We start from the raw sequence: 87,403 nt of genomic DNA on the forward strand, positions 1-87,403 counted from the left end.
AGTTCCGCCGTATCACTGACCGCCTGTAACCGACTCGCCAGTTTCAGCGCTTGCTGGATCGTGAGTAAGGACTCGCTCATTCGCCCGACATGGCGGCCAGCAGATCGGCCTGGTGCTCCTGGATCAACGGATCAATCACCGCCTCAAGATCACCTTCCATTATTTCTGGAAGCTTGTAGAGGGTCAGGTTGATACGGTGATCGGTCACCCGCCCTTGGGGGTAGTTATAGGTGCGTATACGCTCAGAGCGATCGCCACTGCCCACCAGAGAACGGCGGGTGTCAGCCTGCTCCGCGGTTTGCTTGGCCTGGGTTTCGGTGAGGATTTTAGAGGCCAGCAGCGACATCGCCTTGGCGCGATTCTTGTGCTGCGAACGCTCCTCCTGGCACTCCACCACAATACCGGTGGGCAGGTGGGTAAGACGGATCGCCGAATCGGTTTTATTCACGTGCTGACCACCGGCACCGGAGGCGCGGAAGGTATCCACTCGCAGGTCGTTCTTGTTGATCTCGATCTCGTCGGTGATTTCCACTTCCGGCATCACCACCACGGTACAGGCCGAGGTGTGGATACGCCCTTGGGATTCAGTTTCCGGCACTCGCTGAACCCGGTGCGCGCCGGACTCGAACTTGAGACGTGAATACACATCCGCACCCACCACACGAGTAATGATCTCTTTATACCCCCCGTGTTCACCCAGGCTTTCGCTGATCACTTCGATCCGCCAGCCCAGCTTCTCGGCATAACGGGAATACATCCGGAACAGGTCTCCGGCAAAAATGGCCGCTTCATCACCACCGGTGCCGGCGCGGATCTCCAGGAAGGTGTTATTGCCGTCGTTGGGATCCCTGGGCAGGAGCAGTTTCTGCAGTTCCAGCTCAAGGGACTCGATACTGTCGGTGGCCAGCTGCAGCTCTTCGGCAGCCATCTCTTTCATCTCGGGATCAGCCAGCATCTCTTCCGCTTCAAGCCGATCTTCCTGCGCCTGCTGGTAGCGGGTGTAATGCTCAACCACGGGCTCAATCTCCGCGTACTCCTTGGAGTAGGCGCGGAAACGGTTCTGATCGCTGATCACCTCGGCATCGCCGAGCAAGGCAGCAAGCTCCTCGTAACGATCCTTGAGGTTATCGAGTTTGGCGACGATGGAGTCTTTCATTCAGGGTTTTTCTCAGTGGCGGAATCAGGGAGCAGGTCAAACAGCTCCTCGGTCAGTTCCAGTAATTCGGTGCGCCCCTGGGCGGTGGCATTCTTAAGCTGAACGGTGGGCATATGCAGCAGTTTATTGGTCAGCCCCCGCGAGAGCTGCTCCATGACCTGCTGGGGATCACGACCGTTCTCCAGCTGCCGCAGCGCCTTGGACAATTCATGCTGGCGCAGACTCTCCATCTTCGAGCGCAGCGAGCGCAGGGTATCAACCGCATCCAGCGAACGCAGCTGACGCATGAAGTCGGCCGCACCGTGACTGATCAGCGACTCGGCTTCGCGCGCCGCGCTCTCCCGAGACTTGACGTTCTCTTCAATCACTTCGCGCAGGTCGTCGACGGTATAAAGGTATACATCCGACAGTTCGCCCACTTCCGGCTCGATGTCGCGGGGTACGGCAATATCGACCATAAACATCGGTTCATGCTTGCGCTGTTTCAGCGCCCGCTCGACCGCGCCCTTGCCGAGGATCGGCAGCGGACTGGCGGTGGAGGAGATCACAATATCGGCGCTGGCCAGCGCATGAGGGATCTCTGGCAACAAGATGGCGCGGGCGCCAACCTCGTCGGAGAGTTTCTGTGCCCGCTCCAGCGTCCGGTTGGCCACCACGATCTCGCGAACACCCGCCTGCTGCAGGTGGCGCGCCACCAGCTCGATGGTCTCGCCCGCACCGATCAGCAGCGCCCGGCTCTTGCCCAGATCGGTAAAGATATGCTGCGCCAGACTGACCGCCGCGTAGGCCACAGAAACCGGATTTTCGCCGATGGAGGTCTGGGTGCGCACCTGCTTGGCCACCGAAAAAGTATGCTGAAACAGCCGCCCCAGTTCGGAATGTACCGACTTAGCCTGCTGCGCAGTGGCAAACGCGGTTTTAAGCTGCCCGAGTATCTGCGGCTCACCCAGGACCAGCGAATCCAGTCCGCACGCCACACGCATCATGTGGCGCACCGCATCCTCATCCCAGTGCAGGTAACTGCAGGGTTCCAGATCGGTGTAGTCAAGTCCGTGATAACGACCCAACCACTCCAGCACCGCGCGCCCACCTTCCACACCGGAAGCACAGTAAAGCTCGGTGCGATTACAGGTCGACAGGATCGCCACTTCTGCCAGCTGAGCCTCATGGCACGCTTCCAGCAACGCGTCCTGCAGTTGCTCCGGCGAAAACGCGACCTTCTCGCGCACCGCTACCGGAGCCGTTTTGTGATTGATGCCTAAAGCCAGCAGCGCCATGGGGTTGAAGCAGCCTCCAAAATATCAAGCGCGTAATAATACACTTTGCCGGGACAATTCTCGACTCCCCGCCCGCGTGAATAGCTATTTTAACGACTGATAAAAAGCGCCACCGACTGCAACCGATCAGCGGTGCCCGTGGTCACAAGGTAAACCAGAGTGGCTTCACACTGACAATCCCGTCAAAGCCGCTTATAGTTAGGCCATTCTCCGGAGCAAGGAATCGATCGTTGCGTAGTTTGTTCAGCACCTCGTCCAAAGCCCTTTCCGCCGTGACCCTCGCCTTGCTGGCAGGCTGTTCGGGACTGCAATCACCGACGCCGGCACCTGCTCCCGCGGCCGAGCCACCGGCTGCCAGCGCCGCGTCTGAAGCGACCCAAGGCAGCTTCGAACCCGCAACCCTGTATGCCCTGTTGGTCGCCGAGATCGCCGGCCAGCGCGGCCTGCCCCGAGTGTCGCTACATAACTACCTGCAAGAAGCGGAACGGACCCGCGACGTCGCTATTACCCGCCACGCGGCGCATATCGCCGCGCAGCTCAAAGATACCGAGAGTCTGTTGCGCGCCGCCCTGATCTGGGCCGACATCGAGCCGGCCAATCCTGCCCCCTACCGCCTGGCGGCTGGCGAGCTGATCAAGCGGGGCGACCACGCGCGCGCGCTACCGCTGCTGGAAACTGCGCTGCGCCTTAACGACACCCCGGTGGTGGACGTACTGGTCGAGCGGGTTGAGAAAATGAGCGCCGAAGAGCTGGACGCCTATCGCCAACTGATGGACCAGCTGCTAACCGAACAGCCGCAACAACCCCGCTGGCTCTACACCAAGGCGGCCCTGCTGCGCCTGCAGCCGGAGCTGGAGCCGGCACTGACACTGGTACAGGACGCCCTTGCCCAGGAGCCGGACTTCGACCGCGCCATTTTGCTGGAGGCAGATCTGCAAGCGCGCAGCGGCCATGTTGACACCGCCCTCAGCCATCTGCGCGAAGAGCTGCGCCAGCGAGACCATAAGCAGATGCGGACCCTGTACCTGCGCCTGCTACTGGAAAAGCAGCAGTACCCGCTGGCGGAACAACAGGCACAGTTGCTGGTCGCCAATCACCCGGGCGACCACAACCTGACCTTTTATGTCGGCGCCCTGCTGATGGAGAACGGCCGCCTGGATGCCGCCGAGGGCTACTTCGAGCAACTGGCCATGGCGGTTGGCAGCAACAGCACCCTGCACTATTACCTCGGCCGCATCGCCCAGCAGCGAGAGGACCGCGCCGAAGCACTGGCACACTACACCCGGGTCAGCGACGCTCCCTATCTGCTGCCCAGCCAAGCCGAAATCGGGCGCCTGCTCGATCAGCCCGAAGACCGCGATCAACTGACCGAAATTTACAGTACCGCGCGTCAGCAGCACCCCGCCGCCGCCGCAACTCTTTACGCCCTTGAAGGCTCCTGGCTGGCGGACAAGGACCTCAAGCACGCAGCCATGCTGGTCTACAACGAAGGCGTCAGTCAGTTCCCGGACGACACTCGCTTGCGCTACAACCGCGCCATGCTCGGCGAGCAACTGGATGATCTGGCGCTGCTCGAAAGCGACCTGCGTCACCTGCTCGAACTGGAGCCGGACAACGCCATGGCACTCAATGCGCTGGGTTACAGCCTCACCGACCGCACTGACCGCCACCCTGAGGCGCTGAAGCTGATCAGTCGCGCACTGGAGCTGAAGCCTGACGACCCCGCCATTCTCGACAGCATGGGCTGGGTCCATTTCAACCTGGGTCAACTGGATATCGCGCTGGACTATCTGCAACGCGCCTACACCAGCTTCCCCGACCCCGAAATCGCCACCCACCTGGGCAAAGCGTATTGGGCGCTGGGGCGCACTCAGGAGGCGATGGCCGTTTGGCAGGAAGCGCTTGAGCGCGACCCGGACAGCCAGCTGCTGCTGGATGCGGTCGCCGCGGTACAACAGGACACCCCTACGGCCAAGCCCTGACATGCGCTATCTGGCCCTACTACTGATCGCGGCGCTGGCCGGCTGTGCCACGCGACCGCCGCCCGCCATGCCACTCCCTGTCACGCCCTGGGAACAGCGCCAGCAACAGCTAGCGCCCCAGCAACACTGGACGCTGCAGGGCAAGATTGCCGTTCGGGTCAACGGCACCAACAACGCCGCCAATCTCAACTGGACCCAGCACGGTGATGCCTATCGGATTTTCATGGCCGGCCCGCTGGGGCGCGGCGCGGTTGATATCGAAGGCACCAGCCAACGACTGCGTCTGCTCATCGCCGGCGAAGAACCTTACGAAACCGATAATCCTGAAATGCTGCTGTACCAGCGACTGGGGTGGAGTTTTCCGCTTGATCAGGTCAACTGGTGGATCCGGGGCTTACCCGCACCTGCCAGCCCTCACCGCATAGTGCTTGACGAACGCCAGCGCCTGAGCGAACTGAACCAGAGCGGCTGGACCATCCGCTACCCCCGATATCGCGAGTTTAACGGTACCGAACTGCCGGCCAAACTGATCCTGACCCGCGGTGACCAGCTCAAGCTCACACTGGTGTTCAAGAGCTGGCAACTGGGTACCGGCGAGAGCTGAAAAAGATGGCGATTTTTTAACCATTCCGGCACCGCAGGGGTTTGACAACCGCCCCACCTTCGACCAAAATACGCGCTCTTTAAATCGCGCCCTCGGGCACGATGGTATTGCTGGGGTATCGCCAAGCGGTAAGGCAACGGGTTTTGATCCCGTCATGCGGAGGTTCGAATCCTCCTACCCCAGCCATCTTTATTTAGCGGAACCCCTGAACAGATCCTACCTCCACGGCCCAGAAGGTAATTCGCGTGTCCAAGTTAATGGTCTTTACCGGGAGTGCCAACCCGGAACTGGCGGACAAAGTTGTCCAGAAACTGTGTATCTCTCTCGGCAAGGCGACCGTGGGTCGTTTCAGCGATGGCGAGATCGCAGTTGAACTGAACGAAAACGTCCGCGGTAAAGACGTTTTTATCATGCAATCCACCTGTGCGCCGACCAACGATCACCTCATGGAGCTGATCTTCATGGCGGACGCCCTGCGCCGCGCCTCGGCCACCCGCATTACTGCGGTGATGCCCTACTTCGGCTACGCCCGCCAGGATCGTCGCCCGCGTTCGGCACGGGTGCCGATCAGCGCCAAGGTGGTCGCCGGCATGATGGCCAACGTCGGTATCGACCGGGTTCTGACCGTCGATCTGCACGCTGACCAGATTCAGGGCTTCTTTGATATCCCGGTAGACAACGTCTATGGCTCGCCGGTACTGCTAAGCGAGATCAAAGCCCAGAACTACGACAACCCGATCGTGGTATCACCGGATGTGGGCGGCGTGGTTCGTGCCCGCGCCGTGGCCAAGCAACTGGACACTGACCTCGCGATCATTGACAAGCGTCGCGAAAAGGCCAACGAATCCCAGGTGATGCACATCATCGGTGACGTTACCGACCGCACCTGCGTCCTGGTGGACGACATGTGCGATACCGCCGGCACCCTGTGCAAGGCTGCCGATGCACTGAAAGAGCACGGTGCCAGCAAGGTCGTGGCTTACGCCACCCATCCGGTACTGTCCGGCAAGGCGATCAGCAACGTTAATAATTCCAGCCTCGACGAGCTGGTAGTGACCGACACCATCCCGCTCAGCAGCGAAGCTGCTGCCTGCGAACGCATCCGCCAGCTGACCATGTCAGACCTGCTGGCCGAATCGATTCGGCGGGTATGCAATGAAGAATCCATCAGTGCCATGTTCCTGTAACCGGCCCTGATACAACGCGCCCTTCGGGGCATTTGAAACTGTCGGGTGCACTGGTCGCAAGTCCCCGGCCTTATAGAAAGGAAAGACATCATGTCTGCATTTGTAGTTAATGCCCAAACCCGTTCCGACCTGGGGAAAGGTGCGAGCCGCCGCCTGCGTCGTGAAGCGGGCCAGCTGCCGGCGATCCTGTTCGGCGGTAAGTCAGAGCCTCAGGCGCTGTCGCTGGTCCAGAAAGACCTGATCAAGCACCTGGAGTCCGAAGCCTTCTTCTCCAGCATCCTGACTCTGAATGTTGATGGCACCGAGACCAAGGCGATCCTCAAGGATCTGCAGCGTCACCCCGCCAAGCCGGTTATCCTGCACGCTGACTTCCAGCGCGTAGAAGACGACCAGCCGATCAAGATCACCGTCCCGCTGCACTTCGTTAACGAAGGCAAGTCAGAAGCCCTGAAGATGGGTGGCAAGGCGACCCATATCGTTAACCAGGTTGAAATCAAGTGTCTGCCGGCGGCTCTGCCCGAGTACCTCGAAGTTGACATGCTCAACGTCAAGGTTGGCGACATCATCCACCTGACCGACGTCAAGTGCCCGGAAGGCGTTGTCATCCCGGCACTGGCCCTGGGTGAAGATTACAACCAGCCGGTTGCTACCGTTACCGCCAAGCGCAAGTAAGGCGACGTAACAGGGCCCCGACACTGTGGCAGAGACGGTTCAACTGATTGTCGGCCTGGGTAATCCCGGGCAACAATACGACCAGACCCGCCACAATGCCGGGGCCGATTTCGTTCTGCAGCTCGCCAAAGAACTGCACTGCACCCTGCAAGCGGAAAAGCGCTTCAGCGGCCTCTACGGCAAGGCGCGACTCGGCAATCACGACGTCCACCTGCTGATCCCCTCCACCTTCATGAACCTCAGCGGTCAAGCGGTGCAACCCCTTGCCAGCTACTTCAAGATTCCGGTGGAGTCGATCCTGGTGGCCCATGACGAGCTCGATATCGACCCCGGCACCGCACGCCTGAAACGCGGCGGCGGCCATGGCGGCCACAACGGCCTGCGCGACATCATCGCCCGCTTTGGTGGCAGCAACGGTTTTTTGCGCTTGCGCCTGGGTATCGGCCACCCCGGTAACGCCCGTCAGGTCGCCGGCTACGTCTTGCAAAAAGCGCCCCAGAACGAACGTGAACAACTACAGGCCTGCATCGATGAATCGCTGCGGACCCTACCCCTATTACTGAACGAAGGGCTGCAGAAAGCGATGACCCGCCTGCACAGCTTCAAGGCGTGATCAGCCGGCAGCCCTTACCTTCACCGGACATCTACACAGGATTGCACCATGGGTTTTAACTGCGGCATCGTCGGTCTTCCCAACGTTGGCAAATCGACGCTCTTCAACGCCCTGACCAAAGCAGGCATCGACGCGGAGAACTTCCCGTTCTGCACCATCGAGCCCAATGCCGGTGTCGTTGCCATGCCTGATCCGCGCCTGCAGGTGCTGGCCGATATCGTCAAGCCGCAACGCGTGCTGCCGACCACCATGGAGTTCGTCGACATCGCCGGCCTGGTTGCCGGCGCGTCCCGGGGCGAAGGACTCGGCAACAAGTTTCTGGCCAACATCCGTGAAACCGACGCCATCGCCCACGTGGTGCGCTGCTTTGAGAACGACAACGTCATCCACGTGGCCAACAAGATCGATCCGCTGTCCGATATCGAAGTGATCAATACCGAACTGGCACTGGCAGACCTTGAGTCCGTGGAGAAGCAGCTGCAGAAGGTGATCCGTATCGCCAAGAGTGGCGACAAGGACGCGATTCGCACCAAAGAGCTGATGGAAAAACTGCAGCCGCATCTGGACCAGGGCCTGCCGGTACGCTCGCTACCCCTGACCGATGACGAAAAAGCCCAGCTGAAGCCTCTCAACCTGCTCACCAGCAAGCCAACCATGTATATCGCCAACGTTGACGAGGACGGCTTTGACAACAACCCCCACCTCGACAAGGTCACGGCACTGGCCGCCGAAGAGGGTGCCGAAGTGGTCGCCATCTGCAACAAACTGGAAGCCGAGATCGCCGAGCTCGATGACGAGGAGCGCAACGAATTCCTCGCCGATCTGGGCATGGAGGAACCCGGGCTCGATCGCGTTATTCGCGCCGGCTACAAGCTGCTGGGACTGCAGACCTACTTCACCGCTGGCGTTAAAGAGGTGCGCGCCTGGACGCTGAAGCAGAACGCCACCGCACCCCATGCAGCCGGCGTCATCCACACTGATTTCCAGAAAGGGTTCATCCGCGCCGAAGTGGTCAGTTACGACGACTTTGTTGCCTGCAAGGGCGAGCAAGGCGCCAAAGAGGCGGGCAAATGGCGACTGGAGGGCAAGGAGTACATCGTCAAAGACGGCGACGTAATCCATTTCCGCTTTAACGTTTAATTCCGTTTCCTGAGGTGTTGACAAGCCCGGCTCAAACGGGAATAATTCGCGCCTCAAACGGAGGCTATGTAGCTCAGTTGGTTAGAGCACATCACTCATAATGATGGGGTCGCAGGTTCGAATCCCGCCATAGCCACCATCTTTGCTGGGGTATCGCCAAGCGGTAAGGCAACGGGTTTTGATCCCGTCATGCGGAGGTTCGAATCCTCCTACCCCAGCCATCTTTTCCGCACTCTACATTCACTCTGAACTAGCCACTCATGCCGATGATTGGCGAGCTTCCGCGCACCACTAGCAACAAGCCGAGTCGAGCAAAATCGCGACACATTGTCATCGTCCGCGATGACAACCCGAAGAGTGAGGCGAAGCTGAGTCATCCTCCGACCCCAGCCATCTTTTCTCGTCGCCGCGTTACCGTCACCCCCATAGCTTTTTGTTGCTTCAGGTCGGTGAATATTGGCTCCAAAACCTGTAATCTAAACCTCTCTTACGGCCTGCCAATCAAGGGATTCGAGTTTCAGCGCCATGGCTAATCTGCGACAAAACCTCAACATTCTGTTCACCGGAATCTCCAGCAGCGATTCGGAGCCGACCGTTAGCCTGCTGCGCGCCGCCCGGCTCAACCCTCGTGCCGAGCAAGCAGCCAGTGAAGCGCAGCTGCGCCAGCAACTGAACGAGCGCTCCTGGGACCTGATCCTGTTCGCCGAGAACGACTCACTCTCGCTGGAACAACTGGCCGACGTGGTGAAGAACCACAGCAAAGATATCCCGGTGGTGGTGATCGCCCCTGACAACGCCACCTGCCACCGCATGAACGGCCTGAAGCATCGGGCCGCGGCGGTGGTACCCAGCGGCGAGAAAGAGCTGCTGGCGCTGGTGGTTCGCCGTGAACTGTACCATCTGGAGAACCGCCGCCGCCGGCGTCAGGCCGAGTTTCTGCTGGTGGAGTCCGAGAAGCGCTGCCACGAGCTGCTGCACTCCTCAACCGATGCCATCACGCTGATCGACAAGCAGAACCATTTCATCTACATGAACCCGGCATTTCAGGCACTGCTGGGACTTGATAGCAGCGAATCCTATGGCAATCTGAGCATCGAGATGCTGGCCAGCGGCGAGGAGCTCAGTGCTTTAAAAGAGATCATCACCGAGTACCACCGGGACCCCAGCGTTAATCGCGAACTGGATCTTCTGGCCAAGCGCAAGGATGGCAGCCAGTTTCAGGCCAACCTGTTCCTGAGCCAAGCCCGCTTCGAACGCTCTCTCTGTACCCAGGTGATCGTGCGCACACCGCAGGAAGACGCTGCCATGGAGTCGCTGGCAGAGCAGGATCTGGTCACCGGCCTCAAGAACCAAGTGTTCCTGGCCAAACGGCTTGATCAGTCGGTTCAGGCCGCCGTGCGCGCCGATCAGGAAGTGAATCTGCTTTATATCACCCTCGACAACTTCAATGGCGTGAAGGCCGAAATCGGCGTTAACGGCGCAGATGCTGTCGTGCGAGACGTGGCCGATATTCTGCAAAAAATGGTCAACCGCGCCCATGTCCTGACCCGCTACAACCTTGATGCCTTTGCCATCATCTACGGCGACGCCGACTCTCAGAAAGCGGTCGATGTGGCGGAGCGGATCCGTCACGCCATCGAGCGCAATATCACTGAAGTGGCTGGTGCCAAGATCCAGACCACCTGCAGTATCGGTGTCACCCCCATCAACGCTGACTCCGCCAGCGCCCAGGAAGTGTTGAGACTGGCCCAAACCGCGTCCGAATCGGTTCGAGGCAAGAACAAGAGCGGTAACGGCGTGCACCTGCACATTCCTGTGGAGCAGGACGAAGACGACGGCTTGTCGGTGAAAAAGCTACGTAACGCCATCAAGGAAAATCAGTTCAAGCTGCTATTCCAACCAGTGGTCAGCCTGCGCGGCGAGCATGAAAGCGTCTATGAGGTACTGCTGCGCCTGCTGGACAAGGACGAAAACCAGATCTCGCCCAACATGTTTATGACCATGCTGGATCACGCCGAGGTAAGCGTCGAACTGGACCGCTGGGTGATCGCAGAGAGCATCCGCCAGCTGGCCGAGGAGCAGAACAAAGGTCATAAGAACCGCCTGTTCATCAATCTGACCGGCCGTTCACTGGAGGATCCGCGCCTATTGCACTGGATTCGTGATCAGCTGAAAGAACACAACGTAGCCGGCGACAGCCTGATCTTCCAGTTCAGCGAATCGGATGCGTCCAGCTACCTGCGCTACGCCAACATCTTCGCCCAGGGCTTGGTGCAACTGCATGCCACCGCCTGTATCAAGCACTACGGCAGCTCGATCGACTCCGAAAACGTACTGCGCCACGTCCCGGCCAAATACATCAAACTGGATGGCTCCTTTGTCCAGGAGCTGGATGACCCCGACAAGCACGAAGCCTTCGACAAGCTGGTCGAACCGCTCCGCTTGGGTGAGAAAACGGTTATCGCCCCTCTGGTGGAGGGCACCAACGTGATGAGCAAACTGTTCCGCTCCGGCGTGCACTACATTCAGGGCTACTATCTGCAAGCTCCACGCGAACGCATGGACTACGACTTCTTTACTGACGGTTAAACCAAAACCCGCTGCACCAAGGCGTGGTGGCAGCAGACCCTGCCACCACGCCCCCTTCCCGGCTCGGATTCAATCGGATACAACCGCCCCTGATAGGGACCACAGCAATGCCGCGCACACAGGCGCTGCCGTAATTAGCAGGGCATCATTCGCCGTTAGCGCCGATCAGCAGCGCCCATACCCCGAATACGCAGGCAAAAAAACCCCGGCGGTAGAACCAGCCGGGGTTTTTTAACTGCCGAAACGGCGTATTACTTGGACTTGGCCGCTTTCTTCTCTGCTTCAGCCGCGATAACCGCTTCAGCAACAGAGTTGGGGCATGCTGCGTAGTGCGAGAACTCCATGGAGAACTGGCCACGACCCGAGGTCATGGTACGCAGGTGGCCGATGTAGCCAAACATCTCGGACAGCGGTACATCAGCCTTGATGCGCACGCCCGTGCTGCCCGGCTCCTGGCCACCGATCATGCCGCGGCGACGGTTCAGGTCACCGATAACGTCACCCACGTGATCTTCCGGCGTGAACACGTCAACCTTCATGATCGGCTCCAGCAGCTGCGGGCCGGCCTTCGGCATGGATTGACGGAACGCGCCCTTGGCCGCGATTTCAAACGCGATGGCAGAGGAGTCAACGGCGTGGAAACCACCATCGTACAGCTCAACTTCAACGTCCAGCACCGGGAAGCCAGCCAGCGGGCCGGTATCCATCATGCCCTTGAAGCCCTTCTCGATCGCCGGGAAGAACTCCTTCGGTACGTTACCGCCCACCACCGTGGAGGTAAAGGTGAAACCGGAACCCGGCTCACCCGGACGGATGCGGTAGTCAATCTTACCGAACTGACCGGAACCACCAGACTGCTTCTTGTGCGTGTAAGAGTCTTCCACCGGCATGGTGATGGTTTCGCGGTAGGCTACCTGCGGCTTACCAACAACCAGCTCAACGCCGTAAGTACGCTTGAGGATGTCGACCTTGATATCCAGGTGCAGCTCACCCATCCCCTTGAGGATGGTTTCACCGGAATCTTCGTCGGTTTCAACCACGAAGGTGGGGTCTTCAGCAACCATCTTGCCGATAGCGATACCCATCTTCTCGGTGCTGCCTTTGTCTTTCGGCGCCACAGCGATAGAGATAACCGGTGCCGGGAAGACCATCGCTTCCAGGGTGCAGGGTTTCTTGGGGTCACACAGGGTGTGACCGGTCTGCACGTTCTTCATGCCGATAACAGCGATGATGTCACCCGCCTGCGCGGTGGTCAGCTCGGTACGCTCGTTAGCGTGCATCTCCACCATACGGCCGATACGCTCGGTCTTGCCGGTGAAGGAGTTAAGGATGGTGTCACCCTTGTTCAGCACACCGGAGTAGATCCGGATAAAGGTCAGGGCGCCGAAACGGTCGTCCATGATCTTGAACGCCAGCGCGCGCAGCGGCTCGTCAGCAGATACAATCGCCTTTTCGCCGGTGGGGTTACCCTCTTCGTCGGTCAGATCCTGCGGATCGACTTCGGTCGGTGACGGCAGATAGTCAACAACAGCGTCCAGCACCAGCTGGATGCCCTTGTTCTTGAACGCGGAGCCACAGAAGGTGGGGAAGAAGTCCAGCGCGATAGTACCCTTGCGGATGCAGCGCTTGAGATCTTCGATGGAGGGTTCTTCACCTTCCATATAGGCCATCATCAGGTCGTCGTCCTGCTCTACGGCAGTCTCGACCAGCTTCTCGTGGTACTCGTCAACCAGCTCAACCATGTCGGCCGGAATGTCCACTACCTCGAAGTTCTCCGGTTGGCCGGAGTCGTCCCAGACGAAGGCTTTCTTGTTCAGTACGTCAACCACGCCGGTGAACTCGTCTTCACGACCGATCGGCAGGGTCATCACCAGCGGGTTGGCACCCAGCACGTTCTCAACCTGGTCGACAACGCGCAGGAAGTCAGCGCCCATGCGGTCCAGCTTGTTAACGAAGATGATCCGGGCAACTTCGGATTCGTTCGCGTAGCGCCAGTTGGTTTCAGATTGCGGCTCAACACCGCCGGAACCACAGAATACACCTACGCCACCATCGAGAACCTTCAGCGAACGGTAAACTTCAACGGTGAAGTCAACGTGCCCGGGGGTGTCGATGATGTTAAAACGGTGATCCTTCCAGAAACAGGTGGTTGCTGCTGACTGGATGGTAATACCACGCTCAGCTTCCTGCTCCATGAAGTCGGTAGTGGATTCGCCATCGTGAACCTCACCGGTCTTATGGATTTTACCGGTCAACTTCAGGATACGTTCGGTGGTGGTAGTCTTACCCGCGTCAACGTGGGCAAAAATACCGATATTGCGATATTTGGATAGCTCTGCCATGGGTTTTCTCGATCTATCTGGGCGAAAAGTGCGCCATAGTATACAGGAAATTGTGCTCGGCGGCGGTAGTTCAATGGCGAGAATTTCACCACCATTGACCATGCAAAAAAGCCGCACCCGGGAGGTGCGGCTTTAACATCGCCAACGTCACACCGAAGCGCGACGCTCAGCACTCAGGCTTACTTGATAACTTTAGCTACGACGCCAGCACCAACGGTACGACCACCTTCGCGGATCGCGAAGCGCAGGCCGTCGTCCATGGCGATCGGAGCGATCAGCTCAACGGTCATCTGGACGTTGTCGCCCGGCATAACCATCTCAACGCCTTCAGGCAGCTGACAGGAACCGGTCACGTCAGTAGTACGGAAGTAGAACTGCGGACGGTAGCCTTTGAAGAACGGCGTGTGACGGCCGCCTTCGTCTTTGCCCAGTACGTAAACTTCGGCTTCGAAAGTAGTGTGCGGAGTGATGGAACCCGGCTTGGCCAGAACCTGACCACGCTCAACTTCGTCACGCTTGGTGCCACGCAGCAGCGCGCCGATGTTCTCACCTGCACGGCCCTCGTCCAGCAGCTTGCGGAACATCTCAACACCGGTACAAGTGGTCTTGGTGGTCTCTTTGATACCCACGATTTCCACTTCTTCACCAGTCCGGATGATACCGCGCTCAACACGACCGGTAACAACGGTACCACGACCCTGGATGGAGAATACGTCCTCGATCGGCATGATGAAGGCGCCGTCGATGGCACGCTCGGGCTCAGGGATGTAAGAGTCCAGAGTCTCTACCAGCTTCTTAACGGCGGTAGTACCCATTTCGTTGTCGTCTTCGCCGTTCAGAGCCATCAGGGCAGAACCCGGAATGATCGGAGTGTCGTCGCCCGGGAAGTCGTACTCGCTCAGCAGGTCACGCAGCTCCATTTCAACCAGCTCAAGCATCTCGGCGTACTCTTCGCTGTCGGCACCGCCACAGTCTTCAGCCAGCAGGTCAGCCTTGTTCAGGAAGACCACGATGTAAGGAACACCCACCTGACGAGACAGCAGGATGTGCTCACGAGTCTGCGGCATCGGGCCGTCAGTCGCGCCACAAACCAGGATCGCGCCGTCCATCTGGGCAGCACCGGTGATCATGTTCTTGACGTAGTCAGCGTGGCCGGGGCAGTCAACGTGCGCGTAGTGACGCGCGTTGGAATCGTACTCAACGTGAGAGGTCGCGATGGTGATACCACGCTCGCGCTCTTCAGGAGCGTTGTCGATGCCGTCGAAAGCAACTGCAGTACCACCGAAAACTTCCGCACATACGCGGGTCAGGGCAGCAGTCAGGGTGGTTTTACCGTGGTCAACGTGGCCGATAGTACCAACGTTAACGTGCGGCTTAGTACGTTCAAAAGTTTGCTTAGACACGGTTATTAGCCTCTTAGCTTACGTATTCAATTAATATTCAGATTTGATGATAGCGTCGGCAACATTCTGCGGCGCTTCGCCATACTTCAGGAACTCCATGGAGTAGGTCGCACGACCCTGAGTCGCGGAGCGCAGGTCGGTAGCGTAACCGAACATTTCGCCCAGCGGTACTTCAGCGTTGATGACCTTGCCGGAAGGAGTGTCTTCCATACCTTGGATCATGCCGCGACGACGGTTAAGGTCGCCCATGACATCACCCATGTTCTCTTCCGGAGTCACAACTTCAACCTTCATGATCGGTTCCAGCAGACAGGGGTCCGCCTGAACTGCGTACTTCTTCAGAGCCTGAGAAGCCGCGATCTTGAATGCCATTTCGTTGGAATCCACTTCGTGGAACGAGCCGTCATAGAGGCGAGCCTTCAGCCCCAGCAGAGGATAGCCGGCGATAACGCCGTTTTTCATCTGCTCGCTAATGCCCTTCTCAATCGCCGGAATGTATTCCTTGGGAATCACACCACCCACGATTTCGTTGACGAACTCCAAGCCATCCTCTTCCGAGGGCGAGAACTCGATCACCACGTGACCATACTGGCCGCGGCCACCGGACTGACGCGCAAACTTATGGTTGGCATCAACCGATGACTTGATCTTCTCACGATAGGCCACACGGGGCTTACCGATGTTGGCTTCCACCTTGAACTCGCGTTTCATGCGGTCAACGATGATATCCAGGTGCAACTCACCCATACCGGAGATGATAGTCTGACCGGACTCCTCGTCGGTTTCGACGCGGAAAGAGGGGTCTTCCTGAGCCAGCTTGCCCAGTGCGATACCCATTTTTTCCTGATCAGGCTGAGACTTCGGCTCCACCGCAACGGAGATAACCGGCTCGGGGAACTCCATCCGCTCCAGTACGATCACATCGTCCAGTGCACAAAGAGTGTCACCGGTGGTCACATCCTTGAGGCCGATAGTGGCCGCGATGTCACCCGCCAGTACTTCTTTGATCTCTTCGCGGTTGTTGGAGTGCATCTGCACCATACGGCCGACGCGCTCTTTCTTCTGCTTGACCGAGTTGTACACCGCATCACCGGACTTCAAGGTACCGGAGTAAACGCGGATAAAGGTCAGCGTACCCACGAACGGGTCGGTCGCGATCTTGAACGCCAACGCCGCGAACGGCGCCTTGTCGTCAGCGGGACGGGTGGCAACGGTGTCGTTACCATCGTCCAGCGTGCCTTCGATCGCCTTGACTTCCAGCGGCGATGGCATCATTTCGACAACAGCATCCAGCATCGCCTGCACACCCTTGTTCTTGAACGCAGAACCGGCCAGCATCGGCACGATCTCGTTGTTCAGGGTGCGTTGACGGATACCGGCCTTGATCTCTTCAGCCGACAGTTCGCCCTCTTCGAGGTACTTGTCCATCAGCTCTTCTGAGGCCTCGGCCGCCGCTTCCATCATCTGCTCGCGCATCTCTCCAGCGCGCGCCTGCAGATCAGCCGGAATTTCGGCTTCGTCGTAGGTCATGCCCTGATCGGCTTCGTTCCACAGAATGGCCTTCATCTTGACCAGATCGACCACGCCCTTGAACTCGTCCTCGGCACCGATCGGAATATTGATCGGCACCGGAACGGCGCCCAGACGCTTCTGCAACTGGTCAACAACCATGTAGAAGTCGGCACCGGCACGGTCCATCTTGTTGACGAAAACCATGCGGGGCACATGATATTTGTTAGCCTGGCGCCAGACCGTTTCAGTCTGCGGCTGCACCCCGGAGGAGGCGCACAGAACCACTACCGCACCATCCAGTACCCGCAGGGAACGCTCGACCTCAATGGTAAAGTCGACGTGCCCGGGAGTATCGATGATGTTGATGCGATGCTGATCGAACTGCTGATTCATGCCTGACCAGAAACAGGTGGTCGCAGCAGAAGTGATGGTAATACCCCGCTCCTGCTCCTGCTCCATCCAGTCCATGGTCGCAGCGCCATCGTGAACTTCACCGATCTTGTGCGACAGACCGGTGTAGAACAGTACGCGTTCCGTAGTTGTTGTCTTACCGGCGTCAACATGGGCACAGATACCAATGTTGCGATACCGGTTAAGAGGTGTTTTACGGGCCACGGGCAAGTCCTCTGCTTAGAAGCGGTAGTGGGAGAAGGCCTTGTTGGCTTCTGCCATACGGTGAACGTCTTCACGCTTCTTAACAGCTGCACCACGTCCTTCAGCCGCATCAGCCAGTTCGCCGGCAAGACGCAGGGCCATGGACTTTTCACCACGCTTACGCGCGGCGTCTACCAGCCAACGCATGGCCAGCGCGGAACGACGTGAAGGACGAACTTCAACGGGAACCTGGTAGGTAGCACCACCGACACGGCGGGACTTAACCTCGACCATCGGCTGAACCGCTTCCAGCGCCTTGGTGAACACTTCCAGCGGATCGTTCTTGGTGCGTTCTTCGATTTTGGCCAGCGCGCCGTATACGATACGTTCGGCGACTGACTTCTTGCCAGAGACCATGACGTGGTTCATGAACTTGGCCAGTACTTGGTTACCGAATTTGGGATCCGGCAATACTTCGCGTTTTGCGACTACGCGTCTTCTAGGCATGATAAGCCCCTTAAAAAATAGGTCTTCAGGTTAGTCCGGGCACCTATACAAAGCATAAAGGCCCGACCTTACTCTTATCGTCAACAACGACCGGTAGCGAGGTCTTGTGGGAACGCGCTACGAGAGCAGATAACAACCGTCCTTACTTAGGACGCTTGGCACCGTACTTGGAACGACCTTGCTTACGATCGGCAACACCGGAGGTATCCAGGGCGCCACGAACGGTGTGGTAACGAACACCCGGCAAGTCTTTTACACGACCGCCACGAATCAGTACAACACTGTGTTCCTGCAGGTTGTGACCTTCACCACCAATGTAGGAAGTCACTTCATAGCCGTTGGTCAGGCGCACACGACATACCTTCCGCAGAGCCGAGTTCGGCTTCTTGGGGGTAGTGGTGTAAACCCGGGTGCAAACGCCACGACGCTGAGGACAAGCCTGCAGTGCAGGCACGTCACTCTTTTCGACGACGCGCTTACGCGGCTTACGAACCAGTTGGTTAACTGTAGCCATTTAGCTTAACTCCACGCTTTACTTAAAAAGCTCCATAAAGAAAGACAGGACGCACGCTCCTGCCACGAAGGGGCGAAATTTTAATCATCTCGCCCACCAGAGTCAACAAAAGCCCGATCCTTTACGGACCGGGCTTTTACTGAACATTTTCAGAGATCAATTCTCGGAATTGAGCGCCTCGGTCAGAGCCGCCTGGATCTCCTCTGCGCTCACAGTCGCAGTGCCGGAAGCTTGTGCCGCCTCATGGCGCTTGCGCTTGCGCTCGCTGTGGTAGGCCAGACCGGTACCGGCCGGGATCAGACGACCCACTACCACGTTTTCTTTCAGGCCGCGCAGGGAATCACGCTTGCCGGTTACCGCACCTTCGGTCAGTACGCGGGTGGTCTCCTGGAAGGAGGCCGCGGAGATGAAGGACTCGGTCGCCAGTGAAGCTTTGGTGATACCCAGCAGCACGCGCTCGAAGTGAGCCGGCATCTTGTCTTCAGTCGCTGCCTTTTCGTTCTCTTCCAGCAACTGGGTGTATTCCACCTGGTCGCCCTTGATCAGGTTGGTGTCACCGGCGTTGGTCACATCAACCTTGCGCAGCATCTGACGCACGATCACTTCGATGTGCTTGTCGTTGATGATTACGCCCTGCAGACGGTAAACGTCCTGAATCTCGGAAGTGATGTACTTGGCCAGCTCCGCCACACCCAGAATCCGCAGGATGTCATGGGGGTTGGACGGACCGTCAGAGATCACTTCACCTTTCTCCACGTGCTCACCTTCGAACACGTTGAGAGTGCGCCACTTGTGGATCAGCACCTCGTACGGATCGGATCCGTCGGTCGGCGTAATCACCAGACGCTTCTTGCCTTTGGTCTCTTTACCGAAGCTGACGGTACCCGAGATCTCGGCCAGGATAGCCGGCTCTTTCGGACGACGTGCTTCGAACAGGTCAGCAACCCGCGGCAGACCACCGGTGATGTCCTTGTTACCTTGAGACTCATGCGGGATACGGGCAATGATGTCACCCACTTCCATCGCCGAGCCGTTATCAGCATTAAGCAGCGCATCCGCCGGCATCATGTACTGCACCGGACTGTTGTTGCCCGGGTGAGTCAGCTCTTCGCCGTTGTCGTCTACCAGGGTGACCATCGGACGCAGGTCCTTACCGGCACTCGGGCGATCCTTCGGATCCAGTACTTCGATCTGGGTCAGGCCGGTCAGCTCGTCGGTCTTACGGGTGATGGTCAGACCTTCTTCCATGCCGGAGAACGCAACCTTACCCGCGACTTCCGCCACGATCGGGTGGGTGTGCGGATCCCAGTTGGCAACCACATCGCCGGCACTGACGGTGTCACCATCTTTAACCTTGATGGAGGAACCATAGGGCAGCTTGTAACGCTCGCGCTCACGACCGTGCTCATCGGTCACACCCAGTTCGCCGGAACGGGAGGTGGCCACCAGGGTACCATCGGTCTTCTCAACGAACTTGAGGTTGTGCAGACGGATCACGCCGCCGTTCTTGACCTGAATGCTGTCGACTGCCGCTGCCCGCGATGCCGCACCACCGATGTGGAAAGTACGCATGGTCAGCTGGGTACCCGGCTCACCGATGGACTGTGCCGCGATTACACCGACGGACTCACCGATGTTAACCAGATGTCCGCGACCCAGATCACGACCATAACAGTTGGAGCAGACACCGTGACGGGTGTCACAGGTGATGGCTGAGCGCACGATGATCTCGTCCACGGAAGAGAGACGCTCGTCGGATTCCAGCCGCACCACCCAGGCTTCGTCGATCAGGGTACCGGCCGGAATCAGGGTGTCCTGAGTCGCCGGGTCGATCACATCCTTGGCAACCACACGGCCCAGCACACGCTGACCCAGCGGTACCACCACGTCGCCACCTTCGATCAGCGGCTGTAGCAACAGGCCGTTGTCGGTGCCACAGTCAACCTCAGTGATCACCAGATCCTGTGCTACGTCGACCAGACGACGGGTCAGGTAACCGGAGTTCGCGGTCTTCAGAGCGGTATCCGCCAGACCTTTACGCGCACCGTGGGTGGAGATGAAGTACTGCAGTACGTTCAGACCTTCACGGAAGTTGGCCACGATCGGCGTTTCGATGATGGAGCCATCGGGCTTGGCCATCAGACCCCGCATACCGCCCAGCTGACGCATCTGCGCCACACTACCCCGGGCGCCGGAGTCAGCCATCATGTAAACGGAGTTGAATGACTCCTGCTTAACCTGATTGCCCTCGTCGTCCAGTACCGGATTACCCTCGGCGTCAACGACGTTATCGACCTTCAGGTCCGCCATCATCGCTTCGGTGACCTTTTCGTTGGCACGGGACCACAGGTCGATCACCTTGTTGTACTTCTCACCGGCGGTTACCAGACCGTCCGCGTACTGAGACTCGATCTCTTTAACTTCAGCTTCCGCCTCGTCGATGATCGCCTTCTTGGCATCCGGAATAACGAAGTCGTTCACACCCACGGAGGAGCCGGAGCGAGTCGCGTAGGCGAAACCGGTGTACATCAGCTGGTCAGCAAAGATAACGGTATCTTTCAGACCACAGCGACGGTACGCCTCGTTCAGCAGACGGGAGATGGACTTCTTCTTCATCGGCTGGTTGACCAGCTCGAACGGCAGACCGACCGGTACAATATCAAACAGCAGCGCACGACCGACGGTGGTTTCGATGATGGAGGTAGACTCAGTGATATTACCCTCGACATCACGCACCTTCTCGGTGATCCGCACCTTGACCTTGGCCTGCAGCTCAACCTGCTTGGCACCGTAAGCGCGAGACACTTCCGCGCTGTCGGCAAACACCATGCCTTCGCCCTTGGCGTTGAGCTTTTCACGGGTCATGAAGTACAGACCCAGTACCACGTCCTGGGACGGCACGATGATCGGCTCGCCGTTGGCGGGTGAGAGGATGTTGTTGGTGGACATCATCAGCGCGCGGGCTTCGAGCTGCGCTTCCAGCGTCAGCGGTACGTGTACCGCCATCTGGTCACCGTCAAAGTCAGCGTTGTAGGCCGCACACACCAGCGGGTGCAGCTGAATCGCCTTACCTTCGATCAGTACCGGCTCGAACGCCTGGATACCCAGACGGTGCAGAGTCGGTGCGCGGTTCAGCAGTACCGGGTGCTCGCGGATAACCTCGGCGAGGATATCCCAAACTTCCGGCGTTTCGCGCTCGACCATTTTCTTGGCCGCCTTGATGGTGGTAGCCAGGCCGCGCAGTTCCAGCTTGGAGAAGATAAACGGCTTGAACAGTTCCAGCGCCATCTTCTTGGGCAGACCACACTGGTGCAGACGCAGGTAAGGACCGACCACGATAACGGAACGACCGGAATAGTCGACGCGCTTACCCAGCAGGTTCTGACGGAAACGACCCTGCTTACCCTTGATCATGTCAGCCAGCGACTTCAGCGGGCGCTTGTTGGAGCCGGTGATGGCTCGACCGCGACGGCCGTTATCCAGCAGCGCGTCGACCGCTTCCTGCAGCATCCGCTTTTCGTTACGGACAATGATATCCGGCGCAGACAGCTCGAGCAGGCGCTTGAGACGGTTGTTACGGTTGATCACGCGACGATACAGGTCGTTGAGGTCGGAGGTCGCGAAGCGGCCACCGTCCAGCGGTACCAGCGGGCGCAGATCCGGCGGCAGTACCGGCAGCACGCTCATGATCATCCACTCCGGCTTGTTACCGGAGGCAACGAAGGCTTCCATCAGCTTCAGCCGTTTGGAGACCTTCTTGATCTTGGTTTCAGAGTTGGTGTTGGGGATCTCTTCACGCATCTGGGCGATTTCGCCGTCCATGTCGAGATCTTTCAGCAGCGCCTGAACCGCTTCGGCACCCATCTTGGCTTCGAACTCGTCACCGAACTCTTCCAGTGCTTCGAAGTACTCTTCGTCGTTCAGCAGCTGGCCGCGCTCCAGCGAGGTCATGCCCGGTTCGGTGACCACGAAGGATTCGAAGTACAGCACCCGCTCGATATCACGCAGGGTCATATCCAGCAGCAAACCGATACGGGACGGCAGCGACTTCAGGAACCAGATGTGGGCAACCGGGCTAGCCAGTTCGATGTGACCCATGCGCTCACGGCGCACCTTGGCCAGCGCGACTTCAACACCACACTTCTCACAGATCACACCGCGGTGCTTGAGGCGCTTGTACTTGCCACACAGACACTCGTAGTCCTTGACCGGACCGAAGATCTTGGCGCAGAACAGACCTTCACGCTCGGGCTTGAAGGTCCGGTAGTTGATGGTTTCAGGCTTTTTAACCTCGCCGAAGGACCAGGACCGGATCATCTCCGGCGACGCCAGACCAATTCGAATGGAATCGAATTCGTTGGACTGGCCTTGGTTCTTCAACAGATTCAGCAAATCTTTCATCGGGCGTAGCTCCTTGCGGAGTTATCTGCGCGAGGGACATGCCCCCGCGCACAAGATAACTGCTGCTTATTCGTTTTCCAGTTCGATGTCGATACCGAGCGAACGGATCTCTTTGACCAGTACGTTGAAGGACTCGGGCATACCCGGCTCCATCCGGTGGTCACCGTCCACGATGTTTTTGTACATCTTGGTTCGGCCGTTCACGTCGTCCGACTTCACGGTCAACATTTCCTGCAGGGTGTAGGCCGCACCGTAAGCTTCCAGCGCCCAGACCTCCATCTCCCCGAAGCGCTGACCACCGAACTGCGCCTTACCACCCAGCGGCTGCTGGGTAACCAGGCTGTAGGAGCCGGTGGAACGCGCGTGCATCTTGTCGTCCACCAGGTGGTTCAGCTTCAGCATGTACATGTAGCCCACGGTGACCGGACGATCAAAGGTATCGCCGGTACGGCCGTCGCGCAGTACGAACTGGCCGGTGTCGCTGAGGCCGGCCAGGCGCAGCAGGCGCTTGATCTCGGCTTCCTTGGCACCGTCGAACGCCGGCGTTGCCATCGGCACACCGCCGCGCAGGTTGTCGCACAGCTCCAGGATCTCCTCGTCGGAGAAGGTTTCGAGCTCTTCACGGCGGCCAGAGCCATCGTTGTAGATCTCGTCCAGCAGCTCACGCAGCTTGGCCACTTTCTCTTGCGCATCCAGCATCGCCGCGATCCGTACACCCAGACCCTTGGCCGCCGCACCGAAGTGGGTTTCCAGGACCTGACCAACGTTCATCCGCGACGGTACACCCAGCGGGTTGAGGACGATATCGACCGGATCGCCGTTCTCGTCGTAAGGCATATCTTCCACCGGCTTGATGGCAGAGATAACACCCTTGTTACCGTGACGACCAGCCATCTTGTCACCGGGCTGCACGCGACGCTTGACCGCCACGTAGACCTTGACGATCTTCAGCACGCCCGGTGCCAGATCGTCGCCCTGCTGCAGCTTGCGCTTCTTGTCTTCGTACTTGTCGTCCAGTTGCTGACGACGCTCCGACAGCTGGGTCTGAGCGCTTTCCAGCAGCTCGACCAGAGACTCGTCGGCAACGCGAATCTTGAACCACTCGGAACGCTGCAGACCAGCCAGATACTCGTCGGTCAGGGTGTCGCCCTTCTTCAGCCCGGGGCCGCCGTTGACCTTGGCACCCACCAGTGCTTTTTGCAGACGCTCGAAGGTCGCACCTTCAACGATACGGAACTCGTCGTTCAAGTCCTTACGGATAGAAGACAGCTGTTCCTCTTCGATCTGGATTGCACGTTTGTCTTTCTCAACACCGTCACGGGTGAACACCTGCACGTCGATAACGGTGCCCTTGGTGCCGGTCTTGACCCGCAGCGAGGTGTCCTTAACGTCAGAGGCTTTTTCACCAAAGATGGCGCGCAGCAGCTTCTCTTCCGGAGTCAGCTGAGTTTCGCCCTTGGGGGTTACCTTGCCGACCAGGATGTCACCGGGGCCCACTTCGGCACCGATGTAAACGATACCGGACTCGTCCAGCTTGCCCAGTGCGCTCTCGCCGACGTTGGGAATGTCAGAGGTGATCTCCTCCGGCCCCAGCTTGGTGTCACGCGCCACACAGGTCAGCTCCTGAATGTGGATAGTGGTGAAACGATCTTCCTCAACCACGCGCTCCGAGATCAGGATGGAGTCCTCGAAGTTGTAACCGTTCCAAGGCATGAACGCGATGCGCATATTCTGACCCAGCGCCAGCTCGCCCATATCAACAGAGGGGCCGTCAGCCATGATGTCGCCACGCTCAACCTGATCGCCCATCTTCACCAGCGGGCGCTGGTTGATACAGGTGTTCTGGTTGGAGCGCACGTACTTGGTCAGGTTGTAGATATCCACACCCGCTTCACCAGCGATCACTTCGTCGTCGTTGACGCGAACCACGATACGGCCGGCATCGACGGACTCGATCTCACCGCCACGGCGAGCGACCACACAGACACCGGAGTCGCGTGCTACGTTACGCTCCATGCCGGTACCGACCAGCGGCTTCTGCGACTTCAGCGTCGGCACCGCCTGACGTTGCATGTTGGAACCCATCAGGGCGCGGTTAGCATCGTCGTGCTCCAGGAACGGAATCAGTGACGCAGCGACAGAAACAACCTGGCGCGGCGATACGTCCATGAAGTCCACCTTCTCGGGCGGCATGACGTTGAATTCATTCATGTGACGAACCGCAACCAGATCTTCTGCCAGACGGTTGTTGTCATCCATCTTGGCGCTCGCCTGGGCGATCACGTGCTCCGCTTCGTCAATAGCGGAGAGGTATTCGATATCTTCGGTAACCACACCGTCGACCACTTTGCGGTACGGGCTTTCGAGGAAGCCGTAGCTGTTGGTCCGCGCGTAAGTGGACAGCGAGTTGATCAGACCGATGTTCGGACCTTCAGGGGTCTCGATCGGGCAGACACGACCGTAGTGAGTCGGGTGAACGTCACGCACTTCAAAGCCGGCGCGCTCACGGGTCAGACCGCCCGGGCCCAACGCGGAAACACGACGCTTGTGAGTCACCTCGGACAGCGGGTTGTTCTGGTCCATAAACTGGGACAACTGGCTGGAACCGAAGAACTCTTTGATCGCCGCCGCAACCGGCTTGGCGTTGATCAGATCCTGCGGCATCAGGCCATCGCTTTCGGCCATGGAGAGACGCTCGCGCACGGCACGCTCAACCCGCACCAGACCCACACGGAACTGGTTCTCGGCCATCTCGCCGACGGAACGTACGCGACGGTTACCCAGGTGATCGATGTCGTCGACTACGCCCTTACCGTTACGGATGGCGATCAGGGTCTTCATCACCTCGAGGATATCGTCTTTGTCCAGGGTACCGGCGCCGGTCACGGCTTCGCGGCCGAGGCGGCGGTTGAACTTCATCCGGCCCACTTCAGACAGGTCGTAGCGATCCAGAGTGAAGAACAGGTTCTCGAACAGCGACTCGGCCGACTCTTTGGTGGGCGGCTCGCCCGGGCGCATCATGCGGTAGATCTCGACCAGCGCTTCCAGCTGGTTGCGAGTCGGGTCGGTGCGCAGGGTATCGGACATGAACGGACCGCAATCGAGGTCGTTCACGTACAAGGTTTCGAGGCTATCGATGCCCGCATCGACGATCTTGTCGAGCAGCTCCTGAGTGATCTCTTCGTTAGCTTCGGCAATCAGCTCACCAGTGGCCGGGTGCGGCATATCTTTGGCGATCGCCTTGCCCACCAGGTATTCACGCGGTACTTCCAGCTCGGTAACTTTGGCTTTTTCCAGATCGCGGATGTGACGCGCGGTAATCCGCCGCCCCTCTTCCACGATCACCTTGCCTTTGCCGTCCTTCAGATCGAACAGCGCAGTTTCGCCGCGCAGGCGAGAAGCAACCAGCGCCAGCTTGAACGTGCCATCAGCAACCTGGTAGTTGTCGGTATCGAAGAAGATGTCGAGGATCTCCTGGGTACCCAGACCCAGGGCGCGCAGCAGAATAGAAGCCGGCAGTTTGCGACGACGGTCGATACGGACGAAGACCAGATCCTTGGGATCGAACTCGAAATCGAGCCAGGAACCACGGTAGGGGATGATCCGCGCGGAATAGAGCAGCTTCCCGGAAGAGTGGGTCTTGCCCTTGTCATGATCGAAGAACACACCGGGGGAACGATGCAGCTGGGAAACAATAACCCGCTCGGTGCCGTTAATAACGAAGGTACCGTTCTCGGTCATCAGGGGCATTTCGCCCATGTAAACTTCTTGTTCCTTGATATCCTTGACGGCCTTGGTAGAGGAGTCACGATCGTAGATGATCAAGCGAACCTTGACGCGCAGCGGCGCCGCGTAAGTCACCCCACGCAGCGTACACTCCTTAACGTCGAAAGCGGGCTCACCCAGACGGTAGCCCACGTATTCCAGCGCTGCGTTTCCGGAGTAGGACGCGATTGGAAACACGGAATTGAACGCAGCATGCAAACCCACATCTTTTTTGCTATCTGCTGATGCCGCACCGGTCTGTAAGAACTTGCGGTACGAATCGATTTGAATGGCCAGCAGGTAAGGCACATCCATAACGTGAGGCAATTTACCGAAATCCTTTCGGATACGTTTTTTCTCTGTGAACGTGTAAGCCATCAGCATTCCCCAGCTTGTGCACCGATATTAACGACGACGAGCACTATTGACCTCGCCATCAGCAGCCGTTTAACTCATTGATTCTTAAGAATCGTATAACGGCAAAAAGGCCGGTGGCTACGCGCCACCGGCCGTATGCGTAACGTTTAGTGATTACGCGCGCTAGACGCCATGGGCGTTAGCGATTACTTCACTTCTACGGAAGCGCCAGCTTCTTCCAGAGCTTTCTTCAGCTCTTCGGCTTCTTCCTTGCTAACGCCTTCCTTAACGGTTGCAGGCGCGCCGTCTACCATGCCCTTGGCTTCTTTCAGGCCCAGGCCGGTAGCTGCACGAACAGCCTTGATGACGTTAACTTTCTTGTCGCCAGCGCCAGTCAGAACGACGTCGAACTCGGTCTTCTCTTCAGCAGCAGCGCCTGCGTCGCCACCGGCAACCACAGCAACAGCAGCAGCGGCAGAAACGCCGAACTTCTCTTCCATTGCAGTAACCAGTTCAGCAACGTCCATTACAGACATTTCGGCGATTGCGTTGATGATATCTTCTTTGGTCAGAGACATTGTTTAAATCCTGATATGGGTGAGCCGAGGCTCAAATTAATCTTGGTTAAGCTGCGCGTGATCGTCGGATCAGGCGGCTTCGGTTTCTTTCTGGTCGCGGATGGCCGCAATAGTGCGGACCAGCTTGCCAGCGGAAGCTTCTTTCATCACGCTCATCAGCTTGGCGATGGCTTCGTCGTAAGTCGGCAGGCTAGCCAGAACTCCGATCTCAACCTCGGCACCTTCAAAGGCGGCACCTTTCAGCTCAAACTTGTCGTTCTCCTTGGCGAAATCCTTCAGCAGACGCGCGCCGGCGCCCGGATGTTCGGTGGAGAATGCGATGATGCTAGGACCTACCAGCTTGTCGTTCAGACAGGCATAGTCGGTGCCTTCAAGCGCACGGCGAGCCAGCGTGTTACGTACCACACGCAGCCATACACCGTTATCACGCGCTTGCTTGCGCAGCTCTGTCATCTTCGCGACGGGCACGCCGCGAGAGTCAGCGATGACCGCTGACAGAGCGCCCTGAGCAGCTTCCTGGACTTCGGCGACAATCGCCTTTTTATCTTCCAGTCCTAATGCCACGGTTTACTCCTGGATTCAGTTACCGCCGTTGCCGGCCGGGTAACGTCGTTACCTTCGCTTTCGATCACTCAAAAGCACGATTAACGGTGTGGGATCCAGCTTGAAATTCTGAATCGGGTCACCGTCTGCGCAGGTCGACCTGCTTAAAGCAGGAAGCAATTAAGAGAGCGCCGAAGCCCTCTCACCTGCGGTCTTTGACGGTCTTCGCAGTACGAAGACCCCAAAGTTCGTGGGCCGCAAGACCCTGACGACCACCTAACGGCGGCCGCCGACAGATCAGATGTCGAGGGTAGCCTGATCAACTACCAGACCCGGGCCCATGGTGGTGGACAGGGTCACTTTCTTCATGTAAACGCCTTTGGAAGAGGCCGGCTTCAGCTTCTTCAGGTCAGCCATCAGTGCTTCCAGGTTCTGCTTAACGGCAGCGGCTTCAAAGCCAACCTTACCCAGTGAGCAGTGGATGATGCCGTTCTTGTCGGTACGGAAGCGCACCTGACCAGCCTTGGCATTGTTAACCGCAGTGGTGACATCAGCCGTTACGGTACCAACCTTCGGGTTCGGCATCAGGCCACGCGGACCCAGAATCTGGCCCAGCTGACCAACGACACGCATCGCATCCGGAGTGGCGATAACGACGTCAAAATTCAGATCACCACCTTTGATGGTTTCCGCCAGATCGTCAAAACCAACCACGTCAGCGCCGGCAGCAGTTGCGGCTTCAGCGTTAGCGCCCTGCGCAAACACAGCCACGCGAACCTCTTTGCCCGTGCCATTCGGCAGTACGGTAGAACCACGTACAACCTGGTCGGATTTACGCGGATCAACACCGAGGTTAACCGCGACGTCGATGGATTCCTTGAACTTAACTGCGGAGATTTCCGCCAGCAGGGATACCGCTTCCTCGATCGGATACGCCTTACCTGCCTCTACTTTTTCTGCGATCGCCTTAGCGCGCTTAGTCAACTTAGCCATTACTCGACGCCCTCCACGTTCAGACCCATGCTACGCGCGGTACCGGCAATGGTACGCACTGCCGCATCCATGTCAGCCGCAGTCAAATCGGGCATCTTGGTAGTAGCGATCTCTTCCAGCTGAGCACGGTTAACAGTGCCAACTTTCTGAGTATTGGGACGGCTGGAACCACTCTTCAGACCAGCGGCCTTCTTCAGCAAAACAGAAGCCGGCGGCGTCTTGGTAACAAAGGTAAAGCTACGGTCGGCGTAGACAGTGATCACGACCGGAATCGGCAGGCCCGGCTCAACGCTTTGAGTCGCTGCGTTGAATGCCTTACAGAATTCCATGATGTTAACGCCGTGCTGACCCAGCGCGGGACCGACTGGCGGACTCGGATTCGCTTTACCAGCGGCTACCTGAAGCTTGATATAAGCTTGTACTTTCTTAGCCATTTTTACTCTCCAAACGGGTGCAAACGCCTCACGGCTCCCCAGTTACGACAAAAATGACAGACCCAAAGAGCCTGCCATTTCCTTATTCAACGAGCGCCTGATCAGTCTTTTTCGACCTGGCCAAACTCCAGCTCGACCGGCGTCGAACGACCAAAGATCAGCACCGCCACCTGCAGGCGACTCTTCTCGTAGTTAACCTCTTCGACCACACCGTTAAAGTCAGCGAACGGACCATCGGTGACGCGTACCATCTCTCCCGGCTCAAACATGGTCTTCGGCTTGGGCTTATCAACACCCGCCTCAACACGCTGCAGAATCGCCTCAGCTTCTTTTTCGGTAATCGGCGCCGGCTTGTCGGCGGTACCACCGATGAAACCCATGACCCGCGGCGTACCCTTAACCAGGTGCCAGCTGGCGTCATTCATCTCCATCTGCACCAGCACGTAACCGGGATAGAACTTCCGCTCGGACTTGCGCTTCTGCCCCGCACGCATCTCAACCACTTCTTCGGTGGGGACCAGAATTTCGCCGAAACTGTCCTGCATATCCTGCAGTTCGATTCGCTCTTTCAGCGACTGCATCACGCGCTTTTCGTAGCCCGAATACGCATGCACGACATACCAACGCTTAGACACGCAAGATCCTCTTAACCAATAATTCCTGCGACCAGCCAACTGAGCAGGGAGTCGATACCCCACAGCACCAGCCCCATAACCAGAACAACCACCACCACAATCAGGGTTGTCTGGGTAGTTTCCTGCCGGGTCGGCCAGACCACCTTGCGAATTTCAACCTTGGCTTCTTTAAACAGGGTAAAGAAAGCCTTGCCCTTGGCCGTTTGCAGCGCCATGAAACCCGCCACAGCCGCCAACGCCAACAGCGCCAGCACACGATACAGCAGCGACTGGTCGGCATAGTAAGAGTTACCGGCAACACCAACTGCCACCAGCACCGTTACGACCAACCATTTCAAAGCATCAAGCTTAGATTCACCTGAATCCGCTTTCGCATTCATGCGGTGGAGCCTCTACTCAGACAGGACCAGACAACGCTGATCCGAAGAAAAATCTGCCAACATTAGTTGGCAGGCCAGGAGGGACTCGAACCCCCAACCTGCGGTTTTGGAGACCGCTGCTCTGCCAATTGAGCCACTGGCCTGTCACAATGGGACGCAGATTATATCTGCGCCCCAAACCCTTTGCAACCTAGAAATTTACTCGACGATTCTGGCCACAACACCGGCGCCAACGGTGCGGCCGCCTTCGCGGATCGCGAAGCGCAAGCCTTCATCCATGGCAATCGGAGCGATCAGATTAACGCTCATCTGAACATTATCACCCGGCATCACCATCTCAACGCCTTCAGGCAGCTGGCAAGAACCGGTCACGTCAGTGGTACGGAAGTAGAACTGCGGACGGTAGCCATTAAAGAACGGCGTGTGACGACCACCTTCATCTTTGCCCAGCACGTACACTTCAGCCTCGAAGTGAGTGTGCGGAGTGATGGAACCCGGCTTGGCCAGAACCTGACCACGCTCAACTTCGTCACGCTTGGTGCCACGCAGCAGCGCGCCGATGTTCTCACCTGCACGGCCTTCGTCCAGCAGCTTGCGGAACATCTCGACACCGGTACAAGTGGTCTTGGTGGTCTCTTTGATACCGACGATTTCCACTTCTTCACCAGTCCGGATGATACCGCGCTCAACACGACCGGTAACAACGGTACCACGACCCTGGATGGAGAATACGTCCTCGATCGGCATGATGAAGGCGCCGTCGATGGCACGCTCGGGCTCAGGGATGTAAGAGTCCAGAGTCTCTACCAGCTTCTTAACGGCGGTAGTACCCATTTCGTTGTCGTCTTCGCCGTTCAGAGCCATCAGCGCAGAACCCGGAATGATCGGAGTGTCGTCACCCGGGAAGTCGTACTCGCTCAGCAGGTCACGCAGCTCCATTTCAACCAGCTCGAGCATCTCGGCGTACTCTTCGCTATCGGCACCGCCACAGTCTTCAGCCAGCAGGTCAGCCTTGTTCAGGAAGACCACGATGTAAGGAACACCCACCTGACGGGACAGCAGGATGTGCTCACGAGTCTGCGGCATCGGGCCGTCAGTCGCGCCACAAACCAGGATCGCGCCGTCCATCTGGGCCGCACCGGTGATCATGTTCTTGACGTAGTCAGCGTGACCGGGGCAGTCAACGTGCGCGTAGTGGCGCGCGTTGGAATCGTATTCAACGTGAGAGGTCGCGATGGTGATACCACGCTCGCGCTCTTCAGGAGCATTGTCGATCTGATCAAATGCTTTCAGCTCGCCACCCCAAACTTCCGCGCAAACGCGGGTCAGAGCAGCGGTCAGCGTGGTCTTGCCATGGTCAACGTGACCGATAGTTCCCACATTCACGTGCGGCTTAGTACGTTCGAAAGTTTGCTTTGACATCACACCTCTCCCAGTGCTCAGATTTTCATCGTTCCAGATGCAATAAAGGGCAGATATATCGCTATATCTGCCCTTTAATTCAGCTTGCTGCCTATGGAATGGAGCTCCAGGGCGGAATTGAACCGCCGACCTCACCCTTACCAAGGGTGTGCTCTACCCCTGAGCTACTGGAGCCCAATTCCATAACCAGCGATGCTGGAGCGGGTAGCGGGAATCGAACCCGCATCTTCAGCTTGGAAGGCTGAAGTAATAGCCATTATACGATACCCGCACATAGCCAATTACCGAGTCGAATGGTGGTGAGGGGTGGATTCGAACCACCGAAGCTCGCGCGTCAGATTTACAGTCTGATCCCTTTGGCCACTCGGGAACCTCACCTTACCTTTCGACTTTTTACGAGATCGATAACTCGCCCTGACCTTGAGTGGTGCCGGCACCAAGAGTCGAACTCGGGACCTACTGATTACAAGTCAGTTGCTCTACCAACTGAGCTATGCCGGCAAAGCCTCAAACGTCAGGAGGCGCAAATCTTACTCAGGGAGTTGTGTCGATGCAAGCCCCTGACAAGGTTTTTTTTCGCTTTTTACCGAGCCCCAGCGACGGGCCGTATCTGCCAGCGCCTGCTCCACCTCCCGGGCACTCAATTGCGTCTCTAATTCAACCACATAACGGGTCTGGTAGCGGGGCTTGATATAGATCTTGGCAGGGTAGCCGCGCCCTTCCAGCATATGCAACAGCGCATCGGCGGAATCCTTGTTCCGATAAAGCCCCAGAGACAGATGTCCGCCCAGCTCACCCCGTTGCACCCAGTAATTATCCAGCCCCATATCGAGCAGCTGCTGCCGGAGTGCACGCCGGGCGGAGCCGCTGCCGGGATTCTCTATATACACCCAGTAATCGGGATCCAGGGCTGTGCGCTGCTCATCGATCCGCGACCCACTGGCCTGCCAGAGAGCGGTCACCGCCTGGGCCTGGTCAAACGACGAGAACACGCCGAGCCGATAACAGCTGCTTGACGGAACGGCCGGCACCGCCGCTGGGACCTCAGGCGTCGCCACTACGACCTCATCCGCCTCTTCCTCTGGCTGCACCACTGTGGCCCCCGCTGTCGCCGGCACCGCAGCCGCTCTGGACAACAAGTCGTCGGCGGGCGCTGTGCTCGCGCTGGCAGCCAGCGGCGCAGCCTGCGTCAGTGACGCCGCAGACGCCGGGGCGGGCGTGGACGAGTCCGCCAGCTCGTTCAGCAGTCGCCAGGCGGGCACCGGGGGCAGTCGCACCTGCTGGCGCTGCTGCTCCACTTCAACCTGCTGACGTTGCCAGTAATAGCCGAACAACGCCAGATTGAGCACTATGAGCAACAAGGTCAGCCAGCGCACGGAGAGTCCTCCCATGCCAGCGCCAAACCATCAAGCACCAGATCAGGCAACAGCTCGCCGCACTCTGCGGCGCTGACAAACAGCGCCCCATCGCCACCGCATACCAGCAACGCCCCGTCCTCGGGCAGCAGGCGCCGGGTATCCCGCACCACCCGCTCGGCCAGCGCTGCCACCATCAAATGCAGACCATGCTGTACTGCCTCTTCAGTGGAACAGCCGGGGCGCGTATCGGGCGGCGCATCATGTTCAACCCGAATCTGCTGGGTATTGCCCAGCAGCCCGAGACGCATCAAACGCAACCCCGGCATGATATAGCCCCCCAGATGCGTTCCATCGGCCGCCACATAATCGAGAGTAATGGCGCTGCCGCAATCGACCACACAACAGGCTCCGCCGGCATGCCGGTAGCCGGCCAGCATCGCCAGCCAGCGATCAACGCCCATACGTGACGGATCCGCATAACTGTTGCGCACCCCGGCACACCGCGCAGCGGTGCGCGCCTGCCTGACATCGACCACACCCTTGGCCGCCGCCCAGTCACAAACTACCTTGACCGCATTCTGATGGCCTACGGATGCGATCCGAATCAGACGCAGCGACAGCCGATCCCAGTCGCCGGGCACCCGCCCCGCCTGCAACGACTCGGTTGTAATGGCACCACGCTGCGCGCCGCTGCGCCATTTAACCCGGCTATTGCCCACATCAAGATCAAGTATCACGGCGCCCCCCTGAGGCTGACTTCACCGCCATGGAAAGCCTGCTGCCCCTGCTCGGTCTGCAACAGCAACGCACCGGAACGATCGACTCCCAGGCAACGCCCTTCAATCTGATGACGCGGCGTGCTCAAGACCACCGACTCGCCGGCAAAGGCATCCCGAGCCATCCACGCCGCGCGAAAGGGTTCAAATCCCTCTCGGGAAAAACGCTGCAATCCGGGCAGCAAGCGATTGAGTACGGCAGCCAGCAGCTGATTACGGTCAACGGGCACCGCTCTATCGCTCAAATCACACCAGGGCTGATCGATGGCCGCTGCGGTCTCCTTTGACATCGCTACGTTGATCCCGACCCCAATCACCACCTGACATTGCCCCGAGGCATCACCGCTCATCTCCAGCAGGATACCGGCTAGCTTGCGCCGCTGACGCAGCAGATCGTTCGGCCATTTGAGCTGCACATCCTCGATGCCCATATCGGCCAGCCCCTGACTCACCGCCAGCCCCACCAGCAAACTCAGCCCTTCGAGCGCCGCAGCTCCACCCGAGAAGGTCCAACACAAGGAGAAATAGAGGTTGCGGCCAAAGGGACTTATCCAGGGGCGCCCCCGGCGTCCGCGTCCGGCAGTCTGCTGTTCGGCCAGATAGAGGCAGCCATGACGATCCCCCCGGAGGCTTTCCGCCATCGCCGTGGCATTGGTGGATTCAAGGATCAATGAACGCTGGATGGACGTCAGTTGCCGGCGTACCGACGGGTCCAGCGCGGCGCTGATACGTTCTTCATCCAGCAGCACCAGCGTATCGGGCAGGCGATAACCCCGACCCTTGACCGAATGCAGCGTAACGCCCAGCTGCTCCAGCTTCTTGAGCTGCTTCCATACCGCCGCCCGGCTGACGCCCAACTGCTCCCCAAGCGCTTCACCCGAATGAAATTCGCCGTCGGCAAGCACCGCCAACAGGTCGTCGATAGCCACGGCTTACCGCCGCTCCAGCACAATAAAGCTGTAATCGAACGGGTTGCAGCCGGACGAGGAGAAATCCTGCCGGGCACTCTGCTGCCACTCGGCCGGGTCAAATGCGGGAAAATAGGCATCTCCCTCGACCTCGTCATGCACCTGAGTCAGGTAGAGCCGCTCAATCCGCGGCAGTGCCTGCGCGTAAAGCTCGGCGCCACCGATCACCAGGGCCTCGTCACCCCCGTTAATCAGCGCAACCTGCTCGGCGCGCTCGATCGCCTGGTCCAGCGAATGAACGACCTCGATGCCGTCGCGCTGGTAGGCGGGATCCCGGGTTACCACAATATTGGTCCGCCCGGGCAACGGACGGCCGATCGATTCAAAGGTCTTGCGCCCCATGATGATCGGTTTGCCCAGGGTCACGGATTTGAAGTACTTGAGGTCTTCCGGCAGGTGCCACGGCAGGCGGTTGCGGTTTCCGATAACCCGATTTTGAGCCTGCGCCACAATCGCCGCCAAACGCATCACCTACCCCCTGTCGAATAAAAGGGCTCAGTGTATGCGCTGGCTGGCGGTGAGGCAACGCAAGTAGCGGCTAGGGCGATGCTTCGTTCAACTGCTTCAGCTGATCGCGAATAGAGGCAATCTGCTCCGCCGAGGCGTCCTGTGGGCGCAGGTATGCCCACAGCTTCATCTGCCGCGGCTCACGCCGATTGCGCAGGTCAATAGAGTCTCGTCGCACCACCAACTGCAGCTCGGGATCATAGTAATAATCTACCTGCTCACTGCGCACGCGCGCGTAGCTGCTGTTTTCATAGGAGCGGATGCAGCGAACCAGGTAGGTATCATAACGACGTTGATGCTGCTGAAGTCGCCGCCCCCCCAGGTCCTCGCAGTGCCAGAACTGGGTGTACTCACGCATATCCGGGCGCAGATAAAGCATCCGGAAGTAAACCTCATTACCCTGCCCCAGGGGCCATAACTCGTTGGGATCGCCCTGGATCAGTCGATGGGTGTATACGCCTCGACTGCTGTCACGCGACAGAATTGGCACAATAAAGTTATCGTCTCGGGTGAGGCGGTAACCGCGCTGATCCTGCCACAGCGTGCGCCCATTGCGTGTGGCGACCACCTGCTCGGAACGACGGTTTGCGTAGATCAGGGTTTCACCTTCGGTGTAGCGCGGAATACTCGCCGGGGGCAAATTCGCCAACGGCTCACCCGAGGGAAGTGACGACGCACAGCCCCCCAGAGCGAACATAACCAGAATCGACGCAACCGGGGCCGCACGCTGCTTCAGCAATCTCAACATCACTTCACCTCCTACGCAGGACACTGTAGGTTTGAACAACGGAGACTGCTTTATTCTTCCGTGAAAACACTATCCACCGAGCGTTACAAAAGCCCGGCGGGTCAGAATAGCCCGAGGGCGGAACTCATACCGCGACGGGCGCGGAGATATGAGGGTGGGCCTGGTAGCCAACCAGTTCGAAATCCTCGAACCGGAACGCAAACAGGTCTTTGACCTCGGGATTGATCTTCATGGTCGGCAGCGGCAGCGGCTCCCGCCCCAGCTGCAGGTCAGCCTGCTCCAGATGGTTGGAGTAAAGGTGCGCATCGCCGAAGGTGTGGACAAAATCCCCCGGTTCCAGCCCGCACACCTGCGCCACCATCATGGTCAGCAGAGCGTACGACGCGATATTAAATGGTACTCCCAGAAACACGTCGGCGCTGCGTTGATAGAGCTGGCAGGAAAGCTTGCCGTCAATAACATAGAACTGAAACAGGGTGTGACAGGGCGGCAGCGCCATCTTGTTGACTTCCGGCACGTTCCAGGCACTGACAATCAGGCGGCGCGAGTCGGGGTTGTTTTTGATCTGTTCGATCAGCAACGCAATCTGGTCGACGGTATCACCTTCCGGCGTCGGCCAGGAACGCCACTGGTGACCATAGACCGGCCCGAGGTCACCGTTCTCGTCGGCCCACTCGTCCCAAATGCTGACGCCGTTATCATTGAGGTACTTGATGTTGGTATCGCCGCGCAGGAACCACAGCAGCTCATGAATAATCGAGCGCAGGTGGCACTTCTTGGTGGTCACCAGTGGAAAGCCCTGCTGCAGATCGAAGCGCATCTGGTAGCCAAATACGCTGACAGTGCCGGTACCGGTGCGGTCACCCTTGAAGGTGCCGTTATCGCGGATATGCCGCATCAGGTCGAGATACTGCTGCATGATGGATTACGCTCCTTGATTCTTGCCGCGGCCTTGGTAGGCCCATCCAATTAAAACCACACCGCCAATAACCATTGGCAGCGACAACAGCTGCCCCATGGTCAGCCAGTCAAAGGCGATATAACCCAGCTGCTGATCCGGCTCGCGCACAAACTCTACCAGAAATCGGAAACAGCCGTAGAGGGTCAGAAATAACCCGGCCACGGAACCAGCAGGACGCGGCCGCGAGGAGAACCACCACAGCACGCTGAACAGCACCACCCCTTCGAGGGCAAACTGATACAGCTGCGACGGGTGACGCGCCAACGCGTCAGCGCGCGGAAATACCATCGCCCAGGGCAGATCGGTCGCCCGCCCCCACAGCTCGCCGCCGATAAAATTGCCCAAACGTCCCAGTCCCAGCCCAATCGGAACCAAGGGGGCAACAAAGTCGGTAACGGCAAAAAAATCTTTGTGCTGCTTGCGCGCGAACCAGAGTATCGCCGCCGTCACCCCGAGCAAGCCACCATGGAACGCCATACCCCCTTCCCAGACCGCAAACAGCCAAAGCGGCTCGGCCAGAAAACGCTCAAAGTTGTAGAACAGCACGTAACCGAGCCGCCCACCCAACACCACCCCGAGGGCACAGTAAAAGATCAGATCGGACACCTGCTCTCGGCTCCAACCGGAACCTTCGGCCTGAGCACGCCGCTTGGCCAGCCACCAGGCAGCGGCGAAGCCTCCCAGATACATCAGCCCGTACCAGTGAATCTTCAGCGGTCCCAGTTCCAGCGCCACCGGGTCAATATGGGGGTAGGTCAGCATAAGGCGATCAGATATTGGTCACAATGAAGCGCAGCCCAACCACAAACAGCAGCAGCGCAAAGGTTCGTTTCAGGATCAACTCGGGCAGCCGGTGCGCCAGCTGCGCACCGTAGCGGGCACAAACCGCGCTGGTAAGCACGATGCCGACAAAGGCCGGCAGGTAAACATAACCGAGGCTCCACTCGGCCAACTGGGCATGCCCCCAACCCTCCTCGATATTGGTCAGCGCACCCATGACCGCAATCGGCAGGCCGCAGGCCGCCGAGGTGCCGACCGCCTCCTGCATACGCACGTTCTTCCAACTGAGGTAAGGCACCGTGAGCGAACCGCCGCCAATACCAAATAGCGCCGATGCCCAGCCGATACCACCACCAACCGCGACCAGTTCACCTTTGCCCGGCGGCGGCTTGGAGGCTTTGGGCTTGATATTGAGACCGAGCTGAAACGCGATCAGCACCGCAAAGCCGCCGATCAATAACTGTAACCAAGGGCCACTTAGCTGACCCGCGGTTTTCACCCCCAGAATAGCCCCAACGGCAATCCCCACCGCGAGCGGGCGGAAGATCGGCCAACGCACGCCCTTTTTGACATGATGGGTACGCACCGAACTGAGAGAGGTCACCACAATAGTGGCCAGCGAGGTGCCGACGGCAACATGGGTCAGCACCTGTGGCGACATCCCCTGCAGCTCGAAGCTGAACACCAGTGCCGGCACGATAATCAGGCCGCCACCGATTCCGAACAGACCGGCCAGCAGTCCCGCCGCGGCGCCCAGAACCAGATAAGAGAGAAATAGCAACGTAAGGCCTGCATTGAGCGAGTGAATGGAGGGCGCTATTATCGCCGAACCCCTGCGGAAAAACGAGGCCACCATGTGCTTGATCGTCGTTGCCTACCGGATCCATCCACGTTTTCCGTTGATCGTGGCGGCCAATCGCGACGAATTCTACCAGCGCCCCACCGCAGCCGCCCACTTTTGGCCGGATCATCCACAACTGCTCGCCGGACGGGACCAACGCGCGGGCGGCACCTGGTTGGGATTGACCCGCGAAGGTCGTTTCGCGGCCATCACCAACGTCCGTAACGGGCGCGAAGTCCCACCCGCGGCCCCCCGCTCGCGAGGTGAACTGCCATCCCGATTTCTGCTGGGCAGCGACAGCAGCCGGAGTTACGCCCGCGACCAACAGCCGCAGGACGCTCACTACGCCGGTTACAACCTGCTCCTGTTCGACGGCCAGGAACTGGGCTACCACAGCAACCGCTACCCCGGCCAACAGGCTCTGAATCCCGGCATTTACGGGCTCAGCAACGCCAGTCTGGATACGCCCTGGCCCAAACTGCTCCGCGCCAAGCGCGCTCTGGCCGACGCGGTCGAAGCGGAGGAGCCTGATAGCGAACAGCTGTTCCGGTTGCTCGCAGATCCGTTGCCGGCACCGGCCGATGCACTGCCGGACACCGGCATCGCCGCCGAGTGGGAGGCCCTGCTCTCATCCTGCTTTATCACCTCGGCCGATTACGGTACCCGTTGCAGCACGCTGGTACTGAGGTCGGCAACAGGGGATACGCGCGTATTGGAGCGCAGTTTCATTCCGGGACAGCCGCCGCGGACGCGGCATTTCGAATGGTCATGATTGGCATTGGCTGCTGAGAATGCTTTCAGCGCCGACCGCCGCCATAAGCGGATTAGCGCTCCATTTCGGCCGGACTCGGGCGCAGCAATCGACTCAGCCCCGCTGCCCGCAAGTGGTCGGACAGCCGCGCTTCAACGTGCTGGGGGCAATCCAGCGCCAACAGCTCCGTCAGCCATTCGCGCACCTCGGTCAGGTTGACTCCCCGCACCGCCGACTTGACCCGCGGCAGATTGTTGGAGCTCATCGACAGCACGTCGTACCCCATCGCCATCAGCAATAGCGCACCGCCGGGATCGCCGGCCATTTCACCGCAGATCCCCACCTGCACATCTTCCCGATGAGCCTCTGTAACCACAAACTGCAGCGCTTGCAGCACCGCCGGATGGAAATGGTTGTAGAGCCCGGCAACACGCGGGTTATTGCGATCCACCGCCAGCAGGTACTGGGTCAGATCATTACTGCCCACCGAGACGAAATCGACCCGCCGGGCGATGTCGCGCACTTGATAGACCGCCGCCGGGACTTCGATCATCACCCCGACCTCGGGCTGAATCACCTGATGCCCTTCGTCGTTGAGTTCAGCAAAGGCCTGCTCAATCAACGCCATCGCCTCGTCAATCTCGGTAACCGTAGAGATCATCGGCAGCATGATGCGCAGATTATCCAGCCCTTCGCTGGCGAGCAGCATCGCCCGTACCTGCACCAGAAAGATCTCGGGGTGATCCAGCGTCACCCGCACACCGCGCCAGCCCAGAGAAGGGTTCTGTTCCTCGATCGGGAAGTAGGGCAACGCCTTGTCTCCACCGATATCCAGCGTCCGCATGGTTACGCTCTGCGGCGCAAAGGGCTCCAGATGGCGACGATAGCTCTCGACCTGCTCCTGCTCGCTGGGAAAGCACTCCTTGATCATGAAAGGCACTTCGGTGCGATACAGCCCGACTCCCTGCGCGCCACGGTCGAGCGCCAGCGCAATATCGGTCACCAGACCGGTATTCACCCACAACGGCATATCGTAGCCATCAAGGGTGCGAGCGGGCTTGTCACGCAGCGACTCCAGCCCTTTGGTCAGCCGGGTCTCTTCGCGCAGAATTTCAGCGTAATGAAGGGTCAGCTCCGGTGAAGGGTTGGCAAATACGCGCCCGGTAAAGCCGTCCAGTATCAGCTGTTTGCCATGAATCCGCGTGGCGGGCAGATCGACCACCCCCATCACTGTGGGAATGCCCATGGAGCGAGCCAGAATCGCCGCATGCGAGTTACCAGAGCCAAGCACCGACACCAGCCCCACCAAACGGTCGGTGGGCACCTCCCCCAGCATGGCTGGGGTAATCTCCTCGGCTACCAGAATGGTATTGGGCGGAAAGATATGACAGATATCCGGGGTATCTTCCTGCAATCGTGCCAGCACCCGCCGCCCCAGATCCTTGATGTCGGTGGCGCGCTCGCGCAGGTAAGGGTCGTCCATCAGGCCGAACTTCTGCACATGGGACTGCACGACCTGCCGCAACGCCCCCTGAGCCCACTGCCCCTGGCGAATTTTTGCCATCACTTCGCCGGCCAGAGCATTGTCGTCCAGCATGCGCAGGTAGACGTCGAACAGCGCCTGCTCTTCTCCCTTGAGGCGCTTGGCCAGACTGCGACCAACCACCCGGATATCATGCCGAACCTGCTCCAGCGCACTGCTGAAACGCTCCAGTTCGTGCTCGATATCCTCAATCTGCTGGTCCGGAACACCGTCCAGGTCCGCCGGCGGCGCTACAACGACCGCGTTACCCAGGGCCACCCCCGGCGCACCGGAGACACCGTCAAACTTGGCATCCTGCCGCACCGGGCCGGTTTCACTGACGCTGATACCGCCGGTAACTTCAGCGTGAGCGATAACCCCGGCCAGTTGGGCCGACATGGTAACCAACAGCGCCTCTTCACCCTCGTCAAAGCGGCGGCGATGCTTTTGCTGCACCACCAGCACGCCCAACACATTGCGCTGATGAATGATCGGCACGCCGAGGAAGGAGTGATAGTTTTCCTCGCCCGAACCACTGACAAAATAGTACGAGGGGTGGGAAGCGGCATCTTCCAGATTGATGGGTTCAGCGCGGGCCGCCACTTTGCCGACGATGCCCTCGGACGGTGCCAGTCGCACCTGCCCCACCAGTTTGGGGTTGAGCCCTTCGGTTGCCATCAACACATAGTGTTGAGTGTTAGCATCAAACAGATAGACCGAACAGACGTGGGTCTTCATCGCCCGCTGAACGCGGCTGACGATAATCTTCAGCGCCGACTCAAGACTGGCGGCTGCGTTGACTTCCTGAACGATCCGGCGCAGGACATCAAGCATAAATCAGCGGCTCCGCTCCGGCACCTGACGCACCAGGCGTGCATGACGTCCCATGAGCTCCTTGAGCGCACTGCGGTAAACTTCACGCTTGAACGAGATCACCTGACCCAACGGGTACCAGTAGCTGACCCAGCGCCAGCCATCAAACTCGGGTTTACCGGATTGATCAAACCGAACCCGCTCTTCTGACCCCACCAGACGCAGCAAAAACCATTTCTGCTTCTGACCAATACACAGGGGTTTGGAGTGATAGCGGATCATGCGCTTGGGCAGCCGGTAACGGAGCCAGCCGCGGGTACAGGAGATGATCTCGACGTCGTGCGGTTCCAGCCCGACCTCCTCTTTCAGCTCCCTGTACATGGCTTGCTCTGGCGATTCGCTGCCATTGATTCCCCCTTGCGGGAACTGCCAGGCATCCTGTCCCACCCGGCGGGCCCAAAGAACCTGGCCCCGCGCGTTGGAGAGGATGATGCCGACATTGGGACGAAAGCCGTCTGAATCAATCACGCACATGTTCCTTCTAATTATCCGCCCTATTGTTCCACACTTTTTGTGATTGACCAATCAGCCCGGCAATTGCACCCCGAGGGCGCTATCACTATGCTGTGTGGCTTGCTGAACACGGGGGAGAACAACGCAGTGAGCCTGGCCATTTTTGATCTGGACAACACCCTTATTGCTGGCGATAGCGACCACGCCTGGGGCGAATTTCTGGTAGAGCACGAACTGGTCGACGGCGCAGAGTTCGCCCGCGCCAACGACCGCTTTTACGCAGACTACCAACGCGGCGAGCTGGACATTGACGCCTATCTGGCATTTGCGTTGCAGCCACTAAGCCGCTTCACCCCGGACGAACTGCGTACCCTGCACCAGCAATTCATGGCCACCAAGATCGCCCCGGTCATGCTGCCCAAGGCGCAGGCGTTATTGCAAAAGCACCGCACTGCTGGGGACTTCCTGCTGATCATCACCGCTACCAACCGCTTCATCACCGGCCCCATTGGCGACGCGTTGGGGGTTGACGACCTGCTGGCCTCGGAGCCCGAGCTGATTGATGGCCGCTATACCGGCCGCGCCACCGGAACACCCTGTTATCAGGGCGGCAAGGTGACGCGCCTGCACGCCTGGCTGGAGGAGACGGGGCATTCCCTCGAAGGCAGCTATTTCTACAGCGACTCGCACAACGATATTCCGCTGCTGGAGGAGGTCACCCACCCCATCGCCGTAGACCCCGACGAACAGCTGCGCCAGCACGCCGAGACCAACGGCTGGCGCGTCATCAGCCTGCGCGACCGCTAACCGGGTGGGCTAATAGGATGCCTGCCCGTTTTGCCCCCTTCGGGCGGGCGTTACTGGGCGACATGACTGAGTCGCGGGGCTCGAAATGGCCTGACTGCCAATACTGGCGTCCCCGGTCAGTCTATCTACCCGCCGGATTGCTCATCAGGGGCAGGGATTGGAATAGTCGCGGTGGACCGCGTCCAGCGCTTCCTGCTGTTCGGCTGACAGCGTCAGTTCGATACTCGCCAGATTGCTTTGCAGTTGCGCCAGCGTCGTAGCGCCGATGATATTGCCGCCGAGGAACGCGCGCGAGTTAACAAACGCCAGCGCCATCTGCGCCGGGTCCAGCCCCCAGTCTCGTGCCAGCTGCACGTAACGCTCGGTCGCAGCGACTCCAACAGGCGTGCTGTAGCGCTGATAGCTGGGGAACAATGTCAGACGGCCATCGTCGGGTTGCTGGCCGCACAGATACTTGCCGGATAGCACACCGAACCCCAGTGGCGAGTACGCCAGCAGGTCCACCTGCTCACGCAGCATCACCTCGGCCAGACCCACTTCGCAGCTGCGGTTGAGCAAGCTATAGGGGTTCTGCACCGACACCATGCGCGGCAGGCCGTGCTGCTGTGCCAGCTGCAGGTAGCGCATCACGCCCCAAGGGGTTTCGTTAGAGACCCCTATCTGGCGGATCTTGCCTTCCTGCACCAGTTCCGCCAATGCCTGCAGCGTCTCCAGTAGCTCAATGCCGTCCTTCTCCGGGCGGTGCCGATAGTCGAGCTGGCCAAAATAGTTCGCCACCCGCTCCGGCCAGTGCAGCTGATAGAGGTCGATATAATCGGTTTGCAACCGCGCCAGACTTGCCTCCACCGCAGCCCGCAGATGGCTGCGATCGAGCCGCGGGCCGCCGCGAATATGTTTCATGGCGCTACCGGGCCCCGCCGCCTTGGTAGCGATAACCAGCCGTTCCCGACCTCCACGCGCCGCCAGCCAGCTACCGATATAGCGCTCGGTGAGACCCTGGGTTTGGGCGTTGGGCGGAATCGGGTACATCTCCGCGGTGTCGATAAAGTTCACCCCGGCAGCCGTAGCGAGATCAAGCTGGGCGTGGGCGTCGGCTTCACTGTTCTGGCGGCCCCAGGTCATGGTACCGAGGCAGATACGGCTGACCCGCAGGTCGCTGCCGCCGAGGGTTTTATACTCCATCGCAGACTCCTGTTCGCCAGGGGAAGGATTAAGCCGGCGTTACCCGCACCAGCATCGACTTGATGTATTCGGTCTCTGGGATGGCCGGGTGAACCGGATGATCCGGCCCCTGCCCGCCCTGCTCGATAATCTGTGCCTGGCGGTCAAGGGCGCGACTGCCGGCACGAATCAGATCCACCAGTCGTTCGCGCTGCAGATGCATGGAGCAAGATGCCGATACCAGCAAGCCATCGCGTTCCAACAGTCGCATCGCCAGCTGGTTGATGCGGCTGTAGGCCTGCTCGCCATTACGCAGGTCTTTACGCTTCTGGATAAACGCCGGCGGGTCCACCACCACGATATCGAATCGCTGGCTGTCCTCCTTAAGCTGTTTGAGGGCCTCGAAGGCGTCACCCTGCAGGGTCTCGATCTTCTCTTCACAGCCATTGAGAGCGGCGTTCTGGTGCACCAGATCGACCGCCGACGCCGACGCGTCAACACAGGTCACTGAAGTCGCGCCCGCGAACGCCGCCTGCACCCCCCAGCCGCCAATGTAACTAAACACATCCAGCACCCGTTTGCCGCGACTGTAGTGCTGCAGCCGCGCACGATTCATGCGGTGATCATAAAACCAGCCGGTTTTCTGTCCCTCCCGCACGGGTGCCAGAAACTGCGTCCCGTTCTCCTCCAGCGGAACCAGTTCCGGTGCCTGTCCCAATGCGTCTTCGACGTAGCTCTCAAGCCCCTCCGCTGCACGCATCTTGCCATCATTGCGCAGCAGAATGGCACTGGGTTTCAACACCTGCTCCAGCGCTTCCACCACCGCTTGGCGCTGCGCTTCCATCCCCGCGGTCGAAATCTGCACCACCAGCACATCGCCAAAGCGATCCACCACCAGCCCCGGCAGGCCATCGCTATCGCCATAGACAAGCCGGTAACAGGGTTGATCGAAACAGCGCTCGCGCAGGGATAGGGCAACGTTGATCCGGTGAACCAGCAACGAGCGGTCGAGTGCCTGACTGGCGTTGCGACTGACCAGGCGGCCACAGATCAAGTTATTGGGATTAAGGTAAGCCACACCGAGCGCCTTGCCGTCAGCGCTCTGCACCACGACCTGCTCACCGGACTGAAACTGTTTAAGCGGAGATTTTTGGGTGTCCACCTCGTTGCTGTAGATCCACAGGTGGCCGCCGCGCAGGCGTTTGTCGGCTTTGGGGCGTAGCCGCAGGGTTTGCAAAGACATGATGGGCTCCTGAGTTAAGGAGCGGGATTATAGCGGATTGTGGCGGAAGTGGCCTGACGGACCACTCCCGCGGCAGGGTTACTCTTCCGCTTCACAGACCGCGGCGTAACCATCGGCGTCCAGCAGGTCGCCAATCTCCGCCGGGTCACTGGCCTTGATACGGAAGAACCAGCCATCGGCATAGGGGTCGCTGTTGACCGTCTCCGGTGCGTCTTCCAGCGCCTCGTTGATCGCCACCACGTCACCACTGATCGGCGCATAGATGTCGGACGCTGCCTTGACCGACTCAACCACACCAATATCATCACCGGCACCAAAGCTGGCGCCCACTTCCGGCAGCTCGACGAACACCACATCTCCCAGCAGGTCCTGGGCATGATCGGTGATGCCGATGGTGTAGGTGCCGTCGCCTTCGTCACGAACCCATTCGTGACTGGAGACATACTTCAACTCGGCGGGGATATTGCTCATTCTGGTTTCCTCTTAAGCAAGGCAGCAGGGTGGTAAAGGTCAAGCATAGACCTTTTTTCCGTGACGAACGAAACCGGGCTTGATCACTTTGACGGGCAGGCGTTTGCCCCGAATCTCGACCTCGGCAGTATCGCCGGTGGCCGCGGGAACGCGCGCCAGGGCGATGGATAGATTGAGGGTCGGAGAGAAACTACCACTGGTGATTTCACCTTCGCCAACACCCTCGACAATAACCTTCTGATGGCCGCGCAACACGCCGCGCTCTTCCAGCACCAGACCGACCTGTTTCAACACCAGTCCTTGTGCGCGCTGATGCTCCAGCGCCTCACGACCGATAAAAGCACGCTCGGCCGGCTCCCAGGCAATGGTCCACCCCATGTTGGCGGCCAGGGGCGACACCGACTCGTCCATGTCGGAGCCATACAGATTCATGCCGGCCTCAAGCCGCAGGGTATCGCGCGCGCCCAAACCGCAAGGGGCCACGTCCGCATCGGCCAGTGCCTGCCAGAAATCGGCGGCTTCATCTTCCGGCACCATGATCTCCAGACCGTCTTCGCCGGTGTAGCCGGTGCGGGCAATAAACCAACCTTCAACCGGCAAACCCTGAAACACCGACAGGCTATCGATCACGCGGCCCTTGGATTCACTGACCACGCTGCGCGTCTTGGCCAGCGCATTGGGGCCCTGAATGGCAATCATCGCCAGCTCCGGGCGCTCGGTAAGCGCAACCTCGTAGCGAGCCGCCTGCTCCGCCATCCAGCGCAGATCTTTCTCGCGGGTACCGCAATTGACCACCAGCCGGAACCACTCGCCGGACGACCCGGGCGTGCCCATGCGGTAGACGATCAGGTCGTCAATCACCCCGCCGTCCTGACTGAGCATGCCGGTATAAAGCGCCTTGCCCTCGACCTTCAGTCGGTCGACATCATTGGCCAGCAGGTAGCGGAGGTAATCACGGGCGTCATTGCCCTTAACGTCCACCACCGTCATGTGGGATACATCGAACATGCCGGCGTCCTGGCGTACCTGATGGTGCTCCTCTTTCTGGGAACCGTAATGCAGCGGCATATCCCAACCGCCGAAGTCCACCACCTTGGCGCCCATGGCCAAATGCTGCTGGTAGATCGCTGTTTTGTGACCCATGTTGTCGTCTCGCTCGCTAACAGAACCCGCGCGGGTTCGAGGGGATAGAGAATGTATAGACTCGTTGCGCCGAATTCAACTTAGCCTCGCGCCATTCGGGGCAGGCTGCCTCCAAGCCCCAGAGCCTGGGCGCTAAGCAGTTGGCGCAGCGGCAGACAGTCGCCCACCTGGCGCAAACCGAAGTTGCGCAACCATTGCACCGCCGGCGGCACATCACCATAAAGATGGCGAAACGCGGCCATCAGCCCCATCATCTTCAGGTTTTCCCCCTGACGGCGCCGTTGGTAACGGCGCAGAATGCGCAGATCGCTGAAGTCCGCCTGCTGCGCCACCGCGGCCTGCACCTCTTCTGCCAGCGTAGCGGCATCCAGCAAGCCCAGATTCACCCCCTGACCGGCGAGCGGATGAATGGTGTGAGCCGCGTCGCCCACCAGCGCGATGCCGTCGTCGACGTAGTGCGGCGCATGACGTTGGGTCAGCGGAAAAGAGTGGCGCGCATCACATCCAAGAACATCAAAACGCTGATCGAACGCCAGCGCGATCCGACGACAGAAGGCGGCCTCGTCCAGTGCCAGCAACTCGCGGGCATGGGCCGGCGGCGTCGACCAGACGATCGACACCCGGTGATAGCCATCATCCAGCGCGGGCAGGGGAAGAAACGCCAGCGGGCCTTGCTCGGTAAAGCACTGCCAGGCGGTCGACTGGTGGGGTTGTGCCAACCGCAAGGTCGTTACCAGCGCATCATGCTGGTAATCCCATTCGCTTACGGTCAGGCCGGCCAGTGCACGCGTGGGCGATCGGGCCCCGTCAGCCGCCACTACCAATCGACTCCGCAACACGCGCCCATCCTCCAGAGTCAGCTGGCGGCGCGACAAACCGCCGGCGCCCGGCTGCGGCCCCTGCAGCTCGGCAATGCGAGCACCATCGAGCCGGGTAATGGACTGATGCCCGGAAACAACGCGCGCCAGCGCAGCCAAAGTAACCCGGTTTTCAACGATATGGCCCAGATGGGCGCGCTGCAGCTCGGCGGCGTCAAAGCAGATCTCACTGGTACCGGGTCCATCCCAAACCTGCATTCGGCGATAGGGCTGCATCCGCAGCCGCGCCATCAGCGGCCAGGCGCCCACCCCTTGCAGGATGGCCCGTGATGCATCGGTGAGAGCACTGACACGGGGATCGAAGGGCGCATCCGGGCCAGCGCGCAACGCACGGTAATCATCCTGATCCGGGCGTGGCTCGATCACGGCCACCGACAGACCGCTGCTGCCTAATGCGCAGGCGACCGTCAGTCCCACCATGCCACCGCCGGCAATCACCACATCGACGTCGGTCGGTTCAGCGCTCATCGACGATCTCCTGCAAAAATGACGGGGCGGGCTGATCCAACCCCATGGCACTGCGGCCAAAACTCTGTTTCAAGGCAGGAATCAGGTCCAGCCCCAGTAACCCCAGGTTGCGCGCAACCACCAGCGGCGGACGTGCATTACTGAATAGCCGCGTGGTCAGATCACTGAAGCCGATGGTCTTGCGCTGATCCGCTCGCTGACCGTCCACATACGCCTGCAGCATGGCCAGATCATCGAGGGCGCCAGCGGCATTGCGCTGGGCTACAACCCGATCCGCCAGCGCCAGCGCCCCACGCAGAGCCAGATTGAACCCCTGCCCCGCAATCGGGTGCAGCGTGTGAGCTGCGTTACCCAGCACCACAGTGCCGCGCCGGGCCTGCTCCCGAGCACGCACCAGGCTGAGAGGGTAACTGTGGCGCTCGCCAATGCGCAGCGCGCATCCGGCACGGTAACCAAAGCGGCGCTGGAACTCGGCCAGAAAACGGTCGTCATCCCAGCCGCACAGTTCATCAGCTTGCTCCAGGGGTACGCTCCATACCAATGCGGCGCGCGGCTGCCCCTCGGCGTCATCACTCAGCGGCAGCAAAGCCATCGGTCCGTCGGCAGTGAAGCGCTCGTACGCGCACCCTTGATGGGAGCGGTCCAGAGTCAGATTGGCGATCAGCGCACACTGCTCATAAGGGGTCTGCTGCTGGTCAATCTGCAACTGCGCGCAGAGACCGGAACGGCCACCATCCGCCACCACCAGCAATGACGCCAGACAGTCGCTGAGCTGATCGGCTTCATCACTGACCCGCAACTTCATGCCATCGCTGGTCATCCGCGCGCTGACCACCTCAGCCGGGCACAGCAGTTCGATATTGTCTTGTTCCGCCACCGCCTCCAGCAGCGTGCGCCCCAGGGCCCGATTTTCCACCACATAACCCAGAGCCGGCATCCCCTCGCTGGCGGCATCGAGACGCGTTACGCCAAAATGGCCCCGATCACTGACCTCAATCCGTTCTATCGCCGCAACTGCTCCTGCCAGGTGCGCCCAGATCCCGAGTTGCTCAAACAAACGGGCGGAGCCGTATGAGAGCGCGGTCGAGCGGGCATCATAGCTGGGGGGAAGCGGCACCTGATCAATCCGGGGCAGGGGAAAGGCTTCGAACAGCGCAATACGCAGCGGCTGCGTCAAGCTTGCCTTGGCCAGCGCCAGCGCCAGCGAAGCGCCAACCATGCCGCCCCCGGCAATGGCGATATCGTAACGCGCCGTCATGTCGCCCCCGCCATCAGCTGTTCTATCTCGGCGATCGTTTTGGGGGCGGCGGCGGTCAGAATTTCGCATCCTGACGCCGTCACCAGCACGTCGTCTTCAATCCGAATACCGATGCCGCGCCAACGGGCGTCCACCTGCGCGTTGTCCGGTGCCACGTAAAGCCCGGGCTCAATGGTCAGCACCATCCCTGGCTCCAGCAGCCGCCACTCTCCGCCCTGCTTGTAGTCGCCCACATCATGCACATCCAGTCCGAGCCAGTGGCTGGTACGATGCATATAGAAAGGGCGATACGCTTCATCAGCGATCAACGCCGCCAGTTCGCCGCTGAGCAGGCCGAGCTCCAGCAGCCCGGCGGTCAGCACCTCCACCGCGCGCTCGTGGGGGCGGTTAAAATGAGCACCGGGACGCACCTCGCTGATCGCCGCCAACTGGGCATCCAACACCAGCTGGTAGAGTTCCCGCTGGGGATCACTGAAACGCCCGTTGACCGGAAATGTACGGGTGATGTCACCGGCATAGCCCTGATGCTCACACCCCGCGTCGATCAACACCAGATCACCACTCTGCAGCAGATCCTGATTCTCGGTGTAATGCAGAATGCAGCCGTTTGCCCCGCCGCCCACGATGGTGGCGTAGGCCGGTGAACGGCAGCCCTGCCGGGCAAAGTGGTACTCGATCTCGGCTTGTAAATGGTATTCATGTAGCCCGGGGCGGCAGGCCTGCATCGCCCGCAGATGAGCATCGGCGCTGATACGGCCCGCCTCGCGCATCAGCTGCTGTTCCTGCGGGTCTTTGACCAGCCGCATGGAGTGCAGCAGCGGCTCGAGATTATGCAGCGCCTGAGCTACCGTCGCCGCCTCGCGGCTACCTTCGGCCGAGCGGCGGCGCCAGCTCATCACCCGCTCCGCCGCATCGCGGTCGGCAAAGGGATAGTAGATCGCCTCACAGTCGGCCAGCAGCTTCACCACCTCCAGATCGAGCTGTTGCAGCTCATGGGCGGCATCGACACCATAGTCGCTTACGGCACCGGCCGGGCCGGCGCGGTAACCGTTCCAGATCTCCTTTTCCGGGTCACGCGGCAGCACGAACAGCACACTTTGAAAGCCGTCGGCAGTTACCTTGAGCGCCAGCCAGGCATCCGGTTCGGGGAAACCGCACAGGTAGAGAAAGTCGCTGTGCTGGCGAAAGGGATACTCGGCGTCGCGGTTGCGGTAGCGGGTCGTTGCTGCCGGCAGCAGCAGTAGCGATCCCGCCGGGAGGCGGGCCGCCAGTGCTGCGCGACGACGAGCAAAGTCAGTGGGCGTGAGGGTCATGATCACCTCGGATCAGTGCAAGGAGGTCCCGGGCGGGGCGCACTCTTCAGGGCCTGCGCGGTTACATTCAGAAAAGAGTAGCAGTGCAGCCATACGCACGTATTCATACACCTCTTCGAAATCCCCCTCGCTGTCGGAGTCATCGGGGTCGACCGCAATCTGGGCTATCTGGGCAAAGTCCTCCAGCGCGTCGCGAGCATCTTCGCCGAGATTGGCGCTCATCGAACCGCCAGCCAGCGCGTAGCCGGCAAGAAAACCGTGACACCAGACACCCAGCGAATCGGCACGCTGGCTGACATCAGCCTCATCGTCCGGCATCAGCAGTTGCAACTCAAAGCCCTGAGTCTCCAATTGGGTCTGGGTCACGCTGCGCAGCTGTTCTAGCGTCTCCGGCAAGCCGTCAACGATCAGTTCATCCACCCCCAACTGCTCCGCGGCTACCTCCAGCCATCGCGCCGCCGCCAGACGCTGGCCGGCAGCAAGAACGCCCACCAGATAGCCTTGTACCTCGGAGGGTGATACCAGCGCCCCCTGGGCTACAAACAGATCCGCCAGGGCATCAAAGGATGGCAGGGCGGGTTTTACAGATTCTTCACTCAACGTCACAGACCTCGGTGGAATTAATACCCCGCTGAGGGGCTACAAAGGCTGACCATGCTAGCACTTAGGCCGCAGAGCCGCCATGTGGGCAAGCCTGTTACAGGAACCGATTGACCCTGGCGGAACCCCCCCATTATAGTGAGGCGCGAACCCACCAGAATCACCACTTATGGATAGCCACGCACTCGCTCAGCTCGACTCCCAACTGAACCGCCTGGTTGCTCATTGCCAACAACTGGAGCAAGAGAACCGTGCGTTGCGCGCCCGTGACAGCGAATGGCGCAACGAACGGATGCAGCTGCTACGCCAGCGCGATGCCATGCGCAGCAAGGTGGAAGCGATGATTAGTCGCCTGAAAGCCATGGAGCAGGCCTGATGCCAAGCCCGGACAATCGTCACGTCACCATCAAGATTCTCGACAAAGAGTTCGTCATCGCCTGCCCGCCCGAAGCCAGGGCTGGGCTGCTCGACGCGGCCACTGACCTCAACCGGCGAATGTCCGAAGTTAAGAGCGGGGGCAAAGTGTTCGGCCTGGACCGGATCGCGGTGATGACTGCGCTGAATCTCAGCCATGAGCTGCAGGCCGAACGGGCGCAGCGGGAGCAGCTGGAACGCGCCATCGAAACACTCAGCCAGCGTATCGACGCGGCGCTGGGCCCCAAATAACGGTGACCGGTAGCACAGTTACCCAGTTAATCAAGACTGACATTCCAGCGCAGCTGCGTATAATGAGGCTACTCCCTGAGGTGTTTGGCAGTTGGTTAAGTCCCTCGAGCCGATAAGCATTTTCCCGGAGGTTTTCAGTCATTACCGATGTGCATGTCCGCAAGACGGAAAGCCTAACGTGATGCGGAAACCGCCACCTTGAACCTTCGGGTTCAGGGCCACAACCAACACCGGCACTGCGGGGAGCCTGCCTTTTTCCGCCGCGACGATTACAGATGGATCGCCAACAACTTCGTCAACAGATGCGCCGCGGACGTCGCGCTCTCAGCCCCTCGCAACAGTCCCAGGCCGCCGCTCGCCTGTGCCGGCTACTGAGTCGCGATCCCGATTTTATCCGCGCCGATCGCGTTGCCTTTTATCTCGCCAGCGATGGCGAAATATCACCCCAACCACTGCTCGAACTGGCGCTGAAAATGGGCAAACGCTGCTACCTGCCAGTACTGCACCCGATTAGGCACAACCGCCTGTGGTTCGTGCGCTACCGCCCGGGCTGCCCGATGCAGCGCAACCGCTTTGGTATCGACGAGCCCCATGACAAGCTTAATCCGCGAGTCCCGGCCTGGTCGCTGGATCTGGTGTTGCTTCCTCTGGTGGCTTTCGATCCCCAGGGCGGACGCCTGGGAATGGGAGGCGGTTTTTATGACCGCAGCTTCGCGTTCAAGACCCGTCAGACACGACGCAGCCCGACCCTGATTGGGCTCGCACACGAGTTACAGAAGGTGGAGCGACTACCGCTGGCCAGCTGGGATATTCCGCTGGCGGGTATCGCCTCGGACCGACGGCTCTACCGCAGCGTTTAGCCGCGCAGACTCTTGGTCACCGGCGTCTGGCGTTCGGCGGTGAATTCGGTTTTGCTAACACCGGTAATCACGAAACCGATCACAAACACCAGCACTAAAATAAGAATGGGATCTGGCCCTTTTTTCATCGTCTTGTTGTCTTTGTTGAATAGCCCATACGACACCCAGCGCGCAAGCTTCTCACATCCATGCAGCAAAGCCAATACAAAGGGTTAAGCCCTGTATCGGCCAAACAGCAAGAACTTGAGAAAATAACTCAGGGGGTGTCGTCGTCAGGGCCGGCAATAGGCAGCCAGATGCGGAAGCGACTGCCTTTGCCGGGCTCGCTACTCAACTCGATGCGGCCCTTGTGCTTCTCGATGATACCGTAGGACAGCGACAATCCCAGCCCCGTGCCCTTGCCCACCGGTTTGGTGGTGAAGAAAGGTTCGAACACGCGCTTTTGCTGCTCTCGGGTCATACCACTGCCGTCATCCTCGATCTCCGCCCACACTTCGTCACCCTGCTGCCCGGTGCGAATCCAGATATGGCCGCGCTCCTTGATTGCGTGAGCGGCGTTGACCAAAAGATTCATAACCACTTGATTGATTTGTGAAGCCAGACAGTTGACCGGCGGCAGATCCGCATACTCCTTGACCACCTCCGCCTTATACTTGAGCTCGTTCCAGACCACGTTCAGGGTGCTGTCGAGACAATGATGCAGGTCGGCATATTGCCACTCACCGCTATCACTGTGGGAGAACTCCTTGAGGTCCTGCACAATCTTGCGCACCCGCTCGACCCCTTCACGGCACTCGCGCAGCAGGTTGTCGATATCCTCGCTGATAAAATCAAAGTCCGTTTCCTGCTTGATCGCGGCAATTTCACGGCGGGCGTCACTCTCCGCGGGCAGGGCCGCTTCACCCGCCGCATAGGCAGCAATAACGCGATTAATGTCCGCAATGTACTGCACCAGCGTGCCAAGGTTGGAGTTGATATACCCAACCGGATTGTTGATCTCGTGGGCGACACCAGCAGCCAACTGGCCGATCGCCGCCATTTTCTCCGATTGCAGCAGCTGATTCTGCGCCTCTTCGAGCTTTTTGATCAGCCCCTGCTGCTCGCTCTTCTCATGCTCCAGCGCCTGCTGTATCGATATCCGCTCATCGATCTCTCGTTCCATCTGCACCAGGGTGTTACTCAGAGCGGCCGTACGTTCCTCGACCCGCTGTTCCAGCGACTCGTACGCCATCTGCAACTCCTGCTCCATCTGAATCCGGGCCGAGATATCGGTCGCTAGAGTGCCCACCGCCACCACCTCGTCATGCTCGCCAAACAGCGGAAACTTGACCGACAGAAAAGTATGAACACCATCGGCATGGGGAATTAGCTCCTCGAACTCCCGCGAGCAGGCACTGTCGATAACCTGGCGGTCATTGTCGCGCAGCTGGCCTGCTGCAACCTCGCCAAACAGCAGCGCGTCGGTCTGCCCCTCAACGCCTTCGGCACCGACAATCTGCAGAAAGCGGTTGTTGGCCATAAGGTATTGACCGTCCACATCCTTGAGGGTGATGGCGATCGGCGAGTTATCCATAATCGCCCGCAGACGGGACTGACTGGCGGCCAGCGCCTGTGCGGTTCTCGCCCGCTGAATCAGCGCCCCCATGGTATGGGCGACCGTTTCCAGAAACGCGGTTTCCTGCGCGTTTTGCTGATGCCCGGCCTTCAGATAAAGCACCAGCACCCCCAGCAGTTTGTCGCCGGACTCGATCGGTACCGCGTAATGGCCATGGGGTTCCATGCCCGCAGGCCGGGTCTCGTGACGTTCATCGATATCACTGCAGAACACAACCTGCCGCTGGGACGCAACCCGGCCGCAGATGCAGTGACCATAGGCCACCTTGGCGCACAGCTGTTGTAACTCGGGATCCAGCCCTTCATGAACAAACAGGGTCAACTGACAGCTCTGCTCGTCGGCCAGAAAGACCCCGCCTTTGGCTTCGGTGGGCAGCCACTGGGCTGAGGTCACCAGCCCCAGTGCACGACGCAGGGTTTCACGCAGACTAAGCGGCTGCAGTGCCAGTTGCAGCAACCCGTTAACCAGTGTCTGCGCGTCCAGTGCCAGCGCCCGCTCCCGCTCGGCTTGCCGCCGCGCGCGAATCTCCCGCTCCCGCTCCCGTACCTGCGCCTCAAGTTCCAGCGCATGCTGGCGCTGCACCTTCTCCCGCTCTTCAAAGTAGGAGATCCGTTCCATCAGTTCGTCCGGTGTCAGCCGCAACTGGGCCAGGATGCTGGCGTACACCTGACTGACCTGCTGGTTCTCCTCGTCGGAGTAACTGAGATGCTGTTTCATCGACCGGTGGGCGGCAGCCGAACCGATAGTACCCGCTAAAACCCGCTCCAACTCCCGATGAAAGCGCAACAGCTCGCCGCCGGTAATATGATCCTTCTCGATCACCCCCAGCCCCTCGGTGATCTGCCGGATCTTGCTGCGGGCGATCTTTTCGGAGAAGTAGTGTTCCAGCAGGGCACGAGCTTCAGCAGCTTTCGGTTCCAGCTCGATATGGGCGCCACCCTCGTCGCCACTGCTGCCTGCTGGTGCCAGCTGAAGGGCATGCACGTAACTACTGGCCAGTTCCAGCTCGCTTTCCCGCTGCTCGGTAAACAAAGAGCCCAGCAGATAGGCCGCTCCATTAAGCAGCAGCGACCAGAAGCACGCATGGGTCACCGAGTCAAAGCGATCCAGCCCCAGCAGCGCTTCCGGGCGCAGGAATCCAAGCCCCAACGGACCGTCACTGATTAAACTGGCTGGCAGCAGTGCCGACTCCACCAGCAGCGGCACCATCAGGGTATAGAACCAGACCGCAAAGCCAACGCCCAGCCCCCACAGCGCACCAATCCGGTTCCCCCGTACCCAGAACAGCCCGCCCATCACCGCGGGCACAAACTGCAGCGCCGCACAAAATCCAAGGATGCCGATATTGGCCAGTTGCTGCCCTGCTGTCAGCTCCATCGCAAATAGCTGACTGACCAGTAGAATCAATGCGATCACCATCCAGCGCGCCGGCAGCAACAGACGGCGAACGAAGAACAGTCGGGGATAATGATTGATGAATGGCACCAACAGGTGGTTGGTAGCCATGGTCGACAGCGTTACCGCGCAGATAATGATCATGCCGGAAGCCGCCGCCAGGCCGCCAAGGAACACCAGCGCTGTCAGTGCCGACTGATCAGCCATTACCGGCAGCAGCAGCACAAAGGAGTCGGCGGCCTCCAGCGGCAATCCGGAGACTCTGCCCGCTGCCGCCAGTGGCACGACAAACAAACTGATCAGCAGCATATACAGCGGAACCAACCAGATCGCGGTACGAATATGACGCTCGTCGCTGTTCTCCACCACGGCCGTGTGGAACTGGCGCGGCAGCAGCAGAATCCCGGCGGCAGAGACGAACAGCACTGTCATCCAACGGGTATAGGCCGCGTCGGATCCGTCACCGATGCGCGTCAACTGATCCAGTTGCTCCGCCGGAAGACGGGAGAATAGATCCCCCACTCCATCAAACAGGCCGAACACCACGAATATCCCGACGGCCAGGAATGCCACCAGTTTGACCGCGCACTCCACCGCCAGCGCTGCCATCATCCCTTGATGACGTTCGGTGGGATCCAGCCGGCGCGCACCAAAAGCCACGGTGAACAGAATCAGCATCAGTGTCACCCAGGAGCCCATCCCCTCCCAGTCGAGATCACCGGCATCGCGCCCGGTAATAATGCCGAAGCTGCTGACCACCGCCTTCAGCTGCAGCGCGATATAAGGCACCGTGCCCAGCAGCGCGATCAGGGTAACGATCATCGCAACCGCTTGGGAACGGTCATATCGGGCAGAGATAAAGTCGGCAATACTGGTGATGTTGCGCCGCTCTTTGATCCGCACCATCTTGCGCAGCAACAACCACCAGCAACCGATGGCCAGCGCCGGGCCGAGGTAGGTTGGCAAAAACGCCAGGCCGCTGCTGCTGGCAATACCGACACTGCCGTAAAAGGTCCAGGAGGTGCAGTACACCGTGATCGATAGCGCGTAGACCCAGGGACGCTGGGAGAGATAATCAGAGAGATCCTGACGCCGCTCAACCAGTTGGGCGATGCCGAACAACAGGCCCATATAGCAGAGGAAGATCAGAAAGACCGTGCTGGTTTGAAACATGCCCTAGTAGAGCTCCCGCCACTTGTTCATGAAGACCGCCGCACCCACAGCGCGTAGCCCAGCACCAGCAGCGCCCAGATGGCAAAAAAATAGCTCAGACGTCCCAGCGGACTGAATTGGTGGTAAATATCGACCAGCGGCCACGACAGCAGCAGCGCCGCGATAGCGACCAACAGCAAAGGAAACTGAGGTTTGCTTAGCATGGGTTCACAACCCTTATTCTCAACCGGTCCCTGGTGGGATGCTGCGCTAGCAGCTGACTAACAGCATAGCCAACGTTAGCAGCGCTAACCGCCTGTTGCCATTAATAATCAGTCGCCCAGAACAAAGGGGGCGCTGACGCCACCATCGCCCCGGCTAAATACTGCCAAGCACGCCCAGTAACAACGGCATCGACACGATCGCCAACAGGGTCTGCAGAGTGATGATGGCAGCCATCAGCGGCGCATCCCCCCCCAACTGGCGCGCCAGTATATAAGCCGATGGAGCGGTCGGTAGCAGTGCGAACAGCAACAATACCGAGCGTGCATCGGCCGGCACGCCCAGCAACAAGGCCAGCCCCAGAAACAGCAGCGGATAGAGCAGCAGCTTGAAGCCACAGGCCAGCCACAACCCCAGCCCTCCCTGGCGCAGCAGGCGAAAGTCCAGCCCGACGCCTACGGCCAGCAAGCCCAACGGCAGTGCCATACTGCTGATCAACTGCAACACCGGCACCACCGGTGCGGGGATACCGATCCCGGTGAGATTGAGCGCACCGCCAAGCACACAGGCAATGATCAGCGGATTGGTCGCCACCCCGCGCCAGAGCAGTCGCCACAGTGGCTGATCCGTGCGTCTCAGCAACAAGGTAAAACCGGTGACACACACAACGTTGACTGACGGAATCATAACGCCCAGAAACACCGCCCCCCAGACCAACCCGGCGTCCCCAAACAGCGCCGAGGCCGAAGCCAGTCCCACGTAGGTATTGAAGCGCACCCCACCCTGCAGCACCGAACTTTGCGCCGCAGCGCCTAGCCCTCCCAGCCGCGCCAGAATCAGCACCAATGCCGATGACAGCAGCAACAGTAACAGCAACAGCAGGGCAACCCGCGCCAGTTGGTCTGACGGCAGCGAGGCCTGACCCAGCTTCAACACCAGTAACGCAGGAAACAGAAAATAGTAGGTAAAGCGTTCCGCCTGCGGCCAAAAGTCTCGATGAGGAAAGTGCGCACGCCCCAGCAGATACCCCAGAAGCACCAAAGCGAACACGGGGCCCAGGGCAGAAAGAATGGGTTGGAAGCTGCTCATTACCGGGACGGTCTCCTCTAGGCCCGCGGTGTCAGAAAGCGTTGCAGGCGGGCAAGCCGGGCACATAGAATGCAGTAATGGTGCACCATTGAGAAGTCATCCACCGGAGTAATGTCATGAAAAAATCCCTGGTTCTGACCCTGATCGGACCGGATAAGCCGGGTATCGTTGAGCAGCTTTCGGCGCTGCTCGCCAACCATGGCGGCAACTGGGAGCAGAGCAGCATGTCACGCCTGGCGGGGCAGTTCGCCGGAATTTTGATCGCCAGCGTCGATGACGCGGCGGAGTCCGCGCTGATGAACGACCTGCAGGGGCTGGAGCAGCAAGGCCTGCGGGTGCTGGCCACCGCCGATCAGGCCGACCTGCCGATACGCGAAGGTCGCACCGTGCGCCTGGAGCTGCTGGGCAACGACAAACCGGGCATCGTGCGTGAAATCTCGGCAGCGCTGGCCAGCCGCAACGTTAGCGTCGACAGCCTCGAAACGGAGGTAGTCAGCGGCTCCATGTCAGCCGATCTGCTGTTCAAAGCCAACGCAGTGCTGCTGGTACCGCCCGGTAGCGACCTCGACGACCTGCAAGACGCACTGGAAGCGATCGCTGCCGACCTGATGGTGGAGATCGCCCTGGCGGACTGACCGGCGCCGCAACAAACAAAAAAGGCGGACTCGAAGGTCCGCCTTTTTTAGTGCCTGCGGGCGTGTCGATTAACGTGCAGCCAGCACCTCACGCGCACGCGCTACCGCAGCACGCACCTGATCCGGCGCGGTACCACCGATGTGATTGCGCGCGGCCACCGAACCCTCGAGTGTCAGCACGTCAAACACGTCGTCGCTGATCACCTCGGAGAACTGGCGCAACTCCTCCAGCGTCATCTCGCTGAGATCCTTGCTTTCGGCGATACCAAAGGCAACCGACCGACCGACGATGTCGTGGGCGTCCCGGAAAGCCACCCCCTTGCGCACCAGGTAGTCAGCCAGGTCGGTGGCGGTGGAGAAGCCCCGCATCGCGGCTTCACGCATATTCTCTTTCTTCGAGGTAATCGCCGGCACCATGTCAGCGTAAGCACGCAGGCAGCCCTGCAGGGTGTCGATCACGTCGAACAGCGGTTCCTTGTCTTCCTGATTGTCCTTGTTGTAGGCCAGCGGCTGCGACTTCATCAGCGTCAGCAGCGAGATCAGGTGGCCATTAACCCGGCCGGTTTTACCGCGCACCAGCTCCGGCACGTCCGGATTTTTCTTCTGCGGCATAATCGAGGAGCCGGTACAGAAGCGGTCAGGAAGATCAATAAAGTTGAACTGCGAGGAGGTCCACAGTACCAGCTCTTCCGAGGCCCGTGACAGGTGGGTCATCAGCAGACTGCCGGCGGCACAGAACTCGATCGCAAAGTCGCGGTCGCTGACCGAGTCCAGCGAGTTTTCGCTGGGGCGCTCAAAGCCCAGCAGTTCGGCGGTGTAAGCGCGGTCGATTGGGTAGGTGGTACCCGCCAGCGCGGCGGCGCCCAGCGGCATCACGTTCAGGCGCTTGCCACAATCGGCCAGGCGGCCGTAATCACGCTGCAGCATCTCAAACCAGGCCAGCAGGTGGTGACCGAAGGTGACCGGCTGGGCGGTCTGCAGGTGGGTAAAACCGGGCATGATGGTGTCAGCTTCACGCTCGGCGACGTCCAGCAGGCCCTGCTGGAGCCGGGTCAGCTCCGACAGGATTACCGCCAGCTCATCACGCAGATAAAGACGGATATCGGTCGCCACCTGATCGTTACGGGAGCGACCGGTATGCAGCTTCTTGCCGGTAATGCCGATCTTCTTCGTCAGCGCCGCTTCGATGTTCATGTGCACGTCTTCAAGTTCCACCGACCATTCGAACTCGCCGCGCTCGATCTCGCCGAGGATCTCGGTGAGACCGTCGATGATGGCGTCGCGCTCGTCATCGGTCAGCACCCCGACTTTAGCCAGCATGGTGGCATGGGCGATGGAGCCCTGGATATCCTGGCGATACATACGCTGGTCAAAATCGACAGAGGCGGTAAAGCGGGCCACGAAGGCGTCGGTCGCTTCGCTGAACCGTCCGCCCCACTGCTGGTTGGTGTTCGACATCGGAGTCTGATCCTCGTTGTAGCCCCGCGGGGCCGGTGCAGATTCGCCACCACGGGCGCAAAAAAGTGTGCGCCATTATAGCGGTTGCAGACGCCGGGCGCGATGCCCCGCCGCTGCCGTTCGGCGTTGATTCTGATACACTCGGGACCATTTCAGGCCGCTGGATCCGCGGCCGATCGTTAACTGAGATGGTGTCATGTCCGAAAACACGCTACGTATCGCAACCCGCAAAAGCCCGCTGGCCCTCTGGCAGGCAGAATTCATCAAGGCCGAACTGGAAAAGCACCATCCCGGTCTTGAGGTCTCGCTGCTCGGCATCAAGTCGCGCGGCGACAAGATTCTCGACGTGCCACTGGCCAAAGTGGGAGGCAAGGGCCTGTTCGTCAAGGAACTGGAGCACGCCCTGCTCAACAACGATGCCGACATCGCCGTTCATTCCATGAAGGACGTGCCGATGGAGTTCCCGCAAGGGCTGGGGCTCAGCATCATCTGCGAACGCGAGAAGCCCTACGATGCTTTTGTCAGCAACCACTACGACAATATCGATGCGCTCCCCCAGGGCGCCATCGTCGGCACCTCCAGCCTGCGCCGCGAAACCCAGATTCGCGCCTACCGTCCCGACCTTGAAATCCGCTTCCTGCGCGGTAACGTCAACACCCGCCTGGCCAAGCTCGATGCCGGAGAATACGACGCCATCATTCTGGCCGCGGCTGGCCTGATGCGACTGGAGATGCATGATCGCATTCGCGATCTGATCAGTGACCAACTGAGCCTGCCCGCCGGTGGCCAGGGCGCGGTCGGGGTCGAGTGTCGCATCGACGACCAGCGAGTCATCGACCTGCTCAAGCCCCTTCACCACCAACCAACCGCCTACTGCGTGCTGGCCGAACGGGCAATGAACCGTCGGCTGGAAGGGGGTTGCCAGGTTCCCATCGCCTGCTTCGCCACCCTCAACGATGCTGGTGACCAGCTTTACCTGCGCGGTCTGGTCGGCCGCCCCGATGGCAGCGAAGTGCTGCGGGCGGAGATTCGCGGCCCGGTTACCCAGTGCGAGCAGCTGGGCATCCAGGTAGCAGAAGAGCTGCTGGGCCAGGGCGCCGATACCATCCTTAAGGCTGTCTACGGCGAATGAGCACAGCTCACCTGAGCGGTTGGCGGGTGCTGGTTACCCGCCCCGACCATCAGGCGGCGCCGCTGTGCGCCAAACTCACTGCTGCCGGTGCCACCCCGGTCCCCTTTCCCACCCTCAAAATCGTCGCTATCGACGAGGGCAGCGCAGAGGCTCAGTCGGTGCGCCAGCGCTTTCTCGATCTTGATCACTACCGCTTCGTGATCTGCATCAGCGCCAACGCGGCGCGGCTGGCCTACGACTGGATTGACCGCTACTGGCCACAGATGCCCGTAGGGGTCGACTGGCTGGCCGTGGGAGAAGCGACCGCCCGTACCCTCAACGAGCTCGGACTGAGCGCTACCGCAGCCGGTCGCGGCATGAACTCGGAAGCCCTGTTGGAACTTCCCGAGCTGCAACAGCTCGAGCATTGCAAGATATTGATATGTCGCGGACAGGGCGGGCGAGAACACCTCCGCGACACCTTGGTATCACGCGGTGCCGAGGTGGACTATGCTGAACTTTATCGACGCGCTCTGCCGGCCTATAGCGCCGAGGAGATCGAAAGTCGCATTTATGATTCTCCGCCTTCGGCTATGGTAGTCAGCAGCGGAGAGGCGCTGGATAACCTGAACCGACTGTGTGATCTGCAACGGTTGCTATCGGTTCCAGTCATCGTACCCAGCCAACGCGTGGCCGACGAGGCCCGACAACTGCTATTCACTAGGGTCATCACGGCGGCCAATGCCACCGATGATGCGATGTTAGCCGCCCTGGACGGGTTGGCTTCTCAGGACACGAGACAACGCGGATGAAGCATACGGACAAACCCACCGAAGACACCGCCGGCACTATCATCGAAGGTGAAGTGGTCGATCGACAGGAACCGGATTCGGACACCTCTCCCCCCACCCTGACCGAGCCCGCGCCCGATGCAACCCCAGAAGCGGACACTGCTGCTGCGATCGACGAACAGGCGTCCGAGGCCGGCCCGGCGGCGGAACCAGAACCGTCGGGCGCGGCGGGCACACCCCCGCCTCCACCGAAAGACGACGCGACAACCGCCAAGCCGAAAGGCAGCAAGCTCGCCGTTGTCGCTCTGCTGCTGGCGCTGATCGCATTGGGCGGCATCGGCTATGGCTATACCCTGGTGCAAAAGATGCACGCGCAGTTGCAGAACCAAACCGCCGCTCTCGGCCAGAGCCTCGATCAAAGCCGTGCCGCCAGCGCCGCCGCCGAGCGCCGCGCCACGGGACTTGAACAGCAACTCGGCCAGACTCGCCAGCAGCTAAGCGCCCAACAGGGCAGTGTCAATGAGTTGCAGGATCGCCTCACCCGAGCCATGCAACAGATCAACAGCATCGGCACCGACAGCCGCCGCGACTGGCTGCTGGCGGAGGTGGAGTACCTGCTGCGCCTGGCCAATCAGCGGGTACTGATGGAAAGCTCCGCCAGCGGAGCACTGACGTTGCTGCAATCAGCGGACAAGATCCTCAAGGAGACCGACGATGTGTCGGTTTACAACGTACGCAAGGCGCTGGCCAGCGATATCGCCGCCCTGGAGGCCGTTCCGCGACTGGATGTGGACGGCACCTTCCTGCGTCTGGCCGCCCTTAACGAACAGGTCAACAAGCTGCGCCTGCTGCCGATCACCGACCGCCACCAGATCCCCAGCATGCTGAAAGAGATCACCCCCGACAGCGTCAGCGACAGCTGGCAACAGGGAATGGCCGAGGCGTGGGCCGGCGCCATGGACAAGCTCGGCAACCTGATCGTGATCCAGCATCGCGACGAGCCGGTCAAACCGCTACTGTCACCGGAGCAACACTTCTTTCTGCAGCAAAACCTGCACCTGATGCTGGAGCAGGCACAACTGGCCTTGCTTCAGGGCGAGCAGGCCGCCTTTGACGCCAGCCTCAGCAAGGCGCGCGACTGGGTTGCGACCTACTTCCAGGCGGATGACAGCACCACCAAAGCGCTACTGAACGGCATCAGTCAACTACAGGGCACCCAGGTGGCGCCGACCTTACCGGATATTTCCGGCTCGCTGCGCACCCTCAAGGCCTATCTGGCCGCCCAGATTGACCGCAAAGGAGCCGCCTGATGCGAGTGCTATTCATTGTTGCCGTGCTGGTCCTGCTGGCCGGCACACTGGTGGGCGAGCTAATCGTGCAGGATCCCGGTTATGTGCTGATCAACTACCGTCAGACCACCGTTGAAACCAGCATCTGGGGACTGGCCCTGATCACCATCGTTGGCTTTCTGCTGCTGCATTTCGGCCTGCGCCTGCTCAGCTATCTGGCGGGACGGCGCGGAAAACTGGTGCGCTGGAATCGCAATCGGGGACGCGACCGCGCCAACCGCAATACCGAGCGCGGCCTGATTGCATTGGCTGCGGGGGAGTGGAGCAAGGCGCAACGGCTATTAAGTGGCGCGGCAGACAAGTCCGATCTGGCGCTGGTCAACTACCTGGGTGCGGCCGAAGCCGCACAGGAGCTTAACCACCCCGAAACCAGTGACGAACTGCTGCAGGCGGCACTACGAACCCACCCCAAGGCCGAGGTTGCCATCGGTCTGGCTCAGGCGCAGAACCATATCAGCCGTCACCAGTTGGAAAACGCACTGGCATTGCTGATGCGCCTGCGCCGCAAATCACCACGCCATACCAAGGTGCTACGCCTGTTGGTGGAGACCTATCAACGACTGCAGGACTGGGGATCGTTGGCAGACCTGCTGCCGGACGTCCGCCGCTATCGGGCGCTGCCGGAAAACCAACTCGAGGCACTGGAGCGGACCACCCACCTGTCGCGGCTGGAAAGCGCCCTGAGCAAACTCGATGAAGGTTCCAGCAGTGCTGATAAGGCACTGGCCCTGAGCCAGGTCTGGAATGCGCTGCCCAAGCACCTCAGCAGCGATGCGACGCTGGGTGCACGTTATGCGGCGCTGCTCTGCGAGGCAGGTGCGACCGAGCAAGCGGAAAAGCTGTTGCGCGCCCAGTTGAAAAAGCAGTGGAGCCCGGAGCTGGTGCAGCTGCTGGGCAAGTTGCCCACCGGTGACAGCCAACGACAGCTGAAACAGGCCAAAAGCTGGCTGGACAACCATCCCGACGACGCTACCCTGCTGCTGACCCTGGGTCGGCTAGCGATGCGCAATCGGGACTGGGAACTGGCCCGTGGTTACTTCGAAAAGAGCCTCGCTCAGCAGCCCAGCCAGGAAGCGTTCAACGAACTCAGTCGGCTACTGGTCCACCTGGAAGACGTGGAGGGCTACCAGCGCCTGGTCGCCGAAAATGTCGATCACCTGGCCAGGGAACTACCCCCGCTACCTTTGCCGCTGCGGGAATCAGCGCCGGCTCCGGAAAGCGACCCCACCGCCAAAGCGGAGACTCAGGAAAGCGAGCGCGGCGCATAGCTGTAGACGTCTGAATGGATATGCCCCTGCCGCAGTCCCTGCGGCAGGAAATCATCTTCTACCGCATAGACCATCGCCGGCGAGCCACAGACAAACACTTCGACCCGGTCCAGTCGGTCAAAATCCGCCAGCACTGCGTGGTGAACCAGTCCGGTGCGACCACTCCAGCTTTCGTCACCCTCTACCACCGGCACGTAACGAAAGCTCGGATGCGCCGCAGACCACTCCCGTACCAGCGCCTCGCCATATAGCTGATCAGCGCTTTTCACTCCCCAGTACAGGTGCACCGGGTTGCTCAACTGCTCGGCGACAACCTGTTCCATGATGGATTTCATCTGGGCGAACCCGCTGCCAGCGGCAATCAGGACCAGCTCGGTCTCAGGCCCCAGCCGCTCGGGATCCAGCACGCAGTTGCCGCTTGGCATCCGCAGGCTCACGGTACTGCAGCTGCGCAGATGATCAAGAACCACTCCGGACAGCGAGCCCTCCCCCTGATCAAGAATATGCAGCATCGCCACCGGCAGATTGGCGGGGGCAGACGCAATGCTGTAGGGCACCGCTCGCCCATCCGCCAGCAGCAGTTCCAGATACTGGCCGGCGAGAAATGCAGCCTCTGCAGGCAGCTGCAACTCAATTTCGAAGGAGTGTGCGCTCAACGCACGAACCGCCTCGACCCGGGCCTCAAGCTCGCGAGCGGGTGGCAGTTGTTTTGTCGGTGTATTCACGTGTTTCCGCTACGTCAGGTGATATCCAGATCGATACCCAGGCTATCCCAGATGGTATCGATACGCTGTTTGACCGCGGCGTCCATGGCGATCGGTTGACCCCATTCGCGCTCCGTTTCGCCCGGCATTTTGTTGGTGGCATCAAAGCCCATCTTTGAGCCCAGCCGCGGCACCGGCGAGGCGAAGTCGAGGTAATCGATCGGGGTGTTCTCGATCATTACCGTATCGCGCGCCGGGTCCATCCGCGTGGTCATAGCCCAGATCACGTCGTTCCAGTCGCGCGCATTGACGTCGTCGTCGGTGACGATCACGAACTTGGTGTACATGAACTGGCGCAGGAACGACCACACTCCCATCATCACCCGCTTGGCATGACCCGGATACTGCTTTTTGATGGTCACCACCGCCAGCCGGTAAGAGCAACCTTCCGGCGGCAGGTAGAAATCAACGATCTCCGGAAACTGTTTCTGCAGGATCGGCACGAACACTTCGTTCAGCGCCACGCCCAGTACCGCCGGCTCGTCCGGCGGGCGTCCGGTGTAAGTGGAGTGATAGATGGGCCGGTTACGATGGGTCAGACAGGTCACGGTAAATACCGGGAACGATTCCACCTCGTTGTAGTAGCCGGTGTGGTCACCAAAGGGGCCTTCATCGGCCATTTCGCCCGGCTCAATGTAGCCTTCGAGAATAATCTCGGCGCTCGCCGGCACCTGCAGATCGTTGGTGAGGCATTTGACCAGTTCGGTTTTCTCACCACGCAACAACCCGGCAAAGGCATATTCGGACAAGGTATCGGGTACCGGCGTCACCGCGCCCAAAATCGTTGCCGGGTCCGCCCCTAATACCACCGCTATCGGGAAACGCTCGCCCGGGTGAGCCTGTTGCCACTCGCGAAAATCCAGCGCTCCGCCGCGGTGGGACAGCCAGCGCATGATCAGCTTGTTCTTGCCGATCAACTGTTGGCGGTAGATACCCAGGTTCTGGCGCTCTTTATGCGGCCCTTTGGTCACCACCAGCGGCCAGGTCACCAGTGGTCCGGCGTCCCCGGGCCAGCAGGTCTGAATCGGCAGCCGGGTCAGGTCGACCTCGCCATCCTGGAACACGTGGGTCTGACACGGAGCTTGCTTGACCAGCTTGGGCCCCATGTTCATCACCTGCTTGAAAATAGGCAGCTTCTCCCAGGCGTCTTTCATACCCTTGGGAGGCTCCGGCTCTTTCAGAAACGCCAGCAACTTGCCCACTTCCCGCAGCTGTTCGACCTCATCCTCACCCATACCCAGCGCTACCCGCTTGGGGGTGCCGAACAGGTTGGCCAGTACCGGCATGTCATACCCTTTGGGGTTCTCGAACAGCAGAGCCGGACCACCGGCACGCAGGGTTCGGTCACAGATTTCGGTCATCTCCAGATGCGGGTCGACCTCGGCACGAATGCGCTTAAGCTCGCCCCGCTGCTCCAGCTCCTGAATAAAATCCCGCAGGTCACCGTATTTCATCAAATATCCCAGCAATTCACTTGGTCAGGCATTGTAGCGACCACGCCCGCTCGACACCACCTCATCCCCTGGCCACCACCGCCCCTGTGGGTCGCATGGGTCTCAACGCCGCGCCCTATGGCAACCAATGAAAATGGCCCCTTCCGCGCTTTTCCGGACACAAAAAAGGGCAAGCGATGCTTACCCTTTTTGGATCAGCGAGCGCTTACTTGCGCTTCATCGACATGAAGAACTCGTCGTTGGTTTTAAAGTCCTTCAGTTTGTCGATCACGAACTCAATCGCCGCGGTGTCTTCCATGGAATCCAGCAACTTGCGCAGGATCCACATCCGTTGCAGTTCGTCTTCCTGGGTCAACAGCTCTTCGCGACGGGTGCCGGAGCGGCGAATATTCATCGCCGGGAAAACCCGCTTCTCTGCCGCTTTGCGGTCCAGATGCAGTTCCGAGTTACCGGTACCCTTGAACTCCTCGAAGATCACCTCGTCCATCTTGGAACCGGTATCCACCAGCGCGGTGGCGATGATGGTCAGGCTGCCGCCCTCTTCGATGTTACGCGCGGCACCGAAAAAGCGCTTGGGACGCTCCAGCGCATGCGCGTCGACACCACCGGTCAGGACCTTGCCGGACGACGGGATCACCGTGTTGTAGGCGCGTGCCAGACGAGTGATGGAGTCGAGCAGGATCACCACGTCCTTTTTGTGTTCAACCAGACGCTTGGCCTTCTCCAGCACCATTTCGGCCACCTGCACGTGGCGCGCCGGCGGCTCGTCAAAGGTACTGGCAACCACTTCACCACGCACGGTGCGCTGCATCTCGGTCACCTCTTCCGGGCGCTCATCGATCAGCAACACGATCATGTAGCACTCGGGGTTGTTACGGGTGATGGAGTTGGCGATATTCTGCAGCATCAGCGTCTTGCCCGCCTTCGGCGGCGACACGATCAGGGCGCGCTGGCCTTTACCCATGGGGCAAACCAGATCGATAACCCGAGCGGTAATATCTTCGGTACTGCCGTTGCCAAGCTCCATGCGCAGGCGATCCTGAGCAAATAGCGGGGTGAGGTTTTCAAACAGTATCTTGTTCTTGGCTCGCTCCGGGCGATCAAAGTTGATCTCCGACACCTTCAGCAGGGCGAAATAACGCTCCCCATCTTTGGGCGGACGAATTTTGCCCGAGATTGTGTCGCCCTTGCGCAGGTTGAAGCGACGAATCTGGCTGGGAGAGACATAGATATCGTCGGGACCGGCAAGATAGGAGCTGTCCGCCGAACGCAGGAAGCCAAAGCCATCCTGCAAAATTTCCAACACGCCGTCACCGTAGATGTCCTCGCCGCTTTTCGCGTGTTTCTTGAGGATGGAGAAGATAACGTCCTGTTTGCGGGAACGAGCCAGGTTGTCGAGGCCCATCTCCGATGCGATTTCCAGCAGCTCGGCTACGGGTTTTAATTTCAGTTCACTGAGATTCATAAGGCTGTGTGTAACGTGCGCAAAGGCACTGATAAAAGATGGAGGATTGGAGGGAGATCTGGATACGGCTGGCGAGCGGCTAGACCGTCGCTGCAGTCATTCTCGCCGCTAACCGTGCAGTTTGCAACCTTGGTTGCGTGAATCCGGTCCTGATACGGAGGGATTCGGGCGAGTACTCGAAAAATTCAACCCCGGGTACTCGCCAGTTCATCAGATATTGCTGTCGAGGAAGGCGGTCAGCTGGGACTTGGATAACGCTCCCACCTTGGTGGCCTCAACGCTGCCGTTCTTGAACAACATCAGGGTCGGGATACCGCGAATGCCGAACTTCGGCGGCGTCTCGCCATTTTCGTCGATGTTCAGCTTGCAGACCTTCAGGCGATCCCCGTAGTCCTTGGCGACCTCTTCGAGAACCGGCGCGATCATCTTGCACGGGCCGCACCACTCTGCCCAATAGTCGACCAGCACCGCACCGTCAGCTTTCAGGACTTCGTCCTCGAAGCTGGCGTCGGTAACGTTAATAATTGATTCACTCATAAATTCGTGTCTCCAGAGTACGGGCGTACTGAACTGATCGCCCATCATAGCCGAAAGGGGAGGCTTAGCAAATGTCTACCTTGGTCGCCGCCCGTTAACACCCCTGCACCGCAACAGACGAAAAATAATGGCGGCAGCGCAACCGTTTTTCAAGGCCCTGCCGGGTTTAATGAGCCTGCCCGGGGGCATCCGGAGTTACCGCGGCGGAAAATAGCGCACCTACATCCACCGCATCGAAGCGGTAGCTCTGATTGCAAAACTGGCAATCGATTTCGATATGCCCCTGTTCGGCAACAATCTCCTCAAGCTCGGCCTGAGGCACGCTACGCAGGGCGTTAAGGCTGCGTTCACGGGAGCAATCACAGCGAAAGCGCAAGGAGTCGGCCTCATACATCCGCACCTGCTCTTCGTGGAACAAACGGAACAGCATCGGCTCATTATCCAGCCCCAAGAGCTCGTCATCGGTGAGCGTATCACCGAGGCAGGTAATTCGATCCCAGTCTTCACCGTCAGCGCTCTTGTCTCCGGGCAAGGCTTGCAGCAGAAACCCAGCGGCCCGCTGCCCGTCGGCTGCCAGCTTGATCCGCGTCGCCAGCTGCTCGGAATGCTCGAAGTACTGTTCCAAACACTGGGCCAGCGCATCGCCGCTCATCGGCACAATCCCCTGGTAGCGTTTGCCCTGATCCGGCTCGATGGTGATCGCCAGCTGGCCCTTACCCAGCAGCGCGATCAACCCTTGCTGGTCCGCCAAGGCGTCGTTCCAGCGGGCAATGGCGCGCAGGTCGCGCTGATGATTACACTCCGCCATCAGCAGCGACACTGGCCCGTCTCCGATCGCCTGCAGACTCAAGCGCCCCTCAAACTTCAGGGTGGAACTCAAAAGCCCCACGGCCGCCAGCATCTCGCCCAGCAGTTCCTGCACCACCTCCGGGTAGGTATGGCGCGCCAGGGCATCGTGATAGCTATGCTCAAGCCCCACTAACACCCCACGCAGGTCGGCGTTATCAAAAATAAAACGTTGAATTTGATCAGGATTACTCATAGGGATTTGAAAACCGGAACAGATGTCATAAAGGCAGCGGCCCGCCGCCGGATGCGAGAGTCATTATATCTGATTTAAGAATCACTGTAGCCTGCAGACCCTGCCCGCTAGTCCAGCGAGCGATGTTTAAAGTCGTCGATCCGGCGGCGGTCGCGTTTGGTCGGGCGACCGCTGTCGAATGGCGTAGCAGCGCGTTCGGCACGACGACGGGCAGCGTTTTCCTCGCGCTGGCGCGCGCTCTGCTCGGTTTCCCGATAGAGCAGCGCGGCCTCAGGAGCACCGCGACGCTGGTCAGACAGCGCAATCACCTCGACCACTTTTTCGTCCCACCCCTGGCGAATTTTCAACTCAGCCCCCACCTCCACTAGCTTGCTCACTTTGGAGCGCGCGCCGTTGTAATGCACCTTGCCGCCTTCGATGGCCTGCTTGGCCTGACCGCGGGTTTTGAAGAACCGGGCCGCCCACAACCACTTGTCGAGACGGACCTTAAGGGGGTTATCCTGCTGCATGCTCATCGGGCTGTCGGACTGTGATCGCGGAAGTGCTGAATGCCGACAAAATCGCTATCGTCACGGGGTGGCTGCTGACTGTCCGGCTGGGCAATACTGCGCAGGTAGCCGATACCGTAGCGCTCGGCCGAACGCAGCACCGGCAGGCTGTCGTCAATTAATAAAGTGCGCGCCGGCTCAAACGGCTCGTCAGCGCGAAGCTGATCCCAAAAAGCGGGATCTTCCTTCGGTAACCCGTAGTCGTGTGAGCAGATAATACGGTCAACGTAGCCGTCGAGACCGGTCCGGGCCAGCTTCAGATCCAGACTCTTGCGATGCGCATTGGTGACGATCACCGCACGCTTGCCGGCGCCGCGCAGATCACGCAGAAACTCCTGCACGTGCGGTCTGAAGGCGACTTTGTCGGCGATTTCGGCCTTCAGCGCGGCGATATCGACCGCCAGCTCGTCCGACCAGAAGTCGACGCAGTACCAGTTGAGCGACCCCTGTTCTTTCATGATACGCTCTAGCAACTGCTGGCGAGCCAGTTCCGGCTCCACGCCGTGAATAGCAGCAAATCGTCGTGGCAGGTGCTCAAGCCAGAAGTAGCTGTCGAAATGCAGATCCAGCAGCGTGCCGTCCATATCCAACAGCACCGTATCGATGGCATTCCAATCAAGCATAACGACACCCAGACAACCGACAAATTAAGCGCTCAGTATGCCGATAAAACCTACGCTTTTGAAGAAGCGCTCCGTCGCCCGCAGCCGCCTGTTCGAGGTGGAAGCGCTGGACCTTCAGTTCAGCAACGGCGCGACCCGCACCTATGAACGACTGGCACCAAAGCGCCATGGCGCCGTGATGGTTATCGCCCTGCAAGACGCCGATACCGTGCTGCTGATTCGCGAATACGCTGCCGGTTTTGATGACTACCTGCTGACACTACCCAAGGGGCTGATCGATCCCGGAGAAACCGCGTCAGAGGCTGCCAACCGCGAGCTCAAAGAGGAGACGGGCTTCGGCGCCCGCCAGATCCGTCCAATCAAAAGCCTGACCACCTCCCCCAATTACATGAGCCACCGTATCGAAGTACTGGTGGCAGAAGAACTCTACCCCGAGCGCCTGCCGGGGGACGAGCCGGAAGAACTCGAAGTCGTCCCCTGTCCGATTAGCGAGCTGCCTCTGCTGATGGCTTCGGCCGAACTGGAAGAAGCGCGCGTCATTGCCGCCCTGATGCTGTGGCTGCATCAGGAACGGCCGGAGGTACTCTGCCGGTGAAGCTCGATTGCTGCCAGCTCCGCCCCCAGGTGGTCCGTATAGCTCGTGAAGCGGGTGCGGTTATCCTCGCATTTTACGAGGGCCGTCGAGCGCTGTCGGTGGAACAGAAAGCCAACGACACCCCGCTCACCGCCGCCGACCTGGCGGCCCACGACCTGATCTGCGCCAGTCTGGCTCACCTGACACCGGACCTGCCGGTACTTTCGGAAGAATCCCCGCCGGCAGTCGAGCGCCGCCAGTGGCGACGCTACTGGCTCGTTGACCCGCTGGATGGCACCAAGGAGTTTCTTAAACGCAACGGTGAATTCACCGTCAATATCGCCCTGATCGATGACGGCGTACCGGTTTTGGGGGTGGTGCATGTACCGGTCAGCGGCTCCACCTACAGTAGCGAAAGCCGCCACCGGGCGTTCAAGCAAATCGCCCAAGGGCGCGAACAGCAGATACACACCCGCCCGTTAAACCGATACAAACCACTGGACGTGGTGGTCAGCCGCAGCCATGCCGACCCGCGTCTTGAAGACTGCCTCGCGCCATTAACCCGTATCGCTCCGATCTCTATGGTCGGAGTCGGTAGTTCGCTCAAACTCTGCCTGATCGCCGAGGGACTGGCCGACCTGCACCTGCGCCTTGGGCCCACCTCGGAATGGGATACCGCCGCCGCTCACGCGGTGCTGGAGGCCGCCGGAGGGCAGGTGTGCGATTTGCATCTCGAACCACTGCGCTACAACCAGAACACGAGCCTGCTGAATCCGGACTTTTTAGCTTGCGGCGACTACCGCTTCGACTGGTCCGCATATATCCGCCCGCCAACAGGGGCCTAGCGACCCCCGCCCGAAGCGCCTCGGGCACGGCTACAGCCGCAGCTGATGCCGATCGGCCCAGCGCCGGGAATTTTTCTCCATTCGATCTCGCCAGTACCGCCGATCTATGAGCTAAGCTATTGTTCGTGATACTGACTTTTGCGGATGCGAAATTCCCGACCAAAACGGTATGACATATGTCAATCGAGCTGTTATGATCAGCCCACTTGGAACGTTTGGCGATCAATAACGTCACTATGTTCAGTGAAAATTACCATGTAACAGGATAGAAACAGGTACACATCATGAGCTTCGAACTTCCTCCTCTGCCCTACGCAAAAGATGCGCTGGAACCCCACATCTCTTCCGAGACCCTGGACTACCACCACGGCAAGCACCACAACACCTACGTGGTTAAACTGAACGGACTCGTACCCGGCACCGAATACGAAGGCAAGAGCCTGGAAGAGATCATCACCTCGGCGCCAGCCGGCGGTGTATTCAATAACGCCGCCCAGATCTGGAACCACACCTTCTATTGGCACTGCCTCTCCCCCAACGGTGGCGGTGCGGCAACGGGCGCGGTGGCTGATGCCGTCAACAACGCTTTCGGCTCGTTTGACGAGTTCAAAGCCAAGTTCACCGACAGCGCCATCAACAACTTCGGTTCCAGCTGGACCTGGCTGGTGAAAAACGCCGACGGTTCACTGGCGATCGTCAACACCAGCAATGCCGGCTGCCCGCTGACCGAAGGCCAGACCCCGCTGCTGACCGTTGACCTGTGGGAGCACGCCTACTACATCGACTACCGCAACCTGCGCCCCAACTATATGGAAGCGTTCTGGGCACTGGTTAACTGGGACTTTGTTAACGAGAATCTGGCCAAGTAAGCCCGCGGTTGATACCAAAAAGGCCCCTTTAAGGGGCCTTTTTTGTGCCGGCTGGAAAGGCGGCAGAGATCAGGCGCCTATCATGGCCTTCAATTGAACTAAGCCCAACTCATCTGCTCTGAATAATCATGAACAATCTAACTAAACCATCTCGCCGCCAATTCCTGTTATCTGCGCTGCTGCTCCCTTTCTCCTCGTTGGCACGTTCCGGGCAACCGACCCCTGTTTATGGTGAGGGCCCTTTCTATCCCACACCAAAAATGCGTTATCCCGATACCGATAGTGATTTAGTGAAGATCAGCGGCGCGGTACGTGCTGCTGGTGGTGAAATTGTAATCGTATCTGGCAGGGTTTTAGATAGATCGCTGCGACCCTTGAAGAACGCGAGGGTAGAGATTTGGCAGTGTGATGTGAATGGACGCTACATACATGACGGAGAGCCGTATTGGCAAACGCGTGACCAAAGTTTCCAAGGCTTTGGTCACGCCATCACCGACGCAGAAGGCCGCTACCAGTTTCGGACGATTAAACCAGTGCCCTACCCCGGACGATGCCCGCATATTCACGCAAAGGTTTGGTATCAAGGTAAGGATCGTCTGACCACCCAACTTTTTCTTCCCAACCATCCATTAAACGAGCGCGATGGGCTATACAGGCATATTCCAAAATCTGAGCGAGAACGGGTTCACCTCAACTTCGATTCCGCTGATGAACCGATGGCAACGATTGACTTGATAATTTGACCCGAGAACTTATCAATGCCCGCTTTAGAGCCAGGCTCTCACGGATCTTGGTTCTCCATCTCTAGTGATCTTTCTACCCACTGTCCGGTAAGGGGCTAACTGCAAACGCTCCCTAGAGAGCGCCACCTCAAGAGGTAAACAGCGCCTGCGGTTTGAACGGGTGGGCACCCCGCACCACCGGAGCGCCGCTGGTGGCTTCGATCTTGGCGCAAAGCTTGCGCTGATAGGGGCAATGATCGGTTATGCAACTGGCGATATGCACCCGCGTCGGTTGCTCCGCCATCGGTTTGTTCCACAGCGCCATCTGGGTCAACCGATGCACCACTGACGCACCAGGGCAGTCACCGCAGTGCATCAGGCCGATCATCTCGGCATCGTCGCCAAGATCGGCAAAAGCACCCACCCGGCGATTAAAACCAACCAGGCAGCGGGAGCAACCGATGCAGGTATCGTCCATGGTTTTCTTGCAGCCCACCACCAGAATCTTGTCGCCCATAACCGGCCTCTTCACCCTGTTTCACGTAGGGCTATTATCACCACCTGCCAGATTCCGTCCAGCCCCGCTTAACCAAGTCAAACAGTCGGAAATGACTTGCATCAAGGTGATTCGAGCGATCTGCGCTATGCTGCTTGCCACATTCACTGACCCACCGATGTAGTCATGCTCCAGATTGATCGCTCCGCCCCCATTCCGCCAGATCGCAACGCGCTGCTGTTTCTCGGCTTTCGCCCCTTCTTTCTGCTCGCCGGGATCGCCGCTATCGCGTTGATAGCAGTTTGGTTGCCGCATTACTACGGCCCGCTTCCCCTCAATGACCACTTCGCGCCCGTGGGCTGGCACGGCCACGAGATGCTGTTTGGCTATGCGGTGGCGGTGATCGCCGGCTTTCTGCTCACCGCCGTGCGCAACTGGACCGGCCAGCCAATGCCCACCGGCTGGAAGCTGGGGGTGCTGGTGCTGATCTGGCTGGCAGGCCGGATCTTGGTCAGCCTCGATCTGGGTCAACCCGACTGGCTGACAGCGGCCATCGACTGCGCCTTTTTGCCCGCGGTGATGGTCGCGCTGGCGCCGGCCCTGATTCGTGCCGGTAAGCTGCGCAATATGGCTTTTCTGGTGATTCTGGCAGCCCTGACCGGCGCCAACCTGCTGATGCACCAACAGGCACTGGGCGAGGGCAAACTGGGTGCCGCCGGGCTGCAAGCCGGGCTTAGCCTGGTGATTCTGGTGATCGTGGTGATGGGCGGCCGGGTAATCCCATTTTTCACCCGCAATCCGCTGCCGGCGATGGAACCGAAGATTCGCCCCTGGGTAGAGTTTTTGGCCATTGCACTGGTGATCGCCACCCTGCTAGGTGACCTGTTTGCCCTCCCCCCCCTCTTGCTGGCACCGCTGGCGCTGGTAGCCGGTCTGGTCCAGCTAATCCGCCTTTCCGGCTGGTATGACCGCCGGATCTGGGCTCGGCCGATCATCTGGGTGCTGCATGTTGCCTACGCCTGGATCGGCATCGGCTTTCTGCTGAAAGCAGCAGCCTTGTGGCAATGGGTTTCGCCGCTGGCGCCTACCCACGCCTTTACGGTGGGGGGGATCGGCCTGATCACGCTGGGGATGATGGGACGGGTAGCGCTCGGGCATACCGGTCGCCCGTTGGAACTGCCAAAGCTGACCGTGTTCGCCATTATCCTGATCGCGGCCATGGCACCCGTGCGAGTGCTGGCCTCACTGGCACCCGCCTGGGCCGATCCGCTGCTGGGTCTGTCGGCGCTGGGCTGGATGCTGGCTTTTTTCGGCTTCGTTATCCCCTATACCCCGATACTGGCTCGCCCACGCATCGACGGCCGACCCGGCTGAGCCAACACCAACGGAATTCCTGCGCGGGCAGATCGTCAAAGTAGAGAGGGTCGGCTATAATGGCCGACCTTTTTGCTACGCCTGAAACACGGAGAGAGACACCGGTGTTGGGAATGTTCGCTGCCGCATGGGGCCTCGGGGGAACGCTGGCGATCCTGGGCTGGGCCGTCTACCGCCTTGGCCTGATCGGGCTGGAAACCTTCAGTCACCCGCTGTCCTGGTACCACTGGCTGGCGCTACTGGTATGGGTCGCGTTCATGGCCCACAGCGAGGGTTACAAAGGATTTCAACGCGGCTTCTCCCCGCGGGTAGCCGCACGTATCGCCTTTTTACACCAACACCCCACCCTGCTGCGCACCTTGTTGGCGCCGCTATTCTGTATGGGTTTTTTCGATATCGAGCGCCGCCGCCAGATCGTCACCTTCTGCCTGACGCTGGGTATCATCGTGCTGGTGCAATTGGTGTCGATGCTGACGCAACCCTGGCGGGGTATTGTTGATATTGGCGTCGTCGTCGGCCTGGCCTGGGGGATCGTCTCGCTGGCGATCTTCACCCTGCAGGCCTTCACCGACGATTCGTTCGCCCACTCGCCGCAGATGCCCGCCCCCCGTCAGTGACGGTGGCCACGACCCATCCAGCCGCGCTGCTGGCGCATTTCAGCAAATTGTTGCTGCTGCTCCGTTGTTAACACCGCATAGATATCGGCATGCAGTTTGGCATGCTCAACCATCCGTGACGCCATCTGTTGCGACTGCTGTTCGGCCAGCGCTTCCACTTGAGCCACGTAATCCGGATTGCCCGGATCAAGGTCGCGCATCTGATCACGGAAGCTACGCATACCGTCGCGGGGGTCACCGCGCTCGGCCAGCAGCGCCTCAATCTGCGCCTGCTGCTCACCGCTGAGCGACAACGCATTGCTCATGTGATTCAGCATCCGCTCCGGATAGCCGCCGCGTGACGCATCGTGCATGCGTCCCGGGCCAAAGCCTTTGCCATCCTGATCACAATTGCCCCAGCCGCCAGGGCCGGCAGCCCAGACGGCACCACTGACCAGTAGCGCACCGATGGTTACTCCGATTAACTTTTTCATGACCTTAGCCTCCACTCGCTGTTTTCAGTATTCAGTCTATGGGCGATCATGCAAAGCAACGTCAGCGCTCTGTAAAGGATTGGTAAAGACGCCCCGGGCAGCGCGGGCGGTTGTAGAATACAGGCAGGTAGCGAGGGGTTATGAAACAGATTCTTTTGGTCGACGATGACATCGAACTCAGCCGCATGCTGGCCGAGTACCTGCAGCTGGAGGGCTTTGATGCCGACTGCGTCCATGACGGCACCACAGCTCTTGCCCGGCTGGAGCAGCAGCATTACGACCTGATGGTGCTGGACGTCATGATGCCGGGGCTGAACGGCTTCGATACCCTCAAACAGGTCCGCCGACAGCACCGTCTGCCGGTGCTTATGATGTCTGCCCGGGGCGAAGAGGTGGACCGGATCATCGGCCTTGAAGTCGGCGCCGACGATTACCTACCCAAACCCTGCAGTCCGCGCGAGTTGGTCGCCCGCATCAACGCCAACTTGCGCCGGGTCAGTCTGGAACAACAACCCGAGGCCTCGGCCCTGCTGACCATCAACGGCCTGTGGATCGATACCGATACCCTGCGTGCTGGGTTTGATGATCAAAACCTGGAGCTGACCCATACCGAATTCGTGATTCTCCGGCTGCTGATGGAGCAGCAAGGCAAACTGGTTACCCGCGACAACCTGATGCGGCAAGCGCTCAACCGCCGCTTGGGACCTTTTGATCGCAGCATCGACATGCATCTGAGCAACCTGCGACGCAAGCTTGGCCCCGCGCATCCAGACGCCGTCGAGATCCGCACGGTGCGCGGTAGCGGCTACATGCTGATTAAAGGGGCGACGGATGCGGATTCGTAGCCTGTTTTGGCGCCTGTTCTTTGGCTTCTGGTTGATGATGATGGGCCTGCTACTGGCCAATATGGCCACCACCTGGCTGGTAACCGAACAGTTCGAGTCCAGCGGACGCCAGGCCGAGCTGCTTGAGCGCTACGCCCAACAAGCGGCGGCCGCTTACGATAACGGCGGCGCGGCCGCAGTGCGGGAGTGGCGCCGGGAGCTTAACCGCCGGACGGAATTGCGCACCGCCTTGCTCGACGCCAATGGTAGCAGCCTCACCGGCGACAGCCGTGGGCGCTGGTTTTCTCGCCTCGACCGCCCCCCGGAGGAGCCCCGTTTCGGCTGGCAAAGACATCATCATCGTCCGCAGCGACCGCTGCTCTGGCAAACCCGGTTTGGGGATCAGGATTACACCTTGGTGATCTTCAACCCACGCCAGCTCCAAGACCCACTGTTCGCCGGATTCACCATTGCCTGGCGCATCGCTCTGTCAGTGCTGCTGGTGGCGCTACTGGCCTATGGTATGGCGCGCTACCTGACCCAACCGATCGAACGCCTGCGCAGCGCCAGTCGCCAGTTGGCGGACGGCGCACTGGATACGCGGGTCGGGGCACCGTTGAACCGGCGTCAGGACGAACTGGGCGATCTGGGCCGCGACTTTGACCGCATGGCAGAGCGCCTGCAACGACTGCTGCAAGGGCAGCAGCAACTGCTGCGCGACGTCTCCCATGAACTGCGCACCCCGCTGGCACGACAGCGTGTTGCGCTGGAGTTGGCCCGACGCAAGGCGGACCCCCATGCCGAGCTGGATCGCATTGAGCGCGAGGCCCAGCTGCTGGATGAGCTGATCGAAGAGATCCTGGTTCTGGTAAGACTCAACGCCGAAACCACAGCCCCCCCTCGCGCCGCGGTCGACCTGGCGACACTGGTGCAGACACAGGTCGACAATGCCCGCTTTGAGCACCCCCGGGTGTGCTACCAGGGGCCGCCATCTCTGTCTGTGCTTGCCGACGAACGCCAGCTCGGCCGTGCGCTGGAAAACGTGATTCGCAACGCGCTCAAATACAGCGATGGTGAGGTCGAGGTCCGCCTGAGTTCCAACACCTCTGAAGCCGTTATCCAGGTAGCCGATCAGGGGCCGGGAATCGATGAGTCGCTGCTGCAGCAGATATTTGAACCTTTCGTCCGCGCCGATGAAGCGCGTTCACGAGATGCTGGCGGCTGGGGGCTGGGACTGGCGATAGCCGCACGAGCGCTGCAGCAGCATGGCGGCCGGATCAGCGCCGCCAACCGCGCCGAGGGTGGCCTGTTGGTCACCTTGGCGCTGCCGCTGCAATCAGCTTAAGAACAGCTGATACGCGGGGTTATCGGTCTCTTCCCAGAAGCTATAACCGATCTCGGTCAGATAGCCTTCCAGCAAGGCTTTGTCGTCGGTCTCTACCTGCAGGGCGACCAATACCCGTCCGTACGCGGCGCCGTGGTTACGGTAGTGGAACATGGAGATGTTCCAGCGCCCGCCCAGCTTGGTAAGAAAGTTCATCAGCGCCCCGGGGCGCTCCGGAAATTCGAACCGGTACAGCACCTCGTTCACCGCCTGCGGCGCATGGCCACCGACCATGTAGCGAATATGGATTTTGGCCATCTCGTCTTCGCTGAGGTCCACCACCTCATAGCCCGCTGCGCGCAACCCGTCGACCAGCTCGGCGCGGGCGCTGACGTCCGGCTGAATCTGGACCCCGGCAAACACCACTGCTTCCGCATCATCGGCGTAACGGTAGTTGAACTCGGTAATCATGCGCCGCCCCAGCGCCTTGCAGAACTGCTTGAAACTGCCAGGTTTCTCGGGGATTTTTACGGCAATCAGTGCCTCGCGCTGTTCGCCGATTTCAGCCCGCTCGGCCACATGGCGCAGCCGATCAAAATTGACGTTGGCACCGCTGTCGATGGCGATCAGGGTTTTCTCTTCAAGCCCTTCGCGTGCGACATACTTTTTCAGCCCGGCCAGCCCCAGCGCGCCGGAGGGCTCGGTGATGGAACGGGTATCGTCAAAGATATCTTTCACCGCGGCACAGATTTCGTCGGTATTGACGGTAATCACCTCATCGACGTAGTTGCGGCAGACATCAAAGGTATTCTCGCCAATCTGCGCCACGGCGGTGCCGTCGGCAAACAACCCGACCTGAGACAGGATCACCCGTTCGTTGGCCTCCATCGCCGCCTTAAGGCAGGCGGAGTCTTCATATTCGACTCCGATCACCTTGATCTCGGGACGCAAATATTTGACGAAAACCGAAATCCCGGCGATCAAACCGCCGCCGCCCACCGGTACAAACACTGCATGGATAGGGCCGCTCTCCTGGCGCAGGATCTCCATACCGATAGTGCCCTGGCCGGCGATCACGTCGACATCATCATAGGGGTGGACGTACACCATCCCCTTCTCCTCGACCAATTGGCGCGAATACTTGGACGCCTCGTCGAAAGTGTCGCCGTGCAGCACCACCTTGCCGCCACGAGCCCGTACCGCGTTGACCTTGATATCCGGCGTGGTCTTGGGCATCACGATGGTCGCCTTCATGCCCAGCGTCGCCGCTGACAGCGCCACCCCCTGCGCATGGTTGCCGGCCGAGGCGGTCACCACGCCGCAGGCTCGCTCGTCCGCACTTAATTGTGCCATTTTGTTATAGGCACCACGCAGCTTGAACGAAAACACCGGCTGCAGGTCCTCACGCTTCAACAGCACCCGGTTCCCCAACCGCTTGCTAATCGCCGGCGCCAGATCCAATGGCGTTTCACGGGCGACATCGTAGACGCGGGCCTGAAGAATCTTTTTGATGTACTGATGAGGCATGATCGGTTCCGACAGGGCCATAAACTGGCTGAAAATTGGACGCAATATAGTAATGCCCACACCCCACTACGTCTACAAGACCGGCCCGAGCGCAGGTATAATCGCTGCCAATCCCCACCGGACTCCACAGAGGTCGTCATGAACCAGGATCAGATGAAGCAAGCCGTGGCCGTCGCCGCCGTCGAGCTGATTACAGCCAAGCTTGAAAGCGACAGCATTGTCGGCGTGGGCACCGGCTCCACTGCCAACTTCTTCATCGACGAACTGGCCAAGGTCAAGCACCTGTTCGACGGTGCGGTGGCCAGCTCCGAAGCCACCGCCGAACGCCTAAAAAGCCACGGCATCCCGGTCTACGACCTTAACGGGGTGAACCAGCTCGACTACTACGTCGATGGCGCCGACGAGTTCAACCAACGGCTGCAGCTGATCAAGGGCGGCGGCGGGGCACTTACCCGCGAGAAGATCGTGGCGGCGGTGGCCAAGACCTTTATCTGTATCGTCGACGACACCAAAAAGGTCGATATCCTGGGTGAATTCCCGCTGCCCGTCGAAGTGATCCCCATGGCCCGCAGCTATGTTGCCCGCGAACTGTTCAAACTCGACGCCCAGCCGGTCTATCGCGAAGGTTTTGTCACTGACAACGGTAACCAGATTCTGGATATCCATAATCTGGAAATTGACGCCGCCGTGGCGCTGGAAGAGAAGATCAACAACATTGTCGGCGTCGTCTGTAACGGCCTGTTCGCAGCACGTCCGGCCGACGTGGTATTGATGGGCACAGCCAACGGCGTCGTTACTCTGAAAAACGAATCCTAGTCACGGCCACTATCGCAGCTACCGTCCTGCAAGAAATGAATGATCGGGCATGCCTCCACCGAGCCATGCCCGTCACAGCTCTCGGACAGCCGGCCCAATACCGCATCCAGTTGCTGCAGTTCGGCGATCTTGGAGCGTACCAACGCCAACTTCTCTTCGACCAACTCTTTGACCGTGCCGCGGTCCGCACCCGGTTGCAGCTGCAGATCCAGCAGCTCACCTATCTCTTGAAGCGAAAACCCCAACCCCTTAGCTCGTCCGATAAATGCCAGCCGCTCCACTACTGCTGGTGCGTATAATCGATAACCCGAAGCACTGCGACCGGGTTCCGGCAACAAGCCTCGCTGTTCATAGTAGCGAATGGCTTCTACTGTTAATCCGCTGCGGCGGGCAACCTCGCCAATTTTGATACCACTCATAGCTCACCACGGAATCTTGTCAGAGAAGCCTCTATTATTGATCTATGACTTTTATTAACCAACCCGATCCGGACCTCTCTTTATGGGCTCTCGAACCCTGCGCCTGACGGTATGGGCAGTTGTTCTGCTAGTCGCTCTGATCACCGTAATGCCCTCGCTGGTCGGTCGCCTGCTGTTGCAAGCACAGCTTCGTGACCTGGGCGCTGATCGAGTCGATGTGCGGGTATTCCACCTCAACCTGTGGAACGGCCGCTTCACTCTCAAAGGGTTACGCGCCGATACGCCGGGGCAGCCGCAACTGGTCGTTGATGAGCTGATTGCTGACTTCGGCTATACCGATCTGAGTGCCCGTCACTTGCACCTCACCGAACTCAGGCTCGATGGCGTGCAGTTACCGATTGTTGAACAACACGGGCGCTGGCGCATCGGTCCGTTGTTGCTTCCGCTGGCCGCCGATAGCAACGACGCTTCCCAAGCGGAAACGGCAACATCGTGGCGTTGGGGCATTAGCCAGGTCAACTTGCAGGACATCGACCTCCGCTTGACCTACCAGCAACTATCGCACCATCTACGCTTGGACAAACTGGCGTTGCCATCGTTGTATCAGTGGGCACCGGATAAGCTCAGCGAGCTCCACCTCGATGGCGCGCTGAACGGGCACCGCTTGACCATCGACACCGACACCACACCGTTGGCCAGCGAACCCACCGCAACGTCTCAGATCCTGATCGACTCACTCCCTCTGGGCCCGCTCTTGGCCTTGTGGCAGCCCGATCAGCAGGCGACTCTCAGTACCAAACTGGAGGTGAGTTTCAGCCGCCGGGAAGACAACCGTATCATCGTTAAAACCCAGGGCAATTTAACCCTTGAGAAGGTCGATATCCAACAGTCGGGAACCCGAATTAAACTGCCGGAAGGGCATTGGCAAGGTCGTTCACAGCTACAGCTCGAAGAGGGCCAACTAGAGGTCGCCCATACCGACGGCACGCTCAAGCTGAAGCAGTTTTCACTAGAGCAGGCCAGCGATCACAGTGACGCTCCCGCACTCGCCTTGAACACTGACCTTGAGCTTGATTTAACCCTCGATTCAGCCGCCTCCGGCAGCACTCTGAGTCTGACCCAGCAAGCCGAGCTGTCCCTGGCCAACTTCGCATTCCGCCAGCAAGACATCGCCGTCACCAGCGATAGGCTCACCTGGCAAGGCGAGAGCAGCCAGCAACTCAGCGAGCAGGGGCTGGGCGCCGTGAACACCGATGGCAGACTCGAGGTAGCCCAGCTGCAACTGAATCAAGGCGAGCTGACCCTGACCCAACAGGGAGCGGTCGTTGAGGGCACTATGGCCACCGATATCACCCAATCACTCAGTTTCAGTGGCGAGTTGATGTTGAATGGTACCAACATCCGCCAACCACCCTACCGCGTTACCGGTGAAACGCAACGCTGGCAAGGTGACCTGCAAGCCCGTCTAGACACCCCGGGCCTTAGCCAGCTTGGCGGAGACCTGGAGCTGAAACAGATCGACATCACACTCACAGAAGCGCCTTCGCAACTGCAGCTCGGACGGCTACAACTGACCCAGTTCAAGCTAGATCGCAGCTATCGTCTTAACGCAAAGGCCTTCGATCTCAGCAGGCTTCGTCTAACCGAAGAGAGCCCACTGCTTACCATTGAAAACTTGAGCATTGATACCCTGAATGCGGGCGCCGAGAGCACGGCATTGGGCACCGTTACTCTGGGTAAACTGGAGACGGAGCTGCTCCTTAACGCCGAAAAACAACCCTATCTGTGGCAACAATGGGTAACACAGATGAGCGGTTCAAAAAGCTCGGAAGACGCGCAGCAAGCCGAAAGCCTCGCCCCGCCACCGGAGTCCAACGAAACCACGGCTTCAAGTACCCCCTACCCGTTCCGTTTCGAAGGCTTTGCGCTCAACGCCCCTCTGGTCGTCAAAGTTAAGGATGAGCGGATTAAAGGCAACCGCCCGATGCTGTTGACACTGCAAGCGTTCCAACTCGGCGCCGTCGATACCCGCTCGGAAGCCATCACCCCCTTTAGCTTCGACGCCAACATCAACCGCTTTGGATCACTGCAGGGCAACGGGGAGTACAGTCTGTTCAGCGAACACGCAAACGGCCAGTGGACGATCACGCTCGATCAACTCGAACTGCCCCCTTTCAGCCCCTATATGAACCTGCACACCGGCTACCAAATCAGCAGTGGTCAAATGCACCTGACAACCTCGGGAACCCTGCGTCAGAATAACCTGAGCAGCAATAACCGACTGGTGCTAAACCGCTTTGATATCGAGCAAGGTAACGCAGAGAGTGCCCAGCAATTCAACGGACAGCTGGGTATGCCTTTGGAGCTGGCAGTCTCCATCATGACCGACGAAGACGACAACGTAACCCTCGACATCCCGGTCAGCGGCTCATTGGACGACCCCAAATTCGGGGTCCAGAGCGTAGTCAACATCCTGCTTGCCAAGATAGCCAAGGAGGGAGCCATGGGTTATCTCAGCTTTACTCTGCAACCTTACGGCGCCTTGCTTAGTTTGGGTCGTATGGCGATGGATGCCGCGGAGGGCGCGTCGATCAAGCTGGAACCGGTGGAGTTCGATCCGGGCACCACCCAGCTCGACGATACCGACCGGGATTACCTGAGCAAGCTGAGCCTGTTACTGAAAGAACGCAAGGGCCTGAAGCTGAAGCTTTGCGGTACCGCCGTTGCCCAAGACCAGCATTACATCACCGCCATGAGCGAGACGATCGCCAAAAAGCAGGGGGTCGCGGTGGAGCAGATACTGACGGAGCAACAGCGCCAGACCTGGTTGTATAACTTGGCCGAGCTTCGTGGAGAGGAGGTCAAAGGCCACCTAACCACTGAAAACGACGTGAAAGGCAGTCGCTTGTTCAGTTGCCTTCCGCAGGCAGATGGTAGCAGGGAGGACCCGCCCCAGGTACAGATCGGCCTGTAATCAAACCAGATGGGCAGGCGTCACCTGATCCCCGACCGGCAGGCTAACCTCTATGTGCGCACCCTGGCCAGGCGAACTGCGAAGCTTAAAGTCGCCGTCCTGCGCCAACGCACGCTCTCGCATGCCAATGAGGCCAAAACCGGTGGCATTGCTGCGCCAATCGAACCCCTTGCCGTCGTCTTCGATGGAAATAAACAGGCGATCCTCCGGGTCCTCCAAGCGCTCAATCCTCAACCAGATATTACTCGCCTCTGCATGTTTGACGCAGTTATTAAGAGCTTCCTGTACCAACCGGTAGCAACTGATATTAAGATCTTCTGGCAGCTCGTTGAGCGCCCCTTTGATGCTTAAATGCAACTCCACCCCGATCGAATCGAGGTGAAAGGTTGCCACGCACCCCTTGATCGCGTCCACCAGGCCCAAATCATCCAACGCTGAAGGTCGTAACGCACGCATCAGGCCATAGGTTACCCCGTAAATTCGCTGGGCTGTGGCATCGATAGATGCAGCTGCCTGATGCAGCAGCGATTTGCTGTCCTTGCTAGTCAGCTTCTTCAGCAGATGGGAGTCGGTGCGAATAGCCGTGAGCGACTGTCCCATCTCGTCGTGCAGTTCGCGGGCAATATTACGCCGCTCCTCCTCCTGAATACTGAGTATCTTCTGGGTCAGACTGCGGTTTTCCTTTACCTGACGCCGAAGCTCGGAGTTGGCCTTCACCAGCTCCCAGGTACGCTCCTGCACTCGGTCTTCAAGCAAGTCCCGCTCCAGACGCAGCTTCTCGTTAACCCGGATCAGTTCGCGCTCAGCATCTTTCTTACGCAGATAGCTTTGCTGAGTGAAGAAATAACTGAACACCGAAAACAGCACCACGACCAAACCGAATGGCCAGCTCATCTCTGACCAGCGCAGCTGTTTCTCCACCAGAACATCGAGCACCTGACCAAAACGGTTGATCGTCCGCTGGTCAGCGATAACAGGCAGCAGCAGGCCTTCCCAATCTTCGCTGCTGCGATCGCGACGCTGGAGCAGTTCGTTGCCCATTCCATCATAAAGAGTGACGCGTAAACCCTCGCTCAGGTGAGGGAGGGGAGGCAGCAACTCGTTCGCCCTGATAACCAAGGTGACGACATAGGACAGGTTGTCTTTGTTGGCAGAGCGCGCCGGATCAGTGGCGTGAAACAGGCGATAGCCTACTTCGCCGTCAGAGAGGGCATAGGGGTCCGATGCAAAGACGTCCAAGTAGTAGCTGGCCTGAATCAGCGCCGTGCGATTAGAGGCGACCGAATAGCTGTCTAATCCCAACAGACGCTCGCCACGCGCGTCCAAAGGCTCGACGAAAAACACGGGATAGAGTACGTCACCAGGCTCGGTCCCGGAAGCCCCTCGCTCAAAGCCGTGTACACGATAATCTGGAAAACCGCGGTCGCGCATCTCCTGTTCGAAGGCCGCAACCTGGCGCTCTTCCACCCGGCGAAGTAACTGAAACTGAAGCACATGCGGGTAATGCTCGCGCATATCCTTGGCATAACGCCGAATCGCTTCGAAGTTATTCAGATCGGTTTCAACCAGTTCCACAAAGTTATGCAGAATGACTTCGTTAATCAGCGCCCGTTCGTAGGTGTATTCGTAAACGATGCTGCTTTCAAGTTGCAACGACTCCCGATGCCCACTGATATCAAGCAGTAGCAACAACCCGAGGAAAAAACAGGTTACCACCGACCAGGCGGCGGACAACCCTATGATTTTTCTTTTAATATCCAAAGACAGCAACCGAGGTGCGCTAATACCAGAATGAATTCAACATACTAGGCCGGAGGTGTTATCCATGCAACAACTAAGGTCGCACCCGAGTCTCGCTGAGCGGCTCCGTGCCGGACCGACACCAACCGTCAGCGATAAAAAAAGGCCCCAGTCGCATGACTGGGGCCTTCTCGTATTAGGCGCTTGGCGATGACCTACTCTCACATGGGGAAGCCCCACACTACCATCGGCGCTGAGTCGTTTCACTTCGGAGTTCGGTATGGG

General features: G+C 59.5%; 79 protein-coding genes, 8 tRNA genes, 1 rRNA gene and 1 other RNA gene (1 of these 89 only partly in view). 31 read left to right on the forward strand and 58 right to left on the reverse strand.

The features are described from left to right. The 3 genes in view from prmC to hemA are tightly spaced (each overlapping or abutting the next) and all read right to left on the reverse strand, a layout consistent with a single transcriptional unit that may run on beyond the window. On the reverse strand, positions 1–80 hold the beginning of the coding sequence (gene prmC / locus JJQ76_RS12070) for a peptide chain release factor N(5)-glutamine methyltransferase (RefSeq protein WP_210397099.1). It extends 775 nt beyond the left edge of the window; only the first 80 of its 855 coding nucleotides appear in the window; the start codon lies at positions 78–80; its stop codon lies beyond the left edge, outside the window. After that, positions 77–1,156, reverse strand: coding sequence for a peptide chain release factor 1 (prfA, locus tag JJQ76_RS12075; protein WP_210397103.1), 1,080 nt, complete (start codon positions 1,154–1,156; stop codon positions 77–79). The genes prmC and prfA overlap by 4 nt, the downstream gene beginning before the upstream one ends. Further along, positions 1,153–2,433 carry a glutamyl-tRNA reductase gene (hemA, locus tag JJQ76_RS12080; RefSeq protein WP_210397105.1) on the reverse strand — a complete coding sequence of 427 codons (1,281 nt, stop codon included), beginning with the start codon at positions 2,431–2,433 and terminating at the stop codon, positions 1,153–1,155. Before hemA ends, prfA begins: the two co-directional genes overlap by 4 nt. Before the next feature lie 230 nt (positions 2,434–2,663). Between hemA and JJQ76_RS12085 the strand changes: the two genes are divergently transcribed. The 10 genes from JJQ76_RS12085 to JJQ76_RS12130 all read left to right on the forward strand — a co-directional run bounded on the left by JJQ76_RS12085 (position 2,664) and on the right by JJQ76_RS12130 (position 11,220). Then, positions 2,664–4,415 carry a tetratricopeptide repeat protein gene (locus JJQ76_RS12085; protein WP_210397107.1) on the forward strand — a complete coding sequence of 584 codons (1,752 nt, stop codon included), beginning with the start codon at positions 2,664–2,666 and terminating at the stop codon, positions 4,413–4,415. A 1-nt stretch (position 4,416) separates the two neighbouring features. After that, positions 4,417–5,019, forward strand: coding sequence for a lipoprotein insertase outer membrane protein LolB (gene lolB / locus JJQ76_RS12090; protein WP_210397109.1), 603 nt, complete (start codon positions 4,417–4,419; stop codon positions 5,017–5,019). 111 nt (positions 5,020–5,130) lie between these two features. Then, positions 5,131–5,205, forward strand: a tRNA-Gln gene (locus JJQ76_RS12095). A gap of 59 nt (positions 5,206–5,264) precedes the next feature. After that, positions 5,265–6,206, forward strand: a complete 942-nt coding sequence (locus tag JJQ76_RS12100) for a ribose-phosphate pyrophosphokinase (protein WP_210397111.1) — start codon at positions 5,265–5,267, stop codon at positions 6,204–6,206. 90 nt (positions 6,207–6,296) lie between these two features. Continuing rightward, positions 6,297–6,878: a 50S ribosomal protein L25/general stress protein Ctc gene (locus JJQ76_RS12105; RefSeq protein ID WP_210397113.1), complete on the forward strand. Its 582-nt coding sequence runs from the start codon at positions 6,297–6,299 to the stop codon at positions 6,876–6,878. 25 nt (positions 6,879–6,903) lie between these two features. Continuing rightward, entirely contained in the window at positions 6,904–7,491 is a 588-nt protein-coding gene (pth, locus tag JJQ76_RS12110) for an aminoacyl-tRNA hydrolase (RefSeq protein ID WP_210397115.1), read from the forward strand. A 48-nt stretch (positions 7,492–7,539) separates the two neighbouring features. Continuing rightward, positions 7,540–8,631 carry a redox-regulated ATPase YchF gene (ychF, locus tag JJQ76_RS12115; protein ID WP_210397119.1) on the forward strand — a complete coding sequence of 364 codons (1,092 nt, stop codon included), beginning with the start codon at positions 7,540–7,542 and terminating at the stop codon, positions 8,629–8,631. A gap of 62 nt (positions 8,632–8,693) precedes the next feature. Beyond that, positions 8,694–8,770, forward strand: a tRNA-Met gene (locus tag JJQ76_RS12120). A 7-nt stretch (positions 8,771–8,777) separates the two neighbouring features. Continuing rightward, positions 8,778–8,852 (forward strand) — tRNA-Gln (locus tag JJQ76_RS12125). 304 nt (positions 8,853–9,156) lie between these two features. Then, complete coding sequence (locus tag JJQ76_RS12130) at positions 9,157–11,220, forward strand: EAL domain-containing protein (protein WP_210397120.1); 2,064 nt, start codon at positions 9,157–9,159, stop codon at positions 11,218–11,220. A gap of 251 nt (positions 11,221–11,471) precedes the next feature. Here JJQ76_RS12130 and fusA (JJQ76_RS12135) read toward each other — a convergent pair whose 3' ends face one another. The 27 genes from fusA (JJQ76_RS12135) to JJQ76_RS12265 all read right to left on the reverse strand — a co-directional run bounded on the left by fusA (JJQ76_RS12135) (position 11,472) and on the right by JJQ76_RS12265 (position 38,479). After that, on the reverse strand, positions 11,472–13,562 hold the full coding sequence (gene fusA / locus JJQ76_RS12135) for an elongation factor G (protein ID WP_210397121.1): 2,091 nt from the start codon (positions 13,560–13,562) through the stop codon (positions 11,472–11,474). 179 nt (positions 13,563–13,741) lie between these two features. Further along, positions 13,742–14,965, reverse strand: a complete 1,224-nt coding sequence (gene tuf / locus JJQ76_RS12140) for an elongation factor Tu (protein ID WP_210397122.1) — start codon at positions 14,963–14,965, stop codon at positions 13,742–13,744. 30 nt (positions 14,966–14,995) lie between these two features. Beyond that, positions 14,996–17,092, reverse strand: coding sequence for an elongation factor G (fusA, locus tag JJQ76_RS12145; protein WP_210397123.1), 2,097 nt, complete (start codon positions 17,090–17,092; stop codon positions 14,996–14,998). Positions 17,093–17,107: 15 nt separating this feature from the next. Further along, positions 17,108–17,578: a 30S ribosomal protein S7 gene (gene rpsG / locus JJQ76_RS12150; protein WP_210397124.1), complete on the reverse strand. Its 471-nt coding sequence runs from the start codon at positions 17,576–17,578 to the stop codon at positions 17,108–17,110. A 142-nt stretch (positions 17,579–17,720) separates the two neighbouring features. Further along, on the reverse strand, positions 17,721–18,092 hold the full coding sequence (gene rpsL / locus JJQ76_RS12155) for a 30S ribosomal protein S12 (protein WP_210397125.1): 372 nt from the start codon (positions 18,090–18,092) through the stop codon (positions 17,721–17,723). Positions 18,093–18,248: 156 nt separating this feature from the next. Beyond that, entirely contained in the window at positions 18,249–22,493 is a 4,245-nt protein-coding gene (rpoC, locus tag JJQ76_RS12160; protein ID WP_210397126.1) for a DNA-directed RNA polymerase subunit beta', read from the reverse strand. A 66-nt stretch (positions 22,494–22,559) separates the two neighbouring features. Continuing rightward, positions 22,560–26,636 (reverse strand): DNA-directed RNA polymerase subunit beta, encoded by a 4,077-nt coding sequence (gene rpoB, locus JJQ76_RS12165; protein ID WP_210397127.1) that lies wholly within the window; start codon positions 26,634–26,636, stop codon positions 22,560–22,562. A gap of 185 nt (positions 26,637–26,821) precedes the next feature. After that, a complete protein-coding gene (gene rplL / locus JJQ76_RS12170; RefSeq protein ID WP_210397128.1) occupies positions 26,822–27,193 on the reverse strand; it encodes a 50S ribosomal protein L7/L12 in 372 nt (123 codons plus the stop codon). 69 nt (positions 27,194–27,262) lie between these two features. Further along, positions 27,263–27,757: a 50S ribosomal protein L10 gene (rplJ, locus tag JJQ76_RS12175; protein ID WP_210397129.1), complete on the reverse strand. Its 495-nt coding sequence runs from the start codon at positions 27,755–27,757 to the stop codon at positions 27,263–27,265. Between the two features lie 276 nt (positions 27,758–28,033). Continuing rightward, positions 28,034–28,729, reverse strand: a complete 696-nt coding sequence (rplA, locus tag JJQ76_RS12180) for a 50S ribosomal protein L1 (RefSeq protein WP_210397130.1) — start codon at positions 28,727–28,729, stop codon at positions 28,034–28,036. Next, positions 28,729–29,163 (reverse strand): 50S ribosomal protein L11, encoded by a 435-nt coding sequence (gene rplK, locus JJQ76_RS12185; protein WP_210397131.1) that lies wholly within the window; start codon positions 29,161–29,163, stop codon positions 28,729–28,731. Before rplK ends, rplA begins: the two co-directional genes overlap by 1 nt. 101 nt (positions 29,164–29,264) lie before the next feature. Next, on the reverse strand, positions 29,265–29,798 hold the full coding sequence (nusG, locus tag JJQ76_RS12190; RefSeq protein ID WP_210397132.1) for a transcription termination/antitermination protein NusG: 534 nt from the start codon (positions 29,796–29,798) through the stop codon (positions 29,265–29,267). An 11-nt stretch (positions 29,799–29,809) separates the two neighbouring features. Next, on the reverse strand, positions 29,810–30,178 hold the full coding sequence (gene secE / locus JJQ76_RS12195; RefSeq protein WP_210397133.1) for a preprotein translocase subunit SecE: 369 nt from the start codon (positions 30,176–30,178) through the stop codon (positions 29,810–29,812). Between the two features lie 67 nt (positions 30,179–30,245). Continuing rightward, positions 30,246–30,321 (reverse strand) — tRNA-Trp (locus JJQ76_RS12200). A 55-nt stretch (positions 30,322–30,376) separates the two neighbouring features. Further along, a complete protein-coding gene (gene tuf, locus JJQ76_RS12205; RefSeq protein ID WP_210397134.1) occupies positions 30,377–31,600 on the reverse strand; it encodes an elongation factor Tu in 1,224 nt (407 codons plus the stop codon). 99 nt (positions 31,601–31,699) lie between these two features. Then, a tRNA-Thr gene (locus tag JJQ76_RS12210) sits at positions 31,700–31,774 on the reverse strand. A gap of 22 nt (positions 31,775–31,796) precedes the next feature. Beyond that, positions 31,797–31,871: transfer RNA gene (locus JJQ76_RS12215), tRNA-Gly, on the reverse strand. A 23-nt stretch (positions 31,872–31,894) separates the two neighbouring features. Then, positions 31,895–31,978, reverse strand: a tRNA-Tyr gene (locus JJQ76_RS12220). Between the two features lie 47 nt (positions 31,979–32,025). Then, positions 32,026–32,101 (reverse strand) — tRNA-Thr (locus JJQ76_RS12225). 29 nt (positions 32,102–32,130) lie between these two features. Further along, positions 32,131–32,991 carry a hypothetical protein gene (locus JJQ76_RS12230; protein WP_210397135.1) on the reverse strand — a complete coding sequence of 287 codons (861 nt, stop codon included), beginning with the start codon at positions 32,989–32,991 and terminating at the stop codon, positions 32,131–32,133. After that, complete coding sequence (locus JJQ76_RS12235) at positions 32,964–33,695, reverse strand: type III pantothenate kinase (protein ID WP_210397136.1); 732 nt, start codon at positions 33,693–33,695, stop codon at positions 32,964–32,966. The genes JJQ76_RS12230 and JJQ76_RS12235 overlap by 28 nt, the downstream gene beginning before the upstream one ends. Beyond that, positions 33,692–34,663: a bifunctional biotin--[acetyl-CoA-carboxylase] ligase/biotin operon repressor BirA gene (gene birA / locus JJQ76_RS12240; protein ID WP_210397137.1), complete on the reverse strand. Its 972-nt coding sequence runs from the start codon at positions 34,661–34,663 to the stop codon at positions 33,692–33,694. Before birA ends, JJQ76_RS12235 begins: the two co-directional genes overlap by 4 nt. A 3-nt stretch (positions 34,664–34,666) precedes the next feature. Next, the gene (locus JJQ76_RS12245) at positions 34,667–35,170 is read right to left on the reverse strand and encodes a dihydrofolate reductase (RefSeq protein ID WP_210397138.1); all 504 of its coding nucleotides are present in this window, start codon (positions 35,168–35,170) and stop codon (positions 34,667–34,669) included. Positions 35,171–35,240: 70 nt separating this feature from the next. Then, a complete protein-coding gene (locus JJQ76_RS12250; protein ID WP_210397139.1) occupies positions 35,241–35,957 on the reverse strand; it encodes a hypothetical protein in 717 nt (238 codons plus the stop codon). Positions 35,958–36,081: 124 nt separating this feature from the next. Further along, entirely contained in the window at positions 36,082–36,876 is a 795-nt protein-coding gene (locus JJQ76_RS12255; protein WP_210397140.1) for a thymidylate synthase, read from the reverse strand. A 6-nt stretch (positions 36,877–36,882) separates the two neighbouring features. Further along, positions 36,883–37,680 carry a prolipoprotein diacylglyceryl transferase gene (lgt, locus tag JJQ76_RS12260; protein ID WP_210397141.1) on the reverse strand — a complete coding sequence of 266 codons (798 nt, stop codon included), beginning with the start codon at positions 37,678–37,680 and terminating at the stop codon, positions 36,883–36,885. A 7-nt stretch (positions 37,681–37,687) separates the two neighbouring features. Further along, positions 37,688–38,479, reverse strand: a complete 792-nt coding sequence (locus JJQ76_RS12265; protein WP_246480669.1) for a sulfite exporter TauE/SafE family protein — start codon at positions 38,477–38,479, stop codon at positions 37,688–37,690. Between the two features lie 73 nt (positions 38,480–38,552). Between JJQ76_RS12265 and JJQ76_RS12270 the strand changes: the two genes are divergently transcribed. Next, positions 38,553–39,311, forward strand: a complete 759-nt coding sequence (locus tag JJQ76_RS12270; RefSeq protein WP_210397143.1) for an NRDE family protein — start codon at positions 38,553–38,555, stop codon at positions 39,309–39,311. A gap of 52 nt (positions 39,312–39,363) precedes the next feature. On the opposite strand, the gene ptsP is transcribed toward JJQ76_RS12270, so the two are convergent. Both ptsP and JJQ76_RS12280 read right to left on the reverse strand, forming a co-directional pair. Next, on the reverse strand, positions 39,364–41,646 hold the full coding sequence (ptsP, locus tag JJQ76_RS12275) for a phosphoenolpyruvate--protein phosphotransferase (protein ID WP_210397144.1): 2,283 nt from the start codon (positions 41,644–41,646) through the stop codon (positions 39,364–39,366). Positions 41,647–41,649: 3 nt separating this feature from the next. Next, positions 41,650–42,153, reverse strand: coding sequence for an RNA pyrophosphohydrolase (locus JJQ76_RS12280; RefSeq protein ID WP_210397145.1), 504 nt, complete (start codon positions 42,151–42,153; stop codon positions 41,650–41,652). Positions 42,154–42,285: 132 nt separating this feature from the next. Between JJQ76_RS12280 and JJQ76_RS12285 the strand changes: the two genes are divergently transcribed. Next, positions 42,286–42,945 (forward strand): histidinol-phosphatase, encoded by a 660-nt coding sequence (locus JJQ76_RS12285; RefSeq protein ID WP_210397146.1) that lies wholly within the window; start codon positions 42,286–42,288, stop codon positions 42,943–42,945. Positions 42,946–43,089: 144 nt separating this feature from the next. Here the strand turns inward: JJQ76_RS12285 and JJQ76_RS12290 are convergent, their stop codons facing one another. From JJQ76_RS12290 to JJQ76_RS12325, 8 genes are all read right to left on the reverse strand, one after another. Further along, positions 43,090–44,127 carry an NADP(H)-dependent aldo-keto reductase gene (locus JJQ76_RS12290; RefSeq protein WP_210397147.1) on the reverse strand — a complete coding sequence of 346 codons (1,038 nt, stop codon included), beginning with the start codon at positions 44,125–44,127 and terminating at the stop codon, positions 43,090–43,092. Positions 44,128–44,155: 28 nt separating this feature from the next. Then, positions 44,156–45,349 (reverse strand): class I SAM-dependent rRNA methyltransferase, encoded by a 1,194-nt coding sequence (locus JJQ76_RS12295; RefSeq protein ID WP_210397148.1) that lies wholly within the window; start codon positions 45,347–45,349, stop codon positions 44,156–44,158. A gap of 78 nt (positions 45,350–45,427) precedes the next feature. Next, entirely contained in the window at positions 45,428–45,820 is a 393-nt protein-coding gene (gene gcvH, locus JJQ76_RS12300; RefSeq protein ID WP_210397149.1) for a glycine cleavage system protein GcvH, read from the reverse strand. Between the two features lie 39 nt (positions 45,821–45,859). Then, the gene (gene gcvT, locus JJQ76_RS12305) at positions 45,860–46,963 is read right to left on the reverse strand and encodes a glycine cleavage system aminomethyltransferase GcvT (RefSeq protein ID WP_210397150.1); all 1,104 of its coding nucleotides are present in this window, start codon (positions 46,961–46,963) and stop codon (positions 45,860–45,862) included. An 80-nt stretch (positions 46,964–47,043) separates the two neighbouring features. Beyond that, entirely contained in the window at positions 47,044–48,309 is a 1,266-nt protein-coding gene (locus JJQ76_RS12310) for a UbiH/UbiF/VisC/COQ6 family ubiquinone biosynthesis hydroxylase (protein ID WP_210397151.1), read from the reverse strand. Next, positions 48,299–49,567 (reverse strand): 2-octaprenyl-6-methoxyphenyl hydroxylase, encoded by a 1,269-nt coding sequence (ubiH, locus tag JJQ76_RS12315; protein ID WP_210397152.1) that lies wholly within the window; start codon positions 49,565–49,567, stop codon positions 48,299–48,301. Before ubiH ends, JJQ76_RS12310 begins: the two co-directional genes overlap by 11 nt. Continuing rightward, the gene (pepP, locus tag JJQ76_RS12320; RefSeq protein ID WP_210397153.1) at positions 49,564–50,880 is read right to left on the reverse strand and encodes a Xaa-Pro aminopeptidase; all 1,317 of its coding nucleotides are present in this window, start codon (positions 50,878–50,880) and stop codon (positions 49,564–49,566) included. The genes ubiH and pepP overlap by 4 nt, the downstream gene beginning before the upstream one ends. Positions 50,881–50,892: 12 nt before the next feature. Beyond that, entirely contained in the window at positions 50,893–51,480 is a 588-nt protein-coding gene (locus tag JJQ76_RS12325; RefSeq protein ID WP_210397154.1) for a UPF0149 family protein, read from the reverse strand. A gap of 169 nt (positions 51,481–51,649) precedes the next feature. Here JJQ76_RS12325 and JJQ76_RS12330 point away from each other — a divergent pair, with 169 nt between their 5' ends. The 4 genes from JJQ76_RS12330 (at position 51,650) to JJQ76_RS12345 (ending at position 53,006) form a co-directional block, all read left to right on the forward strand. Continuing rightward, the gene (locus JJQ76_RS12330) at positions 51,650–51,856 is read left to right on the forward strand and encodes a TIGR02449 family protein (RefSeq protein ID WP_210397155.1); all 207 of its coding nucleotides are present in this window, start codon (positions 51,650–51,652) and stop codon (positions 51,854–51,856) included. Beyond that, positions 51,856–52,146 (forward strand): cell division protein ZapA, encoded by a 291-nt coding sequence (locus tag JJQ76_RS12335; protein ID WP_210397156.1) that lies wholly within the window; start codon positions 51,856–51,858, stop codon positions 52,144–52,146. The genes JJQ76_RS12330 and JJQ76_RS12335 overlap by 1 nt, the downstream gene beginning before the upstream one ends. A 69-nt stretch (positions 52,147–52,215) precedes the next feature. Beyond that, a non-coding RNA gene (gene ssrS, locus JJQ76_RS12340) (6S RNA) lies at positions 52,216–52,395 on the forward strand. 26 nt (positions 52,396–52,421) lie between these two features. After that, positions 52,422–53,006, forward strand: coding sequence for a 5-formyltetrahydrofolate cyclo-ligase (locus JJQ76_RS12345; RefSeq protein WP_210397157.1), 585 nt, complete (start codon positions 52,422–52,424; stop codon positions 53,004–53,006). Here JJQ76_RS12345 and JJQ76_RS18160 read toward each other — a convergent pair. From JJQ76_RS18160 to JJQ76_RS12360, 4 genes are all read right to left on the reverse strand, one after another. Further along, positions 53,003–53,134, reverse strand: a complete 132-nt coding sequence (locus tag JJQ76_RS18160) for a hypothetical protein (protein WP_281411998.1) — start codon at positions 53,132–53,134, stop codon at positions 53,003–53,005. The two genes, JJQ76_RS12345 and JJQ76_RS18160, sit on opposite strands and share 4 nt — an antisense overlap. A 128-nt stretch (positions 53,135–53,262) precedes the next feature. After that, on the reverse strand, positions 53,263–57,189 hold the full coding sequence (locus JJQ76_RS12350) for an ATP-binding protein (protein ID WP_210397158.1): 3,927 nt from the start codon (positions 57,187–57,189) through the stop codon (positions 53,263–53,265). Between the two features lie 26 nt (positions 57,190–57,215). Beyond that, on the reverse strand, positions 57,216–57,392 hold the full coding sequence (locus JJQ76_RS12355; RefSeq protein WP_210397159.1) for a hypothetical protein: 177 nt from the start codon (positions 57,390–57,392) through the stop codon (positions 57,216–57,218). Positions 57,393–57,546: 154 nt separating this feature from the next. Then, positions 57,547–58,479 (reverse strand): AEC family transporter, encoded by a 933-nt coding sequence (locus JJQ76_RS12360; protein WP_210397160.1) that lies wholly within the window; start codon positions 58,477–58,479, stop codon positions 57,547–57,549. 116 nt (positions 58,480–58,595) lie between these two features. On the opposite strand from JJQ76_RS12360, the gene JJQ76_RS12365 reads away from it, so the two are divergent. Continuing rightward, positions 58,596–59,114, forward strand: coding sequence for a glycine cleavage system transcriptional repressor (locus tag JJQ76_RS12365; RefSeq protein ID WP_210397161.1), 519 nt, complete (start codon positions 58,596–58,598; stop codon positions 59,112–59,114). A gap of 69 nt (positions 59,115–59,183) precedes the next feature. On the opposite strand, the gene argH is transcribed toward JJQ76_RS12365, so the two are convergent. Next, positions 59,184–60,572, reverse strand: a complete 1,389-nt coding sequence (gene argH / locus JJQ76_RS12370; protein ID WP_210397162.1) for an argininosuccinate lyase — start codon at positions 60,570–60,572, stop codon at positions 59,184–59,186. A gap of 196 nt (positions 60,573–60,768) precedes the next feature. Between argH and hemC the strand changes: the two genes are divergently transcribed. The 4 genes from hemC to JJQ76_RS12390 are packed head-to-tail and all read left to right on the forward strand — an operon-like array spanning position 60,769 to position 65,091. After that, complete coding sequence (hemC, locus tag JJQ76_RS12375; protein ID WP_210397163.1) at positions 60,769–61,704, forward strand: hydroxymethylbilane synthase; 936 nt, start codon at positions 60,769–60,771, stop codon at positions 61,702–61,704. Further along, on the forward strand, positions 61,701–62,495 hold the full coding sequence (locus JJQ76_RS12380) for a uroporphyrinogen-III synthase (RefSeq protein WP_210397164.1): 795 nt from the start codon (positions 61,701–61,703) through the stop codon (positions 62,493–62,495). The genes hemC and JJQ76_RS12380 overlap by 4 nt, the downstream gene beginning before the upstream one ends. Then, positions 62,492–63,784, forward strand: a complete 1,293-nt coding sequence (locus JJQ76_RS12385) for a uroporphyrinogen-III C-methyltransferase (protein ID WP_210397165.1) — start codon at positions 62,492–62,494, stop codon at positions 63,782–63,784. The genes JJQ76_RS12380 and JJQ76_RS12385 overlap by 4 nt, the downstream gene beginning before the upstream one ends. Further along, on the forward strand, positions 63,784–65,091 hold the full coding sequence (locus JJQ76_RS12390) for a heme biosynthesis HemY N-terminal domain-containing protein (protein WP_210397166.1): 1,308 nt from the start codon (positions 63,784–63,786) through the stop codon (positions 65,089–65,091). Before JJQ76_RS12385 ends, JJQ76_RS12390 begins: the two co-directional genes overlap by 1 nt. Here the strand turns inward: JJQ76_RS12390 and JJQ76_RS18265 are convergent. The 7 genes from JJQ76_RS18265 to yrfG form a co-directional block, all read right to left on the reverse strand. Continuing rightward, the gene (locus JJQ76_RS18265; protein ID WP_210397167.1) at positions 65,067–65,816 is read right to left on the reverse strand and encodes an NAD(P)H-flavin reductase; all 750 of its coding nucleotides are present in this window, start codon (positions 65,814–65,816) and stop codon (positions 65,067–65,069) included. The two genes, JJQ76_RS12390 and JJQ76_RS18265, sit on opposite strands and share 25 nt — an antisense overlap. Before the next feature lie 14 nt (positions 65,817–65,830). Continuing rightward, entirely contained in the window at positions 65,831–67,309 is a 1,479-nt protein-coding gene (gene ubiD, locus JJQ76_RS12400; RefSeq protein ID WP_210397168.1) for a 4-hydroxy-3-polyprenylbenzoate decarboxylase, read from the reverse strand. Between the two features lie 205 nt (positions 67,310–67,514). After that, on the reverse strand, positions 67,515–68,774 hold the full coding sequence (rho, locus tag JJQ76_RS12405; protein ID WP_210397169.1) for a transcription termination factor Rho: 1,260 nt from the start codon (positions 68,772–68,774) through the stop codon (positions 67,515–67,517). 210 nt (positions 68,775–68,984) lie between these two features. Next, positions 68,985–69,311, reverse strand: a complete 327-nt coding sequence (gene trxA / locus JJQ76_RS12410; RefSeq protein ID WP_210397170.1) for a thioredoxin TrxA — start codon at positions 69,309–69,311, stop codon at positions 68,985–68,987. A gap of 166 nt (positions 69,312–69,477) precedes the next feature. Next, positions 69,478–70,353 carry an Hsp33 family molecular chaperone HslO gene (gene hslO / locus JJQ76_RS12415; RefSeq protein ID WP_210397171.1) on the reverse strand — a complete coding sequence of 292 codons (876 nt, stop codon included), beginning with the start codon at positions 70,351–70,353 and terminating at the stop codon, positions 69,478–69,480. Between the two features lie 107 nt (positions 70,354–70,460). Then, complete coding sequence (locus JJQ76_RS12420) at positions 70,461–70,862, reverse strand: RNA-binding S4 domain-containing protein (RefSeq protein WP_210397198.1); 402 nt, start codon at positions 70,860–70,862, stop codon at positions 70,461–70,463. Between the two features lie 2 nt (positions 70,863–70,864). Beyond that, complete coding sequence (yrfG, locus tag JJQ76_RS12425) at positions 70,865–71,524, reverse strand: GMP/IMP nucleotidase (protein WP_210397172.1); 660 nt, start codon at positions 71,522–71,524, stop codon at positions 70,865–70,867. 37 nt (positions 71,525–71,561) lie between these two features. Here yrfG and nudE point away from each other — a divergent pair, with 37 nt between their 5' ends. From nudE to JJQ76_RS12445, 4 genes are all read left to right on the forward strand, one after another. Continuing rightward, positions 71,562–72,119, forward strand: a complete 558-nt coding sequence (nudE, locus tag JJQ76_RS12430; RefSeq protein ID WP_210397173.1) for an ADP compounds hydrolase NudE — start codon at positions 71,562–71,564, stop codon at positions 72,117–72,119. Then, positions 72,116–72,943 carry a 3'(2'),5'-bisphosphate nucleotidase CysQ gene (gene cysQ / locus JJQ76_RS12435; protein ID WP_210397174.1) on the forward strand — a complete coding sequence of 276 codons (828 nt, stop codon included), beginning with the start codon at positions 72,116–72,118 and terminating at the stop codon, positions 72,941–72,943. The genes nudE and cysQ overlap by 4 nt, the downstream gene beginning before the upstream one ends. 284 nt (positions 72,944–73,227) lie before the next feature. Beyond that, complete coding sequence (sodB, locus tag JJQ76_RS12440; protein WP_210397175.1) at positions 73,228–73,812, forward strand: superoxide dismutase [Fe]; 585 nt, start codon at positions 73,228–73,230, stop codon at positions 73,810–73,812. A 128-nt stretch (positions 73,813–73,940) separates the two neighbouring features. Then, positions 73,941–74,555: a dioxygenase family protein gene (locus JJQ76_RS12445; RefSeq protein WP_210397176.1), complete on the forward strand. Its 615-nt coding sequence runs from the start codon at positions 73,941–73,943 to the stop codon at positions 74,553–74,555. Between the two features lie 127 nt (positions 74,556–74,682). On the opposite strand, the gene JJQ76_RS12450 is transcribed toward JJQ76_RS12445, so the two are convergent. Then, positions 74,683–75,051, reverse strand: coding sequence for a CGGC domain-containing protein (locus tag JJQ76_RS12450; RefSeq protein WP_210397177.1), 369 nt, complete (start codon positions 75,049–75,051; stop codon positions 74,683–74,685). 165 nt (positions 75,052–75,216) lie between these two features. Here JJQ76_RS12450 and JJQ76_RS12455 point away from each other — a divergent pair, with 165 nt between their 5' ends. Next, a complete protein-coding gene (locus JJQ76_RS12455; RefSeq protein WP_210397178.1) occupies positions 75,217–76,404 on the forward strand; it encodes an NnrS family protein in 1,188 nt (395 codons plus the stop codon). 113 nt (positions 76,405–76,517) lie between these two features. Next, positions 76,518–77,021, forward strand: a complete 504-nt coding sequence (locus tag JJQ76_RS12460) for a hypothetical protein (protein ID WP_246480672.1) — start codon at positions 76,518–76,520, stop codon at positions 77,019–77,021. Here the strand turns inward: JJQ76_RS12460 and JJQ76_RS12465 are convergent. After that, a complete protein-coding gene (locus JJQ76_RS12465; protein ID WP_210397180.1) occupies positions 77,015–77,494 on the reverse strand; it encodes a Spy/CpxP family protein refolding chaperone in 480 nt (159 codons plus the stop codon). The genes JJQ76_RS12460 and JJQ76_RS12465 overlap by 7 nt on opposite strands. A 140-nt stretch (positions 77,495–77,634) precedes the next feature. Here JJQ76_RS12465 and JJQ76_RS12470 point away from each other — a divergent pair, with 140 nt between their 5' ends. Next, positions 77,635–78,339, forward strand: coding sequence for a response regulator transcription factor (locus JJQ76_RS12470; RefSeq protein WP_210397181.1), 705 nt, complete (start codon positions 77,635–77,637; stop codon positions 78,337–78,339). After that, positions 78,326–79,663, forward strand: a complete 1,338-nt coding sequence (locus JJQ76_RS12475; protein WP_210397182.1) for an ATP-binding protein — start codon at positions 78,326–78,328, stop codon at positions 79,661–79,663. The genes JJQ76_RS12470 and JJQ76_RS12475 overlap by 14 nt, the downstream gene beginning before the upstream one ends. Here the strand turns inward: JJQ76_RS12475 and ilvA are convergent. Then, on the reverse strand, positions 79,655–81,169 hold the full coding sequence (gene ilvA, locus JJQ76_RS12480; RefSeq protein WP_210397183.1) for a threonine ammonia-lyase, biosynthetic: 1,515 nt from the start codon (positions 81,167–81,169) through the stop codon (positions 79,655–79,657). The two genes, JJQ76_RS12475 and ilvA, sit on opposite strands and share 9 nt — an antisense overlap. A 138-nt stretch (positions 81,170–81,307) precedes the next feature. On the opposite strand from ilvA, the gene rpiA reads away from it, so the two are divergent. Beyond that, a complete protein-coding gene (gene rpiA / locus JJQ76_RS12485; protein ID WP_210397184.1) occupies positions 81,308–81,985 on the forward strand; it encodes a ribose-5-phosphate isomerase RpiA in 678 nt (225 codons plus the stop codon). Here the strand turns inward: rpiA and JJQ76_RS12490 are convergent. Beyond that, on the reverse strand, positions 81,982–82,404 hold the full coding sequence (locus JJQ76_RS12490) for a heavy metal-responsive transcriptional regulator (protein WP_210397185.1): 423 nt from the start codon (positions 82,402–82,404) through the stop codon (positions 81,982–81,984). The genes rpiA and JJQ76_RS12490 overlap by 4 nt on opposite strands. A gap of 82 nt (positions 82,405–82,486) precedes the next feature. Between JJQ76_RS12490 and JJQ76_RS12495 the strand changes: the two genes are divergently transcribed. Then, the gene (locus JJQ76_RS12495; protein ID WP_210397186.1) at positions 82,487–85,378 is read left to right on the forward strand and encodes a DUF748 domain-containing protein; all 2,892 of its coding nucleotides are present in this window, start codon (positions 82,487–82,489) and stop codon (positions 85,376–85,378) included. Here JJQ76_RS12495 and JJQ76_RS12500 read toward each other — a convergent pair whose 3' ends face one another. Both JJQ76_RS12500 and rrf read right to left on the reverse strand, forming a co-directional pair. After that, positions 85,379–87,112: a CHASE domain-containing protein gene (locus tag JJQ76_RS12500; RefSeq protein ID WP_210397187.1), complete on the reverse strand. Its 1,734-nt coding sequence runs from the start codon at positions 87,110–87,112 to the stop codon at positions 85,379–85,381. Positions 87,113–87,320: 208 nt separating this feature from the next. Next, positions 87,321–87,403: ribosomal RNA gene (gene rrf, locus JJQ76_RS12505) — 5S ribosomal RNA — on the reverse strand; the annotation flags it as partial.

It is taken from the genome of Motiliproteus sediminis, assembly GCF_017912535.1.
Lineage (GTDB): Bacteria > Pseudomonadota > Gammaproteobacteria > Pseudomonadales > Balneatricaceae > Motiliproteus > Motiliproteus sediminis.

Excerpts from the sequence above, each read along its gene's own strand:
- prfA (WP_210397103.1), bottom strand. The coding sequence starts at position 1,156 with ATGAAAGACTCCATCGTCGCCAAACTCGATAACCTCAAGGATCGTTAC.
- hemA (WP_210397105.1), bottom strand. The coding sequence starts at position 2,433 with ATGGCGCTGCTGGCTTTAGGCATCAATCACAAAACGGCTCCGGTAGCG.
- lolB (WP_210397109.1), top strand. The coding sequence starts at position 4,417 with ATGCGCTATCTGGCCCTACTACTGATCGCGGCGCTGGCCGGCTGTGCC.
- JJQ76_RS12105 (WP_210397113.1), top strand. The coding sequence starts at position 6,297 with ATGTCTGCATTTGTAGTTAATGCCCAAACCCGTTCCGACCTGGGGAAA.
- ychF (WP_210397119.1), top strand. The coding sequence starts at position 7,540 with ATGGGTTTTAACTGCGGCATCGTCGGTCTTCCCAACGTTGGCAAATCG.
- JJQ76_RS12130 (WP_210397120.1), top strand. The coding sequence starts at position 9,157 with ATGGCTAATCTGCGACAAAACCTCAACATTCTGTTCACCGGAATCTCC.
- fusA (WP_210397121.1), bottom strand. The coding sequence starts at position 13,562 with ATGGCAGAGCTATCCAAATATCGCAATATCGGTATTTTTGCCCACGTT.
- rpsG (WP_210397124.1), bottom strand. The coding sequence starts at position 17,578 with ATGCCTAGAAGACGCGTAGTCGCAAAACGCGAAGTATTGCCGGATCCC.
- rpsL (WP_210397125.1), bottom strand. The coding sequence starts at position 18,092 with ATGGCTACAGTTAACCAACTGGTTCGTAAGCCGCGTAAGCGCGTCGTC.
- rpoC (WP_210397126.1), bottom strand. The coding sequence starts at position 22,493 with ATGAAAGATTTGCTGAATCTGTTGAAGAACCAAGGCCAGTCCAACGAA.
- rpoB (WP_210397127.1), bottom strand. The coding sequence starts at position 26,636 with ATGGCTTACACGTTCACAGAGAAAAAACGTATCCGAAAGGATTTCGGT.
- rplL (WP_210397128.1), bottom strand. The coding sequence starts at position 27,193 with ATGTCTCTGACCAAAGAAGATATCATCAACGCAATCGCCGAAATGTCT.
- rplA (WP_210397130.1), bottom strand. The coding sequence starts at position 28,729 with ATGGCTAAGTTGACTAAGCGCGCTAAGGCGATCGCAGAAAAAGTAGAG.
- rplK (WP_210397131.1), bottom strand. The coding sequence starts at position 29,163 with ATGGCTAAGAAAGTACAAGCTTATATCAAGCTTCAGGTAGCCGCTGGT.
- secE (WP_210397133.1), bottom strand. The coding sequence starts at position 30,178 with ATGAATGCGAAAGCGGATTCAGGTGAATCTAAGCTTGATGCTTTGAAA.
- tuf (WP_210397134.1), bottom strand. The coding sequence starts at position 31,600 with ATGTCAAAGCAAACTTTCGAACGTACTAAGCCGCACGTGAATGTGGGA.
- JJQ76_RS12230 (WP_210397135.1), bottom strand. The coding sequence starts at position 32,991 with ATGGGAGGACTCTCCGTGCGCTGGCTGACCTTGTTGCTCATAGTGCTC.
- JJQ76_RS12245 (WP_210397138.1), bottom strand. The coding sequence starts at position 35,170 with ATGCGTTTGGCGGCGATTGTGGCGCAGGCTCAAAATCGGGTTATCGGA.
- JJQ76_RS12250 (WP_210397139.1), bottom strand. The coding sequence starts at position 35,957 with ATGTTGAGATTGCTGAAGCAGCGTGCGGCCCCGGTTGCGTCGATTCTG.
- JJQ76_RS12255 (WP_210397140.1), bottom strand. The coding sequence starts at position 36,876 with ATGCAGCAGTATCTCGACCTGATGCGGCATATCCGCGATAACGGCACC.
- lgt (WP_210397141.1), bottom strand. The coding sequence starts at position 37,680 with ATGCTGACCTACCCCCATATTGACCCGGTGGCGCTGGAACTGGGACCG.
- JJQ76_RS12270 (WP_210397143.1), top strand. The coding sequence starts at position 38,553 with ATGTGCTTGATCGTCGTTGCCTACCGGATCCATCCACGTTTTCCGTTG.
- ptsP (WP_210397144.1), bottom strand. The coding sequence starts at position 41,646 with ATGCTTGATGTCCTGCGCCGGATCGTTCAGGAAGTCAACGCAGCCGCC.
- JJQ76_RS12290 (WP_210397147.1), bottom strand. The coding sequence starts at position 44,127 with ATGGAGTATAAAACCCTCGGCGGCAGCGACCTGCGGGTCAGCCGTATC.
- JJQ76_RS12295 (WP_210397148.1), bottom strand. The coding sequence starts at position 45,349 with ATGTCTTTGCAAACCCTGCGGCTACGCCCCAAAGCCGACAAACGCCTG.
- gcvH (WP_210397149.1), bottom strand. The coding sequence starts at position 45,820 with ATGAGCAATATCCCCGCCGAGTTGAAGTATGTCTCCAGTCACGAATGG.
- gcvT (WP_210397150.1), bottom strand. The coding sequence starts at position 46,963 with ATGGGTCACAAAACAGCGATCTACCAGCAGCATTTGGCCATGGGCGCC.
- JJQ76_RS12310 (WP_210397151.1), bottom strand. The coding sequence starts at position 48,309 with ATGAGCGCTGAACCGACCGACGTCGATGTGGTGATTGCCGGCGGTGGC.
- ubiH (WP_210397152.1), bottom strand. The coding sequence starts at position 49,567 with ATGACGGCGCGTTACGATATCGCCATTGCCGGGGGCGGCATGGTTGGC.
- pepP (WP_210397153.1), bottom strand. The coding sequence starts at position 50,880 with ATGACCCTCACGCCCACTGACTTTGCTCGTCGTCGCGCAGCACTGGCG.
- JJQ76_RS12330 (WP_210397155.1), top strand. The coding sequence starts at position 51,650 with ATGGATAGCCACGCACTCGCTCAGCTCGACTCCCAACTGAACCGCCTG.
- JJQ76_RS12335 (WP_210397156.1), top strand. The coding sequence starts at position 51,856 with ATGCCAAGCCCGGACAATCGTCACGTCACCATCAAGATTCTCGACAAA.
- JJQ76_RS12345 (WP_210397157.1), top strand. The coding sequence starts at position 52,422 with ATGGATCGCCAACAACTTCGTCAACAGATGCGCCGCGGACGTCGCGCT.
- JJQ76_RS18160 (WP_281411998.1), bottom strand. The coding sequence starts at position 53,134 with ATGAAAAAAGGGCCAGATCCCATTCTTATTTTAGTGCTGGTGTTTGTG.
- JJQ76_RS12350 (WP_210397158.1), bottom strand. The coding sequence starts at position 57,189 with ATGTTTCAAACCAGCACGGTCTTTCTGATCTTCCTCTGCTATATGGGC.
- JJQ76_RS12355 (WP_210397159.1), bottom strand. The coding sequence starts at position 57,392 with ATGCTAAGCAAACCTCAGTTTCCTTTGCTGTTGGTCGCTATCGCGGCG.
- JJQ76_RS12360 (WP_210397160.1), bottom strand. The coding sequence starts at position 58,479 with ATGAGCAGCTTCCAACCCATTCTTTCTGCCCTGGGCCCCGTGTTCGCT.
- JJQ76_RS12365 (WP_210397161.1), top strand. The coding sequence starts at position 58,596 with ATGAAAAAATCCCTGGTTCTGACCCTGATCGGACCGGATAAGCCGGGT.
- argH (WP_210397162.1), bottom strand. The coding sequence starts at position 60,572 with ATGTCGAACACCAACCAGCAGTGGGGCGGACGGTTCAGCGAAGCGACC.
- hemC (WP_210397163.1), top strand. The coding sequence starts at position 60,769 with ATGTCCGAAAACACGCTACGTATCGCAACCCGCAAAAGCCCGCTGGCC.
- JJQ76_RS12380 (WP_210397164.1), top strand. The coding sequence starts at position 61,701 with ATGAGCACAGCTCACCTGAGCGGTTGGCGGGTGCTGGTTACCCGCCCC.
- JJQ76_RS12385 (WP_210397165.1), top strand. The coding sequence starts at position 62,492 with ATGAAGCATACGGACAAACCCACCGAAGACACCGCCGGCACTATCATC.
- JJQ76_RS12390 (WP_210397166.1), top strand. The coding sequence starts at position 63,784 with ATGCGAGTGCTATTCATTGTTGCCGTGCTGGTCCTGCTGGCCGGCACA.
- ubiD (WP_210397168.1), bottom strand. The coding sequence starts at position 67,309 with ATGAAATACGGTGACCTGCGGGATTTTATTCAGGAGCTGGAGCAGCGG.
- rho (WP_210397169.1), bottom strand. The coding sequence starts at position 68,774 with ATGAATCTCAGTGAACTGAAATTAAAACCCGTAGCCGAGCTGCTGGAA.
- trxA (WP_210397170.1), bottom strand. The coding sequence starts at position 69,311 with ATGAGTGAATCAATTATTAACGTTACCGACGCCAGCTTCGAGGACGAA.
- hslO (WP_210397171.1), bottom strand. The coding sequence starts at position 70,353 with ATGAGTAATCCTGATCAAATTCAACGTTTTATTTTTGATAACGCCGAC.
- JJQ76_RS12420 (WP_210397198.1), bottom strand. The coding sequence starts at position 70,862 with ATGCAGCAGGATAACCCCCTTAAGGTCCGTCTCGACAAGTGGTTGTGG.
- yrfG (WP_210397172.1), bottom strand. The coding sequence starts at position 71,524 with ATGCTTGATTGGAATGCCATCGATACGGTGCTGTTGGATATGGACGGC.
- nudE (WP_210397173.1), top strand. The coding sequence starts at position 71,562 with ATGCCGATAAAACCTACGCTTTTGAAGAAGCGCTCCGTCGCCCGCAGC.
- sodB (WP_210397175.1), top strand. The coding sequence starts at position 73,228 with ATGAGCTTCGAACTTCCTCCTCTGCCCTACGCAAAAGATGCGCTGGAA.
- JJQ76_RS12445 (WP_210397176.1), top strand. The coding sequence starts at position 73,941 with ATGAACAATCTAACTAAACCATCTCGCCGCCAATTCCTGTTATCTGCG.
- JJQ76_RS12450 (WP_210397177.1), bottom strand. The coding sequence starts at position 75,051 with ATGGGCGACAAGATTCTGGTGGTGGGCTGCAAGAAAACCATGGACGAT.
- JJQ76_RS12455 (WP_210397178.1), top strand. The coding sequence starts at position 75,217 with ATGCTCCAGATTGATCGCTCCGCCCCCATTCCGCCAGATCGCAACGCG.
- JJQ76_RS12460 (WP_246480672.1), top strand. The coding sequence starts at position 76,518 with ATGTTCGCTGCCGCATGGGGCCTCGGGGGAACGCTGGCGATCCTGGGC.
- JJQ76_RS12465 (WP_210397180.1), bottom strand. The coding sequence starts at position 77,494 with ATGAAAAAGTTAATCGGAGTAACCATCGGTGCGCTACTGGTCAGTGGT.
- JJQ76_RS12470 (WP_210397181.1), top strand. The coding sequence starts at position 77,635 with ATGAAACAGATTCTTTTGGTCGACGATGACATCGAACTCAGCCGCATG.
- JJQ76_RS12475 (WP_210397182.1), top strand. The coding sequence starts at position 78,326 with ATGCGGATTCGTAGCCTGTTTTGGCGCCTGTTCTTTGGCTTCTGGTTG.
- ilvA (WP_210397183.1), bottom strand. The coding sequence starts at position 81,169 with ATGCCTCATCAGTACATCAAAAAGATTCTTCAGGCCCGCGTCTACGAT.
- rpiA (WP_210397184.1), top strand. The coding sequence starts at position 81,308 with ATGAACCAGGATCAGATGAAGCAAGCCGTGGCCGTCGCCGCCGTCGAG.
- JJQ76_RS12490 (WP_210397185.1), bottom strand. The coding sequence starts at position 82,404 with ATGAGTGGTATCAAAATTGGCGAGGTTGCCCGCCGCAGCGGATTAACA.
- JJQ76_RS12495 (WP_210397186.1), top strand. The coding sequence starts at position 82,487 with ATGGGCTCTCGAACCCTGCGCCTGACGGTATGGGCAGTTGTTCTGCTA.